Raw genomic sequence first — 94403 nt, forward strand, 5'->3', positions numbered from 1 at the left:
CGCGGTGCTGTCGCTGCGGAGTGTGACGGTACAACCCGCCCCCGTGTCAAACGGCAAAAGCCCGCAACGGCCACTCGAACGGTAACCCGACTTCCGCCATTCCTGCCGCCCGGACCGCTGGGTCCGCCCTTCGCAGCGCTTCCGCCTGCGCGTCTCCGGGCGGCGCCGAGCCTTGACTCTGCGGGCGTCCGGCCGGTGATCGGCCCAGCTGGAGATGGGGTCAGACCCGCGTGAAACACCACACGCCGAGGACCAGGAAGAGTGCGCCGAAGATCGTGGTGAGGACGGCGGAGGCGACGGGGCTCACACCGTGCGCGACCGGCGCGCGCTGGATGGTGCGCGCCCCTGTCCAGACGAGGAGGGCGGCACCGAACAGGCCGAATGCCGTACCGGCGAAGACCGCTGTGACGCTCTCCATGTCCGTACCCCTCACCCTCTCCGACCCGGACGCCGCCGGCCCCCGTCCGGCACGGCCGCGCCGTTCCGCCGGCTCGCGCGTGGCTCTCGTCTGTCCGCGCCGCTGATGTGTCCGCGCTGCCGACAGGGGGAGACTGCCACGTCGCGGCATCACCGGAACGAACCGTGGGTGAACGGCTCGCAGCCGTGCCGGGAACGGCCCGCAGGAAGTGGGGGACCGAGGAGTGAGCGCGCCGCGATGGGTGGGAAAGGAGCGGGTCGGAAAGGTACGGACCGGGTCCGGCGCCCCGGGTCCGGGCAGCCGGGAAAGACGACGGGCACCGCCTCACGGCCCGTCGCAGGAGACGGTCCCGCGCTCGGGCCGGGCAGCTCGGGAGTGCCCGGCCCGAGTATCGGGGTGATGCCCGGGGCCGGGCAGCACCATCCGGTGAGCCACCGGAGGTCACCCCAGGGACGCGCCGCCTCGGCCCGGTTCCAGGAAGCCCTCCCCGACGAGCAGCCGGATCGCCTGCGGCGTGCGGTCGCGGAGCAGCACCGGGTCCTCGGCCATCAGCTGGGCGATGGCGTCCAGGATGCGGCCTGCGGGGAGCGATCCGTCGCACACGCCCGCGAAGCCCGCGCCGACCGCGTCGACCTTGGTGGCGCGGCACATCCCCCGGTTCTGACGCAGTACCACGTGCTCGGGATCCTCCGCACCCGGGAGGCCGACCTGTTCCTGCACGACCTCTTCGGCGAGAGTGAAGTGCGCGGCCAGCAGCGCCGCGTCGTCGTGCTCACGGAGGTAGTCCTGCCGAACGAAGTGGGCCTCCACGGCGGGCCCGAGCGGCTGTTCCACCGCGTGCGGCCACTCCTCGGCCACCACCGAGGGCTGCCCGGCCGCAGCAGCGGCGGACTTCCTGAGGGTGATCCAGCCGAAGCCGACGGCCTTGGTGTTCCGGGCCTCGAACTCGTCCAGCCACGCCTCGTACCGCTGGGCGTAGACGGCGGGGTCCGAGCGGTGGTCACCGCTGTCGCGCAGCCACAGCTCGGCGTACTGCGTGATGTCCTGCACCTCGCGCTGCACGATCCAGGCGTCACAGCCGGGCGGCACCCAGCCGCGCACCCTGTCCTGCCAGTCCTCGCCCTCCACGTGCTGCCAGTTGGCGAGGAACTGCGCGTAGCCCCCCTCGTTCAGCCGGTCGCCGGCCTGCTGCACCAGGGTCCGGCACAGGTCGTCGCCGCCCATGCCACCGTCGCGGTACGTCAGCCGGGCACCCGGCGAGATGACGAAGGGCGGATTGGAGACGATCAGGTCGTACGTCTGCGAGCCGACCGGTTCGAAGAGGGAGCCCTCACGCAGATCGGCCGGGGCGGCGCCGGACAGGGCGAGGGTGAGCCGGGTGAATTCCAGGGCCCGCGGGTTGACGTCCGTGGCCGTGACCCGGGCGGCGTGCTGGGCGGCGTGGAGCGCCTGGATACCGGAGCCCGTACCCAGATCGAGGGCGGATTCGACAGGCCTGCGTACGGTGATCCCGGCGAGCGTGGTGGATGCCCCGCCGACCCCGAGGACGACCCCTTCCTCGTGGGAGCCGATACCGCCGGCTCCTCCGACCGCGCAGCCTAGATCGGAGACGATGAACCAGTCCTGGCCCTCGGGCCCGCCGTACGGCCGGACGTCGACGGTGGCCCTGACCAGGTCGCCCTCGCGCACCGCCCAGCCGTCCTCCAGGCACTCCTCCAGCGGGAGCGCGACGGCGGCCCGGGCGGCCGGGACGGGGCGTTGCAGCAGGAACAGCCGCACCAGCGTGTCGAGCGGCGAGTCTCCGCGTGTGGCCCTCAGCGCGGGGACGGTCTCGCTGCGGGCGAGCGCGGCGTAGGCGGACGCGCCGAGCCGCTCGAGGAGCCCGTCGGCGGTGAAGTCCGCGGCGATCAGGGCTTCGCGGAGCCGGGGGGCGCGGGCGGATGCGGGGAGGCTGGTCGTACTCACCCCGCCATTGTCGCCGCTCCCGCCGACAACGGCAGCGGCCCGGCACCCACGAGGGGATGCCGGGCCGCCGGGGACTCCGCGGGTGACGACTTCTCGCCTGCTCAGGTGTCCTCGCTCGCCCGCGACTCCCGGCCCCGCTCGCGAGCCCGTGCTCCGCCTACGACTCCTTGGTCGCCGACGCCGAAGGAGAAGCGGGCTTCGACGCTCCGCCGGGGGCGGACGGTGCGGAGGCGGGCGGCGCGGAGGCCTTCGGCTTCTGGCAGCCCTTCTGCTTGGCCATCGCGGAACCGACCTCACCGGACTGGAGCTTCTTCAGCGCCTGGTCGCCGTTGGTGCTGATCTTGTTCAGTTCGTCGGCGACACCCTTGAGGCCGTCGGCGAACTTGGCCTGGTCCTGCGTGTCGAGCGCGTCGACCTTGGTCTTCAGGTCGGCGTAGGCCGCTGAGGAAGCGTTGAGCTCCTTCACGGCCTCCCGCTGCGTGGTCTCACCCTCGTCCACGGGCGGTGCGCCCGCCGACTCGACGGCCGTACCCAGCGCCTTGTACGCCTGCGAGATCTGCTGGAAGGCAGCCGAGTCGGTCTGCTGGACATCGGCGGGCTTGCTGTTGTCAGCTGTCTGCTGCTGGATCGCGGCATTGGCGTTCGCGATCTTCTGCAGTTGCGGCTGGACCTGGTCGCATACCTTCTTCGCCCAGTCGTTCACCTTGTTGTCGCTGTCCTCGCTGCAGCCCGACAGCGTCAGTACGAGTACCGCACCGCCGGACAGTGCGGCTGCAAGCTTCTTGTTCACCGGATTGGTCCCTTCCAAGGCTCTCGGCCCCGGAACTTACACGCCAAGTGGGCGACATTCAGGCGCCAGGAATCCGATATGCATGCTTTTGCAGCCATTTGCACCAAGTGAAATGAGGGAGATACACCTCACCCCGAGAGTCGGACACACGCACGAAGGCGCACCTGGGCGGACGACGCCACCGTCGCCCCCGCCGGCACCGCTGACGGGCTGTGGCGCGGGCGGGGCGTCAGGCCTCCTGTCCCTCGCCCTCGCTGATGCCATGTCACTCATTCGGTCCCTGCAGGCAGACATCCCGCTCTACTGTGGACGTCTCAGGAGACGGCGGTCGAATCCGAGGGCGGGGCAGGACGACCGCCACTGCCGTCGTCGCCCCCTGACCCGCTCTCGTCGCCCATGGCGATCCCGCGCCGCTTGGAGACGTAGACCGCGCCGACGATGACGGCGCCGGCGAACCCGGCCACCACGGCCCGCACTCCCGCGCTCGCGTCGGCGCCGTAACTGAACTGCACCACGGCGGGGGCGATGAGCAGCGCGACGAGGTTCATCACCTTGAGGAGCGGGTTGATCGCCGGACCGGCCGTGTCCTTGAAGGGGTCGCCCACCGTGTCGCCGATGACCGTCGCGGCGTGCGCGTCACTACCCTTGCCGCCGTGACGGCCGTCCTCGACGAGCTTCTTGGCGTTGTCCCACGCGCCACCGGAATTGGCGAGGAACACGGCCATCAGCGCGCCGGTGGCGATCGCACCGGCGAGATACGAGCCGAGCGCGCCCACCCCCAGGGTGAAGCCGACGGCGATCGGCGCCAGGACTGCCAGGAGCCCAGGCGTGGCCAGCTCCCGCAACGCGTCCTTGGTGCAGATGTCGACCACCCGGCCGTACTCCGGCTTCTCTGCGGAGTCCATGATCCCGGGGTGTTCACGGAACTGCCGCCGCACTTCGTAGACCACCGCCCCAGCCGAACGCGAGACGGCGTTGATGGCCAGCCCCGAGAAGAGGAAGACGACCGAGGCACCGAGGACCAGACCGACCAGGTTGTTCGGCTGGGAGACGTCCAGGCTGAGCCCCATCTCCCCCGCCCGGGCGCCCACGTCCTTCACGGCCGTCGCGATGGCGTCCCGGTAGGAGCCGAAGAGCGCTGCCGCGGCCAGGACCGCTGTGGCGATCGCGATGCCCTTGGTGATGGCCTTGGTGCTGTTGCCCACCGCGTCCAGGCCGGTCAGCACCTGGGCCCCGGCGCCGGTGACGTCGCCCGACATCTCGGCGATTCCCTGGGCGTTGTCGGAGACCGGGCCGAAGGTGTCCATCGCCACGATGACACCGACGGTCGTCAACAGGCCGGTCCCGGCCAGGGCTACCGCGAAGAGCGCCAGCGTGATCGACGTACCGCCGAGCAGGAACGCCCCGTAGACGCCCAGGCCGATCAGCAGAGCCGTGTACACGGCCGACTCGAGGCCGAGGGAGATGCCCGCGAGGATGACGGTGGCGGGACCGGTCAGCGAGGACTTCCCGACGTCGCGGACGGGGCGGCGATCGGTCTCGGTGAAGTAGCCGGTGAGTTGCTGGATCAGGGCGGCCAGCACGATGCCGATGGCCACGGCGACCAGGGCGAACACCCGGGGATCGCCGCTGTGCGAGGTGATGGCGCGCTCGGTGACTCCGTCCAGCCCGGCGTACGAGGAGGGCAGGTAGACGAAAACCGCCACCGCCACCAGTGCGAGCGACGTCACGGCAGAGACGAAGAAGCCCCGGTTGATGGCCGTCATGCCGCTACGGTCGGCGCGCCTGGGGGCGACCGCAAGGATCCCGATCATCGCGGTGATCACCCCGATGGCCGGAACGATCAGCGGAAAGGCCAGGCCGGCGTCCCCGAAGGCGGCCTTGCCCAGGATGAGCGCGGCGACGAGCGTCACGGCGTACGACTCGAAGAGATCGGCGGCCATACCCGCACAGTCACCGACGTTGTCGCCCACGTTGTCGGCAATGGTGGCGGCGTTGCGGGGATCGTCCTCCGGGATGCCCTGTTCCACCTTGCCCACCAGGTCGGCCCCCACGTCGGCGGCCTTCGTGAAGATGCCGCCCCCGACCCTCATGAACATGGCGATCAGCGCCGCGCCCAGGCCGAATCCCTCCAGAACCTTGGGCGCGTCGGCGGCGTAGACGAGCACGACCACAGAGGCACCGAGCAGACCGAGACCGACCGTGATCATGCCGACTACACCGCCGGTACGGAAAGCAATCTTCATCGCCTTGTGGGAAACGGCGGTGAGATCCTTCGGCGGTTCCCCTTCCCCCGGGGTCGCCTCACGGGCCGCAGCGGCCACACGCACATTACTGCGGACGGCGAGCCGCATACCGATGTATCCGGTGGCCGCCGAGAAAAGGGCACCGACCAGGAAGAACAACGACCGCCCGGCACGCTGCGACCAGGTGTCGGCGGGGAGCAGGAGAAGAAGGAAGAACACGACGACGGCGAAGACGCCGACCGTGCGCAACTGTCGGGCCAGATAGGCATGAGCGCCTTCCTGGACGGCCGCGGCGATCTCCTTCATACGATCGGTGCCTTCTCCTGCCGCCAGCACCTCGCGTACCAGCAGGCGGGCGACGACCAGCGCGGCGAGGGCGACGGCCGCGACGACGACGACGATCAGCCGGTTGTCAGCGGTGAGTACCGCGGCTGCGAGTGAGGCGGACCGGCCGGAAGGTACGGGAGCGTGCGTCAGTTCTGCCAGTGGGGTGTCGAAGAACTCCGCCATACATCCTCCTTGACGCTGATCGCTCACGTCGTGGACGGATTGTAGGGAGAAGAGTCCGACCAAAACAGTGGGTGGTCAATGACATCGACTTCCATCCACCCAATGGCAATGATCGCTGCGGGTTTGCACCTGAATGCAGTAATGGGAAAGACGCGAGGGCGCGCAATTCCGTAGCTATTGATCCAGCGCACACAAAGGGGGCTCTGCTCCGCAGGGCCCCCTCATCCAGCGCGCCTCCTCCAGCGGAGGCAGGCCTGCGGCAGAAGACGGAGACACTGAGGTCTGAAAGCTGCCCGGCGGAAGACAGCGCACAGGCCGGAGAACTGCGGAGTCTGCGGGCAGCACGGTCAGCACGGCGCGTTGGCGGAGCGCAGCACGATCAGCACGGGGCTCAGGCGGCGCGCAGTGCGGTCAGCACGGGAAGCGCAAGCCGTGCGCAGAACTGCGGAGAGGCTCGGCAGAGGGCACGAGCGGGTGGGCGCTTCGCACCGCTTGGGGCAGCCCGAAGAGTTGCGGCGGGACTCGGCTGGGCAGGAACGAGACTCAGGGCAACGCGATCGTCGCCGACATCGTCGGCCAGGTCATACGGATCACTTCGCCGTCCGCCCCGGAGCGCACCTCCATGTCGTCGACCAATCCGCTGATGACCGCGAGGCCCATGTCGTCCTCGCTGTCGGCTTCTGCGTCGGGTTCTTCCCTGCCGCCGCCGGTCGCTCCGAGCCGCGAGGTGCCGTGTCCCGGGCCGGGGACCTTGTCGCCGACCTCGATGGAGAACGCTTTCTCCTCCTCGTTCAGCAAGACCGTGACCGGAGCGGTGATGTCATGACTGCGATGCAGTCCGACGGCGCGGCTGCATGCCTCACCGACGGCCAGCCGGACCTCGTCGAGCACCGCCTCGTCCACGCCGGCCCTGCGTGCCACGGCGGCCGCCACGAGGCGGGCCGTCCTGACGTGCTCAGGCTGAGCGCTGAAGCGGAGTTCAACGGTTGGCATGCCATCCCCCTCGGACGTACGGGTGTGCATCTCAGGGGACCGGGCGAGCCGCCCGGTGCCCCTGCTCTCGAATTCCTCCGAAGCCGACGAAGCCGACAGCCGCCCCTTAAAGGTCGACCGCCTGCTCCTGGCGGCACATCTCACAGCCGCCTGCCGACCTGCCCCGGACCGCCGACGACTCAGTCGGTGGCCGCGACAGCCTCGTCGACCGTGGTGTGAATGGGAAACACCTTGGTCAGGCCCGTGATCCGGAAGATCTTGAGGATGCGCTCCTGGTTGCACACCAGGCGCAGCGAGCCCTCATGGGCCCGGACACGCTTCAAGCCACCCACCAGTACGCCGAGACCGGTGGAGTCGAGGAAATCGACACCTTCCATGTCGACTACCAGGTGGTAGCTGCCGTCATTCACCAACTCGACCAACTGCTCGCGCAGCTTGGGCGCGGTATACACATCAATCTCGCCACCGACCTCGACGACCGTACGGTCGCCACCAGGGCCGGACACATTGCGAGTCGACAGGGACAGGTCCACGGATCCTCCAGCACCTTGCTATCGAGCGGTCGCCCCTCGGTCTCCCCGGCGGAGGCCAGGGGACGGATCGCCAGCCGCCATGGCATTCAATCACTTACCGGCAGCCATGGACGACGCCTTGGGGCCATTGTCCGTCATGCCAGTGACACACTCGGTGCCGATGGCCAAGAATCAACGCCCCGACGGACCACCCGAGAACACGGGCTCGCGCCCCTCTCCCGACGTGGTTCTCGACCGGCTCGCCGCAGGGGCGAGCCGGGCAGCGCGCATCACTCATACGGAGCACCTGCCCCCGCGTACGGGTTCTCATGCCGTCTGGCCGGACCGCATCCGGCCAGACGTGATCTCGGCAATCGGCCGGGCGGGAATCGACCATCCGTGGACACACCAGGCGACCGCGGCCGAGCACGCACTGTCCGGCGAGTCCGTGGTCATCGCCACCGGAACGGCGTCCGGGAAGTCACTCGCCTACCTGGCTCCGGTCCTCAGCACCCTCCTCGACGGCTCCGAAGCCCGCAACGGCCGCGGGACGACCGCTCTGTACCTAGCGCCGACCAAGGCCCTGGCCGCGGACCAGAGACGCGCGGTGAAGGCCCTGGCGGAGCCCCTGGGCTCCGCTGTCCGGCCTGCGGTCTACGACGGGGACACGCCGGTCGAGGAACGCGAATGGGTGCGTCAGTACGCCAACTACGTCCTGACGAACCCCGACATGCTGCACCGGGGGATCCTCCCGTCCCACCCCCGGTGGGCCTCCTTCCTGCGTGCCCTGAGGTTCGTGGTCATCGACGAGTGCCACACCTACCGGGGCGTCTTCGGCTCCCATGTCGCCCAGGTGTTGCGCCGTCTGCGGCGCCTGTGCAGCCGTTACGGCTCCGACCCCGTCTTCCTCCTCGCCTCGGCGACCTCGGCCCATCCGTCGGAGGCTGCTTGCCGTCTCACCGGCCTGCCGGTCAAAGAGGTCGCCGACGACGCGTCTCCCCGCGGCGAGATGGTCTTCGCGCTCTGGGAGCCGCCGCTGACCGAACTGCACGGCGAGAAGGGGGCTCCTGTGCGCCGTACCGCCACGGCAGAGACCGCCGACCTGCTGACCGACCTGACCGTCCAGGGCGTCCGCTCGGTGGCCTTCGTCCGCTCCAGGCGTGGCGCCGAGCTGGTCTCCGTCATCGCCAAGGAGCGACTGGCCGAGGTGGACCGCTCCCTGCCCGCGCGGGTCGCCGCCTACCGCGGTGGCTATCTGCCGGAGGAACGCCGGGCCCTGGAGCGGGCACTGCACTCCGGCGAACTGCTGGGGCTGGCTGCCACGACCGCCCTGGAACTCGGAATCGACGTCTCCGGTCTCGACGCCGTCATCATCGCCGGCTATCCGGGCACCAGGGCGTCCCTGTGGCAGCAGGCGGGCCGTGCAGGACGCTCGGGCCAGGGCGCACTGGCGGTCCTGGTGGCCCGGGACGACCCGCTGGACACATTCCTCGTCCACCACCCCGAGGCGCTCTTCCAGCAGCCGGTGGAGTCCACCGTCCTCGACCCGGACAACCCGTACGTCCTCGCCCCGCATCTCTGCGCCGCGGCCGCGGAACTGCCATTGACACCGGCGGACATCGCTCTCTTCGGTCCTGCGGCGCCCGAACTGCTGCCCCAGCTGGAGGCCGCGAAGCTGCTGCGCCGGCGCGCGACGGGGTGGCACTGGACGCGCCGCGAACGGGCCGCCGACCTCACCGACATCCGTGGCGGCGGTGGCCGCCCGATCCAGATCGTCGAGGAAGGCACCGGCCGCCTCCTCGGAACGGTCGACGAGTCGGCCGCGCACACCGCCGTGCACGAGGGCGCCGTCCACCTCCACCAGGGCCGGACGTATCTCGTGCGGACATTGGACCTGCGGGACTCGGTCGCTCTGGTGGAGGAAGCAGCGCCGCCGTACTCGACCAACGCGCGCGACACCACCGCCATCACCGTGCTGGAGACCGATACCGAGATCCCGTGGGGTGACGGCCGGCTCTGCTTCGGATCCGTCGAAGTCACCAACCAAGTCGTCTCCTTCCTGAGGCGCAGGCTCATCACCGGGGAAGTACTCGGCGAGACCAAACTCGACCTGCCCCCTCGGACACTGCGCACCCGTGCGGTCTGGTGGACGGTCACCGAGAACCAGCTCGACGCCGCCCGGGTCGGCCCCGAAATCCTCGGAGGCGCCCTGCACGCCGCCGAGCACGCCGCCATCGGGATGCTGCCGCTCTTCGCCACGTGCGACCGCTGGGACATCGGCGGCGTCTCGGTACCGCTCCACCCGGACACACTGCTGCCGACGGTATTCGTCTACGACGGCCACTCCGGCGGCGCGGGTTTCGCGGAGCGTGCCTTCCACACGGCCCGGGGGTGGCTGACGGCGACCCGCCAGGCCATCGCGTCCTGCGAATGCGAGTCCGGCTGCCCGTCCTGCATCCAGTCCCCCAAGTGCGGCAACGGCAACGAACCGTTGCACAAACGCGGCGCTGTGCGGCTCCTGGCCGAACTCCTGAGAACCGCACCGCCGGACCCGGAAGCCGCCCGGCAACCGTGGAACGGCCAGGAGTAGCTCGTTCTTGCCGCCGAGCTACCCTCCTGCCCCGTCGGCATTCACGTCGACGAGTCGGCCGTCGCAGGGGAGGACCTGGCGACCCGGCTCTCAGGAGAAAGTGGGCGCGGTCATGCCGCGCCGAAGCGGAGAAGCGAAGTGCCGAGCTCGGGAAGGCACCCGTGCCTCTACCGGGCCGCGGCCGAGACGGCCCCGGCACCGCCGGCCCCAGCAGGACACCGCATATGGCACACCACATACCGGGGCCCACCCAGCGCCGTCTGCGCGTGCACAGGGGCCCGGCGAGGCACGGAGGACGTCTCACCCGATGACAGCCGGGGCACGTGTGCCGCATCATCCGGCGCCGGCGTCGCGGACGACACGACAGCCGGAGGACCCGCCCGCGACCTGACTTCCGGCGCGTACGGACCGAAGCGCGCCCGGGCCGTCACGTCGGCGACCTCGCCCTCGACCGCGCACCGCACCAGCTCCGCCCCTTGGGCCGCCGCCACATCGCCGGCCACCTCACAGGCCGCCGCAGACCCGCTCAAAGCACGGTCGGCGGCGGCGAGCGCCGCCAGGTCCGCCGCTCCCCCGGCCTTGTGGCGGGCGGCCACGGCCTGGCCGAGCGCGAGCACCGTCGCGAAGACCGCGCACAACGTCGCCGTGGTCACCGCCACCCATACGGTTGCCAGCCCACGGTCCCCACCGGCGGGCCCTTCGGCCGCCGCCCTCACGGCTCGGCCCCCACAGCGTCCTCGGCAAGGGCCACCGCCTCGGCATTCAGCGTCAGGGCGAGACTTCCAGGGCCGGGCGTCGGTGCCTCCACGCGGACCTTCCACAGATCCCCGGCCCTCTTCACCTCGATCCGGGCGCTTCCCGGTGCCGCGCCACGTGCCGTGGACAGAACCGTGGCCGCGGCTTCCCCGCGGGCGGCGGCCCGTGCCCCGGCCCGCGCGGCGTCCACGCAGCGGATCTGGTCGGCTGCGGCGGCCAACGCCCAGACGAGGGCCAGCACGAATGCCACCAGCACGGGAATGGCCATAGCGGCCTCCGCCGTCACCGCTCCCCGGTCCCCGCCGCGGCCCACGAAGCCGGCGGTTGGGCTTCTCACCGCGTCAGAACTTCGCATCGAGCGCGTCCTTGACCAGCGTCTGCAACGCCGACAGCACTGCCCCGCTGTTCACCACCTTGTAGAGAACCGCGGCGAACGCGCAGGCCGCGATGGTCCCTACGGCGTACTCGGATGTCGTCATTCCCCTGTCCGGACGTCCGATCCGGGCGAGCCGAACTCGCCTGTCCACCCAGGTGCGGCAGACCGCGGCCCACACCCGGCCGATGTTCTTCTTTGCCATCGTTCCCCCACTGTTTCCGCTGTTTCCGCTCATATGTCGTTCGACGTTCAGTTCGCACATTTCTCGAATAGGCGCCTGCAAGGGCACCAGCGGCACTCGTCGGTCAGGCCGCCCGCAGGTCGAGCCACCCGCTGGCTGGGGCACGCATCGGTCGCGGCACCCCTGGCCCGCGACGACGCCCAGTCGGAGTACTCGTCAATTGCGGTGCAGCAGACCGGTCGCCAGCCCGATCACTACGGGCGCCACTCCGACCGCCAGAAAGGCGGGCAGAAAGCAGAGCCCCACCGGTGCCGTGATCAGCACACCAGCCCGCTGAGCACGGGCCGCGGCCGCTCCGGCGCGCTCCGCGCGCATGTCATCGGCCAGGCGGGCGACAGGCTCCGCCGCCGGAGCCCCCGTCGATCCCGCCCGGTCGAGGCAGCGGGCCAGAGGACCTGCGCCTGGTATCTCCCCGAAGCGCCCCCATGCGTCGGCCGGTTCACCGCCCAGTCTGATCTCGGCCGCCGTTCGAGCCAATAATTCGCCGACATGACCACCCATGGACTCCCCGACCGCCTCCGCCGCGTCCCTTGGTCCGGCGCCCGCCGAGATGCAGGCGGCCAGCAGGTCTGCCGCGAGCGGCAACTGTCTGGCGACCGCGGCCGCCTCCGCCTTGCTCCCGCTGTCGCTGCTCCCTCGCCCGGAGCGCGACAAACGCCACACCCCGTACGCCGCGGCCAGGCCGACACCGCAGCCGGGCGTGCCACCGACGAGGGCCCAGCCGCTCACGAACGCCCCCACCGGCGCCGCCCACAGCCGGACTCCGCCGTGACCCGCCAGTCGACGCCGCGGCCATCCCGGCGTCGGTCCACCGGCGTCCATCCCCGTCAATCGCCCTCCGCGTCGGCGGACCCCCCGCTCCTGCCGCCACCCGACCAGCGCAAGGGACAGGTACACAGCAGTTCCCAGCGCTGCGCCCGCCGCTCCCATCCCGCGCATCGCGTCCGCCGGCCCGTTCATGTCGCCTCACCGGCCCGAACGATCCGCGACGCCCAGAACAGCCCCGCCCCTTCGAGCAGGCCACCTGCCGCCAGGCAGACCAACCCGCCCGGACTGTGCAGCAACACCCTCAGCGGATCGGCTCCCAGCGCCGCCCCCAGACCCAGACCCACGACCGGCAGCAACGCCAGCACCAGCACCGTCGACCATGCGCCTGCCAGCTGCGCCCTGAGTTCCTCCCGACGACGTCTGTCGGCCCGCAGCGCCCCCTCAAGCCGAGCCAAACCTGCCGCAAGACCAGCACCGCCGTCCACAGCCACCTGCCAGCAGGCGGCCACCCCCGCGAGTCCGTCCAGCCCCGGTCCAGCCGATGCCTTCCGGAGTTCGCCCGGCACATCGCCACCGAACCGGGCGGCCGCAAGCACCGCTGCCTCGCCCTCGCCCAGTGCGCCCGCGTTCCGAGCAGCGGTGAGCAGTGCCTGCCCGGGCTCGCGTCCGGCCCGCAGTTCGCCCACGACCGTCCCGCACAGTGCCATCACCGCGTCAGCCGCCCGCTCACGCGCGCAACGCATGGCCCGACCCCGTAGCCACCGCCGCAGCAGTGGCACCGCGAGCGCCCCTGCGAACAGGGGCAGTACCGATGCGCCGAGCATCGCAAGAAGCAGCGCCACGGGGGCACACAGCCACTCACTCCGCGCGTCGAGGCATCCGCGGACCGCCTTCCAGCAGACCTCGAGCTTCGGACCTGCCGGGCGGCCGTCCGTGAACATCTCCCGTGCCCGCCGCTCACCCGGATGCTGAAGCACGGCCAGCCAGCCAGCCAGTCCTGCGCCGACAGCCATCACCAAGGCCGCGGCCTGCCCCGGAGGGTACGAACCGGTCGCCGTCACAGCGCCTCCCCGATGAGCAGCGCCAGGCGCTCCCAGCCCCGCTCCCGGATGAAACCCTCGGCTCCCCAGCGCACCGCGGGCACCGTGATCACCAGGCCCGCCGAGTCACGCTCGAGTACATGGACCGTGGCGAGACGTCGCTGCCCGCCCCGGTCACGTACCAGATGCACCACCACGGACAGGGCGGCTGCCACCTGGCTGTGCAGCGATGCCCGGTCCAGGCCTGCGGCGGTCCCCAGCGCCTCCAGGCGCGCCGGGACATGCTCGGCAGCATTGGCGTGTACCGTGCCGCACCCGCCCTCATGTCCGGTGTTCAGGGCAGCCAGCAGCTCCGTCACCTCAGCGCCCCGCACTTCTCCGACCACCAGCCGGTCGGGGCGCATGCGCAACGCCTGGCGCACCAGGTCCCGGAGTGTCACACGGCCCGCGCCCTCCTGATTGGCGGGCCGCGACTCCAGTCGCACCACGTGCGGATGGTCAGGGCGCAGTTCCGCCGAGTCCTCGGCGAGCACGATGCGCTCGCGCTCGTCGACCGCCCCCAGCAGGCTGGACAGCAAGGTGGTCTTCCCCGCCCCGGTCCCTCCACTGATCAGGTACGAGACCCGGGCCTCGACCAGGGCGCGCAGAAGCCGGTCGCCTAGGGGCGGCAAAGTCCCGGCGTCGACGAGCTCCGCCAGGGTGAATGCCTGCGGCCGCACCACTCGCAGTGACAGACACGTCGAGCCGACGGACACCGGAGGCAGGACCGCGTGCATCCGCGTCCCGTCCGGGAGTCGTGCGTCCACCCAGGGCCGGGCATCGTCCAGTCGGCGTCCGGCTACCGCTGCGAGTCTCTGGGCCAGCCTCCGGACCGCTGCGGCGTCCGGGAAGGTGACTCGCGTCAGTTCCAGCCCGCCGCCGCGGTCGACCCAGACCCGGTCCGGCGCGGAGACCAGTACATCGGTCACCGCCGGATCGGCCAGCAACCGCTCCAGCACACCTGTCCCGACCAGTTCACCGCGTAGTTCCTCCGCCGCACCGAGGACCTCCGCATCGCCGAGCAGGCGCCCCTGCTCCCTCAAAGCCGTCGCCACTCCTGCCGGAGTGGGCTCGGTGCCGCTACGGGCCAGGCGTTGCCGGACCGCGTCCAGCATCATCTCGCTCATGACGCATCCCGGGGCCGGCCGGCCGCGATGCCGCCCGCCGAGGCGTCCGCCAGTTCCCAGAACGCCGTGCAGAAGCGGGCCAGCGGGCCGCGAGCATGACCGCCCGGCGGCACAGCACCGTTCTGAGCCGCCACCAGCCCCGCCTCCACCGGCAGGTCCCCGACGAGAGGCCTGCCCAGCGCCTGCGCCACCCAGTGCTCGTCAAGTCCGGCCGTATAGGGCCCACGGGCAACGATCCGGAGGTCCTCCAACATCATCCCGGCCGCCGACGCCACCCGTTTGGCCGCTGCCACCGCTCGCAGCTCACCCGGCACCACCAGCAGCCCGACGTCCAGTTGTGCCAGTGCCTCGGCCACGCCCTCGTCGACCCGGCGCGGCAGGTCCACGACCACCACACCTCCGAGCCGCCGTGCCGCCGCGAGCACCGCCCGCATGGCCTGCGGCGGGATCACCACCTCGTCGTCCCGGCCCCAGCTGAGTACGCGCAGTCCGTGCAACGCCGGCAAGGACTCCTCCAACGCGCCGGCTCCGAGCCGCCCCTTGGAACGCGCGAAATCCGGCCATCGCATGCCGTCCGACTGTTCGCCGCCCAGCAGCACATCGATTCCGCCACCCAGAGGATCACCATCGATCAGCATCGTCCGTCGACCGGACCTGGCCGCCGTCACCGCGAGCGCGCAGGCCAGCGTCGACGCACCGGCCCCACCCCGCCCTCCCATCACGCCGACGGTCAGGGCCGGACGTCCCACACCTTCAGCCGCATTGGCGATCTGGTCGACGAGCCAGCCCTCCGAATCGGGCAGCCGCAGCACGTACTCGGCGCCGATCTCCACTGCACGGCGCCACACGTCCGGGTCGTCCTGGTCACGCCCCACGAGCATCACACCGCGCCTTCGTGCCACCCCACGGCATCGGGCGGCAGCATCGTCACCTACCAGAACCACGGGAGCCGCCTCCCATGCGCCTCTCTCTCCAGGTGGCCCGTGATGCACCTGAGGCACAGCTCCGGCCGCCGCGCACAGCCGCAGCAGGTCGTCCAACAGCTCCGCGTCCTCGGTCACGATCAACGGTCCGCTCAGCGGCTCTCCCGCAACCGCCAGACCTTCTCGTGCGAAGGTTCCCGTCACGATCTCCGCCCCCTCCCACTGCCTCTTCAGTGCGGTCCGCGGTGATCTCGGACTGTTCCGAGAGGCGCGATTCCGGAACCCACGGACTTCGTGGGCGGAATCACCATGCAACGAGCCGGAAAAACATGTGGATCTTGCTCGAAACCTGTGGACAAGCTCAAGGTTGTGAATATCTCGGTAGCTCGTACAGGGGCATTCGTAGCGCAGCTCTTCCGCTACACAGAGTCACGCGCCATGCTGGGGCAAGACCGGCCCAGCGGTCGGCCGCTACCAGCAAAAAAGAGGAAAGGCCGCCTGCCCCGAGGTATACGAAACGCGTCAGGACATGCGACGACCCCCGCCGGGGGGGGAGAGCGGGGGTCGTCCCCACGGCCGACTCGGGGGGGGGGGAGGAGCCGGACCGGGGTTAGCACGGTCGCGAACGATCCGTGACTTCCATGGTGTACCCGAGGGCCTTCTCAAGCAAACCCACCCGCCGGATTTTACGCCGAATGGTGGCCGCCTATGCTCACCTTTGTGGAAAACTGCTTCTCGCCGCGTACAGCAGCCTTCTTTGACCTGGACAAGACGGTCATTGCGAAGTCATCGACGCTGACCTTCAGCAAGTCCTTCTACCAAGGCGGGCTGATCAACCGCCGCGCCGTACTGCGCACCGCGTACGTGCAGTTCGTGTTCCTCGCCGGTGGCGCCGATCACGACCAGATGGAGCGCATGCGTGCATACCTCTCAGCGCTCTGCAAGGGTTGGAACGTCCAGCAGGTCAGGGAGCTCGTCGCCGAGACCCTGCACGACCTGATCGACCCCATCATCTACGACGAGGCAGCATCCCTCATCGAGGAACACCACACAGCCGGACGCGACGTGGTGATCGTATCGACCTCCGGCGCCGAGGTCGTGGAACCGATCGGGGAATTGCTCGGTGCCGACCGGGTCGTCGCGACCCGGATGGTCGTGGGCGACGACGGCTGCTTCACGGGCGAGGTCGAGTACTACGCCTACGGGCCGACCAAGGCGGAAGCCGTCAAGTCCCTCGCCGCCTCCGAGGGATACGACCTCGCGCGCTGCTATGCGTACAGCGATTCGTTCACCGACGTCCCGATGCTGGAGTCGGTCGGCCACCCGCATGCCGTCAACCCCGACCGGGCGCTGCGCCGTGAGGCCACTCTCCGGGAATGGCCGATTCTGGTCTTCAACCGCCCGGTCCGGCTCAAGCAACGGCTGCCGGTCTTCTCGATGCCGCCGCGCCCGGCGCTCGTGGCCGCGGCAGCAGTAGGTGCGGCCGCTGTCACCGCTGGGCTCGTCTGGTACGCCTCTCGCCGCCGGGCCTCCGCAGCCACCCCCTGACGGAAGGCAGAACGGGCCCTCCGGAACCCCACAGCGAGGTCACGGGGCGCCACCCTGGAGCAATGAGTGCAACAGTGCCCGACTCGCCCGCAAGTGAATCCCAAAAGTAAAGATGCGCAGGCAGCACTTCCGCTCCTCCCGCCCCTGGAGTACAAAGGAGTCAACGGCCCGCGAGACCGAGGACATCCGAGTGGATGACCTTTACACGCAGAATGGCCCCACGGACCGAGCACGGATGCCGAGTACCCACGCGACGTCGACCCGTCGATTACGGGCCAGCCGCACCAGGCGTCGGGCAAAGAACCGGCCTGATGGGCATATATCGAGGACGCTTGGTAACTGGGCTGACGTGCCAGCGGCGGTACCGATGCGGTACCGCCGCACCCCTTCCCTCGAGGCCCCGAATGTCGCGCAAGGGGCCGACCGTCTCCGGGGCAGGCCGTCAGGCGGCACCGCGTTGCAGTGCTTCGCACACCGCCGTCGATTCCCTCACCCCGAGTTCGACCGACCGTCCGCAGTGGGCGATCCAGGCAGCCATGCCTTCCGGCCTCCCTGAGAGGTACCCCTCGAACGCCGCTACGTACGCAGCCCTGCCCTGCTCGGCATGCCCCACCTCGGCGGGACAGATCGACTTCGGGTCGAGGCCACTGCCGATCAACACGATCCGCTCCGCTGTCCGGGCAACCAGGCCGTTGTGCGACACGAAGGGCCGCAAGGCCAGCAACTCACCATGCACGACCGCAGCCGTGACCAGTGCGGGCGCCGAACTGCCGGCGATGACCAGCTGTGACAGCCCTTCGAGCCGCCCAGCCATCTCTTCGACACCCGGGACCGCAGCCTCGATCAGCGGCTCATCGACGGACTCCCCCGCCAGCCGGGGCCGACCGACGGCACCCTCGGGCGACGAGCCGCCGGCCGCGACGAGATGCAACCGTGCGAGAACTCGCAGCGGCGACTGCCGCCAGATGGAGAGGAGTTGCCCCGCCTCCGCAGTCAGACGCAGAGCCGCACCCATCGTGGACGCCTGGTCGTCACCGCGAAAGTCAGTACGCCTCCGCACCTCCTCGAGGTTCCAGTCGGCACCCGAAAGGGCCGCGGAACCGCGGGCACCGCGCAGGGCCGCCTCCGCCGTCACCTCGTTGCTGCGGCGCCGCATCACCCGGTGCCCGTAGACCCGGTCCACCGCTTTGCGTACGGAGCCCACCGCTTCGGCAACGCCCGGCAGGGCACCGAGGGCGGCAAGCGGGTCGGAGGAAGTCGTACTCATAAGTAGGGAGGCTACGCGCCCCGCATGCTGATACCCCACAGGAGTGGCCTTCTTCACTGGCGTGACAACAGCGAGCGATTATGCGGCTACCCTAGGTGAACATGAAGATCGCTTTCGTGGGGAAGGGCGGCAGCGGGAAGACCACGCTGTCCTCGCTCTTCATCCGCCACCTCGCCGCCAACGAAGCCCACGTCATGGCCGTGGACGCCGACATCAACCAGCACCTGGCAACCGCCCTGGGCCTCGACGAGACGGAGGCCGCCGCCCTGCCCGCGATGGGTGCCCACCTGCCCCTCATCAAGGACTACCTGCGCGGCAGCAACCCCCGCATCGCGTCCACCGCGACGATGATCAAGACGACACCGCCGGGCGAGGGTTCACGCCTGCTCCGCATCCGGGAGGACAACCCGATCTACGACGCCTGCGCGACCACGGTCCGACTGGACGACGGTGACATCCGGCTCATGGCGACTGGCCCCTTCACCGAGGCGGACCTCGGGGTGGCCTGCTACCACTCCAAGGTCGGCGCGGTGGAACTCTGCCTCAACCACCTGCTCGACGGACCGGACGAGTACGTGGTGGTCGACATGACGGCGGGGTCGGATTCCTTCGCCTCAGGAATGTTCACCCGCTTCGACATGACCTTCCTGGTAGCCGAGCCCACCCGGAAGGGCGTCTCGGTGTACAGGCAGTACAAGGAGTACGCGCGCGACTTCGGTGTCGCTCTGCGAGTCGTCGGCAACAAGGTGCAGGGCCAGGACGACCTGGACTTCCTGCGCTCGGAAGTCGGTGACGACCTTCTGGTCGGCGTCGGACATTCCGACTGGGTCAGGACCGTGGAAAAGGGGAAGCCGGCCCCGTTCGACCTGCTGGAGGCGGACAACCGTATGGCACTGCAGGCCCTGCAGGACGCCGCGGAGGACTCGTACGGACACCGTGACTGGGAGCGGTACACGCGGCAGATGGTCCATTTCCATCTCAAGAACGCGGAAAGCTGGGGCAACGAGAAGACGGGCGCCGACCTGGCTGCCCAGGTCGACCCCGCCTTCGTGCTGCACGAGCAGGACCGTCAGGAGGTCGCCGACCAGCCGGCCTGACGAAAGACATAAGCCTGGACCAGCCTGTAGCACAGTGACGGGGTATCGGCGCAGAGGCGGATGTGCGCCGCCTATTCCGCGTTCCTGTCAGCGCCCTTACCTGCTGGCTGGTCCGCCGGCCTGGCGGGCACCGGGCTAGCCGCGGGCTTGCCCGGGACGGTTCCCGCGAGGAACGCCGACCACCCGGGCCCGGGTGCCTGACCGACCTTCAATGTCCGGAGTTTGGCGAGGACCGCCGGGTCCTGGGCATCCAGCCAGTCGGCAAGTTGCCTGAAGGAGACGCAGCGCACGTCCCGCTGGGTGCAGACCGCCTTGATCGTTTCCTCGACAGCCCGCATGTACGTGCCCCCGTTCCAGGACTCGAAGTGGTTGCCGATGATCAGCGGAGCTCTGTTCCCCTTGTAAGCACGGTCGAACGCCTGCAGCAGGCCGTCGCGCATCTGATTGCCCCAGTACGCGTGTCGGTCCGGGTCCCCTTGCGTCGTACCGGACTGATTGAACATGAAGTTGTAATCCATCGAGAGGGTCTCGAAGGCTCGCCCCGGCACCGGGACGAGCTGAAGGGGAAGGTCCCAGAGGCCCTCCTTCCTGGTGGGCCAGACCTGGTTGCCGATGCCGCTGGAGTCATAGCGGAAACCCATCGTCCGCGCAGCTTCGACCATGTTCTTCTGCCCCTCCAGGCAGGGCGTACGGGCGCCGATCAGCTCCTTGTCGTAGTCGAAGGGCAGTGGCGCTTCCGCCTTGAGGGCCGGGGTGTTGGTCTTCCAGCTCTTCACGAAGGCCTTCGCCTGGCTGATTTCGCTCTTCCACTCCTCGACCGACCATGTTCCGACGCCCCCGTCCGGGCCGCAGAAGTGTCCGTTGAAGTGGGTACCGATCTCATTCCCGTCCTGCCAGGCGGCCCGCAACTCCGTGAGGGTGTCGCGGATGCCCTCGGTGTCGTTGAAACCGATGTCGGACCGGCCCGCCGAGTGCTGGGGCGGGTCGTAGAGGGCCTTCTTCTCCTCCGGCAAGAGGTATACGCCGCTGAGGAAGTAGGTCATCTTCGCGTCGTACTTCTTCGACACCTCACGGAAGTGCGAGAACAGCTTCTGACCGTCCTCGCCGGCCCCGTCCCACGAGAACACCACGAACTGCGGGGGCTTCTGGCCTGGCTCCATGCGTTTGGCCACGGGAAGCTTCGGCTGCGCTCCGGTGAATGCGGTGGACCCGTCACCGATGAGCTTGACGGCGCCCTTGGGGGCCGCCGCCGGGGAACGTTCCTCCGAGCCCGGCGCCACCTTCCTCGCTGCCACCGAACCCGCGCTGCCAGGGCCTGAGCACCCGGCCAGGCCCGTGATTAACCCCATGGCCACAGCGCCCAGGGCGAGCGTTTTTCTGGCACCCATCCGTCCACCCTCTTTCTTGCAGAAGTCGTGCGTCGTCGCGCCGACACGGCGCGGCCAACGTCGCACGCACCCCGAAAGACCAGTACGACAAACGGTACGAAAAGCTGCTTATTCACCTAAAAGAGTGAGATTAGAGCCTATTCGCTCGAAAACATGGACACATTTCTTTACTCTCCATTACTATTCATTTACCGAGAGTTGCCCTACCCCCGCTGCATGCCGTGGCCAACGGCCGCGCCCCTATCGAATTCGCGACCGCGCCGCCCCGGAGGAGACGGGACCATGCCTGCCTGTGCCCCTACACGCAATGCCCACTCATCCCGCAGTTCGCGTCGTTCCCGCGGGTCGGGATTCAAGCGACCTCACAGCCCGCCCCCGCCCTACGGCCGCCCTCGATTCCGGGTTTCAGGCGCCGACCTGTCCGCGTCGATCACCGTCTTTCTGATTGCCGTACCCATGTCACTCGGCCTCGCCGTGGCCATGGACGCCCCGCTGGCAGCCGGTCTGGTCTCTGCGGCCATCGGCGGCATCGTCGCCGGCCTGCTCGGCGGTACACCTCTTCAGGTCAGCGGACCATCCGCCGGACTGACAGTCGTCACGGCCGAGTTGATCCAGCTGTACGGCTGGCGCACCACATGCGCGATCACCATCGGCGCCGGGCTTCTGCAGATTCTGCTGGGGTCTCTGAAAGCCGCCCGTAGCGCACTTGCCGTCAGTCCAGCCATCGTGCACGGGACGCTCGCCGGTATCGGCGTGGCCATCGCCCTCGCGCAACTGCACGTGGTGCTGGGCGGCACGCCGCAGAGTTCCGCCCTCGCCAACGCCTGGGCGCTACCGTCTCAGCTGGGACGGATGTACCCCGCCGCACCCGCCGTCGGCGCACTGACCGTCGCCCTTCTCATCCTCTGGCCGCGGATGCCAGGTCGTGTCGGAGCGACGCTCGGCAGAATTCCCGCCGCGCTCGTCGCCGTCGGAGTATCGACAGCGGTGGCGGCGGTGGCCACACCCGGGATCGCCCGGGTCGATCTGCCGTCGTGGAGCTCGCACGCTCTGGCCGAGCTGCCGGACGGGCCGGTGGCAGCGCTCGCCACCGCGATGTTCACGGTCATGCTCGTCGCCAGCCTCGAATCACTGCTGGCCGCTGTCTCCGTAGACAAACTGGCTGCCGAGCGGGCGTCGGCTGCGTCCAAGGACGGTGCGACGCCCCGCCTGCCCGTCAAACGGTCCGACCTCGACCGGGAGCTCCGGGCCCAAGGCGTCGCCAACGCACTGGCCGGGCTGTGCGGAGGCCTCCCCGTGTCGGGAGGCGCCGTCCGCAGTTCGGCGAATGTGCGGGCAGGAGCGACAGGCCGCGCCGCTACGGTGCTGCACGGTGTCTGGATACTGCTGGCCGCCGTGCTGCTCGTCACGGCGCTCGAGTGGATCCCGCTGGCCGCCCTTGCCGCCCTTGTGATGGTGGTGGGTATCCAGATGGTCAGCTTCGCCCACATCCGCAACGTTCACAGACACCGTGAATTCCTGGTGTACGGGGCGACGATCACCGGAGTGATCGTGGCGGGCGTACTGACGGGCGTGGTCATCGGGATTCTCGTGGCGGTGGCCATCGCCCTGCACCGGCTGGCCCGCACGCGGATCACCGTGACGGAGCATGACGGACGGTTGCTGGTCTCCGTCCGCGGGCAGTTGACCTTTCTCGCGGTCCCCCGGCTCAGCCGCATGCTCAACCACCTCCCCGAGAGTGCCGACGTGATCCTGGAGCTCGACGGCTTCTTCATGGACCACGCGGCGTACGAGACCATTCAGGATTGGCACACGGCCCGGACCGCACTGGGCGGCACCGTACTCCTTACAGGGCGCTCCGGGGGCCGGATCGCCGAGCCGGCGTCAGCTGCCCACCCCTGTTGCCGGCCGTGGACACCGTGGCGCAACCATCACTGTCACGACCGGGCCGGACACAACGCCTCCGACGCCGCCCCGCAGGCCGGCTCTCCCGGCTCCGCCACCGGCGTTCCCATGTCACAGGCCACCGCGCAAACCCACCTCGCAACCGTGTCACCGACTGTCATGACGGCCTCCGCACCGGGCCGCCCGGGCCGTCACCGATTGCTCAGCGGCCTCAGCTCGTTCCAGCGCACCACGGCCCCGTTGGTCCGTGAGGAGCTGGCCCGGCTGGCGGCCGAGGGGCAGAAGCCCTCCCAGCTGTTCATCACCTGTGCCGATTCCCGCCTGGTCACCAGCATGATCACGGCAAGTGGCCCGGGCGATCTCTTCACCGTACGGAACGTCGGCAATCTCGTGCCACACCCCGACGCCGAGAGCGCGGAGAGACACGACGACTCCGTGGCCGCCGCGATCGAATACGCGGTGGATGTGCTGGAGGTCGAGTCCATCACTGTCTGCGGGCACTCAGGATGCGGGGCCATGCAAGCCCTGTTGGACGCCCCGCCGGAGATTCCTCGAACGCCCCTGTGGCGTTGGCTGCGGCACGGCCGGCCGAGCCTGGAACGCATGCACTCCCGCCATCACTCCTGGGCGCGGATCGCCGGGCGACTGCCCACCGACGCGGTGGAGCAACTCTGCCTGACCAACGTGGTGCAGCAATTGGAGCATCTGCGCGCGCACGGTTCGGTGGCACGCCGACTGGCGCAGGGGACCCTGCAGTTGCACGGTATGTACTTCCACGTCGGGGAAGCGCAGGCCTACCTGCTCACCGAAGGTGCCAGTTCGGGTACCGGCCCCGACGAGGTCTTCGCCCGGGTCGCTCCCGGCACAGAGCCCGACACCGACCCCCACGGCCTGCCAAGTGCCCAGTCCCGCACGTACCCCGGCCCGGAAGAAGCTGTTTCCGGGAGACCCGACACAGCGGTCGGCGTCTGAACCTCTCACGTCCCCGGTCCGTGAGACCTCCGTGAGACCTTGTGGTGATTTCCGCTTCCGCGCCGCACGAGAGTGCTTGCGGAAGCGGAACGCGTGGCCCCATACACGAAACACAGGTCTACACCAATTCCTGGCAGACACTTGTCACCCGGCCCGCGGCCTGATGAGCTGTCCTCCGGGACACAACGGACACCCTGGGAATGGGAGATGTCGTGAGCAACGAGAGCCTGGCCAATCTGCTCAAGGAGGAGCGGCGGTTCACACCGCCTGCCGATCTGGCCGCGAACGCCAACGTGACCGTGGAGGCGTACGAGCAGGCCGAGGCGGACAGGCTGGGCTTCTGGGCCGAGCAGGCCCGTCGTCTGACCTGGGCCACGGAGCCGACCGAGACGCTCGACTGGAGCAATCCGCCTTTCGCGAAGTGGTTCGCGGACGGCAAGCTCAACGTCGCGTACAACTGCGTGGACCGTCATGTGGAGGCGGGCAACGGCGACCGGGTCGCCATCCACTTCGAGGGCGAGCCCGGTGACAGCCGAGCGATCACCTACGCGGAACTGAAGGACGAGGTCTCCCGGGCCGCCAACGCCCTCATCGAACTCGGTGTCGGCAAGGGCGACCGGGTCGCCGTCTACCTGCCCATGATCCCCGAAGCCGCCGTCGCGATGCTGGCCTGCGCCCGCATCGGCGCAGCGCATTCGGTGGTCTTCGGCGGCTTCTCCGCGGACGCGATCGCCGCCCGTATCCAGGACGCCGACGCGAAGGTCGTGATCACCGCCGACGGTGGGTACCGCCGGGGCAAGCCTTCCGCGCTCAAGCCCGCGGTGGACGACGCCGTCTCGCGAATCGAGAGCGTCGAGCACGTGGTCGTGGTTCGGCGCACCGGGCAGGACACTGCATGGACGGAGGGCCGGGACGTCTGGTGGCACGACGTCACGGGCAGGCAGTCCGCCGAGCACACCCCTGAGGCGTTCGACGCGGAACAGCCGCTGTTCATCCTGTACACCTCCGGGACGACGGGCAAGCCGAAGGGCATCCTGCACACTTCGGGCGGTTACCTCACCCAGACGGCCTATACGCACCATGCGGTGTTCGACCTGAAGCCCGACACGGACGTGTACTGGTGCACCGCGGACATCGGCTGGGTCACCGGGCACTCGTACATCGTCTACGGCCCGCTGGCCAACGGGGCTACGCAGGTCATGTACGAGGGCACCCCCGACACCCCGCACCAGGGGCGGTTCTGGGAGATCGTCCAGAAGTACGGCGTGACGATCCTCTACACCGCGCCGACGGCGATCCGTACGTTCATGAAGTGGGGGGACGACATCCCCGCAAAGTTCGATCTGTCGTCCCTGCGCGTGCTCGGTTCGGTCGGTGAGCCGATCAACCCCGAGGCCTGGATGTGGTATCGCAAGAACATCGGTGCGGACAGGTGCCCGATCGTGGACACGTGGTGGCAGACCGAGACGGGCGCGATGATGATCTCGCCGCTGCCCGGGGTCACCGCGACCAAGCCCGGTTCGGCGCAACGCGCCCTGCCCGGTATCTCCGCCACGGTGGTGGACGACGAGGCCCGTGAGGTGCCGGACGGCGGGGGCGGTTATCTCGTCCTGACCGAGCCGTGGCCGTCGATGCTCCGCACCATTTGGGGGGATGACCAGCGTTTCCTCGACACCTACTGGTCCCGGTTCGAGGGCAGGTACTTCGCCGGGGACGGCGCCAAGAAGGACCACGACGGCGACATCTGGCTGCTGGGCCGGGTCGATGACGTCATGCTCGTGTCCGGTCACAACATCTCCACCACCGAGGTCGAGTCGGCTCTCGTGTCGCACCCGGCGGTCGCCGAGGCGGCCGTTGTCGGCGCGAACGACGCGACGACCGGACAGGCCATCGTCGCATTCGTGATACTGCGCGGCACAGCGACCACGTCCGAAGAACTGGTCACCGAACTCCGCAACCACGTCGGCACGACGCTCGGCCCGATCGCCAAGCCCAAGCGAGTCCTGCCCGTGGCCGAACTGCCCAAGACCCGCTCCGGCAAGATCATGCGCCGTCTGCTGCGCGACGTCGCCGAGAACCGGGAACTGGGCGACGTCACCACACTCACCGATTCGTCGGTCATGTCCCTGATCCAGACACAGCTGCCCTCAGGACCTGCCGAGGACTGACGGCGAAGTCCCCCGAGGATCTGAAGCAGCACGCAGGACTGGAACCCGCCGGGACATGTACGGCTCCGAGGGGCATCCGACAACACGCCGGATGCCCCTCGGCGCATCCGGCGCGCGCCCCGTCGGCCGGGCCCCCGGTCGAACCCGGGCCGCGCTGCGCCCAAGCCCAGCCGCGCCCGGCCGGTCCCGCGCCCGGCCCGCGCACCGGACCGGAATCCGGCACCGCAGGTAGGATGGCCACTTCGCCGACGGAGCAAGTCGGCTGGTCAACGTCAACGACACACAACAGGACAGAAATCTCCACAGGGGCGCCGGGAAGTCTGGTCGGCATGTGCTTCGTCATGCCATCACTGCCATCCCCGACCGGAGGTCTCCTGTGGCCGCGCCTGCTCCCCCGCCCCCTCGCCGCACCCTGCTGGGCCGTCTTTCCCTGCCCGAGCGGAACTACATCGCGGACGCCCTGCGCACCGAGACCGTCGGCGGCGTCCTTCTCCTGGTCGCAGCCGTCGCAGCACTGATCTGGGCGAACACCTTCGGCTCCGCTTATGCGGCTGTCAGCCATTTCCACTTCGGGCCCGAAGTGCTGGGGCTCAACCTCTCCGTGGCCCACTGGGCGGCCGACGGCCTGCTGGCCGTCTTCTTCTTCGTCGCAGGCGTCGAACTCAAGCGTGAACTGGTAGCCGGCGAACTCCGTGACCCCAGAGCCGCGGCCCTTCCCGTCGCCGCGGCTCTCTGCGGTATGGCCGTCCCCGCCGTCGCCTACACCCTGACAGTGGTGCTCGGCGGGGGTTCGGCAGCCGGCTGGGCCGTTCCCACTGCCACCGACATCGCGTTCGCGCTCGCCGTCCTCGCGGTCATCGGTGCGTCACTGCCGTCAGCGCTGCGCGCCTTCCTACTGACGCTCGCCGTCGTCGACGACCTCTTCGCCATTCTGATCATCGCAGTCTTCTTCACCGACACCATAGACTTCCTGGCTCTCGGCGGAGCCTTCGCGGGCCTGGTCGTCTTCTACGTGCTGCTGCGCACCGGCGTTCGAGGCTGGTACATCTATCTGCCGCTGGCGCTGGCCATCTGGGGGCTGATGTACAACAGCGGCGTCCATGCCACCATCGCCGGGGTGGCCATGGGCCTCATGCTCCGCTGCTCCCGCCGCGAAGGCGAGTCCCAGTCCCCCGGCGAACACATCGAGCATCTGGTGCGCCCCCTCTCGGCCGGCGTCGCCGTGCCGTTGTTCGCCCTCTTCTCCGCGGGTGTCACCCTCAGGGGCGATGCTCTGGCCGGCGTGTTCACCAGGCCCGAAACGCTCGGTGTGGTTCTCGGTCTGGTCGTCGGCAAGACCGTCGGCGTCTTCGGGGGGACGTGGCTGGTCACCCGCTTCACCAAAGCCGAGCTGAACAAGGACCTGGCCTGGGCGGATGTCTTCGCGGTGGCCACGCTGGCCGGAATCGGCTTCACCGTTTCGCTGCTCATCGGCGAGCTCGCGTTCGCGGGCGACGAGGACATGATCAACGAGGTCAAGGCCGCGGTCCTCCTCGGTTCCCTCATCGCCGCCGTACTCTCCGGTGTACTGCTGAAACTCCGGGTACGGAGATACAGGGCCCTGTACGAGGCGGAGGAGCTCGACGAGGACCTGTCGGGCGTTCCTGACGTCTACGAGCAGGACGACCCGGACTACCACCTGCGGATGGCCGCCATATACGAAAGGAAGGCGGCCGAGCATCGCCGCCTTGCCGAACAGGCGGGGGCAGCGAGCGGCAAGCCGGACAGTCCGGCATGATCTGACAACGGATGTACGGAAGAGGAGAGGGAGTCAGGGATGAGCGACCCCGGCAACTATGCGGGCAGCACCGACCGTAGTCTCGGGCAGCTGTTCGCCTCGGCGACCGCCGAGATGTCCGCGCTGGTGCACGACGAGATCGCCCTGGCGAAGGCCGAGGTGCGGCAGGACGTCAAGCGCGGCGTGATCGGCAGCGTGGCGTTCATGGTCACGGGCGGGCTGCTCCTGTTCGCGATCCCCATGCTGAGCTTCGCCGCGGCCTACGGGATCCACAATCTCGGACTCGGCCTCGCCTGGTCGTTCCTGATCGTGGGCGGCGCGTTCATCCTTCTGGGCATCCTCATCGCCCTGTTCGGCCTCGCCAAGTTCAAGAAGGTCAAGCCGCCGGAGAAGTCCATCGCCTCCGCCAAGCAGACCGCGGCGGTCCTTCAGGGCGTCAAGCCGCACCCGCGTCCCACCGTCTCCGCACGCGCGATCGAACGCGCGCAGGGCAGCTCCCTCGCCGACAAGGCCATCGAGGCCCGTCCGGTCCAGGACGAGGCGAACTCTGTGACACGCTCATCCGCATGACCGTCCCCGACATCAGTCCGCCCGGCCCGACGGGGCCGACCGGCCCGGCAACCGCCCCCGGTGGCCCCGTACGCCTGGACGGCCCCTGGACCCACCGCGACGTGGCGGCGAACGGTGCCCGCTTCCACATCGCGGAGCTCGGTGACGGGCCGCTGGTGCTGCTGCTGCACGGCTTCCCGCAGTTCTGGTGGACCTGGCGCCATCAGCTCACCGCGCTGGCCGACGCGGGATTCCGCGCCGTCGCGATGGACCTGCGGGGCGTGGGCGGGAGCGACCGAACGCCCCGGGGCTACGACCCCGCCAACCTGGCGCTCGACGTCACCGGGGTGATCCGGTCGCTGGGTGAGCCGGACGCGGCACTCGTCGGCCACGACCTGGGCGGTTACCTGGCCTGGACCGCCGCCGTGATGCGGCCGAAGCTGGTACGCCGCCTCGCTGTGTCGTCCATGCCCCATCCGCGTCGCTGGCGCTCCTCGATGCTCTCCGACGTTGCCCAGTCCAGGGCGGGTTCGCACATCTGGGGCTTCCAGCGGCCGTGGGTACCGGAGCGTCAGCTCGTCGCGGACGACGCGGCGTTGGTCGGCCGGCTGATCCACGACTGGGCGGGGCCCCGCACCCCGGACTTCCCCGGGGATGCCACCATGGACGTCTACCGGCGCGCGATGTGCATCCCGTCGACGGCGCACTGCTCGATCGAGCCGTACCGCTGGATGGTGCGCTCGCTGGCCCGTCCGGACGGCCTCCAGTTCAACCGGCGGATGAAGCGGCCGGTGCGCGTCCCGACACTTCACCTGCACGGCTCCCTCGATCCCGTGGTGCGTACCCGCAGCTCCGCCGGATCCGGCGCGTACGTCGAGGCACCGTATCGTTGGCGGCTTTTCGACGGTCTGGGGCACTTCCCCCAGGAGGAGGACCCGGTCGGTTTCTCGACCGAACTCATCAACTGGCTCAAGGATCCCGAGCCCGACCGGTAGCCGCTGGGAACAGGTGTCCGACGAACGGGCATTGCCTGCCGCATAAGCCAATTGGCTGACTCGCACACGATTACCGACCATGAGTCACGGGCAGACGTCGGTGTATGGGCTGGACGCGCGACTTCAGTGACGCAGCACGCAACCGCCGCTCGACCGCTCCTGCTGGTCCGAGCGCTCATGAGGGGGGCGGCTCCGGGAGCCGGGTGCACGATGTGAGCGATTTTCATGATCTCCGGCTGGGCATTCCGCGCATCCTCCACCGTCGGGCTCGCTGGGTCTCGGCACGGCTGCGCCACCCCCGGGCCTGACAGAAGCCCGGCGGGCGGAACGCGAGGACAGGCAACGACACGCATGGCACGGTTCCACGGCTCTCGGGGCCGTGGAACCGTCCGTTCACTCACACACGTCCGGCCCCGCCCGGACGAGGGCCCGGCCTACAGCGCACACCCCTGGGTGTCGACCTGCTGGACGGCGGACCTGCCGAGGTCGATGTCCTCGCGGATCTCGTCGGCCGTGAGGGCGTAGCCGGTCTCGGGGTCGTCGAGCGACTTGGCGAACACCACTCCGTACACCTTGCCGTCCGGGGTGAGGAGCGGACCTCCGGAGTTGCCCTGACGCACCGTCGCGAAGAGTGAGTACACGTCACGCTGCACGGTGCCCCGGTGGTAGATGTCCGGGCCACCCGCGTCGATACGGCCCCGGATACGGGCCGAGCGTACGTCGTAGGCGCCGTTCTCCGGGAAGCCGGCGACGATGGCGCTGTCGCCGCTCCTGGCGTCGTTCTCCGTGTCGGTGAAGCGGAGGGGATCCGCGTCGAGGTCCGGGACGTCCAGCACCGCGATGTCCCGCCGCCAGTCGTAGAGGACGACCTTCGCGTCGTACAGCCGGCCTTCGCCGCCGATCTGGATCGTCGGTTCGTCCACGCCGCCGACGACGTGCGCGTTGGTCATGACGCGGCGGTCGGAGAAGACGAAACCGGTGCCTTCGAGCACCTTGCCGCAGCCGGGCGCCATGCCGACGACCTTGACGATGGACTTCTTCGCTCGGGCGGCGACCGGGCTGCCCGCCAGTGCCGGATCGGGCGCCTGCACCTCGGTGATGGGCTCGTTGGCGAAGGGGCTGAAAACCTGGGGGAAGCCGTTCTGAGCCAGCACTGAGGAGAAGTCCTGGAACCAGGTGGACGCCTGGTCCGGCATGACGCGGGAGACTCCGAGCAGGACCGAGGAGCTGCGGACGGCCTTGCCGAGGGTCGGCAGCGAGGTGCCCGCCAGCAGCAGACCGATCAGCCAGGCGACCAGCAGCATGGCCACCACGTTGACGAGCGCGCCTCCCGTGGCGTCCAGGGCGCGCGCGGGCGACCAGGTGATGTACCTGCGGAGTTTGCTGCCCAGGTGGGTGGTGAACGCCTGGCCCACGGAGGCGCACACGATCACGATCACGACCGCGACGATGGCGGCCATGGAGGAGACCTCGGATCCGTCGGTCACCTTGTTCCAGATGACCGGAAGCAGGTAGACGGCCACCAGGCCGCCGCCCAGGAAGCCGATCACGGACAGGATGCCGACGACGAAACCCTGGCGGTAGCCGATGACCGCGAACCATACGGCGCCGACCAGCAGCAGGATGTCCAGCACGTTCACCGTCTATAGCCTCGCAGATTCGTCACCTGGCCCGTCCGGTTCGACGGGGTCCGGGCCAGGCCCGGAACAGCGCAGCACGGGGGTCAGCCTGTCATGCGCGCCAGTCGAGCGGCACCTGCTTGGCCCGGTCCCAGGGGCGTTCCCAGCCCGCGTAGTGCATGAGACGGTCGATCAAGCCGGCCGTGAAACCCCAGACGAGTGCGGATTCGACCAGGAATGCCGGGCCTTGGTGGCCGCTCGGGTGGACGGCCGTCACGCGGTTGGCCGGATCAGTGAGATCCGCCACGGGGACGGTGAAGACCCGCGCGGTCTCGGCCGGATCGACCACCCCAACCGGGCTGGGCACCCGCCACCAGCCGAGGACGGGCGTGACGACGAAGCTGCTCACCGGGATGTAGAGCCGGGGCAGTACGCCGAAGAGCTGGACGCCGCCGGGGTCCAGGCCCGTCTCCTCCTCGGCCTCCCGAAGCGCCGCCCTGAGCGGCCCGGTGGTCCCGGGGTCGCCGTCCTCCGGGTCGAGGGAACCTCCGGGGAAGGACGGCTGGCCCGCATGCGAGCGCAAGGTGCCGGAGCGCTCCATCAGCAACAGCTCCGGGCCGCGCTCGCCTTCGCCGAAGAGGATCAGGACGGCCGACTGCCGGCCCGCACCGCTCTCCGGCGGTAGGAAGCGGCTCAGCTGCTGGGCACGGACGTTCCGCGTGGCCTGTGCCACGGGGTCGAGCCAGCCCGGTAGCCCCTCGGTGGTGACGGCGACCACGCTGTCCTGCGGCACGTCCCTCTCCGCGGCGGCCGCCTGCCGTGCGGTTCTTGTGCGCTGTGCGTGCGTCATGGGCACCCCCTCAGGTCTGAACGCATGCCGTCCACCATTTCGTTCCGAGTGGCGCCGCACGGCACCCTTACGAGAACGCTCCTCACCCGGCCCCCAGGGGCGGAGCAGGCCTGCCCGGGTAGTCCGGGGGCGGGCTGAGGCGCTGGCCCGGATAGCCGCCCAGCTCGTACTTCAGGAGCTTCCTGGCCTTCTCCGGGTCCGTCTCCCCCTCGCCGTACGAAGGGCAGAGCGGGGCGATCGGGCAGGCTCCGCAGGCAGGCTTACGGGAGTGGCATACGCGACGGCCGTGGAACACGACGCGGTGGGACAGCATCGTCCATTCGCTCTTGGGGAAGATCGCGGCGACCTCGGCCTCGACCTTCTCAGGGTCCTCCTGATCGGTCCACTTCCAGCGGCGGACCAGCCGCCCGAAGTGGGTGTCCACCGTGATGCCGGGCACGCCGAACGCGTTGCCGAGGACGACGTTCGCCGTCTTACGGCCGACACCCGGCAGCGTCACCAGATCTTTGAGCCGGCCCGGAACCTCACCGCCGAAGTTGTCCCTGAGGGAGGCCGACAGGCCCATCAGTGACCGTGCCTTGGCCCGGAAGAAACCGGTCGGCCGGATGATCTCCTCCAGTTCCTCGGGCACGGCGGCCGCCATGTCCTCGGGTGTCGGATACCGGGCGAACAGGGCGGGCGTCGTCTGGTTCACCCTCAGGTCGGTGGTCTGCGCGGAGAGCACCGTGGCAACCAGGAGCTCGAAGGGATTACGGAAATCCAGCTCGGGGTGGGCGTACGGATACACCTCGGCGAGCTCGCGGTTGATCCGGCGGGCACGGCGGACCATCGCCAGATGCGACTCGGGCTTGGCCGGCTTCTTGCCCGGGGTCACTCCCGACGGGCGTTTCGCGGCGTTCTTCCGGCCTTGTACGGGCTGTTCACCCACAGCGGAATCCTCGTCCTCCGACACCCCATCAGCCCCCTTGGCCTGCGTTCTCACCGGCTTTCCGGACACCCGGCCAGCCTAGAGCCACGCACCGACATCCGCCCCGGTCACCGCGTATCCACGCCCGATCGGCCCCCTGCCGTAGGGTCCGGCACGCCCGTGCGTCAAACTGGTTTGTGATTGATCGCACTGTTTTACCGTCCGGCATCATGGGGACCACGCTTCCCTGAGCAGGCCGACAAGGAGAGAACTCGTGGACGACGTTCTGCGGCGCGCCCCGCTTTTCGCGGCGCTCGATGACGAGCAGGCCGCGGAGCTCCGCGCCTCGATGAGTGAGGTGACCCTCGCACGCGGTGACGCGTTGTTCCACGAGGGTGACCCGGGCGACCGCCTCTATGTGGTGACCGAGGGCAAGGTGAAGCTCCACCGCACGTCCCCCGACGGGCGGGAGAACATGCTGGCCGTCCTCGGCCCGGGCGAGCTGATCGGGGAGCTCTCGCTCTTCGACCCGGGTCCGCGCACCGCCACCGCGACGGCGCTCACCGAGGTCAAGCTCCTCGGTCTCGGCCACGGCGACCTCCAGCCCTGGCTGAACGCACGCCCCGAGGTGGCCACGGCACTGCTGCGCGCGGTCGCCCGCCGCCTGCGCAAGACCAACGACCAGATGTCCGACCTGGTCTTCTCCGACGTGCCGGGCCGTGTCGCCCGTGCGCTCCTCGACCTGTCCCGCCGCTTCGGTGTGCAGTCGGAGGAGGGCATCCACGTCGTGCACGACCTCACGCAGGAAGAGCTGGCCCAGCTGGTCGGCGCCTCCCGCGAGACGGTCAACAAGGCCCTCGCGGACTTCGCCGGCCGCGGCTGGCTGCGCCTGGAGGCACGGGCCGTGATCCTCCTGGACGTGGAGCGTCTGGCGAAGCGCTCCCGCTGACCCGCATCCGCAGCCGTTCCGTGAGAGGCCCCACTGTCCTCGGGTTCCCACGGTCCTTGCCACACCCGTGACCTGTGGGAGTGGCGAGGATCCCTTGAACCGAGGCCCGGCGGGGCCTCTCGCGTTCCGGACGGGGTCTGCCGCTGCCGGGGACCGCACCGGTCACTCCTGGATCAGCCCGTGTTCGGCCAGATACTCCATCTGGGCCCGGACCGACAGCTCCGCCGCCGGCCACAGCGAACGGTCGACGTCCGCGTACACCGCCGCCACCACCTCCGCGGGCGTGCGGTGTCCGCTCTCCACGGCCGTCTCGACCTGGGCCAGCCGGTGGGCCCGGTGGGCGAGATAGAACTCCACGGCGCCCTGGGCGTCCTCCAGCACCGGCCCATGGCCGGGCAGCACCGTGTGCACCCCGTCGTCGACGGTCAGTGAGCGCAGTCGGCGCAACGTGTCCAGGTAGTCACCCAGCCGTCCGTCCGGGTGCGCGACGACCGTCGTGCCCCGTCCGAGGACGGTGTCGCCCGTCAGCACGGCACCGTCGGCGGGCAGGTGGAAGGAGAGCGAGTCCCGGGTGTGCCCCGGGGTGGGGACCACTCGGAGTTCCAGACCGCCCGTGGTGATCACATCCCCCTCCGCCAGCCCCTCGTCGCCGAGGCGCAGGGCCGCGTCCAGGGCCCGCACCTTCGTACGGGACAGCTCGGCGAAGCGTGCGGCACCCTCCGCGTGGTCCGGGTGGCCGTGGGTGAGCAGCGTGAGCCCGACGCGCCGACCGGACCGCTCCGCGGTCTCGATGACGGCCCGCAGGTGACCGTCGTCGAGTGGCCCCGGGTCGATCACCACCGCGAGGTCGGAGTCCGGCTCGGCGATGATCCAGGTGTTCGTGCCGTCCAGTGTCATCGCGGAGGCGTTGGGGGCCAGGACGTTGACCGCCCGGGCCGTGGCGGGCCCCGAGAGGGCTCCGCCGCGAGGCTGCCCGGGCAGGAGCGAGGCATCGCTCATGGGGCACCCCCGTCCTCGCCGCCGGCCTTCCCCGTGGCGGAGGCGTCCCTGGCCTCCTCCGGAGGGGAGACGTCCCCGGCCGGGACGTTCTTGGTGAACTCGTCATGACCCGGCCAGCTCAGTACCAAGGTGTCGCCCTCCATGCGGGCCTCTGCGAGCACAGGAGCGAGGTCCTGGGCGTCCGCTGCCGCCAATGCCTCGGCGGCCGTCCCGTACGGCCTCAGCGCCCGCAGTGTGGCCACGGTCGGCGGCATCATCAGGAGTTCGCCCCGGTCGTAGCGGTCGGCTGCGTCCCCGGGGCGGATCCAGACCGTCCGATCGGCCTCCGTGGAGGCGTTCCGGGTGCGCTGGCCCTCCGGGAGCGCGGCGACGAAGAACCAGGTGTCGTACCTGCGCGGTTCGAACGCAGGAGTGATCCAGCGTGCCCACGCGCCCAGCAGGTCCGACCGCAGGACGAGCCCCCGGCGGTCGAGGAAGTCGGCGAAGGACAGCTCTCGGGCGACGAGGGCCTCACGGTCGGCCTCCCAGTCGGCGCCCGTGGTGTCGCTCACGACGGTGCCGGCGGTCGGTCCCGCCAGCAGGACACCCGCCTCCTCGAACGTCTCACGGACGGCGGCACAGACGACGGCCTGTGCCTCTGCGGCCGTGTCCACACCGAGCCGCTCGGCCCAGCTCTCCAGGGACGGTCCCGCCCAGCCCACGAGGTGGTCGTCGTCGCGCGGATCGACCCCACCACCCGGATAGGCGTACGCGCCCCCGGCAAAAGCCATGGAAGCGCGCCGTCGGAGCATGTGGACGGCAGGGCCCGGGCCGTTCTGCCCCGGACGGCCGTCACGCAGCAGCATCACCGTGGCCGCGCGCCGGGGGGTCACGGCCTTCAGATCGCCGCTGGCGAGGGCCCTGATCCGGGCGGGCCATTCCGGTGGGTACCACTGACCGTTGGGCATGGCCGGAGGCTATCCGGAACCGCGCCGATGTTCGAGAGGCGCAGGGCCCCCACCGGCAGGGGGCGGCCCGGTCACACCCTGCCGTAACCGGCCCCGCGCTCGGGGTCCTGCCTGACACACGTGATCCCGCCGCCGTCGGGGGACGGGGCGGGATCGGCGGGACGGCACCGGCCGGTCCCCGGCTCAGTCCTCGACGAGCTCCACCTGGACCTCGATCTCCACCGGGGCGTCCAGGGGCAGCACCGCGACTCCGACGGCGCTGCGCGCGTGCACGCCCTTGTCGCCCAGGACCGCGCCCAGCAGCTCACTCGCGCCGTTGACCACGCCCGGCTGCCCCGTGAAGTCGGCGGCCGAGGCGACGAAGCCCACGACCTTCACCACCCTGGCGATCCGGTCCAGGTCACCGGCGACCGACTTCACGGCCGCCAGAGCGTTCAGCGCGCAGGTCTTCGCGAGCTCCTTGGCCTCGTCCGGCGTCACCTCGGCGCCGACCTTGCCGGTCACGGCGAGTTTGCCGTCCACCATCGGCAGCTGGCCGGAGGTGTACACGTACACCCCGGAGCGCACCGCGGGCTGGTACGAGGCCAGCGGCGGGACGACGGCCGGGAGGGTCAGGCCGAGCTCGGCGAGCTGTGCCTCGACGGCGCCCGCCACTACGCCTTCTCCCGCTTCAGGTAGGCCACGAGCTGCTCGGGGTTCGGGCCGGGCACGACCTGGACCAGCTCCCAGCCGTCCTCGCCCCAGGTGTCCAGAATCTGCTTGGTCGCGTGCACGAGAAGAGGCACTGTCGCGTATTCCCACTTGGTCATGAGCAGACTGTAATGCCTGGCACAGACGGTCCCATGCGTAGCCTGCCTGCCGACTGGTTAGGCTCGAGGACGTGAGCAGGTTCCAGGTCGTCAGCGGCAAGGGCGGTACCGGTAAGACCACGGTCGCCGCCGCCCTCGCGCTCGCCCTCGCGGCCGAGGGCAGGCGTACCCTCCTCGTCGAGGTCGAGGGCAGGCAGGGCATCGCCCAGCTCTTCGAGTCGGAGGCCCTCCCGTACGAGGAACGCCGGATCGCCGTGGCCCCGGGAGGCGGGGAGGTCCACGCCCTGGCGATCGACGCCGAGCGGGCGCTCCTGGACTACCTCCAGATGTTCTACAAGCTGGGGAGCGCGGGCCGGGCGCTCAGGAAGCTCGGTGCGATCGACTTCGCCACCACCATCGCGCCCGGGGTCCGGGACGTCCTGCTGACCGGCAAGGCCTGTGAGGCCGTACGCCGCAAGGACAAGCAAGGCCGGTTCGTCTACGACCACGTGATCATGGACGCCCCGCCCACCGGCCGCATCACCCGTTTCCTCAACGTGAACGACGAGGTGGCGGGGCTGGCGCGGATCGGCCCGATACACAATCAGGCGCAGGCCGTGATGCGCGTCCTGAAGTCCCCCGAGACCGCGGTCCACCTGGTGACGCTCCTGGAGGAGATGCCGGTCCAGGAGACCGCGGACGGCATCACGGAGCTGCGGGCCGCCAAACTGCCCGTGGGGCGGATCGTGGTGAACATGGTGCGCCCGCACCTCCTGGACGAGGAGGCGCTGCGCTCGGCGTCGGGTGGTCGGCGTAAGGAGCTCGCGAAGGTCCTGACCCGGGCCGGCGTGACCGGTTCCGCCGGGCTCGTCCGCCCTCTGGTCGAGCAGGCGGCCGAACACGCCCAGCGCGTGGAGCTCGAGCGGGAGCAGCGCGCGGTGCTGGCCGGACTGGGGCTGCCCACGGCCGAGCTCCCTCTGATGAACGAAGGGATGACCCTGGCCGCGCTGTACGAACTGGCGTCCGAGTTCCGTAAGCAGGGTGTGGGCGACGAGACGGCCGACATCGCGGGGCAGGGCTCCGGGGAGAGTGGGCGACGGGGGTCCGGAGGCGGCGGGACGGGACCCAGAGGCACCGGGCAAGGCGGCTCCGGACAAGAGGTGGGGTCATGACGCTGGGTACGGACATCGCACCGGGACTCGACACCGACGCACTGCTGGACGACCGGGGGATCCGTATCGTCGTGTGCTGCGGTTCCGGCGGCGTCGGCAAGACCACGACGGCGGCGGCACTCGGGGTACGGGCTGCCGAGCGTGGCCGCAAGGTCGTCGTCCTCACCATCGACCCGGCCCGTCGGCTCGCCCAGTCGATGGGCATCGACCAGCTGGACAACATCCCGCGCCGGGTCGAGGACATCGACGGTGCGGGGGCGGGCGAACTGCACGCCATGATGCTCGACATGAAGCGCACCTTCGACGAGACGGTCGAGGCGCACACGGACGCCGAGCGGGCCGGCGCGATCCTGGAGAACCCCTTCTACCAGTCGCTGTCGGCAGGTTTCGCCGGCACCCAGGAATACATGGCGATGGAGAAGCTCGGGCAGCTGAGGGCGCGCGACGAGTGGGACCTGATCATCGTGGACACACCGCCGTCCCGCTCCGCCCTCGACTTCCTCGACGCGCCGAAACGTCTCGGCTCTTTCCTGGACGGAAAGTTCATCCGCCTGCTGATCGCCCCGGCGAAGATCGGCGGGCGGGCCGGCATGAAGTTCCTCAACGTCGGTATGTCGATGATGACGGGGACACTCGGCAAGCTGCTCGGGGGTCAGTTCCTCAAGGACGTACAGACCTTCGTCGCGGCGATGGACTCCATGTTCGGCGGTTTCCGCACCCGGGCCGATGCCACGTACAAGCTGCTGCAGGCGCCCGGCACGGCCTTTCTCGTGGTCGCGACGCCCGAGCGGGACGCGCTGCGCGAGGCCGCCTACTTCGTGGAGCGGCTCGCCGCCGAGGAGATGCCGCTGGCCGGTCTGGTACTCAACCGGGTGCACGGCAGCGAGGCCGCACGGCTCACCGCGGAGCGGGCGCTGGCCGCCGCAGAAAATCTTGACGCTGTCGGCATTGTGGATCATTCGGCCGGGAAGGCTGGCCTGTGCGACCCGGTGGACGCACCGGTCGTCACCTCTCCCGACACCCCCGCGTCACCGCTCTCCCCCGAGCCGCACGACCGCACGCCCCGTGCCTCCGAGCCGCAGGACCGCCCCACCCGCACCCCCGAACCGCACGGCGCGCCCGAGCCACACACCCCGTCAGCTCCACCCGTCCCGTCGACGGGGGACGGGGACGAAGCCCTGCCCTGCGACGCCGTGTCCGTGGAGCAGTTGGCCGCAGGCCTGCTGCGGCTGCATGCCGAGCGGATGCAGGTCGTGGCACGCGAACAGCGGACACGTGACCGCTTCACCGCGCTGCATCCTGAGGTCCCGGTGGCCGAGGTGGCCGCGCTGCCCGGTGACGTGCACGACATCTCGGGTCTCCGGGCCATCGGCGAACGGCTCGCGGCCGGTCCCCCACCACCCGGAGCGGCGTAGACCGCTTCCCGGCGGCCTTCCTCTGCGGAGCTGCCCCCGCGCGGCCGGCCCGCGGCGGCGTACGTCTCGAGCGCTCGCCTTTTGGAAGCGTGCGCCTCCTGCGCTCACCCCACCGCGGCGTACGTCGGGTGCAGTTCGTCGTCGTCCAGGCCCACTGCGGCGGGCAGCATGCCCGTGGACCGCTCGTATTCACTGCGCGCAGTCTCCAGCAGCCGACGCCACGACGTGACGGTGGGCCGGCGGCGCAGCAGCGCGCGGCGTTCCCGCTCCGTCATCCCACCCCACACGCCGAACTCGACGCGATGGTCCAGCGCATCGGCCAGGCACTCGGTCCGCACCGGGCATCCGGTGCACACCGCCTTGGCCCTGTTCTGCGCTGCCCCTTGTACGAACAGTTCATCCGGATCGGTAGTGCGGCAGGCTGCCTGCGCACTCCAGTCGGTTACCCAGCCCATCCCGGCGCCGTCCTCTCCCGAATCGAGGCTCCCCCACGGCGACAGCGGCATATTCACCGCTGCCAGTTGAGGACGTTACGGAAGGTGGCGACAGCACAACACCCCCTTCGGGCCCAATCTTGAATGGCCCGAACGGACTATGCGTACGCGGCAGATCACCCAGAGGAGTGAGGGGAGGACATGCGGGATCTTCCCGAGAGAATCGGGACAAGAAGCCCAAGCCGCAACGGATATTCAGGGACAAGCGGGGCGAATTCGGGAGCGCCTCGCGAGTGGCTGAATTACTCAAGGGCCGTGCACGGGGGTTGATGCGTCTTCGGACTGCTGTGACAGTTGAGAGCAGCTTAGGCCAAGGCCTGTCCGTCTGTCCGGCGAATCGGAAGTCGGCCTCCTCGCGCCGCCGTGCCCTCGGACTCCGGGAGGGACGGGGCCGGCGCGGGCCCGCCGTCCGCCTCCCGAGCCGCTCGCGGGCCGCCCGTGGCGCTCGCCTGCGGCCCGGACGCGCCCGGATGTCACGATCCGGCACTGGAACATCGCGAGAGGGACCCGCTCCACCGGAACGCCCTTCCCCACGGATTAGGCTGCCCTCATGCCAAAGAAGCGCTCAGGCGGGGGTCTCACGACGACCCAGCAGGCCGCCAAGTTCCTCGGTGTCGCCGCGCTCTCCGGAGCGGTGCTGGCCGGCATCGCGTTGCCGGCCGCCGGAGCACTGGGGCTCGCAGCCAAGGGGACGGTCGAGGGATTCGACGAGATCCCGTCCAACCTCAAGACTCCACCGTTGAGCCAGCGGACCACGATCCTGGACAACGAGGGCGGTGCGCTCGCCACCGTCTATTCGCGTGACCGCACCGTCGTCCCGCTCAAGGACATCTCCCCGTACATGCAGGACGCGATCATCGCGATCGAGGACTCGCGCTTCTACGAACACGGCGCGGTGGACCTCAAGGGCATCCTGCGCGCGATGAACCGGAACGTGCAGGCGGGCGGCGCCGCCCAGGGCGCCTCGACGCTCACCCAGCAGTACGTGAAGAACGTCTTCGTCGAGGAGGCGGGCGACGACCCGGACAAGGTCGCGGAGGCCACCCAGCAGACCCTGGGCCGCAAGGTCCGTGAGCTGAAGTACGCGATCCAGGTCGAAGAGGAGCTCGGCAAGAAGAAGATCCTGGAGAACTACCTCAACATCACGTTCTTCGGACAGCAGGCCTACGGCATCGAAGCGGCCTCGCAGCGCTACTTCTCCAAGCACGCCAAGGACCTGAATCTCCAGGAAGCCGCGATGCTGGCCGGCCTCGTCCAGTCGCCGACCCGGTACGACCCGGTCAACGACAAGGAGGAGGCGACCAAGCGCCGCAACACCGTGCTGCAGCGCATGGCGGCCGTCGGGGACATCTCGCAGGACGAGGCCGCCAAGGCCATCGCCTCCCCGATCGAGCTGAAGGTGAAGAAGCCGAGGAACGGCTGCATCACCGCTGTCAGCGGCTCCGGGTTCTTCTGCGACTACGTACGCAAGACCATCCTCACCGACCCGGCCTTCGGCAAGACCGAGGAGGAGCGTTCCAAGCTCTGGAACCTCGGCGGTCTGACGATCAGGACGACGCTCGCCCCGCGTGCGCAGGAGGCCGCCAACGAGGCCGCCACCTCGAAGGTCAACAAGGACGACAAGGTCGCCGCCTCGGTGGTCCAGGTCGAGCCCGGCTCAGGCAAGATCCTCTCGATGGGCCAGTCCCGCCCGTACGGTCTGGACCAGAAGCAGCACGAGACGGTGCTCAACCTCGCCGTCAGCAACAAGATGGGCGGCAGCACCTTCGGCTTCCAGGTCGGTTCGACCTTCAAGCCGATCACCGCGGCCGCCGCGCTGGAGAAGGGCGTCAGCCCGGCGCAGACCTTCGACACGGAGTGGAAGACCTCCGTTCCGCTCAACACCTACCGGACCTGCGCCGGCGGCCCCGCCGGTGGCGGTGACTGGTCCGTCCAGAACGAACTGGAGACCGAGAAGGGCTCGTTCGACATGACGAGCGCCCTCGGGAAGTCCATCAACACCTACTTCGCGATGCTGGAGCAGAAGGCCGGCCTGTGCGAGACCCTCACGATGGCCAAGAAGGTCGGTTACCAGAGGGGTAACGGCAAGCCGCTCACGGAGAACCCCTCCATCACCCTCGGCACCACGGAGAGCACTCCGCTCGCCATGGCCTCCGCCTACGCCGCCTTCGCCAACCGTGGCACGTACTGCACGCCGATCGCCATCGAGTCGATCAAGGACGCCAACGGCAAGAAGCTGAGGGTGCCCGCGTCCGACTGCTCACGCGCGATGAGCGAGACGACCGCGGACACGATCAACCAGATGCTCAAGGGCGTCGTCGAGGACGGCACCGGCACCCAGGCCGGCCTCACCGACCGCGACAACGCGGGTAAGACGGGTACGACCGAGAACCGCGTGGACGCCTGGTTCGTCGGCTACACGCCGAACCTGTCCACAGCGGTGTGGGTCGGCGCCGACATCGGCAAGAAGGTGCCGATGTACGACATCAACATCGGCGGCCAGTACTACGACAAGGTCTGCGGTGGCTGTCTGCCGGGCCCCATCTGGAAGATCGCGATGACCGGTGCGCTGAGCGCCTCGGAGACCCCGTCCTTCCATCCGATCACGGTGCCGCGTGCGAAGCCGAAGGAGGACAAGGAGCAGGACAAGGGGAAGGGCGGTGAGGGCGACGGGAACGGCGGCGGCAACGAGAAGCCCGGCGGGGACCCGATCGGCGGCATCACCTTCCCGCCCGGCGTCATCGGCGGGAACGGCGGGCACGGCGGCGGGCGCGGTGGCAACGGTCCCTGACCGGCCGCGGCTCCCGCAGGGTGCCTGAGGGGCTCTGCGCACTCAGCGCCTCGGAGTCCTCGGCGGCTCGGGATCCGAGTGGGCCGCGGCCTCCGGGCCCGCGTGCGAACAGACATGAAGGAGGGGCGCTCCCCGGGGGGGCGCCCCTCCTTCACGCGTCGTACGCTTCGCCGGCGCGTCAGCCCGCGAGCTGCTTCTTCACCATGGCGGCCACCCGGCCACCCTCGGCGAGTCCCGCCACCTTCGGGCCGACGATCTTCATGACGGCGCCCATGGCCCGCGGCCCCTCGGCCCCGGCGGCCTTGGCCTCCGCGACGGCCTGGCCCACGATCGCGGTGAGCTCGTCGTCGGAGAGCTGCTTGGGCAGGTAGGCGTCGAGCAGCTCGCCCTCCGCCCTCTCGCGTTCGGCCTGCTCGGTCCGGCCGCCCTGCGCGAAGGCCTCGGCCGCCTCGCGGCGCTTCTTCGCCTCGCGGGCGATCACCTTCTGCACCTCGTCGTCGGAGAGCTCGCGCGCGGACGTACCGCTGACCTCTTCCTTGGTGATCGCGGTGAGGGTGAGCCGGAGGGTGGACGAGGTGAGCTCGTCACGCGCCTTCATGGCCGTGGTGAGGTCTTCCTTGAGCTTGGACTTGAGCGTGGTCATGCGGCGATTGTGACAGGTACGGGGCACCCGCCGCCCGTCTGTTTTCGTTCCGCCGCACCTGGTCTGCGACGATGGGCCCATGCGCGCACGCTACGGAGTACCCCTGAAAGTCACGGCAGTCGGCGCGGCGGTCGGCGCCGCAGGCCTCGTGTACGCGGCCGGGTTCGAGGCCCGCTCGTTCCGCCTCCGCCGGATCGCCGTTCCCGTACTCCCGCACGGGGCACGCCCGTTGCGCGTACTCCAGGTCTCCGACATCCATATGGTGAGCGGCCAGGGCAAGAAGCGGGCCTGGCTGCAGTCGCTGGCCGGACTGCGACCGGACTTCGTCGTGAACACCGGCGACAACCTCTCCGACCCGGAGGCCGTACCCGAGCTGCTGGACGCCTTGGGGCCGCTGATGGACTTCCCGGGGGTGTACGTCTTCGGCTCAAACGACTACTACGGCCCCCAGCTCCGCAACCCGGCCCGGTACCTCCTGGAGAAGGTCCAGGGCAAGCACGGCCTGAACGGGAACGCACCGGCGGTCGGCGCCGTACACAACCCGTGGCAGCCGATGCGGGACGCCTTCGACGAGGCGGGCTGGCTGAACCTCACCAACACCCGGGGCCGACTCGAGGCGGACGGGCTGGAGATCGCGTTCACCGGCCTGGACGACCCCCACATCAAGCGGGACCGCTATGCCGAGGTCTCCGGCGGCCCCGAGACGGGCGCCGATCTCTCCATCGGCGTGGTGCACGCCCCCTACCTCCGCACCCTGGACGCCTTCACCGCGGACGGCTACCCCCTGATCCTCGCCGGCCACACCCACGGCGGCCAGCTGTGCATCCCGTTCTACGGTGCCCTCGTCACCAACTGTGATCTGGACACGGACCGGGTGAAGGGGCTCTCCAGCCACACGGTCGGCGACAAGCGCGCCTACCTCCACGTCTCGGCGGGCTGCGGCACGAACCGCTACACCCCCGTCCGCTTCGCCTGCCCCCCGGAAGCGACACTGCTGACGCTGACGCCCCGCGGCTGACGGTCACCGGCACCGGGGGCCGGAGCCCGGAAAGCGGATTTCGCCTCCGGGCGCCGGTGGGCTAAAGTAATCGATGTCGCCGGGACAATCGGTGGACATCGGGGTGTAGCGCAGCTTGGCAGCGCGCTTCGTTCGGGACGAAGAGGTCGTGGGTTCAAATCCCGCCACCCCGACAGCTGAAACACCAGGTCAGGGGCCTGATTCACTGAGTGGATCAGGCCCCTGACCTGTTTCCGGAGATTGTCCGGGAGACGATCTTGGTCGGGGCCGGCAGGGGCGTGCCTGTGTCCCTGAAGGCCGCAGGGCACCGGCCCCGATCCGCGGTCCGCTGGCCGCACGGCAGAGGTGCCTGGGCCCGCGCAAGCCCGCTGTGCGCGTGGTCGCTGCCGATCGGCACGCTCGGGCGGTTCCGTCGGAGGAGGCGCCTTCGCGGTGGCCGTCACGGCCTCAGTGGTGCGGATCGGCGCATCTTGGTCAGGGTCGTGGAGCCGGGGAACGGGTGGGTGCGGCCGGCCACCAGGAGCGGCCACCTGCCGGCGGCGGCCGGTATCAGTATGCGAACACCGTGCCGCGCAGAACTCGGATCCGATGGGGCGCTGAGAGCTGTGGACGGCGTCCCTCCCTCGTGCGCCTCCCTCGTGCGCCCCGAATCGCCCACCTGGAAGACCGGACGTCCTTTTCGGGAACAGCCGGTCAGCTCTGGACGGTTGGAGCGACCGAGGGACCGGCGCCGTACGGGCGGGGATCACGGAGACCGCACGGTCGTCCGCCCCGCCAGTAGCCGGGCCCCGGGATCGCGGTGCGCCCGCCGCGCGTTCGGACCACGACATAGTTCTGCAGGAGGACTTCTCATGACTGACCGGCCTTTGACGCTCATGGCAGTACACGCCCACCCCGACGACGAGGCCACCGGAACCGGCGGGGTCCTCGCGCGGTACGCGGCGGAAGGCATCCGCACCGTTCTCGTGACGTGTACCGACGGCGGCTGCGGTGACGGACCGGGGGGCGTCAAGCCGGGCGATCCGGGGCACGATCCGGTGGCCGTCGCCTCGATGCGCCGAAAAGAACTCGAGGCGAGCTGTGACGTCCTGCAGATCAGCGACCTGGAGACGCTGGACTACGCCGACTCCGGGATGATGGGCTGGCCGAGCAACGACGCCCCTGGTTCCTTCTGGCGGACTCCCGTGGAGGAAGGTGCCGCCAGGCTCGCGGAACTGATGCGGCACTACCGGCCCGATGTGGTCGTCACCTACGACGAGAACGGCTTCTACGGTCACCCCGACCACATCCAGGCCCACCGCATCACGATGGCGGCGCTGGAGATGACCGACCTGACACCGAAGGTGTACTGGACGACGATGCCCCGCTCGATGATGCAGCGCTTCGGGGAGACCATGCGCGAGTTCCAGGAGGACATGCCGGAGCCGGACCCCGCCGAGGCCGCCGCGATGGCCGAGATCGGCCTCCCCGACGACGAGATCACCACGTGGGTGGACACCACCGCGTTCAGCGGTCAGAAGTTCGATGCGCTGGCCGCGCACGCCAGTCAGGGCGAGAACATCTTCTTCCTCAGGATGGGCAAGGAGAGGTTCGGCGAGCTGATGGGCACGGAGACCTTCGTACGGGTCAAGGACGCCACCGGCGCGGCCGTGCCCGAGAACGATCTCTTCTCCGGCCTGCGCTGATCCATCGTTGCCGGTGGCGCTGCCCGGGGCTCCCGCTGTGTGTTCAATGGGCGTAGATCCGGGGACGTCGGTGTCGTACACCGGGCGCCTGATCGAGGCGTTGCTGTCCGGAGCCTTCGGCGGAGACCGCCAGGTCCGGTGAGACCGCGCACTGCTGGGTGGTGCTGGATATGGAGAACTTCAGCTCCCGGCCCGATCCGATCCTGTGCTCCCCGCGGGCGGGAAGGTACGAGGTGCTCGGTGAGGCAGCCGCGCGGGCCTACTTGCGAGCCTCGGCCGAACGCCGCCGAGTACGTGACGACGGGGGGGCAGGGGCGGATAAGCGAGGCACCGTGACCGGTGCGGGCCCTTCGGGGCCCGTGCCGCGTCGGAACACCGGCAGCGATGTGGCGCCTTCGGGCGCCCGCACCGCTGCCCCACGGGTCGGGCAGATCAGGCGACAGCCGCCGGCGACCGCTCCGCGCCCGGGCGCATGACGTCGGCCCCCAGCCCCGAAGTCCCGAACGGCCCTCGCGAAGCGGCACATGGGGGCCGCGGGGCCTGGTTACGATATGTCTCGGCTCTGATGACTTAACCCCAGAAAGGGAACCCGCACCCATGCCGGCCGAGACATTCGAGTTCCAGGTAGAAGCGCGCCAGCTCCTGCAGATGATGATCCACTCGATCTACTCGAACAAGGACGTCTTTCTGCGCGAGCTCATTTCTAATTCTTCGGACGCGCTGGACAAGCTGCGACTGGAAACTCTCCGCGACGAAGCTCTCCAGGCCGATACCTCCGACCTACATATCGCCCTCGATGTGGACAAGGAGAAGCGGACGCTGACCGTCCGCGACAACGGCATCGGAATGTCGCACGAGGAGGTCGTCCAGCTGATCGGGACGATCGCGAACTCCGGGACGGCGAAGTTCCTGCAGGAATTGAAGGAGGCCAAGGACTCGGCGGCCTCCGAGGAACTCATCGGGCAGTTCGGTGTGGGTTTCTATTCGAGCTTCATGGTGGCAGACGAGGTCACGCTGCTCACCCGCCGCGCGGGTGAGACCACCGGCACGCGCTGGCAGTCCAGCGGTGAGGGGACGTACACCGTCGAATCCGTCGACGACGCCCCGCAGGGCACCTCGGTCACGCTGCGGCTGAAGCCGGAGGACACCGAGGACCAGCTCTTCGACTACACCTCTCCGTGGAAGCTCAGGGAGATCGTCAAGCGGTACTCCGACTTCATCACCTGGCCGATCCGCATGGAAGCCCCGGCCACGGGCGACGACGGCGCCGAGCCCGGGACCGAGACGGTCAACTCGATGAAGGCGTTGTGGGCACGGTCGAAGGACTCCGTGACCGATGAGGAGTACAGCGAGCTGTACAAGCACATCAGTCACGACTGGACCGACCCGCTCGAGACCATCCGCATGCAGGCGGAGGGCACCTTCGAATATCAGGCACTGCTCTTCCTGCCGTCGCACGCGCCGCAGGACCTGTTCATGCAGGGCCACAAGCGCGGGGTCCAGCTCTATGTGAAGCGCGTCTTCATCATGGACGACTGCGAAGCGCTCATGCCGACGTACCTGCGCTTCGTGAAGGGCGTCGTCGACGCGCAGGACCTTTCGCTGAACGTGTCCCGCGAGATTCTGCAGCAGGACCGTCAGATCGAACTGATGCGGCGCCGGCTGGTCAAGAAGGTGCTGTCGACGGTCAAGGACATGATGTCCTCGTCACCGGACAACTACCGGACGTTCTGGAAGGAATTCGGCCGGGTCCTCAAGGAAGGACTCCTGCAGGACTTCGAGAACCGTGACGCGATCCTCGAGGTCTCCTCGTTCGCCTCGACGCAGGACGAGGAGGGGCTGACCACCCTGCGCTCGTACGTGGAGCGCATGAAGGAGGGCCAGGAGCAGATCTACTACATGACCGGTGAGTCGCGTGCCGCCATGGAGAGCTCGCCCCACATGGAGGCCTTCCGGGCCAAGGGCTTCGAGGTCCTCCTGCTCACCGACCCGGTCGACGAGGTGTGGGTCCAGTCCGTACCGGAGTTCGACGGCAAGCAGCTGCAGTCGATCGCCAAGGGCGAGGTCGATCTGGACACCGACGAGGAGAAGAAGGAGGTCGAGGCCGAGCGCGAGAAGCAGCAGCAGGAGTACGCCGGCCTGCTGACCTGGATGTCCGAGCAGCTGGGCGAGCACGTGAAGGAGGTGCGCCTCTCCTCACGGCTCACCGTCTCGCCCGCCTGCATCGTCTCGGACACCCACGACGTCACTCCCGCCCTGGAGAACATGTACCGCGCCATGGGCCAGGAGGTGCCGCAGATCAAGCGCATCCTGGAGCTCAACCCCTCCCACGCGCTGATCAGCGGACTGCGCAAGGCTCATGCCGAGCGCGGCGGGGAGGAGGGCGCCGCGGGCGAACTCGCCGAGACCGCTGAACTGGTGCACGGGCTCGCCCTCCTGTCGGACGGCGGCGAGCTGAGTGATCCTTCCCGCTTCAGCAGGCTGATGGCGGACCGGCTGGAGCGCACGCTGTAGGCCGGACCCCCCACGCAAAACCGCGGTCGCCGGGACTGAGGACTCCTGGCGGCCGCGGTCGTGTGCCCGGGGACGTACAGGACGGGTGCGCCGGGGCACCCACGAGGGAGGGCCCGGCCGCGCGCCGTGCGCGGTGAGGCCACGGTGGCGGGTGCCTGGACGGCGATCCGACGGGCCCTCAGGAGGCCGGGAAGCACCGCGCGCGGTCCGGGAGTTCGTCTGTTCGAGGCCTCGTCAGAGGTTTATCTACGCGCGGAGCTGTAACGCCCGAACGGTCATTCGGGCATATCAGACGACTTCCTTCGGAGCTATTACCGACGGGTACCGCGAGCTGCTACAAACGTGCTCGCCCCACGAACTCCCCACCCGTCCCCCACACTTCGAAGGGCTGACAGCCATGTCAGTACGCTCCTTCTGGGCCTCCCTCTCCACTCTCGCGATCGGAGCCGCGGCCGTACTCGGCCTCGCGCAGCCCGCCTCCGCGGCGGGCGGCAACTACGTCGCTCTCGGTGACTCCTACTCGTCGGGTGTCGGTGCCGGCAACTACACGTCCGAGAGCGGTGACTGCAAACGCAGCACCAACGCGTACCCGTACCTCTGGGCGGCGGCCAACTCGCCGTCGTCGTTCGCGTTCGTCGCCTGCTCGGGAGCGACGACGGCCGGCGTGGCCGGCGGTCAGCTGGGCGCGCTGAACTCCTCCACGACCCTCGTCAGCGTCACGGCGGGAGGCAACGACGTCGGGTTCGCGGACGTGATGCAGACCTGCGTCCTGCAGAGCGAGGCCACTTGCGTGAGCCGCGTCAACACAGCGATCTCGCAGATCCAGAACATGCTGCCGGGCAACCTCGACTCGCTCTACAACAGCATCCACGCGCGCTCCCCGCAGGCCCGGGTGGTGGTGCTGGGGTACCCCCGCTTCTACCAGCTCTCCGGCAGTTGCATCGCGGGACTCACGGAGAACGAGCGCGGCGCGATCAACAACGCCTCCGGGGTCCTGAACGGGGTGCTCGCCAAGCGGGCGGCCGACCACGGGTTCGCCTTCTCCAGCGTGGTGGACGAGTTCACCGGGCACGAGCTCTGTTCGGGAGACGCCTGGATCCACAGCGTGACCATTCCGGTCACCAACTCGTACCACCCGAAGGCGATCGGGCAGTCGAACGGATACCTGCCGGCGTTCCGTTCCGCGGTCTGACGCGCCTGGTCGGCTCTCGTGGTCCGGCTCCTGATCCGGACCACGGGAGCCGGGCCCGATCCGGGCCCGGCGATCCGGGCGGTGCCGTCCTGACCGTGTGCTGCTGACCGTGTGCTGCTGACCGTGTGGTGCTGACCGGACGGTCAGGACCATGTCGTCCGGTGTGTCGCGGACCTGGACCGGTCAGCCGCCGGTGGGCCGCGAAGCCTTGATCGAGTACAGCATCGGGATGCGCGGCCGGTCGGCCGGAAAGCGGTAGTAGCCGTCCGCGTGCCGCTCCAGGGCCCCGTACCGGGCGAAGAGCGTGACGTCGTGTTCGTGGAGGAAGTCGATCCGCAGCCCCGCCGCCGCCAGCGCGGAGACCACCTCACCGACCGGATGCTGCCATTCCACACTGCGGTTGTTGACGGTCACCGCGTCGCGGTCCGCGTACGTACCCGGCGTCTCGTCCACCCAGGGGTCCCGGCTGAAGTAGTCGTAGGTGACCGTCGAGCCGGTCGCGTCGTCCAGGCAGTCGGTCAGCGGATGGCACTCCACGAGGTAGAGGAATCCGCCGGGCGCGACCAGCGAAGCGGCGATCTCCGCCCAACGCTGCAGGTCCGGGAGCCAGTTAAGCGCGCCGATCCCGGTGTACACGATGTCGTACGCGGAGTCCGGCACGGCGTCGACCGCGTCGTACACGTCGGCGGCCACGAAGGCCGCCCGCTCCGGCCGCAGGCCCAGGGCGCCGGCCAGTCCGCGCGCCGTCTCGACGGCGGGCTCGGAGAAGTCGAGGCCGACGACGTGCGCGGCACCCCGCCGGGCCCACGAGAGGGTGTCGAGCCCGATGTGACACTGCAGGTGCAGCAGGGTCCGGCCGGTCACCTCGCCGACCTCCACGAGCTCGAAGTCACGCAGGGAGTCCTTGCCCGCACGGAAGGCGTCCAGGTCGTAGTAGTCACCGGCCGCGTGGATGGCCACGCGCTCGTCCCAGCGCGCACGGTTGGTCTCGTACCAGTCATCAGGCGTCGGTGCGTACATACCGGAAAGTTACCCACAGGGCGGTGGTGCCCGCCAGCAGTTATCCACAGGCCGCCCGGGGCCGGAGCCGCATCGGGTTGGATGGAGGCATGAGCAACACACAGAACGACGCGTCGAAACCGCAGCGGCAGCGGGGGGCCGCGGGAGACCCGCTGCCCGGCGGGGCCGAGCCGCCGGAGTGGGAGCAGCGCTTCCGGGCTGCCCGCGTCTCCCTGCCCGACTGGGCCGAGGACGCCCCCGACCGTGCGCTCTTCGTCTCCAACGCCACCGGGACGTACGAGCTGTACGCGTGGGACCGGGCGACGGGCACGCAGCGCCAGGCCACGGACCGGCCGAACGGCACCACCGACGGGGTGCTGACCCCGGACGGCGAGGCGGTCTGGTGGTTCGCCGACACCGACGGGGACGAGTTCGGGGTGTGGATGCGCCAGCCCTTCGGGGGTGGCGCCGACGAACCGGCCGTGCCCGGACTCGAGCCCTCCTACCCGGCTGGGCTGGCGCTCGGGCGGGACGGGACCGTGGTGGTCGGCCGGTCGACGGACGAGGACGGCACGACGGTCCACGTGGTGCGTGCCGGGGCGGATCCGGTCGAGATCTACCGGCACCGGGAGTCTGCGGGGGTGGGGGACCTGTCGCACGACGGCACGCTGATCGCCCTGGAGCACACGGAGCACGGCGACGCGATGCACTCCGCACTGCGGGTGGTGCGCCCGGACGGTTCGACGGTGGCCGAGCTGGACGACACCGAGGGCGGGACGAAGGAGCTGGGGCTGTCGGTGCTGGGCTTCGCCCCGGTGGCGGGGGACAGCCGGCTGCTCGTCGGGCATCAGCGCCGGGGGCGGTGGGAGCCGATGATCTGGGACCCGGTGGCGGGGACGCAGACGGATCTCGCGGTCGATCTGCCCGGGGACGTGGGCGGCGAGTGGTATCCGGACGGCTCGGCGCTGCTCCTCCACCACAGCTTCGAGGCCCGCAGCGAGCTGTGGCGGTACGAGCCGGGTGCGCCGGCACCGGTGCGGGTGGAGACCCCCGGCGGCACGGTCTCGGGTGCCACGGCCCGCCCCGACGGCACGGTGGAGTTCCTGTGGTCGTCGGCGGCGCAGCCGCCCGCCGTGCGGTCGACGTCGGGGGCCGTCGTCCTCGACCCGCCGGGAGCGAAGGCGCCCGCCTCGGTGCCGGTGCTGGACGCGTGGGTGGAGGGGCCCGGTGGCCGGATCCATGCCCTGGTGCAGACCCCGGTCACGGGTGACGGCCCGTTCCCGACAGTGTTCGAGATACACGGTGGGCCCACCTGGCACGACAGCGACGCCTTCGCGTCCGGCCCCGCTGCCTGGGTGGACCACGGCTTCGCCGTCGTACGGGTCAATTACCGCGGCTCGACCGGTTACGGCCGCGCGTGGACGGACGCGCTCAAGCACCGGGTCGGGCTGATCGAGCTGGAGGACATCGCGGCGGTGCGGGAGTGGGCCGTCACCTCGGGCCTCGCGGACCCGGCGCGGCTGGTCCTGGCGGGTGGGTCCTGGGGTGGGTATCTGACTCTGCTCGGGCTGGGCACGCAACCGGATTCCTGGGCGCTCGGGCTGGCCGCGGTCCCGGTCGCCGACTACGTCACGGCGTACCACGACGAGATGGAGGCGCTGAAGGCCATGGACCGTACGCTGCTGGGCGGCACACCGGAGGAGGTGCCGGAGCGTTTCGCCGCCTCGTCACCGCTGACGTATGTGGACGACGTGCGTGCCCCCGTCTACATCTCGGCGGGCGTCAACGACCCGCGCTGCCCGATCCGCCAGGTGGAGAACTACGTGGACCGGCTCGTCGCGCGCGGTGCCGTCCACGAGGTGTACCGGTACGACGCGGGCCACGGCTCACTCGTCGTCGAGGAAAGGATCAAGCAGGTCCGGCTGGAGCTGGACTTCGCGCTGAGGCACCTGGGCCAGGCGGAGGCTGCCTGAAGCCCGGCGGGGGCGGGCGGGTGCCCTGCGCCGCCCAGGGGCACCGGTGTGCCGGTCGGCCGGCCGTAAGGCGTGGATAAATGGGGCACCCCGCTCCGGACGTCCGGAGCGGGGAACCGTACCGTGGAGGGGTGTACCGGTTCCTGCTGACCCCGCGATGGTGGGCAATCAACCTCTTCGTCGTGCTGGCGATCCCGTTCTGCGTGTTCATGGGCACGTGGCAGCTCGGCCGCTTCGAGGACCGCGTGCAGTCGCACGAGGAGGCCGAGAAGCGGCCCGGCCCGGGCACCCGGGCCGCCGAGCCGCTCGACGAACTGCTGCCTGTGACGACGGAGACGTCCGGCCGCCCCGCCGTGGCTACGGGGCGGTACTCCGACCAGTTCCTGGTGCCGGGGCGTGAGTTGGACAACCGCAGCGGCTTCTACGTGCTGGATCTGCTGCGTACGGACAGCGGAAAGGCGCTGCCGGTCGTGCGGGGCTGGCTGCCCGGCACTCCGGGTGGCACGGAGGTGCCCGCGGCGCCGGCCGGCAAGGTCACGGTGACCGGCGCTCTGCAGGCCTCGGAGAACACCAGCAGCGACGGCGTCGACCTACGGGGCGGGCTGCCCGAGGGCCAGCTCGGTATGATCAGCGCCGCGTCACTGGTCAATCTCGTCCCGTACGACGTGTACGACGCCTGGGTCACCCTGACGGAGCCGGAGGCAGGCGGTACGGGCGGTGAGCTGCGGCCGGTGCCCGCCACGGCGGCCCAGGGCAGCGGGCTGGACCTCAAGGCGTTCCAGAACCTCGGCTACACGGGCGAGTGGTTCGTCTTCGCCGGCTTCGTGCTCTTCATGTGGTTCCGGCTCGTGCGCCGCGAGGCGGAGGCCGCGCGGGACGTGGAACTGGGGCTCGCGGCCGACGCCGACTGACGTCCGCCGACGGCGTGACCCGGCCTCGTCGTCGAACCCGGATCCCGCGCCCGGCGCACGCGCCGCACCGGCGCACGTGGCGCAACCTGGCGCACCCGGCGGGCAATGGCCGCGCCCGGGGCACCGGACAGGTGACCGGCCACACCCGGCGCCGTGGCGAGGACAGCCCCCGCCGTGGTGGCACCCGGCCCGGCTCCCCGGCAGGGTGGCAAGCCCGGCCCCCACCGTGGTCCCGGCGGGCCGTACGGCCCCCGCTGCATCGTTGCGGATACGCCCACGTCCTGGCCTGGCGGGCCGTATCGCCGCCCCCGTCGCCATTGCCGGGCACGGGGCCACGCGGGCACGTCCGCACCCGACCGGGCGGACACGTCCTCACCCCGCCCGGGACACGGAACGGGCGAGGAGCACCCGCACCGTTGCCGGTACGAGACCAGCGGGTACACCCGCACCCGAACGGGCGCGCCCCGGACCGGCGGATACGCCCACGCCCTGGCCCGGCGGGTCGTACCGCCGCCCCCGCACCGTTGCCGGGTAGGGGACCGGGCCCGCACGAACCGGGCGGATACGCCCACGCCCTGACCCGGCGGGGGCCGCACCGCGCCCCCGCCGCCGTTGCGGGTAGGCCCTCGCCCCGTAGCGGAGCGCGGAGCGGGCCGGGGGGACGCGTGCGCACCGCAGTGGGGATGCCCGCACCGAGCGGGGCACGTGCCGGGGCGAGGTAGGCCCGCGCCGTAGCCGGGTGCCGCCCGGGTCCGGTGCCGTCTCATGCCGAATGGGGCCGCGGTTACGCGGGGGGCAGCACGCCCGTGCGGTAGATGGTGCCGGAGCAGGCGTGCGTGATCGTGGTCTCCGCCGTCGGTGCCCCCGCCTCGGGGGTGTGCGTGACCGCTACGCTGCCGTCCGCAGGTTCCTCGTCCGCGCTGCCCAACTGCGGTGCCGTGTCCGTAGAGCCCGCAGGATTGTCCACGCTGCCGTCTCCGCCGCCGATGCTTCCTCCGGTGCCTCCGCCTGCGTCTCCGACCGTGGGCGTCGGGCTCGGCGAACCGCCGGTGGTCGGGCAGGTGTCCGACGGCACCCAGGCGAACCGCACCTCGTACGCCATCGCGGGCTTCAGGAGGACCGTTCCCGGCTCCAGCGACGGGTCGGGCAGCCCGGCCGCCGGGTCCCCGGCGGTGTGCTGGACCACGGTGATCTTCTGCCGGTCGGCAGCACCCGTCGTCCTGATGCCGACCGTGCCGTTACTGCTCACCGAGCAGTCCTTGCCCGACACGTTGGCGATCCGGAAGGTGCCGTACACCGTGCCGTTCGCGTCGGCCGTCTGCGATTCGGCGGACGCCACACCGAGTTGGCCGGCCTCGCACGGCGGCGTGTCCGCCGCGTGGACGTCCGGCTGGTCCTCGGTACCCGCGGGGCCGCTGCCCCGCGTCTCGGATCCGGCGTCCTGCGACGGAGCGGCGGACATACCGGATTTGTCCTTCCCGTCCTCGTTGCCGGGGTCGGCGGGGCCGGCCGTCTTCTCACCCACGGCGTCGGCACCGGTGTTCTCGCCGTTGCCGCCCTGAGCCTGCTGTTCGTGGCCGGCGATGGCGGGGTCGGCGGTCGCCGACCCGTCCGAGGTCGCCACGTGGACGAACGCCGGGATCGCCGTGCCGAGCAGCAGCGCGGCCGCCGCGGCACCCACCACCGCCTGCCGGCGCCGGGCGCGCCGCGCCGGCACCGCGCGGTGCAGATGCTCGAGCGTGCCGTCGCTGGGCTCCAGTCCCTGGACGGCGCCGCGCAGCATGCGGCGCAGCGCGACCTCGTCGGAGTCCGCGCCGCCCTCTCCGCCGTCCACGCGCCGGGCGCCCGCCCCACCGCCCGTCCCGTCTCCGAAGAGCGCGGTGAGCGTGGAGCCGCCACCGCCCGGTGCGCAGTCGGCCGGCCCGGTCCCGAGCCGGCCCGCGGCTCCTCGCCTCCCCGCCACGCCACCGGGCACGTCGGGGGCAACTCCCCTACCGACGAAGGCTGCTGCAGCGTCGTCCGCACCGGCCGTGGCCGAGGGGACGGTCACCCCACCGGATGTGGCCGAGGGGGCGGCCTCCGCGCCGTCGGCCGCGCCGACGCCCTGCTCGTGTGCGCCGTCCTGCGCCGGATCGGTGTTCGGTGTGCTCTCCGGCCCGTGGTTCACAGTGTCGTTTCCAGTCCGGTCATCGTCATGCCTGTGTTCGGCCCCGCTCATGCCTGCGCCTCCATCACGACGCGCAGCGCCGCGATCCCCCGGGAGCCGTATGCCTTCACCGAACCGAGCGATATCCCCAGCGTCTCGGCGACCTGAGTCTCCGTCATGTCCGAGAAGTACCGCAGCACCAACACCTCGCGCTGGCGGCGCTGGAGCCCCTTCATCGCCTTGATCAGCGCGTCCCGCTCCAGTTGGTCGTACGCCCCTTCCTCGGCGCTCGCCATGTCGGGCATCGGCTTGGAGAGCAGCTTGAGACCGAGGATGCGGCGGCGCAGCGCGGACCGGGAGAGGTTGACCACGGTCTGGCGGAGGTAGGCGAGGGTCTTCTCCGGGTCGCGCACCCGGTTGCGCGCCGAGTGGACCCGGATGAACGCCTCCTGCACCACGTCCTCGCAGGACGCGGTGTCGTCCAGCAGCAGTGCCGCGAGGCCCAACAGCGAGCGGTAGTGGGCTCGGTAGGTCTCGGTGAGATGGTCGACCGTGGTTCCTGCCGCCACGGTGCCCTCAGCGCCCTCGCGCTGCGAGGGCAGCCGCGCGGCCCGCGCAGCGGGCACGGGCGCGATCACCGGCATACCACCGGCCGCGCGGGGCCTCCGGAGCGGGCGCACGGAAGCGCCTCGCAACGGGCCCGCCACTGTGATGTCGAGAACCTCTGCCACGCCAGTTGGACACGCTGCCCCCCGTCAGGGTTGTACGCGTACGGCACCTCGTTCGATGCTGTGCGACATGCCCTCATTCGTACCTGCTCTTCCCCGAATACCCCGATAACGCAACCGGCCACGCAAGAAGTGACGGCATAGACGCGCCGCACCCGACGAGCGGTTGCAGGGGGTCAGGAGATCATCGTCGGATATGACGACGACCCAGCTCAAGAGGTTCAGACCTGCCAGTTGCTCACCGGGCGCTCACAGATCCTACAAAACAGGTTCGATCACATCTGCGGAAATTCCCGGGCCACGGATTCCGCGATCTGCGCGACATTGAGAGCTGCGCCTTTTCGCAGATTATCTCCGCAGATGAACATCTCGACGGCTTTCGGGTCGTCCATCGACTGCCGTACCCGCCCCACCCAGGTCGGATCGGTGCCCACCACGTCGGACGGCGTGGGGAACTCACCGGCCGCCGGTCTGTCGAAGAGCACCACCCCGGGTGCGGTCGCCAGGACCTCGTGCGCGCGGTCCACCGCCACCTCGTTCTCGAAGCGGGCGTGCACGGACATGGAGTGCGTCGCGACGACGGGTACGTAGACGCAGGTCGCCGTGACCTTCAGGGCGGGCAGGCCCAAGACCTTCCGGCACTCCGCCCGGATCGCCAGTTCCTCGGACGACCACCCGTCCCCGGCGTCCTGGCCGGCCCAGGGCACGACGTTGAGCGCCACGGGCGCGGCGAAGGGACTCCTGTCGCCGCCGTAGCCGCCCAGCACCCGCCGTATGTCCCCGGGGCGCGTGCCCAGCTCCGTGCCGGCCACCAGCGAGAGCTGCTCGCGGAGCGCGGCGACGCCGTCACGGCCCTCGGCGCTCACCGCCTGGTAGGAGGAGACGATCAGCTCACGGAGCCCGAACTCCGCGTGCAACGCCCCTACCGCGACGATCAGCGACAGCGTGGTACTGCTCGGGGAAGCGACGATGCCGCGGGGCCTGAGCCGCGCGGCATGGGGGTTGACCTCGGGGACGACCAAGGGCACGTCCTCGTCCAGCCGGAACGCCGCCGAGTCGTCCACGACCACGGCGCCCGCCGCGGCGGCGACCGGTCCCCACTGCGCGGACACCTCGTCCGGCACCAGGAACAGGGCCACGTCCACCCCGTCGAACACGTCCTCGGCGAGCGCGAGGACCTCGGTCTCCTCGCCGCGTACGGCCAGCTTGCCGCCGGCCGCACGCGGGGAGGAGATCAGTCTGACCTCGCCCCAGACGTCCGCGTGCTGGGAGAGGATCTGGAGCATGACGCCGCCGATCGCCCCGGTCGCTCCGACGACCGCGAGCGCAGGGCGGCGCCGCGTCATCGGCCGGTGCCCCCGTAGACGACGGCCTCGTCGGAGTCGCTGTCGAGGCCGAAGGCGGTGTGCACGGCACGCACGGCCTCGTTGACGTCGTCGACACGGGTGACGACGGAGATGCGGATCTCGGACGTCGAGATCAGCTCGATGTTCACACCGACGTCGGACAGCGCCTCGAAGAAGCCCGCCGTGACACCGGGGTTGGTCTTCATGCCCGCGCCGACCAGGGAGATCTTCGCGATCTGGTCGTCGTAGCGCAGCGACTCGAAGCCGATGCCGGCGCGGTTGCGCTCCAGGGCGTCGATCGCCTTGCGCCCCTCCGACTTGGGGAGCGTGAAGGTGATGTCGGTGAGACCGGTCGAGGCGGCGGAGACGTTCTGCACCACCATGTCCATGTTGATCTCGGCGTCCGCGATCGCACGGAAGATCGCGGCGGCCTCGCCCGGCTTGTCGGGCACGCCGACGACCGTGACCTTGGCCTCGGAGACGTCGTGGGCGACTCCGGAGATGATGGCGTGCTCCACCTGCTGGTCCCCTTGCGGCTCGTTGCTGACCCAGGTGCCGCGCAGTCCGGAGAAGGACGAGCGGACGTGGATCGGGATGTTGTATCGGCGTGCGTACTCGACGCAGCGGTGCAGCAGCACCTTGGAGCCGGACGCGGCCAGCTCCAGCATGTCCTCGAAGGAGATCCAGTCGATCTTCCGGGCCTTCTTGACGACCCGGGGGTCGGCGGTGAAGACACCGTCCACGTCGGTGTAGATCTCACAGACCTCGGCGTCCAGCGCGGCCGCCAGCGCGACGGCGGTGGTGTCGGACCCGCCGCGGCCGAGGGTGGTGATGTTCTTGCCCTCCTGGCTCACGCCCTGGAAACCGGCGACGATGGCGATGTTGCCCTCGTCGATCGAGGTCCGGATGCGGCCGGGCGTGACATCGATGATGCGCGCTTTGTTGTGGACCGAGTCGGTGATGACACCGGCCTGGCTGCCCGTGAACGACTGGGCCTCGTGGCCCAGGTTCTTGATCGCCATGGCCAGCAGCGCCATGGAGATCCGCTCTCCCGCGGTCAGCAGCATGTCGAACTCACGCCCGGCAGGCATCGGGGATACCTGCTCGGCGAGATCGATCAGCTCGTCCGTCGTGTCGCCCATCGCTGACACCACGACAACCACTTGGTTGCCGTTCTTCTTGGCATCGACGATTCGCTTGGCGACGCGCTTGATGCCCTCGGCATCGGCTACGGAGGAGCCTCCGTACTTCTGCACGACAAGGCCCACGTGCGCTCCTCGCTCAATAATGGTGCGGTCGGCTCAGTCTAACGAGCAGCCCGGAATCGACCCGTCTATACCAGATGGTGAGATGTCCCGCCCACCACCTGGCCCGGCGTGTCGCACCGAACTGCTCGTAGCGTGGTGCCTGCCCGGTCCCCCGCCGGGCACGCCTCTTTGTGTCCCAGGACACAGCGCCACGGCAGTCCGAGCGGGCCGCCACAGGAGCCCCGGACCGCGGGGCCCGGGCCTCGGGCTAGAGAACCGGCCGCAGGCCCAGCGGTCCCGCGATCTCCTCGGCCATCACGCGGCCCGCCTCCTCGGCCAGGTCGCCGTCTCCGGGGTCCTGGTCCGTGTCCAGGCCGTCGAGCTCCTGGAGGGGCTGGTTGAGCCTGATGTGGGCGATCAGGGACTGGAGCGCGCGCAGGGCAGCCGACGCCGTGGAGCCCCAGTTGGAGAAGTAGGAGAACTGCCACCACCACATGGCTTCCGCCGTGCGGTCCGCCTCGTAGTGGGCCAGGCCGTGGCTCAGGTCGGTGACGAGGTCGGCCAGGTCGTCGGAGATGCGGTGCGGGACCGGGGGCTTGCGGGGCTCGTACGGGTCGAAGACCTCGGAGTAGACGTCGATCGGCTCCAGGAGCTCCGCGAAGCGCTCGCGCAGGCCGTCGGCGTCCGGTTCGGCGCCCAGGTCCGGCTCGTAGCGCTCGTCCGGGAGGATGTCCTCGTACGCGCCGAGCCTGCCGCCGGCCAGCAGGAGCTGGGAGACCTGGAGGAGCAGGACGGGGACGGCCTCCTCCGGCTCCTCGGCCTTGGACACCTCGCTGACCGCGACGATGAATGTCTTGATCTGGTCCGCGATCTGGACGGCGAAGTCGTCCGGGTCCTGCGTGACGGAGTTCAGCGTGGCGTCAGACATCGAGGAGACCTCCCGTGGGCACGGTCGCGAACGGTGGGTAGAACATAACGTCGCCGGACATAAAGCGGAGATCAGCTGCCGGGCCACGCCCTGCCGGACCGCACGCCGCCGGGGCGTGCGCCGGGGGGCCGTACGCCCCCTGCCCGCACTCCGCCGGGTCACACATCGAGCAGCCGCCTCCCCTCGAACGCGCGGCCGAGGGTGACCTCGTCCGCGTACTCCAGGTCGCCGCCCACCGGCAGTCCGCTGGCCAGCCGGGTCACCCGCAGGCCCATCGGCTTGACCATGCGGGCGAGGTAGGTGGCGGTGGCCTCGCCCTCCAGATTGGGGTCCGTCGCCAGGATCAGCTCCGTGACGGAGCCGTCGGCGAGGCGGGCCAGCAACTCCCTGATGCGCAGGTCGTCGGGGCCCACGCCCTCGATCGGGCTGATCGCCCCGCCGAGCACGTGGTAGCGCCCCCGGAACTCACGGGTCCGCTCGACGGCGACGACGTCCTTGGGCTCCTCGACCACGCAGATGACCGTCCGGTCCCGGCGCGCGTCCCGGCAGATCCCGCACTGCTCCTGCTGGGCGACGTTGCCGCAGATCTGGCAGAAGCGGACCTTGTCCTTGACCTCGAGGAGCGCGTGCGCGAGGCGGCGTACGTCGGTGGGCTCGGCCTGCAGGACGTGGAAGGCGATCCGCTGCGCGCTCTTGGGGCCGACGCCGGGCAGCCTGCCCAGTTCGTCGATGAGCTCCTGAACCACGCCTTCGTACAACGGAACGCCTTTCCTTGTCCCCGCTCGTACCGTAGCGGGTACGAGCGGGTAGCTGTAGGGGTCAGAACGGGAGGCCCGGCATGCCGCCCAGGCCCTGGGCCAGCGGGCCCAGCTTCTGCTGCTGGAGCTGCTGCGCGTTCTCGTTGGCCGCCTGCACCGCGGCGACCACGAGGTCGGCGAGCGTCTCGGTGTCCTCCGGGTCCACCGCCTTGGGGTCGATCACGAGGGACCGCAGCTCGCCGGAGCCGGTGACGGTGGCCTTCACCAGGCCACCGCCCGCCTGTCCGTCGACCTCGGTCCTGGCGAGCTCCTCCTGGGCCTCGGCGAGGTCCTGCTGCATCTTCTGGGCCTGCTGGAGCAGCTGCTGCATGTTGGGCTGGCCACCACCGGGAATCACGGTCACTCCTGGCACATCGACGACGGAATGTTTCGGTATGCCGAGCCTACGTGTTCGCCGGACGCCGCGCTCCACCCGTGGAGACCAACTCTTTCGGGTGAGATCTGGAAAGCGTCTGCCGTGCTCCTATACCTGACCAGAGGCCGTACGCACGCGGCAATCCCGCGATTCCGACCCCACCGCCCACCATTCGGCGGTAGGAAGAGGATGCGTAACCGTACGCACACGCCCACCGCAGGTAACGCAGAGTTACACGAACGGGGCCCGGGTCATATGCCGGTTCCACCCCGCCCGTGTCCGAGAACCGTGCCGAGCCGCGTCGATACGCGCCGAACGCAGAATGCAGAGGAGTGCCCCGGTGAGTCAGCCGGAGATGCAGCCCGAGGGGCCGCCCCGCAAGGAGCCCGGCGCGGGATCCGGCGCGAATACCGGAACGGAGCGGTCCGGTTCGCGCTACGGTACGGACCCGCAGGACCTGACCGGTCGCGCCTTCCCGCTCGGCGACTGGGGCGAACCGGCCGAACGGCTCGACGAGCTGTACCGCTGGGTCGAGGAGGGTGCCCTGCGCACCGCCGCCTGGTATCTGCGGGACCGGGTCCGCAAGCGGCGCACGGCCAGGCTGCTGCGGCTCGGTACGGCGACCGGCGTGGTCGCCGGGGTGGCCCTCCCGCTGCTGGACCTGACCGGGGACCTCGCAGGGTCGGCCGGCTGGGGCTATCTGGCGCTGCTGCTCGGGGCGGCGTGCATGGCCTGTGACCGGTACTTCGGACTGACCTCCGGCTGGATAAGGAACCTGGCGACGGCGCAGGCCGTGCAGCGGCGCCTGCAGGCGCTGCAGTTCGACTGGGCCTCCGAGTGCGTACGGGAGGTGCTCGGGCCGACGGAGGGCACGGCCAGCGAGGCGGCGGAGCGCTGCCTGGGCGTGCTGCGCCGGTTCTCCGAGGACGTCACCGAACTCGTCCGCATGGAGACCGCGGACTGGATGGTGGAGTTCCGTGCCGGACCCGCGCCGATGGGGATGCAGTCGCTGATCTCGGGGGCGGTCGGCGGCCGTCAGGAGCAGGGCGCCCATCCTGGCCGGCTCACCATGCCCGCGGTGGCGCGGCCGAACATGCCGCGGCAGCGGCCGCCGGAGCCGCCCCGGTGAGCGGAGCGCGGGCCGGCGGTTCCGCCCGGCGGCGAGCCGGGCGGAACCGCCGGCCACCGGCTGCCCGTCCCAGGCCGGCCCGTGACCCCCTCGGTGCGTGACCGCTCGGCCCGGCACCGCCCGCCGGTCAGCTGAAGACGATCATCGAGCCCTGGGCGAGGCTGCGGGTGGCGGCCGCGTGCAGACCCAGCCAGACGTGCCGCTCACGGGCGAACGGGCTGTCGTCGTACGGCACCGTCGCGGACCGCTCCTCCAGCTCGGTCGGACCCGCGGGCGGGTGCGGGGCGGCCGGCGGGTTGGCCGGGTCGATGCCGATGGACGGCCCGACGAACTCCAGCTCCCGCAGCAGGCCGTGCGAGGAGCCCAGCGGTCCGCCGCCCTCCAGCAACCGGTCGGTGGAGAGCGGGACGGGGAAGTCGAGCGGGACGTACGCGCCGGCGTGGTCGTAGTGCCAGACCAGGTGCGACTGCTGGGCGCTCTGCTCGAACATCTCCAGCAGCTGCTCGTAGTCCCCGCCCAGCTCGTCGACGGGCGTGACGGCGAGCCCGCTCAGCTGGAGCAGGTAGGCACGGCGCAGGAAGTGCAGGGCGTCGTAGTCGAATCCGGCGACCGGGGCTACGTCCCCGGTCAGGCCGGGCATGTACGCGTAGACGGGGACGGGGGGCAGCCCCGCGTCGCCCAGCGCCTTGTCGTAGACGGCGATCTCTTCGGCGAACGGATTGTCGGGGCTGTGGCACAGCACATCGACGAGGGGGACCAGCCACAGGTCACAGGCCACGAAGTCTCGCTCTCCAACGGGTTCACGCGGTGGTCGGGACAGCGTAATGCGACCGGGACCCCGCGCACAGGGCGCGGTCGGGAGCGGTCGGGGCCCTGACCGGCCGCCGGAGGACTCAGCCGCCGTGGCCGGGGTGCGGGGGGTTGCCGGCGGCCAGCCGGTCCGCCCAGTCGAAGCCGTGCGCGGAGTAGGCGTCGAGCACCGCGCGCACCGCGTCGCCGTCGGCCGCCGTGATCGCCTCGACCAGCTCCTGGTGGCCGCTCCACAGCCAGTCCCGCACGTCGGCGTCCCCGCGCAGGTACGGGACGGAGAACACCCATGCCTGCACCCGGAGACGGTGCAGGAAGTCGGTGAGGTACACGTTTCCGACGACCGCGCCGAGCTCCCGCCAGAAGCGCAGGTCGTAGCCGATGAGGATGTCGAGGTCGCCGCCGCGCGCCGCTCGTGCGGCCTCCTCGGCCCGGCGGCGCACGGAGACCAGGGCGGCGCGGTGGGCACCCAGCAGCTCGGCCGCACGACCCGTACCGTCGAAGATCCGCCGGAAGACCCCGTCGATGACCAGGGCGCGGGCCTCCACCATCGACCGGTAGTCGGCGACGGTGAACTCGCGCACCCGGAAGCCGCGGTGCTGGTCCGATTCGAGCAGCCCCTGTGCGGAGAGGTCGAAGAGCGCCTCGCGTACGGGCGTCGCGGACACCCCGTACTGCTCGGCGATCTGCTTCACGGTGAACTCCACCCGCGGCCGGAGCCGCCCCGCGAGCACCTCGTCGCGCAGTGCGCCGGCGATCTGCTGTCGCAGCGTGTTGCGGGTCACGCCTCCGCTCGCGCCCATGACGCCCCCTCCCGTTCTCGGCTTGGGTCACCTTAAGCCAGGGGGGTGTGCCCGGTTCCGGGCACGGGTGGGGGCGTCGGGCCGGGCGCCGGCGGCTGCTACACGGTGTGCTCGTCGGCGGCCGAGAGTGCCACGTCCAGGGCGGCCAGGCCCTCCTTGGCCTCCGCCTCGGTGATGTTGCAGGCGGGGACGACGTGGGTGCGGTTCATGTTCACGAAGGGCCACAGGCCGTTCTTCTTGCAGGCGGCCGCGAAGGCGGCCATCGGGGCGTTGGCCTCGCCGGTCGCGTTGTAGGGGACCAGCGGTTCGCGGGTCTCCCGGTCGCGGACCAGTTCCAGCGCCCAGAAGGCGCCGAGGCCCCGGACCTCGCCGACGGACGGGTGGCGCGCGGCGAGCTCCCGCAGCCCGGGACCGAGGACGTGCTCACCGAGGTGGGCAGCGCTCTGGACGATCTTCTCGTCCTCCATCACCCCGATCGTGGCGACGGCGGCGGCGCAGGCCAGCGGGTGCCCGGAGTAGGTGAGCCCGCCGGGGTACGGGCGGGACTCGAAGGTCGCGGCGATCTCGGCGTTGATGGCGACGCCCCCGAGCGGTACGTAGCCGGAGTTGACGCCCTTCGCGAAGGTCATGAGGTCCGGTACGACGCCGTGGTGGTCGGCGGCGAACCACTTCCCGGTACGCCCGAAACCGGCCATCACCTCGTCGAGGACGAAGACGATCCCGTACCGGTCGCAGATCTCGCGCACGCCCGCCAGGTAGCCGGGCGGCGGGTTCATGATGCCGGCCGTGCCGGGCACGGTCTCCAGGACGACGGCGGCGACGGTCGACGGCCCCTCGAAGGCGAGGGTGTCCTCCAGGTGCTGGAGTGCGCGGGCGCACTCCTCGGCCTCGGTGCTCGCGTGGAACGGCGAGCGGTAGAGGAACGGCGTCCAGAAGCGGACGACGCCCGCCGATCCGTTGTCGTTCGCCCAGCGGCGCGGGTCGCCGGTGAGGTTGATCGCGGTGGAGGTGGCGCCGTGGTACGAGCGGTAGGCGGAGAGCACCTTCGTACGTCCGGTGTGCAGCCGGGCCATGCGGACGGCGTTCTCGACGGCCTCGGCACCGCCGTTGGTGAAGAAGATCTTGTCCAGGTCGCCCGGGGTGCGCTCGGCGATGAGGCGTGCGGCCTCGGAGCGCGCCTCGACGGCGAACGCGGGGGCGAAGGTGATGAGCCTGCCCGCCTGTTCCTGGACCGCGGCGACGACGGTGGGGTGCTGGTAGCCGATGTTGGTGAAGACGAGACCGCTGGTGAAGTCGAGGTAGCGGTTGCCGTCGTAGTCCCAGAAGTGGGCCCCCTCGGCGCCGGCCACGGCGAGCGGGTCGATCAGGCCCTGGGCGGACCAGGAGTGGAACACGTGCGCGCGGTCGGCGGCCTTCACGGCCGCACCGGCGGCGGGGTCGACGTACGGGGCATGAGGGGTCATGCGGCGAGCGTAGGCGGTGATGCGGCGGCGCTCCATGGCCACTGTGTATGTCCTGGGGCGCTGGGCTCGGCAGGGTGTCGGGCCCGCGCCCGCCTCCCGGGCCCCGGGCCTCGGCCGGCCGGTCACCCGCCCCTCCGGGGGAGGGGCGGCGGCGGCCCGGTCGTGCGGGGGCGGCTCCACGGCCGGACGCGGGGCCGAGCGGTGAGCGGTGAGCCGTAAGCGGTGAGCGGTGAGCCGTAAGCGGTGAGCGGTGAGCGGTGAGCGGACACCGCACGGTTACGAAAGGGCTCTGTGCCGCGAGGGAGCTGTGACACCGGGTACGCCCGGTGGGAGGACGCCGGTATGTGGGCTACCGGCGAGGCCGCCGGCGGTGCGGGGGCGAGAGCCCCGGGCACCGGGGCATCCCCTCGGCCACCCGGACGGAAGGCCGGGGGCCCGTGAGGGGCCGGTGCCGGTGAGCGGCAGGGCCGCCGAACCGGCCGCGGCGGACCTGCGGGACCCGGGGGCCGTGCGCGGAGGCCGTCTCCGGCCCACGGCCCGGCAGCGGAGCGCCGGGGAGGCGGCGCGTCGCCCGCTGCGGACGGGCGGTCAGATCAGGCCGACCTGCATGGCGCGGGCCCCGGCCTGGAAGCGGCTACGCGCGTCAAGTGCCTCCATGGCGGAGGCCACGTCGTTGCGTACGGTGCGGACGCTGCACCCCAGCCGCCGGGCGATCGCATCATCCGTGAGGCCCTCGGACAGGAGACGCAGGACGATCTCCGAGCGGGGGCGGCGGGTCGGGGCGACGGGCTGCCGCCCCGTCTGCCGTACGGTCGCCCCGCGGTCCCAGAACCGCTCGGCGAGGGCGCTCAGCCGCTCCAGTTCCGCCGCGGACCGTACGACGCGGATCGCCCCGTTCTCGTCGACGACCACGGCGACCGCGTTGTCGATGATCACCGCGCGCGGCGGAAGGGTGCCCACCGAGCGCAGCGCGGCGCCCTCCTGCGTCAGCCACTGGGCGTGGGCCATGGCGCCCGGCGCCTTGATGACCGAAGAGGCCCACACCGCCCGGAGCTTCGCGCCACGCCGCAGCGCCATGTCCACGACGGGGCGCGAGAACTCGAAGCCGCCCTGACGGTAGTGGGGGACGAGGAAGACGACCTCGCGCTCGACCTTGGCGACCAGCCGCTCGATCATGACGGACGCGTCGTGGCGGTTCTCGCCACCCTCGCCGGTGTCCCCGAAACGTTCCGCCTGCTCGTGCAGGGCGATGAACCGGCCGATCCGTACCGGGCAGGGCTGCGGCGAGCGGCCCTCACGCATCCGGGAGGCCAGCAGCGTCGGCAGGGCTATGCACGGCTCCACCGCCCGGTACGCCGTCCCGTCCTCTCCGGAGGCACTCGCGAGGCCGTCGGCGCGCAGCGCGTCGAGCACCCTCGTCACCTGGTCCGCCGGCCACGCGAGCGTGTGCGCCAACTCCCGGGTCCGCCACGCCGCACGCTGGAGCAGCGTGCGGTAGACAAGCTCCGACCGCACATCCAAACCGATCCCCGTATCAGCCACGTCAACCTCTCGGCAGTTGCTTCTTCCGGGCAGAACCGCGCCCCCTTGACGTGGTCAACTTAGGCCGCCTCCAGCACAGTCCGTATGTTCGAGAACCGATTTCGACAGCTTGGTGCCACGGCCACGCGGGTTCCCCTCTCCCACGGCCGGGTACACGGCACAACCGGTCATGCATCATGCGGCGTCGGCGCCGTCGCATCCCGAAGCGAAGAGCCCGGTTCCGGCCAAGGGGAGAGAAACGCCTTGCAGGCGCCGGGGCCGGTGGCCCACGGGGCGCGGGCCGGGTGCGGGCCTCCCTCCGCGCCCCTCGCCGGCACCCGGTCCGGCGGCCAGGACGGCCGACGCGGGGCGCACGGGCGGGCAGGTGTCCGTCCGGTTCCCGGCGTGACGGCATCTGCACGTTCTTGCCAGGGACCTCACCTCGTCCACTTCTGCGGTTTCCTGTACCGGGGCCGGGTGGAGAGGTTTCTCCGCAGCCCCGGACAATGGCCGCCGGCGCCGGGAGAGCGGCACAGCCCACCAGCCGGCCGGCCCGGCCCGGCGGCTGAACGGCCCGCACCCGCACCCCACATGGACTCCGGTCCGGGAAAGGCTCCCCCCATGCAGCACACAGCGTTCCTGATCCTGATACCCGTCCTCTTCGTGTTCACCCTGGCCGGCCTCTCCATGGGCGCCCGGCGCCTGCTCGGCATCAGGATCGGCAAAATACGTGCCGCGCTCGCCGGCACCGTGGGTGTGCTGGCCACGATGCAGATCATCTCGGCCATGGGGCCGAGCAGCCACCGGCCGGCGATGACCTCCGTGCAGGTGGGCTGCGGCATCCTGGTGACGATGATCTTCCTGGCGGCCTCGGAGGTCATGCTGCCCAGCAGCACGCTGTCCGACCTGGTGCGGCTGCCCGGGGTGCTGCGCCGCCGCGTGGTGCGGACGCGCCGTTACGCGGAACTCAGCGCCATAGCCATGCGCAACGGCCTCTCCCCCTCGCTGCGCGGCCTCTCCCGAGCCGGCTCGGCGAAGGGGACGGCCGCCGGACGCCGGCACTCCGCGCAGCAACTGCGGCGGGCGCTGGAGGAGGCGGGCGCGACGTTCGTCAAGCTCGGGCAGATGCTCTCCACCCGCTACGACCTGCTCCCCGCCGAGTACGTCGAAGAGTTCTCCCGCCTCCACCACCAGGCCGCGGCGGAACCCTGGGTCCGGGTACGGGAACTGCTCACCGAGGAGCTGGGCCGCGAACCGGATCTCGTGTTCAGCGAGTTCGACCCGAAGCCCCTGGCTGCCGGATCGATGGCCCAGGTGCACCGGGCCCGGCTGATGGACGGTCAGGAGGTCGCGGTGAAGATCCAGCGTCCCGGCGCCGGGCAGGTCGTGGAGCGCGATCTGGACATCCTCTTCCGGCTCAGCCGCAAGCTGGAGGAGCACACGAGCTGGGCGAGGAGCATGGGCCTCGGTGAGCTGATGAACGGTTTCGCCGTCTCGCTCCACGAGGAGCTTGACTTCCGGACCGAGGCCCGCAACATGGCCGCGATCACCGCCGCGGCCGAGGCGTCGGGATCCGTCTGCGCGATCCGCACACCGCGCGTGTACGAGGCACACAGCAGCAGGCGGGTGCTGACCCTGGAGCGGCTGCACGGCGTTCCCCTCAGTTCCGCCAGGGAGACGATCGCCGAACGCGGGCTGGACGGTACGAAGCTCGCCGAGCAGCTGCTCGACTGCATCCTCGAACAGATCATCCTCGGCGGGGTGTTCCACGCCGACCCGCACCCCGGCAACGTGCTCCTGCTGAGCAGCGGCGAGCTCGGGCTGCTCGACTTCGGTTCGGTGGGCCGGCTCGACCGGAGGATGCGCTCCGCGCTGCAGGACCTGCTGCTCGCCCTGCACCGCAACGATCCCGCGGCGCTCAGCGACGCGCTCCTGGAGGTCGTCGACCGTCCGGAGCAGCTCGACGAGAGGCAACTGGAGCGGGCGCTGGGGCGGTTCATGGCGCGGTACCTGAGCCCCGGGAGCACCCCGCACCGCGACATGTTCTCCGAGCTGTTCCTGCTCGTCGCCCAGCACGGTCTGACCGTCCCGCCGGAGGTGGCCGCCACCTTCCGTGCCCTGGCCACCGTGGAGGGCACCGTCGAACGGCTCGTGGCGGACTTCGACATCGTCGCGCAGGCGCGTACGTTCGCCGCCGCGCGGGTGCGCGAGCAACTGAGCTACGAGCGGGTCAAGGAATCACTGATCGAGGAGGCGCTCTCGCTCACCTCGGTGCTGCGCCGGCTGCCGCGGCGGGTGGACAGGATCAGCAGCGCGGTGGAGGGCGGCCGGCTGGGGGTCCGCATACGGCTGCTGGCGGACGAGCGGGACCGGCGCTTCGTGCGCGGTCTGGTCCACGACGTGCTGCTGACGTTCCTCGGCGGGGTCATCGCCCTGGTCGGCGCGGTACTTCTGAGCATCGACGGCAAGCCGACGGTCATCGGGTCCGTCTCGCTGAGCCAGCTGATCGGTTACAACCTGCTGGTGGTCAGCTTCATCCTGGTGCTGCGGGTGGTCTTCTCCATCTCCCGGGGCCGGCACTGAGCACGCGCGACGGCCGGGAGGCGCGGTGTGCGCCTCCCGGCCGCGGGCGGTCGGTACCGGTCAGGGGGTGACGCGTCCGTGGGTCACAGCACCTTGAAGGAGCGGTTCGCGATCGGCGCGCACACGGCCACCAGGACGCAGGAGACGCCCACGGTGGTGAGCAGCTCCGTGAGCGAGGCCTGCCCGGCGACCATGCTCCGCATCGCGTCGTTGGCGTACGAGATGGGGTTCGCCTCGGCGACGACCCGCAGCCAGACCGGCATCGACTCCGGGGAGACGAACGCGTTGGAGGCGAAGAGCAGCGGGAAGGTGCAGAGCGTGGTGATCATGCGCAGGACGTCACCGTTGCGCAGCACGGCGGCCAGCGCGATGAAGATCCAGCTCATGGACCAGCCGACGAACAGGCTCAGGAGGATCGAGCCGACGACACCGAGAATCCCGCCGGGCGGGTTGAAGCCGAAGATCAGGGCGGCCAGGACGGCCACGGCGATCAGCTGGTAGAGGGACCGCGCGGCGTCCGCGAGGCTCCGGGCGAGCAGCACGCTGAACCGGGAGATCGGCATCGTGTGGAAACGGGTGATCACGTCGTTGCGCAGATCGTTGATGAGCCCGTTCCCGGCCTGGGCACCGGCTGCGACCGAGGTGATGATCATGATCGCGGGGGCCAGCCCGGCGATGTACGACAGGTCGCTCCCCTGGGGGGCGACGGTGTCGCCGAGGGCGCGCAGCACGCCGCCGAACATCAGCAGCATGACCAGCGGCTCGATGAACGTCACGATGAGCACGCCGGGCTGCAGGTAGGGCCGCACGGAACGGCCCGTCAGGGCGAGGGTCTGGGTCAGCAGGTTGCTGCCGCCCCACTCCTCGGACACGCTCAGGGTCGGCCGGGTGGTCGGGCGGGGTGTGGCTTCGGCGTCGATGACCGTCATCGGGACGCTCCTTCTTCGGTGAGGGGGATCGGGACGGTCACGCGGGCACCGGTGTCCTGCCGGGCTCATGGGTGAGCTTCAGGTAGACGTCGTCCAGGGTCGGTTCGGAGAAAGCGAGTTCGGCGATCTCGGTGTGCGCGTCACTGAGGATGCGTACGACGACCGCGAGGTCCGCGGCTGCCGCCACCGGGGCGCTGAGCGCCGTCCCCGACTCCTGCGGTGTCGCCCGGATGCCGGCCGCCTCCAGGGCGCGCACCGCGGCCTCCATGTCGGACCGCGTCGCCAGCGTCACGGTCACCAGGCGCTGGCCGACCTCGGCCTTGAGCTCGGCCGGGTTGCCGCCGGCGACCACGCTTCCCGCGGAGAGCACGGTGATCTGCTCGCAGAGGCGGTCGGCCTCCTCGAGGTACTGGGTGGTGAGGAGCACGGCGGTGCCGTCCTTGGCGAGCCGCTCGATGGTCTCCCACACGCCGATCCGGGCGTTGGGGTCGAGTCCGGTCGTCGGTTCGTCGAGGAAGATGACCCGGGGTCCGCCGACGAGGCTGGCGGCGATGTCCAGGCGCCTGCGCATGCCTCCCGAGTACTGGAGCACCGGACGCGTCGCCGCGTCGGTCAACTCGAACAGCTCCAGGAGTTCGTTCGCGCGGGCAAGGGCCTGCCGTCGGCTCGCGCCCAGCAGGCGGGCGACCAGCGCGAGGTTCTCCCGCCCGTTGAGCTGCTCGTCCACCGAGGCGAACTGCCCGGTGAGGCCGATGCAGCGGCGGACTTCCTCCGCTTCTGCGGTCACGTCGTAGCCGCAGACCCGTGCGGTGCCGCCGGTCGGCTCCAGCAGGGTCGAGAGGATGTGCACGAGGGTGGTCTTGCCGGCGCCGTTGTGGCCGAGCAGACCGTGGATCGACCCCTCGGGAACCGAGAGGCTGACTCCGTTCAGCGCCTTCACGTCACCGAAGGACTTGACTACGTCGACTGCCTGAATCATGGGTTTGGCCACGTGCTCGGCCTCCGTTGCTGTTTCCGGTGGCCCGATGGCTGGCCCCGGTTCGGATGTGTGCTCGGAAAAGCCACCGCCGCCGGGTGGCGATCGTAAAACCGTGGGGCGGCCGGAACCGGGGCGCTGCAGGTTGCGGAAACCCGGATCTCTCCGGCGCCCCGGTGGGTCAGCCGGCCGGGGCCTCGCTGATCCGGGCCGTGCGCGGGCGGGCCATGCGCACGTAGTCGTCGGTGGGCAGTGCCATCGACAGGTCGAGCCGGGCGGCGTTGAAATACAGCACGTCGTGGCGGAGCAGGTCCTCGTCGACGATCAGCTCGAGTTCGGGGTGGAAGGAGAAGGGGATGATGGAGCCGCTGACCGAGCCGGCCAGCCGCTCCGCGGTGTCGCGGGCCGCGAAGCCGGCCTTGCGTCCGCCGGCGAGCTCCGCGATCCGGCCGAGGTCGACGCGCCGGTCGCCCGGCACGACGGCCAGTACGTACCGGCAGGTCCGCTTGGTCGGACGGGCCGCCACGACCAGGGACTTGGCGCTCTGTGCCAGCGCGTGCCCGCGCAGCGCGCTGGCGGCCTCGGTACGGCCCTCCGGCGCGTGCGCGATCATCCGGTAGGCGGCGCCGTGCAGGTCCGCCAGCTCCCGCAGCCGCACGTAGGCGGTCCGGCCGTCCGGCACGGCGCCGTCCAGGTCGTCCGGTACCGCGCCGCGCGGTTCGTCCGGTGCGGCGTGGTACCGGACGGCGGGCGCGGCCGCGCCCGCACGGCCGGGAGGGTGTCCGGTCGCCGTCACGTCACACCCGGCCGGGACTCATATGGTGATGCCGCCGTCGATCTGGAGGACCGACCCGGTGATGTAGCCGGCGCGGTCGCCCGCGAGGAAGGCGACGAGGTCGGCGACCTCCTCGGCCCGGCCGAAGCGGCGCAGCGGGATCTGCTTGGCCGCGTCCTTCTTCACCTTGTCGGTGAGTTCGGCGGTCATGTCGGTCTCGATGAAACCGGGCGCCACCGCGTTGGCACGGATGCCGTAGCGGCCGACCTCCTTGGCGAGCGCCTTGGTGAAGCCGATGATGCCCGCCTTGGACGCGGAGTAGTTCGACTGCGTCGCGTTGCCGTAGACGCCGGCGACGGAGGACACGTTGATGATCGTGCCGGACTTCCGCTTCATCATCTCGAAGATCACCGCGCGGTTCACGTGGTAGACGCCGTCGAGATTGGTGTCCAGGACGCTGTGCCAGTCCTCGTCGGACATCAGCAGCAGCGGGTTGTCGCGGGTGATGCCGGCGGAGCAGACCACCACCTCCACGGCGCCGAGTTCGGCCTCCGTCCTGGCCACCCATTCCTTGACGGACGCGGCGTCGGTGACGTCGACCCGTACCGCCAGGGTGCGCACGCCGAGCTCGCCCGCCTCCTTCTCCAGGGCCAGGGCGGCCTGCTCGTTGGACTGGTAGCAGAAACTGACGTCGTGGCCCTCGGCGGCGAGCCGCAGGACGACGGCCCGGCCGATGCCGCGCGATCCCCCGCTCACCAGGGCTACGCGGGCTCCGTTGTCGTCTGTCATGACGTGTCTCCTGGCCGGCTGCCGGTCAGCGGGGCGCTGTTCCGGGCGGCGTGTTCGGGGTCGAGTTGTTCTTGCGGGCGGAAGGCCACGGTGACGGAGCCGATGGTCAGCACCGGCTCGCCGCCGCATCTGCTGACGCCTTCGAGGACCAGCGTGTCGTTCACCGCGCGCTGCAGCCGGACGTGGTGCTCGAGCACGTCGCCGGGGAACACCCGCCGGTGGAACTCCACGTCCCGCAGCGAGCCGAACAGCATGGTCCGGCCCTCGGCGGGGCCTTCGCCCGACCGCGTGGCCAGCAGGCCCGCGGTCTGGGTCCAGGACTCGAGCAGCAGGAAGTCCGGGTAGGCGAAGTCCGCCTCCGCGGGCGCGGCCCCGAGCCGCGCGTACCACGGTTCGTTGAGCGTGACCGCCTTGACGGACCGGATCTCGTCGGCATCGGCCGTGAGGATCCGGTCGACCAGGAGCATCGGGTAGCGGTGGGGCAGCGCGGCGCGTACGGCCGCGGGGCCGGTCACGCCGCCGCCTCGCGCCGGTAGTGGAGGCGGGCCGAGGCGGCGGGGCCCCGGCCGGTCGCCACCTTGGCGCTGCAGCGCCAGCCGGCGTCGCGCGCCTCCCAGACGAGCTCGATGTCCAGTACGTCGCCCGGGTGGACCGCGGCCAGGAAGCGGCCGGACTCGACCGCGGCGAGCCGGAGTCCGGCCGCGTCGGGCGGTACGGAGGCCTCCGCGGCGGTGCGCACGCACTCCAGCACGCACACGCCGGGGAGGATCGGGAAGTCCGGGTAGTGTCCGGCGAAGACGGGTTCGTCCGCGCCGATCGCCACCGAGTACCGGGCCGACCACTTCCCCGTGCCGGGGTCGTGGGCCGGCTCCCGCACCGCCTCCGGGCGGGCCAGGACCGCGGTGGTCACGGACGCTCCGTCAGCTTGCGCAGCACCTCGTCGTAGGCGCTGTTCAGCGTCCGCACCGTGCGCATCTCCTGCTCGGTGAACTTGATGCCGTACGTGCGTTCGAGTACGACGACGACCTCCAGGGCCATCAGCGAATCGACCCCGAGCGACTCCACGAAGTCCGTGTCGTCCCCGACGTCGGACACGTCGGCGTCGATGGTCTCGGCCAGCAACGTCCGCAGCTCTTCGCGATCGAGCCGGGCCACCGCGTCGATTGTCATGCTCTTCCTTCCGGTTGCGCGCAGGTTGTCCGGTCAGTCGGCGAGGAGGCGGAGCACGGCGCAGGCGACGATGCCGTCGTCGTCCACCGAGGAGACGACCGCAAGGCTGCCCGCAGGCCTCTCCCCCCGGCCGGCGGTGCTCAGCAGGGAGCCGATCTGGAACGCGGCGGAGGCTCCGGAGGTGTCTCCGACACCGTCCAGGGACGGGGCCCGGTCCAGGGCGTCCGCACCGAAGCGGGCGGTGAGCGCACGGCGCTCCTCGTCCCCGGCGTGGCCGGCGAGTCCGGAGGCCGAGACCGCCCACACGTCCTTCGCGTCGACACCCGCCCGCGTCAGCACTCCGTCGAGGCAGGCGTCCAGCACCGGGCGCAGCCCCGTGTCGAAGTACACCCGCGACTCCACGGCCAGTACCTCGGCCAGCGCGTCGCCCTGCCCGACGTCCGACGCGGATTCGAGCATGAACATGGCGCATCCCTCGCCGAGCAGCGCACCGGCGGCGTCCTCGTTCCGCCGGTGGTGGTCCAGCCACGCCCGCGCGTTCGAGAACTCCTCGGCCGCGCCGCACAGCACGGTCTCGGCGCGGCCCGTCCGCAGGAGACCGGCCGCATAGCTCAGCGCGGAGAGTCCGGCGACCCGGCCCCCGGCGATCGTGGTGTTCGGGCCCTTGAGCCGGTGCCAGATGGCGCACTGGCCGGCGGCGCAGTTCATCACCGCGTTCGGCATGAGCGAGGGGTCGACGTAGAAGGGCCGGTCTCCGACCAGGGAGGCGCGGGTGAAGTCCATCATGCTCTGGGCGCTGCCGGTGGTCGTGCCGAGCACCAGGGCGGTCTCCTCGTCGCCGCCCTTGCGCTTGCCCTCGCAGTCCCGCAGCAGGTCCCGGACCGCGGTGACGGCCAGCCCGGTCACCCGGTCCATGGACCGGGTGCCCTTCTTGCCGAGGACCTCGCGGAGTTCGAAACCGGGGACCAGGCAGGCCCGGTCGTCCGGTGCCGCCCACACGTCGGCGTCCAGTGCGGACGTGGCGCTCTTCCGGGCCAGCACGCCGGCCGCGAAGTCGTCCTTGCCGATGCCGTACGGCGACACCGCGGACCATGCGGTGATCACCGGCCTGTTGAGGGTCGCGGTCGCCCTCGCCGAATAGGTCATGGTCATTCCGTCCTGCTCAGTGTCCATGGGGCCGATATCTCGTTCAGGCCGCGCCCGGCTCGAGAGCCGCCGGGGCGGGCGGCCGCAGAACCAGCGCTGCGCTGCCGTCGTCGTCGTCGCTGCCCGCGACCAGGCACACCGGGCCGTGCGCGCCGGCTCGGAAGCCGCCGATCGCCGCCGCGGCCTGCACGAGGCCCAGCGCCCCGGACAGCTCGCCCCAGATCGCGGAGAGGTCGTGGCCCGGCAGTTCGGCGGGCAGCGCCCCGGCCGCGGCGCCGGAGGCGAACCAGGCGGTCGGCGGGGTGGGTTCGGCGGCGGCGAGCCGTTCGTACCCGGAGGCCAGGCCGGCCACCCGGGTGTGCCCGCCGATCACCGCGTGGACCGTGGCCCCGCGGGCCTCGGCGGCCTCGGAGCGCTCCAGCACGAGCGCCGCACCCCCGTCGGCCACCGGGCCGCCGACGAACTCGCGCACGATCTCGTTGTCGGGCTCCACGCCGATCACGACCGCCTGGTCGGCACGGCCGGAGCGGAGCAGGGCGGCGCCCCAGCGCAGCGCGTCGAGGCCGGAGCCCGGCCCGTTGCACACCATCAGGTTGGGACCGTGCAGCCCGAACTTGATCGCGACCTCGGAGGCGATGATGTTGCTGGAGGCGTTCGGGGTGTCCATCGGGCTCAGCCCGCGGGTGCCCTCGTCCGCGATGGTCCTGGCCACGCGGCAGGCCGTGTCCACGTTGCCCAGGTTGGAGCTCACGAGGACCGCCACCCGGTTGCCGTCGACGGTCAGCGCACCGTCACGCCACAGCCCCGCGTCGGTCAGCACACGCAGGCCCGCGACGAGTCCGAGCTGGGTCGCGCGGTCCTTGTAGCGCAGGCCCTTCTTCCCGAGGACCTCGGCGGGGTCCACGGAGCCCACGGGGGACGTGGCGGCCACCAGCGCGGCCGCCGAGTCGGCGCCGGGCAGGGCGACCCCGACGCCTGTGACAAAGATGCTCATGGTGCCTCGACAATCGCCACGGCGTTGATCCCGCCGAATCCGAACCCGTGTACCTGCGCCAGCGAGACCTGGTGCTCGGCCTCCTGGCCGCGGACCAGCCGGAGGCCGGCGGCCTCCTCGATCGGCTGTTCCAGCCCGATCAGCGGCGGGACCTTGCCCGTCGCCATCACCTGCAGGGCGGTGACCAGGCTCAGCACACCCGCCGAACCGCTGGTGTGGCCGGTCATCGGCTTGATGCCGGTCACCACCGGTACGCCCGCGTCGGCGCCGAAGACCTCGGCGTACGCGGAAGCCTCGACCAGGTCGTTGAGGGGCGTGCCCGTGCCGTGCAGCATCAGCAGGTCGATGTCGGCGGGCTTGGTGCCCGCGTGCCGGTGCGCCTGGCGGATCGCCTCTGCGACGTACTTCTGGTCGGGGGCGGTGGGGTGCTTGGCGTCGCAGGTCATCCCGACGCCGCGGAGCATGCCCCACAGCGCGCCGTCCGACGGAAGGTCCTCGCGGCGCAGGACGACGGCGGCCGCGCCGTCGCCCAGGATCGTGCCCTTGCGGTGGACGTCCAGGGTCCGCAGCGCGCCGGGCGGCTCCGGCTGGACCCGGTCGGCCAGGCCGAACATGCTCTCGGTGATCGAGTCGACTCCCGCGACGATCACGGTGTCGGCCTCGCCGAGCGCCAGCATGTCCGCGCCCAGGGCCAGTGCGTAGAGCGAGGCCGAACACGCGTTGGAGAAGGTGTGCGTGTCGGCGGTGCCGAACCGTTCGCGCAGGGCGGTGCCGAAGTGGAGCCGCTCGGGGCCGAAGGACACCCCGTCGCGCCACCACAGCTCGGCGGAGCGCAGCTCGCGCAGGCCGGTGCCGACGAGCACCGGGCAGTCCGACAGGTCGTCGCCGAGTCCGGCGTCCCGGGCCGCCTGGCCGACGGCGTCCAGCAGGAATCCGGTGGCGCGCAGGGTGCGGTCCACTCCCGGCTCGGGCCGGTCGTCGATCTCGAAGAGCTGGGTGCCGGTGTACAGGTCGTGGTCGAATCCGCGCATCGGCCCGAGGCCACCGCGCCCGGCGCAGAGGTTCCGGAAGATCTCCTCCGCGTCCCGGCCGATGCTCGCGACCGCACCGATTCCGGTGATGGGCAGCCTCACCGCTCACCGTCCTGGTACTTGCCGAGGATCACGATCGCGTTGTTGCCGCCGAAGGCGAGCCCGTTGTTCTGCACGATGCGCAGGTCCGCCTCGACGGACTCGTTGGGCACGCAGTCGATCTCGCACTCGGGGTCGGTCTCGCGGTGGTTGATGGTCGGCGGGATGAAGCCGTGGTACGCCGACAGGGCGCAGGCGATCGCGGCGAGCGCGCTGGCGGCGCCCATGGTGTGGCCGAGCATCGACTTCAGCGACACGGTGCGCGGCGGCGTGTCGCCGAACACGTCGTGGATCGCGCGGGACTCGGTGACGTCGTTGGCCTTGGTCCCGGTGCCGTGGGCGGAGATCAGGTCGACCTCCGACTCCTTCACACCGGCGTTCTCCAGGGCGATCTCCATGCACCGGGCGACGCTCGCCTGGTTGGGCGCGACCTGGTGGTAGGCGTCGCAGTTCATCCCGTAGCCGAGCACCTCGGCGTAGATGCGGGCACCGCGCGCCTGTGCGGAGGCGAGGCTCTCCAGCATCAGGACGCCCGCGCCCTCGCCGGTCAGGATGCCCTTGCGCTCGGAGTCGAAGGGGCGGCAGACGTCGGGGGCGATGGTGCCGAGTCGGTAGAAACCGGTGAACGTCTTGCGGCACATGGCGTCCGCGCCGCCGCAGAGCGCGTAGTCGACGGCGCCGGAGCGGATGGCGTCGAAGCCCTGGCCGATGGCGTAGTTGCCGGCCGAGCAGGCGGTGGCGATGGTCACCGCGTCGACGTTCGACAGCCCCAGTTCCTGGGCTGCGGCGATGGACAGCCGGTTCGGGGAGACCCGGCGGGCGACGGTGGGGTCCATGGCGGCGGGCCCGGAGGCGACCTCCGTCCCGACCAGCTGGTCGAGGTCGTAGGACTCACCGTCGGTGGTGCCGATCGAGATCATGCCGCGCTGGGCGCGCAGTTCCTCGAGGTCGACCCCGGCGGCCTCGACGGCCATGCGGGCCGCGGCGACCGAGAACGTCGTCGCCCGGCCCAGGGTCTCCACGGGCAGGTTGTGGATCCAGCGCTCCGGCTCGGCCCCCGTGATCTCGCACCCGTTGGCATGGGCGAAACCCTCGGTGTCGAACAGGGTGATCGGCTTGGCGCCGCTGCGGCCCGCGCGCAGGCCCTCGGCGAACTCATCGGCTCCGACACCGATGCTGGAGAACACGCCGAACCCGGTCAGCACGACCCGGGACGCCGCGTCGTCGCGCATCGCGTCAGAAAGGCTGTCAGACATCTATCTCCCTCGGTACGGCCTGGTTCACCGCGGGGACCCCGCGGGGTCACCACGGGTCGCCACGGAAAGGGGGGCGGGGGGAAGCATCGGACGGTCGGGCCGGGTGGTGTGCCGGGGCGGCGGGGGAGCCGGCGGTGTCGCCCGCTCCCCCGCGCCCGCTCTCGGCCGGCGGCCCGCCCACCGGTCCCGTACGGCCCTGGCGGGGGCCCGACGGCCGTCGCGGCTCCGCTCCGCGCTGCCGGAACGCCCAAATGTGCGGGTGCTCCCTCGCGGTGCAGTGCGGTGCGGTACGCCGCCCGCGGGTGCGGGCGTCGCCGTGCCGTGCGGTACGTCGCGTCCGGCGCGTGCGCCGGTCCACCAGGGGTGACGGAACCGCTCTACTTGGCGTCGATCGACTCCTGGACCACGGCGTAGACGCCGTCGAGGTTGACCATCCGCTCCAGCTCGGACTGGTCGATCGTGATCTTGAACTCCTTCTCGAGGCCCGCGAGGATCTCGATGGCGCGCAGCGAGTCCGCGCCGTACTCCTCCTTGAAGAGACCCTCGTTGGTCACCTCGTCCTCCTCGAGCTCGAGGATGTCGCAGACGATCTCCTTGATGCTGGCCTGCTGCTCGACGATGGTCGCGCTCATGGGAATCACTCTCAGTTCTTCAGAGATGGTGAATGCTTGACGTGATGCAGGGGTGTTCATCGGTTACCGCTCGGCGGTACGCGGGCGGTGACCCGCGTACCGCCCGATCTCAGCCGGGCGTGCCGGCCGGTTCCCGGGCCGCTGTGCCGGAGCCCGGGCGGGCCCGCCGGGAAGCGCCCCGGCAGACCTCCCTCGGGTCCCAGCCGTCCGGCCGGTCGGGGAGCAGGTCCGGGTCGCCGGACACCACTCCCTGCCGGCCGAGCGCGAGCAGCGGACGGCCGAGAATGTCGGAGGCGCACGAGATGCCGCCGAGCATGACGCCCGCGACACCGTTGCCCGCCTGGGTGCTGGCGCCGACCACGTGCAGGCCGGCGATGTGGGTCGCCGTGCCCGGCCGGGCCGTGCCGCCCCATTCGGCCATGCCGAAGGGGGTGCCGCCGGAGGAGAGGGTGTACCGCTCGTGGGTCAGCGGGGTCGCCGCCTCCAGGTGCGTGATGTGGCCCCGCAGCGGGCCGATGGCCTTCTCCGCCGCGCGGAGGGTGGCCTCGGTGAGTTCCCGCTTGCGGCGCAGGTACTGCGCGTCGCGCCGGTAGGAGGTGCTGTCACCCTCGATCCCGTCGGCGGCGCCCCACCACTCGTAGTCGGGCGGACAGAGCGTCATGACCTGGAGGTTGGCGTGGCCCGGTGGGCACAGAGCGCCGTTGCCCGGGTCCTTCAGCGAGGCGAACGAGCAGAAGAGGAAGGGGACTTCGCCTATGTCACCGGCGCGGGCCCGGTCGAAGTAGCCGTCGATGTCGTCGGTGTCGTACCACCACAGGTTGGCGTTCGGCCGGTCGCGCAGGTCCGTGTCGAGACCGAGGTAGAGCACCAGCCAGGGCATACCCATGCTGGCGTTCCTGGTCCGGTTGGCGAGGGACTTCGAGAAGTGCTCGGCGCCGACCAGGTCGAGCACGGTGCGGCGGTAGTCGGCGTTGGACACCACCAGGCCGGCGGTGATCGTCTCGCCGCCGTCCAGACCGACGCCCGTGACCTTGCGGTCCTCCACCAGGATGCGCCGCACCCGGGCGCGGGTACGGACCTCTCCCCCGTGCGCCTCGATGACCTCGACCAGGCCCGCGGCCAGCGTCTGGCCACCGCCGGCCGGGTAGTAGGCGCCGCGGAGGTAGTGGTCGGTGACGCTGGTGTGCCGGGCCACGGTCGCCTGACGCGGTGTCAGGCCGTAGTTGGGGGCCTGTGCCGCGAGCACCGTACGCGCCTTCGGCGAGAGGCCGCAGTGCTGGAACAGGTCGTCCAGCGTGCGCCGGCCCCACTCCCGGACAGCGACGGTGCCGTTCGCGATGTCCGCGGGCGACCAGGTGTGCGACTCGAACAGTGCCAAGCGCTGTTCCTCGCCGACGGCCTCGCAGATCCCGGTGAAGGTGCGCAGCCCCTCCGCCTCGTCCGGCATCGCGGCGACGAGCCGCTCCCGGTACGCGGACCAGCCGGCCGGCATGTCCACGGAGGCGCCCGGCACCCTGATGAGGTCGAAGCCGCCGCGGTCCATCTCCAGGAACTCGGTCCGGTCGCCGAGCCCGAGTCCGCCCAGGATGGACGGGATGACTCCGCCGGGGGCGCAGTCACCGAGGTAGTGGACCCCGACGTCGAACTCGTAGCGGCGCTTCCTGCGGAAGACGTGGCTGTTCCCGCCCACCACCGAGAACTGCTCCAGCACGAGGACGCGCCGGCCGGCGGCCGCCAGGTAGGCGGCGGTGGTCAGACCGCCCAGGCCGGCACCGACCACGACGGCGTCCCAGCTGCCGCCACCGGCCGGGCGCCGTGCGGCGCCGCCGGTGGCGGTGTCGTAGGGGTTGCTGTCCACAGTCGTCTCCTCGTCGCGTTCCGCGGATGCTTCTTCGGTACTTCGCCTGAGAGCCTGCGGGTGACCTCCGGTCGAGCCCAGGTCACCGACAGGCTCCGAGGCCGGTGGCCGCGTTCCGTGCCGCGGCCACCGGCCGGTATCAGCCGCAGCCGCCGGCGTGGCCCGCGTCGCCGCCGGCCGCCAGCAGGCCGGCGTGGGTCGCCGGGTCCGGGACGTCGGTCTTCCCGGCGACGGGCAGTCCGGCACCGCGCAGTGCCTGGACGAAGGGCGCGACGCGGTCGACGCCCCAGAACTTGTCCCGGCCGGTGATGAAGAACGGCACACCGAACAGGCCGTCGTGCGCCGACTCGGCGAGCAGGGCCGCGCCCCGCTTGCGCAGGTCCGCGTCCTGGGCCGCGGTGGACAGCCGTACGGCGTCCAGGCCCAGCTCCCGCGCGATGTCCGCGATCACCTCGGGCTCGGAGATGTTCTTGCCCTCCTGCCAGCGGGCGCGGTACGCCGCCGCCACGAAGTCCTTGCCCCGGCCCTCGTCCTCGGCCGCTATCCAGGCGAGGTGGGCGACCTCCCAGCACGGCTCGCGGTCGATGGGCCAGGTGATCTCGGCCAGTCCGCGCTCGGTGGCGAGCCTGCGGGTGTCCTGCAGGATGTAGAAGTTCTTCGCCCGGCTCATGGCGACGATCGGAAGGGTGACCCCCTCCTCGGCCAGCAGCCTCGCGGTCTCCTCGTCCGGCTCCCAGAACGGCAGCCACTCGATGGCGTCGAGGACCTCCGGGTGGGTGGCCATGAGATCGCGGTAGGCGAACCAGGAGTACGGGCTGCGCAGGGAGAAGTACCAACGCGGTGGGCGTTTAGCCATGGGGTTCCTCCGGGGCTCGGTCGTCCGGGGCGTGGATGTCCGGGACGGGGGGCGTCTCGGTCACTCGCCGCGCAGGGCGCGCAGGACCTCGTCGTCGAAGACGGTCATCTGCCACTCGGCGTCCGGCGACTCCTTGTGGCAGTAGCCGTGGGTGATCGAGCCGGTGGCGGTCCGGACGAGCTCGCCGTTCCGCACGACGTAGAAGTCCACGCGGGAGGTGTAGAGCATGTCCTTGAAGATGGACTCCACGGTGTAGACGGTGTAGAGGTCCTCCTCCATGACCGTCTCGTCCGTGAAGTGGATCTTGCACTGGGTCACGACGGGGATCCAGCCGCGCTCGTCGAGCATCCGCTTGATGCTGATGCCGCGCGAGGCGACGAAGACGTGCTTCGCCTCCTCCATCTGCCGCAGGTAGCCCGACATCTGCATGCGCTCGGTGAAGTGGCAGTAGTAGTACGGGACCCGCCACTTCCAGCCGACCGCGTTGTCGTCACCGATGATCTCGGCGAGCACCGGGTCCGTGTCGCTGTTCTCCCCGCGGTGCAGGGCGCCTGCGAAGTCGTCGGACGGGGTCGCGGCGAGCGCCGTGGGTGTCTCGGTGGCGAGCCGGTCGACGACGAAGCGGCGCAGCTCCGCGGGCAGCGGCTGCGGGTCGTCGACGTTGGTGTCGCGGCGCAGCAGGACCCGCAGCTTGGAGCTGACGGCCTTCTTCGGCGCGCCGTCGCGCTCGACGGTGGCGGTGACCGCGAAGACCATCGCGGTGTCGGTGTCCTTCGTCTTCGGCGTCACTTCCAGCAGGACGTCGTCGTCGAGCATGAGCACCGTGTGCAGCCGGGTGTCCAGGCCGGCCACGTCGAAGTTGACGCCGTGGACGAGGAACAGCTCCTGGGCGCCGAGGCCGACGGCCCGGAAGTGGTCGAGGACGGCGGCCTCGAGCAGGTAGTTGACGCACTTGAACCCGATGGCGGTGTTGATGTTGCCGCCCTCGTAGGGCGGCCGCATGGTGACCGAACTCGGTTCGTTCAGCAGCTTCTTGAGCGCGACGTCGGACAGGGTGGTCATCGTGTGCTCCCGTACTCAGTTGACCGCCGCCGGGGGGTGCCCGGCCGGCAGGGTGGTGAGGAATTGCTGGACAGCGCGTGCGAACCGCTCGGGCCGCTCGGTCATCGGCGAGTGGCCGCAGTCCTCGATCCGTTCGACCGAGGCGTGGCCCAGCGCGCGGGCGAGGGCCTCGCCCTCGGCCGGCGGTGCGACCGTGTCGCCGGTGCCGATGACGATGTGCACGGGCAGGTCGATCCGGCCGGTGGCCAGGAAGGGCGTGCGCAGGTAGGCGTCGAGGTAGCGGACCGCCCAGTAGGGGCCGAGCCGCGCGCAGGCGAGCTCGGCCATGTCGGCCCGCACGTCCGGCTTCAGGCGGTCCCGGGCCGTGAGCCGGATGTACTCGTCGGCGCTGTGGCGCATGGCGTCGAGCGTCCTCGGCAGCTGGCTCCAGGTGAAGTCGGCCGGGTCCTGGCGGAAGAACGGGGAGACGAGCACCACGCCGCTGATGCCGAACCGCTCCCGCGGGTCCACCCCGGCGTCGGCCGTGTCGGACAGCAGGGCGAGCAGCAGGATCGTGGCGTAGGAGTGCGCGATCACCACCCCGGGGCCGCCCGGGACCCGGTCGATCGCCTCCCGGACCCATGCCTTCTCGTCCCGCTCGGTCACCGCGTACGGGCCGCCGGCCCGCCAGGGCAGCCCGGCGGTCCACAGGTCGAGTCCCGGGGGTTGGTGCGCGACGAAGGGGTCCCAGCAGTTCTCGCCGCTGCCGAGGCCGTGCAACAGCAGCGCTCGGTGGTCCGCCTGCGCGGGCACACCTCGCCGTCGGAGCACGAGCGGCTCGACATCGCTGTTTCGGAGCACCGGAAAGCCCTTCGAAGGATGGGGAAGACCACAGGGACAGCGGGGAGGACGGCCCGTACCGACAGCCGGCCGGTGATCGCCCGCGGAAGCCACCGACCTCGTCCGACGGACGGACGGTCCGTTCTCGGCGGTCCGTCCGGGCGTTCCGGAGGAAAGGCGCGCCCGCCTGGGGAAGGCGTACGCGTTCCTGCGCGGAAAGCCGTCTGCCGTGTCGGTTCGACGTCGGTTCGACGTGGTCCGATCGTGCCGGAGGAGCACCGGCGGACGACAGGGCCTTTACAGCAAGCTGCGACTACAAAGACTTCCAAGCGGCGACGGTGTCGTGGGCGCCGTCCGGCGTGCCCGCCGAACGCCGGGCCGCGAGAAGGGCCTTGGGCCAGTTCACCGTCAGCGCGGCGTACAGCCGCGGGCCGCGGTGGTAGGCCACGGCGAATCGCCGGCGCGGCCCGTCCGCGCGCACCACCGTCACCTCCGCACCGGGCTCCGGGCGTCCGAGCAGGGCGATCTTGCCCCCGTACTGGTCGGACCAGACGAAGAACTCGTGCCGGCAGGCCACCGGGACGGGCTCCAGGAGGTTGCGGACGACGACGGCCGCCTGCTCCACCGCGTTGGTCCAGTGCTCGACCCGCAGGTGCCGGCCGAGCAGGGGGTCGCGGCACCGGGCCGCGTCCCCGACCGCGTACACCGTCCGCCCGGCGTCGACGGCGCAGAACTCGTCGCTCAGGATCCCGCCCCCGTCGTCCAGCGGGATACCGGAACCGGCCAGCCAGTCCGTGGCGGGGCGCACGCCGACCCCCACGACGACCGCGTCCGCGTTCAGTACGGTCCCGTCGGTGAGCTCCACCCCGGTGACCTCGGGCCCGCCGGTCAGCGCGGCGACCGAGGTGCCGCACAGCAGCCGTACGCCGTTGTCGGTGTGCAGTCGCGCCAGTTCGGCGGCGACCTCCTCGCCGAGCAGTCCGGACAGCGGGGCGGGCAGGGCCTCGACCATCGTGACGCCGAACCCGCGTGAGCGGGCGGCGGAGGCCACCTCGGCGCCGACGAAGCCGCCGCCGACGACCACCAGGTGCCCGGAGCCACTCATGCCGTCGAAGCGGGCCCGCAGCTCCAGCGAGTCCGCCAGGGTCCGCAGCGGGTAGACCCCGCGGCGCGGCATTCCGGGCAGCGTCCGGGGAACCGCCCCGCACGCCAGGACCAGCTTGTCGTAGGAGAGTTCGGTGCCGTCGTCCAGCCGCAGCACCCGGTTCGCCGGGTCCAGGGAGGTGGCGGCCGCGACGAGCCGCTCCGCCCCCCACTGTGCCGGGTCGCCGAGCGACGCCCGGTCGGGCGTCCACGCGCCGGTGAGGATCTGCTTCGACAGCGGGGGCCGGTCGTACGGCGCGTCCGGGTCCGGGTCGACGAGGACGACCGGACCGGTGTGGCCCGCCTGCCGCAGGCCCTCCGCGACCCGGCTGCCGCCGACGGAGGCGCCGACGATCACTACGCGGCCGGCGCTCACCGGGCGGCCCCGTCCTGGACGAGGCGCGCGGCACCGGCGTCCCCGGGGGCCGCGCCGGCTGCCTGGCCGGCGAGGGCGCGGGGGGTGCGCAGTTCCAGTACGTCCCGCAGTCCGAAGGTCCAGCCCTCCTTGCGGGCCCGCCCGGCGAGGCGGACGGCTCGCAGGCTGTTGCCGCCCCGGGCGAAGAAGTCGTCGTCGAGGTAGACCACCGGCAGGTCGAGGACCTCGGCGAACAGCGCGCACAGCCGGATCTCGCCGGGGCTCTCCGGTGCGGCGCCCGGCACCTCGCCGTCGGCCGGGGGTTCGGGCAGGGCGGCCTGGTCGAGCTTGCCGTTCGAGGTCAGCGGGAGGTCGCCGACCACCATGACCCGGGCGGGCACCATGTAGGCGGGGAGCACCTCGGCGACGGCCGCGCGCAGGCCGGCGGGATCCACGGCCGCCCCGTCCTCCGGTACGGCGTAGCCCGCCAGGTACCGGTCGCCGGCCCGGTCTTCGCGTGCGACCACGGCAGCGAGCCGCACTCCGGGAAGGGAGCCGAGCACCGAGCTGACCTCGCCGAGCTCGATGCGGTAGCCGCTGATCTTCACCTGGTCGTCGGTGCGGCCCAGGTACTCCAGCACCCCGTCGGGGCGCACCCGGGCGATGTCGCCCGTGCGGTACATCCGGCCGCCGCCGAAGGGGTTCGCCACGAACCGCTCAGCGGTCAGGCCGGGCCGGCGCAGGTAACCGCGGGCGACCTGGCCGCCCGCGATGTACAGCTCGCCGGCCGTTCCGCCGCCGACCGCCGCGAGCCGCTCGTCCAGCACGTACAGCTCGGTGCCCGGCGTGGGAACGCCGATGGGGACGGCGCCCGCGGCGGCCTCCTCCCCCGGCTCGATGCGGAACACACAGCATCCGACGGTCGCCTCGGTGGGACCGTACTCGTTGACGACCGCCGCGCCGGGGTGCGCGGTGCGCCACTGGTCGACGACGTCTCCGCGCAGCATCTCGCCGCCCACCACGAGTTCGCGGGTGGGCGACAGCGAGCCCGGCAGCGCGGCCAGCAGCGGCAGGTGCGACGGGGTCGCCTTGACGAAGCCCGGCCTCTCCTCCGGCGGGCCGGCCGCCGGTTCGCGGTCCAGCGCCGCGACCCGCACGCAGCCGCCCAGGAGCAGCGGCCCGTACAGGGCGGTGACCGTGAGGTCGAAGGCCACCGGGGAGTGCAGCAGCGCCCCGTCCGCCAGCCCCGGGTAGTGCGCGCAGGCGAAGTCCAGGTAGCGCGTCAGGGTGTCGTGCTGCACGGTGACGCCCTTGGGGCGGCCGGTCGAGCCGGAGGTGTAGATGACGTACGCCAGGTTGTCCGGGCGCAGTGGCGCCCGGTCGGCCCCGGTGGGGTCGTGGGCCGGAAGCCCGGCGGCTTCCGCGGCGGCGAGGACCCCGGCGACCGTCAGGGTCTCCGGGCCGCCGTCGGCGCCGGCCGGTGCGGCCCGCTCACCCAGCACGAGACCGAGCCCGGTGTCCCGGACGATGAACGCGGTCCGCTCCGCGGGGGAGTCGCTGTCCATCGGGACGTACGCCGCGCCGGCCTTGAGGACACCGAGCAGTGCCACCACCAGCTCGGCCGACCTGGGCAGCTGTACGCCGACGAGGCGCTCGGGGCCGATTCCGCAGGCGATCAGGTGGTGTGCCAGCCGGTTCGCACGGGTGTTGAGCTCCGCGTAGGTCAGCTCCTGCCCGCCGGAGCGGACGGCGGGGGCGTGCGGCGTGCGCGCCGCCTGCTGCTGAAAGAGGTCGGGCAGGAGCGATTCAGCCATCGTGTCTTCCATCTTTCGGAACGGGACGCTTCGTGCTCGCGGGTGCGCGCTTCACGCGCGCCCGGCGGCCAGCTGACGGATCGTCGGGGACATGTACAGGTCCCGCATGGGGACCGCGGCGGCCCCGCGCCGGCGCAACGCCGCGCCGACGCGCATGGCCAGCAGCGAGTTGCCGCCCAGGTCGAAGAAGTTGTCGTCGGGTCCGACCGCGACGCCGAGCACCTCCTGCCACACCTCCAGCAGGGTCGAGGTGAACTCGTCGTGCGGGGCGGCCGGCTCCGGGCCTTCCTCCGCAGTGGCGGCGGCCGGCACCGGAGCGGGCGCCGCCGCCGGGACGGGAGCGGGCCGGGGGAGCTTGCGCGCGTCGAGCTTGCCGTTCGGTGTGAGCGGCATCCTGTCGAGCGCGGTGACGGTCGAGGGGACCATGTAAGCGGGGAGGTACCGGGCGGCCCGCTGCCGTACCCCGGCGGTGTCGCCGTCACCCGCCGTCACCACATAGGCGTCGAGCTGGGCGGTCGCCGGGTCGTCCGGGTCGGTGCGGTTGAGGACGACGGCGGCGGCGCCGACCTGCGGGTCGTCCAGCAGGACGGCCCGGATCTCGTCGAGCTCGATGCGGAAGCCGCGCAGCTTGACCTGGTTGTCCAGCCGGCCGAGGTGCTCCAGCCGGCCGTCGGGCAGCAGCCTGCCCTTGTCGCCGCTGCGGTACATCCGCTCCCCGGTGAGGGGGTCGGTGAGGAAGCGCAGTGCGTCGAGGTCGGGCTTGTTGAGGTAGTGCGCCGCGACGCCGGCCCCGCCGACGTAGATCTCGCCGGCGACACCGACGGGCAGCGGCCTGCCCTCCGGGTCGGCGACCCGGACCCACCAGCCGGGCAGGGCGTGCCCGACGGACTTCGATCCGGTGAGCGCCTCGTACCGGGTGACGGTCTGCGCGGTCACGTGCACGGTCGTCTCGGTGATGCCGTACATGTTGACGACACGGCACTCGGACTCGGGGTGCCGGTCGAACCACGGCAGGAGCATGCGGGGTTCGAGCCCTTCCCCGCCGAAGACCACCAGCCGCACGGGGGCGGGTCCGGCGCCGTCGCGTTCCACGTCCATCAGATGGGCGAAGGCGGAGGGGGTCTGGCTGAGCACGGAGACCCGTTCCTGGACGAGCAGCCGGTGGAACTCCTCCGGGGAACGCGACACCCAGTAGGGCACGACGACCAGGCGGCCACCGGTGAGCAGGCAGCCCCAGATCTCCCAGACGGAGAAGTCGAAGGCGCTGGAGTGGAACAGCGTCCAGACGTCGTCGGAGCCGAGTGCGAAGTCCTCCAGGGTGGCGGCCATCAGGCTCAGCACGTTCACGTGCGGGATGACGACGCCCTTGGGGCGGCCGGTCGACCCGGAGGTGTAGATGACGTACGCGGGGTCGTGCGGCCCGGTCGCCGAGGCCGGCGGGCCGTCGACCGTCCCCGGGGTCAGTTCGGCCAGCTCCGCCGTACCGATGACGCGGACGGCCTCGCCGCCGGGGAAGTCGGCGCGGTCCGTGACGACGACGGCGAGTTCCGCGTCCGCGGTCGTGTAGGCGAGCCGCTCCTGCGGGTAGGCCGGATCCATGGGTACGTAGGTGGCACCGGCCTTGAGCACGGCGAGCAGCGTGACGACGAGTTCGGCTGACCGGTCCAGGCAGACTCCGACCCGGTCGTGGTCGCCGACTCCGAGCCCGCGCAGCGCGTGGGCGAGCCGGTCGGCGCGGCCGTCGAGCTCGCGGTAGCTGAGCCGGGTGGACTCGAAGGACACGGCGACGGCGTCCGGGCGGGACGCCGCGATGGCGGCCACGGCCACGTCGATCCGCTCCGGCTCGAACCACGGCAGGGGGGCGGGCCGGCCGAGTTCCGCCGTGGCGGCCAGCTCGGCCTCGTCCAGCAGGGCGACCTCGGCGACCGGGGTGCCGGGCGACTCGCAGAGCGCCCTGTGGACCCGCGCCACGTGTCCGAGGAGCCGGTCCGCGATGTCGGAGTGCAGCAGCCGCGAGGAGTGGTCGCAGCGCAGCAGCAGGCCACCGGCGCTGTCGCGGACCACGGAGACGGTCACCGGGAACGGGGCGCACTGGAACGGCAGGTAGGCGTCCGTGCCGGGGGCGTCCGCCGGGCCGTGGCCGACGGCGACGATCCCCACGGCGGGGAACGCCTCGAAGTCCCCGTTGACGGAGACGAGTGCGCGCCGGAGGTCCTCGGTGTACCAGGCGGGGCCGGCGGCGAGGGCGGTACGCACCCCCTTGTGCACCGTGCCGAGCGTGTACGCCGGGCCGGCCTCGACGGGTATCAGCGCGACGCCCTCGACGGCCCGCGGGCCGGCGGTGTCGGTGACCAGCGCCGGGACGAGCGGCCGGACGCGTCCTTCGTAGCGTGCGAGGACGAGACCGAGGGCGGCGGCCCAGCTCTCCGTGTCGCCGGCGGGGTGGCCGGCGGGCAGCGGCAGCGTACGGGTCTCCTGGACGTCGAGGCCGTGCGGCCGGCCCAGCCCCCAGTCCGGCCGGTCGCCGAACTCGCGGTCGGCGAGTCCGGCGGCCTGCGCGGCGGTGTCCGGGGCGGGGACGGCGACCGCGGGGGCGGCGTCCGGCGCGGCGGGCGCGCGGTCCAGCACCTCGTCGGCGAACCGGCGCAGGGCGACGGTGCCGAGAGCCGCCCGGTGGGCGACCACGACCAGGTCGGCGGCGCCGTCGGTGTAGGTCAGCAGCACCCCGCGCACCACCGGGTCCCGGTGGGCGACCAGCGGCCGGTCGAGCTCCCGTGTACGCCACCGCGCGGCGTCGGCCGCGTCGGAGCGGCACGGCACCGCCTGCGGCCACAGCGTCGCGGCTCCGGGGAAGAGGCGTGCCACCGGGTCGTCGGCCACCAGCTCCGCCGCGCACGCGGAGAACCGGTTCGCCAGCTCGTCCCGCGCGTGCGCGCGCAGCGGCCCGGTGATCCGTGCGCTCAGCGCGTGGCACACCGCGCCGGGCGCTTCCCGGCCGCTCTCCCTCGCCCGGTCCCGGGAGGGGACGACGGTACGCCGGGCCGGGGTGAGGGCTGCGACGGCGTCCTGTTCAGAGATCGACACGACTGGTTCCCTTGACGTGGTTGCGGTGCTTCACCGGGCGGTGAAGCCACCGTCGACGGTGAGCACGGAGCCGGTCACCTGCGCGGACTCGTCGGAGGCCAGCCAGAGGGCCGCCCCGGCTACGTCCTCCGGCTCGATCAGCGCGTTCATGGGCTGCGACTGGACGAAGGTCTCCTCGCTCTCGGAGACCGGGAGATCGAGTGCCCTGGCGATCTCCCCGAGCATCCGCCCCTCGGCGCGGCTGTCGTCCCGGATCGATCCGGGGCACAGGGCGTTGACCCGCACCTTCAGGGGCGCGTAGTCGAGGGCGGTCGCCTTCGTCAGGCCGATGAGCCCGTGCTTGGACGCGGCGTACCCGGCGAAGTTCCGGTAGCCGACGAGGCCGGCGGTGGAGGCCACGTTGACGATGCTGCCGGACCGCTGGGCGAGCAGCAGGGGGCCGACGAGCGAGGTCATCCGCCAGGCACCGGACAGGTTGACGTCGAGCATCACCTGCCACTCCTCCTCGCCGACCTCGTGGGCCGGCTTCCCCGACGGCGCGACGATGCCCGCGTTGTTGAGGAGGACGTCCACGCGGCCGAACCTCTCGCAGGTCCGGTCGACGGCCGTCCGCAGGGCGGCACGGTCGCGGATGTCGGCCTGCGCGGTGAGGACGGCCGCCCCCTCCCGGCGGCACAGCTCGGCCGTGTGCGCGAGCTGGCTGGCCGTGCCGAGCGGGTAGGGCACGCCCTCGATGTCGCCGCACACGTCGAGCAGCGCCAGATCGGCGCCCTCCCGGCCGAACGCCAGCGCACAGGCACGGCCGACACCGCGTGCGGCTCCCGTCACGATGACGGTCTTTCCTTGCAGGCGCACCAAGTCTCCTTAACGTTGGGGGCGGTCGGTGGACTCGCCCGCCGCACTCATCCGGGGATGACGTCCGCGAGCACCCGGATCAGGGCCTCGGTGTTGTCGACCAGGTACATGTGGCCGCCCTCGACCTCCACGAGGTCGAACGCCTTGTCCGTGGCCTTGCTCCACTCCAGGGCCTGCTCGGGGCTCACGAGTGTGTCGGTGGTGCCGCGTACCGAGGTGATCGGTACGGGCAGCGGGGTGTCCGACAGGGCGAGGTAGCTCTCGTGCATCTCGACGTCGGCCCGCAGCGAGGGGAGCAGCAGCTCGCGCATCTCCGGGTCCTCGAGCGCTTCGTGCCGGTAGCCGGCGAACTCCCGCACCCTTTCGAGGAACTGGTCGTCGTCCAGGCCGCTCGCGCCGTTCTCCCGGCGGGTCCACGGGCCGGGGGAGCCGCTGACCACGAGCGCGGCCAGGTCGACCCCGTCGGTGGCGGCCAGCCGGTGCGCGATCTCGTAGGCGAGGACCGCGCCGAGACTGTGGCCGAAGAGGACGACCGGTCCGGCGCCGGCCACCCGCTCCAGCACCTCGGGCATCAGTCCTTCGACGGCGACCGCCACGTCCTGGTAGGGCTCCTCCGCGAAGCGCTGCTCGCGGCCCGGCAGCTGTACGGCCGCCAGGTCGAAGCGGCCCTCGCAGAGCGGGGTCCACGGGCGGAAGACCGAGGCACCGGCACCGGCGAACGGCACACAGAGAACCAACGCTTTTGCCATCTCACATCACTCTTTTCGGGAACAGGAAGGGCGGGCGCCGTTCGGGCGTCACGTACGGTCGGCGCGGGCGGGGCGGGCCAGTTTCTTGGCCAGGACCGCTCCGATCCCGGCGAGCGGCTGAGGCCGCATGAGGTCGTTGTGCGCGGCGGCGACGGCGTGGATCTCCAGGTCGCCGTCGAGGTGGCGCAGCCAGTCGGCCGGCTCACCCGCCGGATCGACGGTGGCGGCGAACATCACCGCGTCCGCCCGGCAGCGGCCGGTGACGGAGGCGGCCTCGACCCGGAAGCTGTTGGCCATGACCCGCTGCAGGCGCCGCAGCTGATCCTCGGTGAGGCCGGCGAGCTCCTTGCCGGACTCGCGCATCGCGGCCATGACCCGGCCGAACTCCACGGGTCCGCCGAGGTCGGCCTCCTCCATACCGATCGCGGCCAGGATCCCCTGGAGGAAGTCCTGTTCGCCGAAGGACGCCGCCGGCTCCGGTTCCGTACGCGGGTAGGCGTCCAGCAGGGCGAGCAGTTCGACCTCCTGGCCGTCCGACTCCAGGAGTCCGGCCATCGCGTGCGCGATCCGGCCGCCGAGCGACCAGCCGAGCAGGCGGTAGGGCCCGTCGGCCTGCACGGTGCGGATACGGGCCACGTAGTCGGCGGCCATCTCCTCGACGGTCGCGGGCAGCGGCTCGTCGTCGCCGAGGCCGGCGGACTGGAGTCCGTAGAGCCCGACGTCGGCGGGGAGGTGCTCGGCGAGCCCGGCGTAGGGCCAGCTGAGCCCGCCGAGCGGGTGGACGCAGAAGACGGGGGCCCCGGTGCCGCTGGAGCGCAGCGGCAGCAGCCGGCTGAGCGGTCCTGCCCCGTCCGCCTCGGTGAGACGGACGGCCAGGGCCGCGACCGTGGGGGCCTCGAAGATCGCCACCACCGACATCTCCGCACCCAGCCGGTCACGGACCATGCTGATCAGCCGGGTGGCGAGCAGCGAGTGGCCGCCGAGCTCGAAGAAGTTGTCGTCGATGCTCACGGTGGTGTGGCCGAGCAGCTCCGCGAAGATCTCGCAGAGCACCGTCTCGGTCGTGTCGCGGGGGGCGCGACCGGGCTCCTGCTCCAGCAGTTCAGGCTCGGGCAGCGCCTTCTTGTCGACCTTTCCGTTGGGCGTGACCGGGACGGCGTCGATGGCCGTGTAGTGCAGGGGCACCATGTGGCCGGGCAGCAGGCCGGTGAGGTGGTCGCGCAGGGCGGCCGCGTCCGGGAGCTCCTCCGGCCCGGCCGGAGTGACGTACGCGGCGAGCGCGACCCCGGAGGGCGAGCTGCGGACGGTGACGACCGCGCTGCCCACCAGCGGGTGCTGGGCGAGGGCGTGCTCGATCTCGCCCAGCTCGACGCGCTGGCCGCGGATCTTGACCTGGTCGTCGGTACGGCCGAGGAACTCCAGCACGCCGTGCGCGTTGATCCTGGCCAGGTCGCCGGTGCGGTAGAGCCGGGATCCGGGCGGACCGTAGGGGTCGGCCACGAACCGCTCGGAGGTCAGCGCCGCACGGCCGAGGTAGCCGTGCGCCAGCTGGACCCCGCCCAGGTACAGCTCGCCGCTGCTGCCCACCGGAGCCGGCGCGAGCGCGGGGTCCAGTACGTACGTCCGGGTGTTCCAGACGGGCCTGCCGATCGGGACCACCGCGGCGGCGGAGTCCTCGGCGCAGTCCCAGGCGGTCACGTCCACCGACGCCTCGGTCGGCCCGTAGAGGTTGTGCAGACCGGCCGGCAGCAGCGCGCGGAAACGCCCGCGCAGTCCGGTGGGCAGTGCCTCGCCGCTGCACAGCACCCGGCGCAGGCCGGTGCAGTGAGCGGCCTGCGGTTCGGTGAGGAACACCTCCAGCATGGACGGCACGAAGTGCGCGGTCGTCACGCCCGCGTCCTGGATCAGGCGCGCCAGGTAGGCCGGGTCGCGGTGCCCGCCGGGCTTCGCGACGACCTGGACGGCGCCGGTCACCAGGGGCCAGAAGAACTCCCACACGGATACGTCGAACCCGGACGGGGTCTTCTGCAGGACCCGGTCGTCCGGGCCGATCCGGTAGGTGTCCTGCATCCACAGCAGGCGGTTGACGATGCCCCGGTGCGGTACGACGACGCCCTTCGGCACGCCCGTCGAGCCGGAGGTGTAGATGACGTACGCCGGGGAGTCCGGCAGGGGGCCCGGCAGCTCGGCGGCGCCGCTCAGGGCCGCCGCCTCCGCGCGCGTGCCCGGGTCGTCGAGCACGACGAGCTTCCCGGCGCTCTGCTCGGGGAGAGCGCCCCGCGCCCCGCTCGTGGTGACCACGACGGCCGGAGCCGCGTCGGCCAGCATGTGGGCGACCCGCTCGGCCGGATAGTCCAGCTCGATCGGCAGGTAGGCCGCACCCGCCCTGATCGCGGCCAGGAGGGCGACGGTCAGGTCGGCGGAGCGGGGGACGGCCACGGCTACGGTGTCACCGCGGCGTATTCCGCGGGCCACCAGGAGTGCGGCCAGTGCGGCGGAGCGCTCGTCCAGCTCCGTGTAGCTGAGCCGGACGTCACCGGCCACCACCGCGAGGGCGTCCGGGGTCCGGGCGACCTGGGCCGCGAACAGCCCCGGGATCGTCTCCGGCTCCGGACCGCCGGCCGTCGCCGCGGGCAGGTCCAGGACCCGCGCGGTGTCGTTCCACCCGGTCAGCAGCTGGTCCCGCTCGCCCTGTTCGAGGATGTCGATGCGGCTGAGCGGCGTCGCGGGTTCGGCGGCGCCGGCCGTGAGGAGGCGGACGAGCCGCTCCGCGATGCGCTGGACCGTGCTCTCGTCGAACAGGTCCGCGCTGAAGTCCACGGTGACCTCGATGCCGGCCGGGGCGCCGTCCAGGTCGGTGCGCTCGACGAAGTTGAAGCCGAGGTCGAACTTGGCCGCACCCCCCTCACCGTCCACAGGAGTGGCCACCAGACCCGGCAGATCCAACGACGCCACCGCGTTGTTCTGCAACACGATCATCACCTGGAACAACGGATGCCGTGCCAACGACCGCGACGGCTGCAACGCATGCACCAACTGCTCGAACGGCACATCCTGATGCGCATACGCCGCCAGATCCGTCACCCGGACCCGCTCCACCAACTCCCCGAACCCCGGATCCCCCGACACATCCGCACGCAACACCAACGTATTGACGAAGAACCCCACCAACTCGTCCAACGCCGCATCCGTACGACCAGCAATCGCCGTACCCAAAGGAATATCCGCACCACCCCCCAACCGCGACAACAACCCCGACACACCAGCCTGCAACACCATGAACAAACTCGAACGCGACGACCGCGCCAACC

Annotated in this window: 79 protein-coding genes and 1 tRNA gene; 22 read left to right on the forward strand and 58 right to left on the reverse strand. The window is 71.0% G+C overall.

From position 1 onward, the window contains the following. Positions 1 to 220: 220 nt before the first annotated feature. The 6 genes from ACH4VO_RS24375 to ACH4VO_RS24400 form a co-directional block, all read right to left on the reverse strand. Entirely contained in the window at positions 221 to 418 is a 198-nt protein-coding gene (locus tag ACH4VO_RS24375; protein ID WP_360991275.1) for a hypothetical protein, read from the reverse strand. A gap of 441 nt (positions 419 to 859) precedes the next feature. Continuing rightward, positions 860 to 2383, reverse strand: coding sequence for a methyltransferase (locus ACH4VO_RS24380; RefSeq protein WP_360991278.1), 1524 nt, complete (start codon positions 2381 to 2383; stop codon positions 860 to 862). Positions 2384 to 2540: 157 nt separating this feature from the next. Further along, a complete protein-coding gene (locus ACH4VO_RS24385; RefSeq protein WP_360991280.1) occupies positions 2541 to 3173 on the reverse strand; it encodes a small secreted protein in 633 nt (210 codons plus the stop codon). A 314-nt stretch (positions 3174 to 3487) separates the two neighbouring features. Then, positions 3488 to 5929, reverse strand: a complete 2442-nt coding sequence (locus tag ACH4VO_RS24390) for a sodium-translocating pyrophosphatase (protein WP_360991282.1) — start codon at positions 5927 to 5929, stop codon at positions 3488 to 3490. 543 nt (positions 5930 to 6472) lie between these two features. Beyond that, the gene (locus tag ACH4VO_RS24395; RefSeq protein ID WP_360991285.1) at positions 6473 to 6922 is read right to left on the reverse strand and encodes an ATP-binding protein; all 450 of its coding nucleotides are present in this window, start codon (positions 6920 to 6922) and stop codon (positions 6473 to 6475) included. Positions 6923 to 7101: 179 nt separating this feature from the next. After that, on the reverse strand, positions 7102 to 7455 hold the full coding sequence (locus ACH4VO_RS24400; protein ID WP_003967428.1) for an STAS domain-containing protein: 354 nt from the start codon (positions 7453 to 7455) through the stop codon (positions 7102 to 7104). A 79-nt stretch (positions 7456 to 7534) separates the two neighbouring features. Here ACH4VO_RS24400 and ACH4VO_RS24405 point away from each other — a divergent pair, with 79 nt between their 5' ends. Continuing rightward, on the forward strand, positions 7535 to 10024 hold the full coding sequence (locus ACH4VO_RS24405; RefSeq protein ID WP_360991287.1) for a DEAD/DEAH box helicase: 2490 nt from the start codon (positions 7535 to 7537) through the stop codon (positions 10022 to 10024). Between the two features lie 167 nt (positions 10025 to 10191). Here ACH4VO_RS24405 and ACH4VO_RS24410 read toward each other — a convergent pair whose 3' ends face one another. The 7 genes from ACH4VO_RS24410 to ssd all read right to left on the reverse strand — a co-directional run bounded on the left by ACH4VO_RS24410 (position 10192) and on the right by ssd (position 15432). Beyond that, complete coding sequence (locus ACH4VO_RS24410) at positions 10192 to 10845, reverse strand: Rv3654c family TadE-like protein (protein ID WP_398441358.1); 654 nt, start codon at positions 10843 to 10845, stop codon at positions 10192 to 10194. After that, positions 10737 to 11135 carry a TadE family type IV pilus minor pilin gene (locus tag ACH4VO_RS24415; protein WP_360991289.1) on the reverse strand — a complete coding sequence of 133 codons (399 nt, stop codon included), beginning with the start codon at positions 11133 to 11135 and terminating at the stop codon, positions 10737 to 10739. Before ACH4VO_RS24415 ends, ACH4VO_RS24410 begins: the two co-directional genes overlap by 109 nt. After that, positions 11122 to 11358 carry a DUF4244 domain-containing protein gene (locus tag ACH4VO_RS24420; RefSeq protein ID WP_360991293.1) on the reverse strand — a complete coding sequence of 79 codons (237 nt, stop codon included), beginning with the start codon at positions 11356 to 11358 and terminating at the stop codon, positions 11122 to 11124. The genes ACH4VO_RS24415 and ACH4VO_RS24420 overlap by 14 nt, the downstream gene beginning before the upstream one ends. 195 nt (positions 11359 to 11553) lie before the next feature. Next, the gene (locus ACH4VO_RS24425) at positions 11554 to 12357 is read right to left on the reverse strand and encodes a type II secretion system F family protein (protein WP_360991296.1); all 804 of its coding nucleotides are present in this window, start codon (positions 12355 to 12357) and stop codon (positions 11554 to 11556) included. Beyond that, positions 12354 to 13178, reverse strand: a complete 825-nt coding sequence (locus ACH4VO_RS24430) for a type II secretion system F family protein (RefSeq protein ID WP_360991472.1) — start codon at positions 13176 to 13178, stop codon at positions 12354 to 12356. Before ACH4VO_RS24430 ends, ACH4VO_RS24425 begins: the two co-directional genes overlap by 4 nt. 44 nt (positions 13179 to 13222) lie before the next feature. Continuing rightward, positions 13223 to 14371 carry a TadA family conjugal transfer-associated ATPase gene (locus tag ACH4VO_RS24435; protein WP_360991299.1) on the reverse strand — a complete coding sequence of 383 codons (1149 nt, stop codon included), beginning with the start codon at positions 14369 to 14371 and terminating at the stop codon, positions 13223 to 13225. Then, positions 14368 to 15432 (reverse strand): septum site-determining protein Ssd, encoded by a 1065-nt coding sequence (gene ssd, locus ACH4VO_RS24440; protein WP_398441388.1) that lies wholly within the window; start codon positions 15430 to 15432, stop codon positions 14368 to 14370. The genes ACH4VO_RS24435 and ssd overlap by 4 nt, the downstream gene beginning before the upstream one ends. A 570-nt stretch (positions 15433 to 16002) precedes the next feature. Here ssd and ACH4VO_RS24445 point away from each other — a divergent pair. Beyond that, entirely contained in the window at positions 16003 to 16842 is an 840-nt protein-coding gene (locus ACH4VO_RS24445) for an HAD-IB family hydrolase (protein WP_360991304.1), read from the forward strand. 442 nt (positions 16843 to 17284) lie between these two features. Here ACH4VO_RS24445 and ACH4VO_RS24450 read toward each other — a convergent pair whose 3' ends face one another. Next, the gene (locus ACH4VO_RS24450) at positions 17285 to 18109 is read right to left on the reverse strand and encodes an oxidoreductase (protein WP_360991306.1); all 825 of its coding nucleotides are present in this window, start codon (positions 18107 to 18109) and stop codon (positions 17285 to 17287) included. A 101-nt stretch (positions 18110 to 18210) separates the two neighbouring features. Here ACH4VO_RS24450 and ACH4VO_RS24455 point away from each other — a divergent pair, with 101 nt between their 5' ends. Beyond that, positions 18211 to 19206 carry an ATP-binding protein gene (locus ACH4VO_RS24455; protein WP_360991308.1) on the forward strand — a complete coding sequence of 332 codons (996 nt, stop codon included), beginning with the start codon at positions 18211 to 18213 and terminating at the stop codon, positions 19204 to 19206. A 71-nt stretch (positions 19207 to 19277) separates the two neighbouring features. On the opposite strand, the gene ACH4VO_RS24460 is transcribed toward ACH4VO_RS24455, so the two are convergent. After that, entirely contained in the window at positions 19278 to 20594 is a 1317-nt protein-coding gene (locus ACH4VO_RS24460) for a hypothetical protein (protein ID WP_360991311.1), read from the reverse strand. Between the two features lie 282 nt (positions 20595 to 20876). On the opposite strand from ACH4VO_RS24460, the gene ACH4VO_RS24465 reads away from it, so the two are divergent. From ACH4VO_RS24465 to ACH4VO_RS24490, 6 genes are all read left to right on the forward strand, one after another. Continuing rightward, a complete protein-coding gene (locus tag ACH4VO_RS24465) occupies positions 20877 to 23471 on the forward strand; it encodes a bifunctional SulP family inorganic anion transporter/carbonic anhydrase (protein ID WP_360991313.1) in 2595 nt (864 codons plus the stop codon). A 200-nt stretch (positions 23472 to 23671) separates the two neighbouring features. Beyond that, entirely contained in the window at positions 23672 to 25639 is a 1968-nt protein-coding gene (gene acs, locus ACH4VO_RS24470) for an acetate--CoA ligase (RefSeq protein WP_360991316.1), read from the forward strand. A 376-nt stretch (positions 25640 to 26015) separates the two neighbouring features. Further along, positions 26016 to 27416, forward strand: a complete 1401-nt coding sequence (nhaA, locus tag ACH4VO_RS24475; RefSeq protein WP_360991319.1) for a Na+/H+ antiporter NhaA — start codon at positions 26016 to 26018, stop codon at positions 27414 to 27416. A gap of 39 nt (positions 27417 to 27455) precedes the next feature. Continuing rightward, positions 27456 to 27986 carry a phage holin family protein gene (locus ACH4VO_RS24480; protein WP_360991321.1) on the forward strand — a complete coding sequence of 177 codons (531 nt, stop codon included), beginning with the start codon at positions 27456 to 27458 and terminating at the stop codon, positions 27984 to 27986. Continuing rightward, the gene (locus tag ACH4VO_RS24485; RefSeq protein ID WP_360991324.1) at positions 27983 to 28960 is read left to right on the forward strand and encodes an alpha/beta hydrolase; all 978 of its coding nucleotides are present in this window, start codon (positions 27983 to 27985) and stop codon (positions 28958 to 28960) included. The genes ACH4VO_RS24480 and ACH4VO_RS24485 overlap by 4 nt, the downstream gene beginning before the upstream one ends. Before the next feature lie 104 nt (positions 28961 to 29064). After that, positions 29065 to 29268 carry a hypothetical protein gene (locus ACH4VO_RS24490; protein ID WP_360991327.1) on the forward strand — a complete coding sequence of 68 codons (204 nt, stop codon included), beginning with the start codon at positions 29065 to 29067 and terminating at the stop codon, positions 29266 to 29268. Positions 29269 to 29394: 126 nt separating this feature from the next. Here the strand turns inward: ACH4VO_RS24490 and ACH4VO_RS24495 are convergent, their stop codons facing one another. The 3 genes from ACH4VO_RS24495 to nth form a co-directional block, all read right to left on the reverse strand. Next, positions 29395 to 30600, reverse strand: a complete 1206-nt coding sequence (locus ACH4VO_RS24495; protein ID WP_360991330.1) for a MarP family serine protease — start codon at positions 30598 to 30600, stop codon at positions 29395 to 29397. Between the two features lie 91 nt (positions 30601 to 30691). Next, entirely contained in the window at positions 30692 to 31429 is a 738-nt protein-coding gene (locus ACH4VO_RS24500; protein ID WP_360991332.1) for a CoA pyrophosphatase, read from the reverse strand. An 82-nt stretch (positions 31430 to 31511) separates the two neighbouring features. Further along, the gene (nth, locus tag ACH4VO_RS24505) at positions 31512 to 32357 is read right to left on the reverse strand and encodes an endonuclease III (RefSeq protein ID WP_398441366.1); all 846 of its coding nucleotides are present in this window, start codon (positions 32355 to 32357) and stop codon (positions 31512 to 31514) included. A gap of 253 nt (positions 32358 to 32610) precedes the next feature. On the opposite strand from nth, the gene ACH4VO_RS24510 reads away from it, so the two are divergent. After that, entirely contained in the window at positions 32611 to 33285 is a 675-nt protein-coding gene (locus ACH4VO_RS24510) for a Crp/Fnr family transcriptional regulator (RefSeq protein ID WP_014046869.1), read from the forward strand. Positions 33286 to 33447: 162 nt separating this feature from the next. Here the strand turns inward: ACH4VO_RS24510 and ACH4VO_RS24515 are convergent, their stop codons facing one another. The 4 genes from ACH4VO_RS24515 to ACH4VO_RS24530 all read right to left on the reverse strand — a co-directional run bounded on the left by ACH4VO_RS24515 (position 33448) and on the right by ACH4VO_RS24530 (position 36040). Beyond that, positions 33448 to 34284 (reverse strand): MBL fold metallo-hydrolase, encoded by an 837-nt coding sequence (locus ACH4VO_RS24515; RefSeq protein ID WP_360991335.1) that lies wholly within the window; start codon positions 34282 to 34284, stop codon positions 33448 to 33450. Beyond that, a complete protein-coding gene (locus tag ACH4VO_RS24520; protein ID WP_360991338.1) occupies positions 34281 to 35231 on the reverse strand; it encodes an NUDIX hydrolase in 951 nt (316 codons plus the stop codon). Before ACH4VO_RS24520 ends, ACH4VO_RS24515 begins: the two co-directional genes overlap by 4 nt. A 183-nt stretch (positions 35232 to 35414) precedes the next feature. Beyond that, positions 35415 to 35885, reverse strand: a complete 471-nt coding sequence (locus tag ACH4VO_RS24525) for a RidA family protein (RefSeq protein ID WP_360991341.1) — start codon at positions 35883 to 35885, stop codon at positions 35415 to 35417. Beyond that, positions 35885 to 36040, reverse strand: a complete 156-nt coding sequence (locus ACH4VO_RS24530; RefSeq protein ID WP_139131402.1) for a DUF4177 domain-containing protein — start codon at positions 36038 to 36040, stop codon at positions 35885 to 35887. Before ACH4VO_RS24530 ends, ACH4VO_RS24525 begins: the two co-directional genes overlap by 1 nt. 71 nt (positions 36041 to 36111) lie before the next feature. Here ACH4VO_RS24530 and ACH4VO_RS24535 point away from each other — a divergent pair, with 71 nt between their 5' ends. Together ACH4VO_RS24535 and ACH4VO_RS24540 are read left to right on the forward strand one after the other, a co-directional pair. Next, positions 36112 to 37191: an ArsA-related P-loop ATPase gene (locus tag ACH4VO_RS24535; protein ID WP_360991344.1), complete on the forward strand. Its 1080-nt coding sequence runs from the start codon at positions 36112 to 36114 to the stop codon at positions 37189 to 37191. Further along, positions 37188 to 38606 (forward strand): ArsA-related P-loop ATPase, encoded by a 1419-nt coding sequence (locus ACH4VO_RS24540; RefSeq protein ID WP_360991346.1) that lies wholly within the window; start codon positions 37188 to 37190, stop codon positions 38604 to 38606. Before ACH4VO_RS24535 ends, ACH4VO_RS24540 begins: the two co-directional genes overlap by 4 nt. Before the next feature lie 104 nt (positions 38607 to 38710). Here the strand turns inward: ACH4VO_RS24540 and ACH4VO_RS24545 are convergent, their stop codons facing one another. After that, positions 38711 to 39061, reverse strand: coding sequence for a WhiB family transcriptional regulator (locus ACH4VO_RS24545; protein WP_360991478.1), 351 nt, complete (start codon positions 39059 to 39061; stop codon positions 38711 to 38713). Between the two features lie 589 nt (positions 39062 to 39650). On the opposite strand from ACH4VO_RS24545, the gene ACH4VO_RS24550 reads away from it, so the two are divergent. Then, entirely contained in the window at positions 39651 to 41891 is a 2241-nt protein-coding gene (locus ACH4VO_RS24550) for a transglycosylase domain-containing protein (RefSeq protein ID WP_360991349.1), read from the forward strand. 178 nt (positions 41892 to 42069) lie between these two features. On the opposite strand, the gene ACH4VO_RS24555 is transcribed toward ACH4VO_RS24550, so the two are convergent. Then, on the reverse strand, positions 42070 to 42534 hold the full coding sequence (locus ACH4VO_RS24555; RefSeq protein ID WP_360991352.1) for a GatB/YqeY domain-containing protein: 465 nt from the start codon (positions 42532 to 42534) through the stop codon (positions 42070 to 42072). A 79-nt stretch (positions 42535 to 42613) separates the two neighbouring features. On the opposite strand from ACH4VO_RS24555, the gene ACH4VO_RS24560 reads away from it, so the two are divergent. The 5 genes from ACH4VO_RS24560 to ACH4VO_RS24580 all read left to right on the forward strand — a co-directional run bounded on the left by ACH4VO_RS24560 (position 42614) and on the right by ACH4VO_RS24580 (position 48943). After that, positions 42614 to 43552 (forward strand): metallophosphoesterase, encoded by a 939-nt coding sequence (locus ACH4VO_RS24560; protein WP_360991354.1) that lies wholly within the window; start codon positions 42614 to 42616, stop codon positions 43550 to 43552. Between the two features lie 99 nt (positions 43553 to 43651). Next, positions 43652 to 43725, forward strand: a tRNA-Pro gene (locus tag ACH4VO_RS24565). Positions 43726 to 44403: 678 nt separating this feature from the next. Continuing rightward, positions 44404 to 45237, forward strand: coding sequence for a PIG-L family deacetylase (locus ACH4VO_RS24570; protein ID WP_360991357.1), 834 nt, complete (start codon positions 44404 to 44406; stop codon positions 45235 to 45237). 597 nt (positions 45238 to 45834) lie between these two features. Next, positions 45835 to 47751 carry a molecular chaperone HtpG gene (gene htpG / locus ACH4VO_RS24575; RefSeq protein WP_360991360.1) on the forward strand — a complete coding sequence of 639 codons (1917 nt, stop codon included), beginning with the start codon at positions 45835 to 45837 and terminating at the stop codon, positions 47749 to 47751. Between the two features lie 397 nt (positions 47752 to 48148). Beyond that, on the forward strand, positions 48149 to 48943 hold the full coding sequence (locus ACH4VO_RS24580) for an SGNH/GDSL hydrolase family protein (RefSeq protein WP_360991363.1): 795 nt from the start codon (positions 48149 to 48151) through the stop codon (positions 48941 to 48943). 183 nt (positions 48944 to 49126) lie between these two features. On the opposite strand, the gene ACH4VO_RS24585 is transcribed toward ACH4VO_RS24580, so the two are convergent. Then, positions 49127 to 49963, reverse strand: a complete 837-nt coding sequence (locus tag ACH4VO_RS24585; protein WP_360991365.1) for a class I SAM-dependent methyltransferase — start codon at positions 49961 to 49963, stop codon at positions 49127 to 49129. 89 nt (positions 49964 to 50052) lie between these two features. Here ACH4VO_RS24585 and ACH4VO_RS24590 point away from each other — a divergent pair, with 89 nt between their 5' ends. After that, complete coding sequence (locus ACH4VO_RS24590) at positions 50053 to 51915, forward strand: prolyl oligopeptidase family serine peptidase (RefSeq protein ID WP_360991368.1); 1863 nt, start codon at positions 50053 to 50055, stop codon at positions 51913 to 51915. A 131-nt stretch (positions 51916 to 52046) separates the two neighbouring features. Next, complete coding sequence (locus ACH4VO_RS24595) at positions 52047 to 52826, forward strand: SURF1 family protein (protein ID WP_360991370.1); 780 nt, start codon at positions 52047 to 52049, stop codon at positions 52824 to 52826. A 784-nt stretch (positions 52827 to 53610) separates the two neighbouring features. On the opposite strand, the gene ACH4VO_RS24600 is transcribed toward ACH4VO_RS24595, so the two are convergent. The 7 genes from ACH4VO_RS24600 to ACH4VO_RS24630 form a co-directional block, all read right to left on the reverse strand. Then, complete coding sequence (locus tag ACH4VO_RS24600; RefSeq protein ID WP_360991372.1) at positions 53611 to 55044, reverse strand: hypothetical protein; 1434 nt, start codon at positions 55042 to 55044, stop codon at positions 53611 to 53613. Next, positions 55041 to 55616 (reverse strand): SigE family RNA polymerase sigma factor, encoded by a 576-nt coding sequence (locus ACH4VO_RS24605; protein ID WP_360991375.1) that lies wholly within the window; start codon positions 55614 to 55616, stop codon positions 55041 to 55043. Before ACH4VO_RS24605 ends, ACH4VO_RS24600 begins: the two co-directional genes overlap by 4 nt. A 359-nt stretch (positions 55617 to 55975) precedes the next feature. After that, positions 55976 to 57046, reverse strand: a complete 1071-nt coding sequence (locus ACH4VO_RS24610) for an aspartate-semialdehyde dehydrogenase (RefSeq protein WP_360991378.1) — start codon at positions 57044 to 57046, stop codon at positions 55976 to 55978. Next, on the reverse strand, positions 57043 to 58314 hold the full coding sequence (locus ACH4VO_RS24615) for an aspartate kinase (RefSeq protein WP_360991381.1): 1272 nt from the start codon (positions 58312 to 58314) through the stop codon (positions 57043 to 57045). The genes ACH4VO_RS24610 and ACH4VO_RS24615 overlap by 4 nt, the downstream gene beginning before the upstream one ends. 247 nt (positions 58315 to 58561) lie before the next feature. Further along, the gene (locus tag ACH4VO_RS24620) at positions 58562 to 59221 is read right to left on the reverse strand and encodes a DUF5063 domain-containing protein (protein WP_360991383.1); all 660 of its coding nucleotides are present in this window, start codon (positions 59219 to 59221) and stop codon (positions 58562 to 58564) included. A 158-nt stretch (positions 59222 to 59379) separates the two neighbouring features. After that, positions 59380 to 59979 carry a recombination mediator RecR gene (gene recR, locus ACH4VO_RS24625; protein ID WP_360991386.1) on the reverse strand — a complete coding sequence of 200 codons (600 nt, stop codon included), beginning with the start codon at positions 59977 to 59979 and terminating at the stop codon, positions 59380 to 59382. Between the two features lie 61 nt (positions 59980 to 60040). Next, the gene (locus ACH4VO_RS24630) at positions 60041 to 60376 is read right to left on the reverse strand and encodes a YbaB/EbfC family nucleoid-associated protein (protein WP_307128929.1); all 336 of its coding nucleotides are present in this window, start codon (positions 60374 to 60376) and stop codon (positions 60041 to 60043) included. A gap of 358 nt (positions 60377 to 60734) precedes the next feature. On the opposite strand from ACH4VO_RS24630, the gene ACH4VO_RS24635 reads away from it, so the two are divergent. Further along, the gene (locus tag ACH4VO_RS24635; protein ID WP_360991389.1) at positions 60735 to 61523 is read left to right on the forward strand and encodes an SLATT domain-containing protein; all 789 of its coding nucleotides are present in this window, start codon (positions 60735 to 60737) and stop codon (positions 61521 to 61523) included. Positions 61524 to 61650: 127 nt separating this feature from the next. On the opposite strand, the gene ACH4VO_RS24640 is transcribed toward ACH4VO_RS24635, so the two are convergent. From ACH4VO_RS24640 to ACH4VO_RS24655, 4 genes are all read right to left on the reverse strand, one after another. Beyond that, positions 61651 to 62301 (reverse strand): hypothetical protein, encoded by a 651-nt coding sequence (locus ACH4VO_RS24640; protein ID WP_360991391.1) that lies wholly within the window; start codon positions 62299 to 62301, stop codon positions 61651 to 61653. Positions 62302 to 62416: 115 nt separating this feature from the next. After that, entirely contained in the window at positions 62417 to 63133 is a 717-nt protein-coding gene (locus tag ACH4VO_RS24645) for a GntR family transcriptional regulator (protein WP_360991394.1), read from the reverse strand. 98 nt (positions 63134 to 63231) lie between these two features. Beyond that, positions 63232 to 64596, reverse strand: a complete 1365-nt coding sequence (locus tag ACH4VO_RS24650; RefSeq protein ID WP_360991396.1) for an aspartate aminotransferase family protein — start codon at positions 64594 to 64596, stop codon at positions 63232 to 63234. A gap of 588 nt (positions 64597 to 65184) precedes the next feature. Further along, on the reverse strand, positions 65185 to 66111 hold the full coding sequence (locus ACH4VO_RS24655) for a LuxR C-terminal-related transcriptional regulator (protein ID WP_398441375.1): 927 nt from the start codon (positions 66109 to 66111) through the stop codon (positions 65185 to 65187). 627 nt (positions 66112 to 66738) lie between these two features. On the opposite strand from ACH4VO_RS24655, the gene ACH4VO_RS24660 reads away from it, so the two are divergent. Continuing rightward, a complete protein-coding gene (locus tag ACH4VO_RS24660; protein WP_360991401.1) occupies positions 66739 to 68700 on the forward strand; it encodes an AarF/UbiB family protein in 1962 nt (653 codons plus the stop codon). 83 nt (positions 68701 to 68783) lie between these two features. Here the strand turns inward: ACH4VO_RS24660 and ACH4VO_RS24665 are convergent, their stop codons facing one another. The 22 genes from ACH4VO_RS24665 to ACH4VO_RS24770 all read right to left on the reverse strand — a co-directional run bounded on the left by ACH4VO_RS24665 (position 68784) and on the right by ACH4VO_RS24770 (position 94401). Next, positions 68784 to 69629 (reverse strand): ABC transporter permease, encoded by an 846-nt coding sequence (locus ACH4VO_RS24665; RefSeq protein ID WP_079159582.1) that lies wholly within the window; start codon positions 69627 to 69629, stop codon positions 68784 to 68786. Between the two features lie 37 nt (positions 69630 to 69666). Beyond that, the gene (locus ACH4VO_RS24670) at positions 69667 to 70608 is read right to left on the reverse strand and encodes an ATP-binding cassette domain-containing protein (RefSeq protein ID WP_360991482.1); all 942 of its coding nucleotides are present in this window, start codon (positions 70606 to 70608) and stop codon (positions 69667 to 69669) included. 178 nt (positions 70609 to 70786) lie between these two features. Then, complete coding sequence (locus ACH4VO_RS24675; protein ID WP_360991485.1) at positions 70787 to 71218, reverse strand: YbaK/EbsC family protein; 432 nt, start codon at positions 71216 to 71218, stop codon at positions 70787 to 70789. 201 nt (positions 71219 to 71419) lie between these two features. Further along, entirely contained in the window at positions 71420 to 72169 is a 750-nt protein-coding gene (gene fabG / locus ACH4VO_RS24680) for a 3-oxoacyl-[acyl-carrier-protein] reductase (protein ID WP_360991404.1), read from the reverse strand. Next, entirely contained in the window at positions 72166 to 72684 is a 519-nt protein-coding gene (locus ACH4VO_RS24685; protein WP_360991408.1) for a beta-hydroxyacyl-ACP dehydratase, read from the reverse strand. The genes fabG and ACH4VO_RS24685 overlap by 4 nt, the downstream gene beginning before the upstream one ends. Further along, positions 72681 to 73079, reverse strand: coding sequence for a hypothetical protein (locus tag ACH4VO_RS24690; RefSeq protein WP_360991410.1), 399 nt, complete (start codon positions 73077 to 73079; stop codon positions 72681 to 72683). Before ACH4VO_RS24690 ends, ACH4VO_RS24685 begins: the two co-directional genes overlap by 4 nt. After that, positions 73076 to 73339: an acyl carrier protein gene (locus ACH4VO_RS24695; protein ID WP_360991413.1), complete on the reverse strand. Its 264-nt coding sequence runs from the start codon at positions 73337 to 73339 to the stop codon at positions 73076 to 73078. Before ACH4VO_RS24695 ends, ACH4VO_RS24690 begins: the two co-directional genes overlap by 4 nt. A 33-nt stretch (positions 73340 to 73372) precedes the next feature. Beyond that, positions 73373 to 74512, reverse strand: coding sequence for a beta-ketoacyl synthase N-terminal-like domain-containing protein (locus ACH4VO_RS24700; protein ID WP_360991416.1), 1140 nt, complete (start codon positions 74510 to 74512; stop codon positions 73373 to 73375). Between the two features lie 16 nt (positions 74513 to 74528). After that, positions 74529 to 75479, reverse strand: coding sequence for a beta-ketoacyl synthase N-terminal-like domain-containing protein (locus tag ACH4VO_RS24705; protein ID WP_360991419.1), 951 nt, complete (start codon positions 75477 to 75479; stop codon positions 74529 to 74531). After that, entirely contained in the window at positions 75476 to 76612 is a 1137-nt protein-coding gene (locus tag ACH4VO_RS24710; RefSeq protein WP_360991422.1) for a beta-ketoacyl synthase N-terminal-like domain-containing protein, read from the reverse strand. The genes ACH4VO_RS24705 and ACH4VO_RS24710 overlap by 4 nt, the downstream gene beginning before the upstream one ends. Next, entirely contained in the window at positions 76609 to 77865 is a 1257-nt protein-coding gene (locus tag ACH4VO_RS24715) for a beta-ketoacyl synthase (protein ID WP_069171841.1), read from the reverse strand. Before ACH4VO_RS24715 ends, ACH4VO_RS24710 begins: the two co-directional genes overlap by 4 nt. A 377-nt stretch (positions 77866 to 78242) precedes the next feature. Continuing rightward, entirely contained in the window at positions 78243 to 78497 is a 255-nt protein-coding gene (locus tag ACH4VO_RS24720; protein WP_360991425.1) for an acyl carrier protein, read from the reverse strand. A 109-nt stretch (positions 78498 to 78606) separates the two neighbouring features. Beyond that, the gene (locus ACH4VO_RS24725) at positions 78607 to 80355 is read right to left on the reverse strand and encodes an NAD(P)/FAD-dependent oxidoreductase (RefSeq protein WP_360991428.1); all 1749 of its coding nucleotides are present in this window, start codon (positions 80353 to 80355) and stop codon (positions 78607 to 78609) included. Positions 80356 to 80494: 139 nt separating this feature from the next. After that, positions 80495 to 81211, reverse strand: coding sequence for a DsbA family protein (locus tag ACH4VO_RS24730; protein WP_360991431.1), 717 nt, complete (start codon positions 81209 to 81211; stop codon positions 80495 to 80497). A gap of 60 nt (positions 81212 to 81271) precedes the next feature. Continuing rightward, a complete protein-coding gene (locus ACH4VO_RS24735; protein ID WP_360991434.1) occupies positions 81272 to 82273 on the reverse strand; it encodes a hypothetical protein in 1002 nt (333 codons plus the stop codon). Between the two features lie 15 nt (positions 82274 to 82288). Continuing rightward, positions 82289 to 83113 carry an alpha/beta hydrolase gene (locus tag ACH4VO_RS24740; RefSeq protein WP_360991437.1) on the reverse strand — a complete coding sequence of 275 codons (825 nt, stop codon included), beginning with the start codon at positions 83111 to 83113 and terminating at the stop codon, positions 82289 to 82291. 292 nt (positions 83114 to 83405) lie between these two features. Then, positions 83406 to 84611: an FAD/NAD(P)-binding oxidoreductase gene (locus ACH4VO_RS24745; RefSeq protein WP_360991440.1), complete on the reverse strand. Its 1206-nt coding sequence runs from the start codon at positions 84609 to 84611 to the stop codon at positions 83406 to 83408. After that, positions 84608 to 86404 carry a non-ribosomal peptide synthetase gene (locus tag ACH4VO_RS24750; protein ID WP_360991443.1) on the reverse strand — a complete coding sequence of 599 codons (1797 nt, stop codon included), beginning with the start codon at positions 86402 to 86404 and terminating at the stop codon, positions 84608 to 84610. The genes ACH4VO_RS24745 and ACH4VO_RS24750 overlap by 4 nt, the downstream gene beginning before the upstream one ends. Before the next feature lie 51 nt (positions 86405 to 86455). Continuing rightward, positions 86456 to 89488 (reverse strand): amino acid adenylation domain-containing protein, encoded by a 3033-nt coding sequence (locus ACH4VO_RS24755; protein ID WP_360991446.1) that lies wholly within the window; start codon positions 89486 to 89488, stop codon positions 86456 to 86458. 30 nt (positions 89489 to 89518) lie between these two features. Next, positions 89519 to 90343, reverse strand: a complete 825-nt coding sequence (locus ACH4VO_RS24760) for an SDR family oxidoreductase (RefSeq protein WP_360991449.1) — start codon at positions 90341 to 90343, stop codon at positions 89519 to 89521. 47 nt (positions 90344 to 90390) lie between these two features. Beyond that, positions 90391 to 91092 carry an alpha/beta fold hydrolase gene (locus tag ACH4VO_RS24765; RefSeq protein ID WP_360991452.1) on the reverse strand — a complete coding sequence of 234 codons (702 nt, stop codon included), beginning with the start codon at positions 91090 to 91092 and terminating at the stop codon, positions 90391 to 90393. A gap of 48 nt (positions 91093 to 91140) precedes the next feature. After that, a complete protein-coding gene (locus ACH4VO_RS24770; protein ID WP_398441383.1) occupies positions 91141 to 94401 on the reverse strand; it encodes an amino acid adenylation domain-containing protein in 3261 nt (1086 codons plus the stop codon). Positions 94402 to 94403: the final 2 nt, after the last annotated feature.

Source organism: Streptomyces sp. NPDC020780, from assembly GCF_044334475.1.
Classification (GTDB): domain Bacteria; phylum Actinomycetota; class Actinomycetes; order Streptomycetales; family Streptomycetaceae; genus Streptomyces.

What these genes read in the sequence shown, in the direction of transcription:
- ACH4VO_RS24765 (WP_360991452.1), bottom strand. Translation starts at nt 91,092, where the DNA reads ATGGCAAAAGCGTTGGTTCTCTGTGTGCCGTTCGCCGGTGCCGGTGCC.
- ACH4VO_RS24545 (WP_360991478.1), bottom strand. Translation starts at nt 39,061, where the DNA reads ATGGGCTGGGTAACCGACTGGAGTGCGCAGGCAGCCTGCCGCACTACC.
- ACH4VO_RS24550 (WP_360991349.1), top strand. Translation starts at nt 39,651, where the DNA reads ATGCCAAAGAAGCGCTCAGGCGGGGGTCTCACGACGACCCAGCAGGCC.
- ACH4VO_RS24390 (WP_360991282.1), bottom strand. Translation starts at nt 5,929, where the DNA reads ATGGCGGAGTTCTTCGACACCCCACTGGCAGAACTGACGCACGCTCCC.
- ACH4VO_RS24460 (WP_360991311.1), bottom strand. Translation starts at nt 20,594, where the DNA reads ATGGGTGCCAGAAAAACGCTCGCCCTGGGCGCTGTGGCCATGGGGTTA.
- ACH4VO_RS24735 (WP_360991434.1), bottom strand. Translation starts at nt 82,273, where the DNA reads ATGACCACCCTGTCCGACGTCGCGCTCAAGAAGCTGCTGAACGAACCG.
- ACH4VO_RS24435 (WP_360991299.1), bottom strand. Translation starts at nt 14,371, where the DNA reads ATGAGCGAGATGATGCTGGACGCGGTCCGGCAACGCCTGGCCCGTAGC.
- acs (WP_360991316.1), top strand. Translation starts at nt 23,672, where the DNA reads ATGGGAGATGTCGTGAGCAACGAGAGCCTGGCCAATCTGCTCAAGGAG.
- ACH4VO_RS24430 (WP_360991472.1), bottom strand. Translation starts at nt 13,178, where the DNA reads ATGGCTGTCGGCGCAGGACTGGCTGGCTGGCTGGCCGTGCTTCAGCAT.
- ACH4VO_RS24530 (WP_139131402.1), bottom strand. Translation starts at nt 36,040, where the DNA reads ATGACCAAGTGGGAATACGCGACAGTGCCTCTTCTCGTGCACGCGACC.
- ACH4VO_RS24560 (WP_360991354.1), top strand. Translation starts at nt 42,614, where the DNA reads ATGCGCGCACGCTACGGAGTACCCCTGAAAGTCACGGCAGTCGGCGCG.
- ACH4VO_RS24465 (WP_360991313.1), top strand. Translation starts at nt 20,877, where the DNA reads ATGCCTGCCTGTGCCCCTACACGCAATGCCCACTCATCCCGCAGTTCG.
- ACH4VO_RS24480 (WP_360991321.1), top strand. Translation starts at nt 27,456, where the DNA reads ATGAGCGACCCCGGCAACTATGCGGGCAGCACCGACCGTAGTCTCGGG.
- ACH4VO_RS24610 (WP_360991378.1), bottom strand. Translation starts at nt 57,046, where the DNA reads ATGACGCGGCGCCGCCCTGCGCTCGCGGTCGTCGGAGCGACCGGGGCG.
- ACH4VO_RS24650 (WP_360991396.1), bottom strand. Translation starts at nt 64,596, where the DNA reads ATGACCCCTCATGCCCCGTACGTCGACCCCGCCGCCGGTGCGGCCGTG.
- ACH4VO_RS24715 (WP_069171841.1), bottom strand. Translation starts at nt 77,865, where the DNA reads ATGTCTGACAGCCTTTCTGACGCGATGCGCGACGACGCGGCGTCCCGG.
- ACH4VO_RS24580 (WP_360991363.1), top strand. Translation starts at nt 48,149, where the DNA reads ATGTCAGTACGCTCCTTCTGGGCCTCCCTCTCCACTCTCGCGATCGGA.
- ACH4VO_RS24675 (WP_360991485.1), bottom strand. Translation starts at nt 71,218, where the DNA reads ATGATCGCGCACGCGCCGGAGGGCCGTACCGAGGCCGCCAGCGCGCTG.
- ACH4VO_RS24445 (WP_360991304.1), top strand. Translation starts at nt 16,003, where the DNA reads ATGCTCACCTTTGTGGAAAACTGCTTCTCGCCGCGTACAGCAGCCTTC.
- htpG (WP_360991360.1), top strand. Translation starts at nt 45,835, where the DNA reads ATGCCGGCCGAGACATTCGAGTTCCAGGTAGAAGCGCGCCAGCTCCTG.
- ACH4VO_RS24490 (WP_360991327.1), top strand. Translation starts at nt 29,065, where the DNA reads ATGGGCTGGACGCGCGACTTCAGTGACGCAGCACGCAACCGCCGCTCG.
- ACH4VO_RS24455 (WP_360991308.1), top strand. Translation starts at nt 18,211, where the DNA reads ATGAAGATCGCTTTCGTGGGGAAGGGCGGCAGCGGGAAGACCACGCTG.
- ACH4VO_RS24700 (WP_360991416.1), bottom strand. Translation starts at nt 74,512, where the DNA reads ATGGACACTGAGCAGGACGGAATGACCATGACCTATTCGGCGAGGGCG.
- ACH4VO_RS24540 (WP_360991346.1), top strand. Translation starts at nt 37,188, where the DNA reads ATGACGCTGGGTACGGACATCGCACCGGGACTCGACACCGACGCACTG.
- ACH4VO_RS24485 (WP_360991324.1), top strand. Translation starts at nt 27,983, where the DNA reads ATGACCGTCCCCGACATCAGTCCGCCCGGCCCGACGGGGCCGACCGGC.
- ACH4VO_RS24520 (WP_360991338.1), bottom strand. Translation starts at nt 35,231, where the DNA reads ATGCCCAACGGTCAGTGGTACCCACCGGAATGGCCCGCCCGGATCAGG.
- ACH4VO_RS24555 (WP_360991352.1), bottom strand. Translation starts at nt 42,534, where the DNA reads ATGACCACGCTCAAGTCCAAGCTCAAGGAAGACCTCACCACGGCCATG.
- ACH4VO_RS24425 (WP_360991296.1), bottom strand. Translation starts at nt 12,357, where the DNA reads ATGAACGGGCCGGCGGACGCGATGCGCGGGATGGGAGCGGCGGGCGCA.
- ACH4VO_RS24375 (WP_360991275.1), bottom strand. Translation starts at nt 418, where the DNA reads ATGGAGAGCGTCACAGCGGTCTTCGCCGGTACGGCATTCGGCCTGTTC.
- ACH4VO_RS24665 (WP_079159582.1), bottom strand. Translation starts at nt 69,629, where the DNA reads ATGACGGTCATCGACGCCGAAGCCACACCCCGCCCGACCACCCGGCCG.
- ACH4VO_RS24415 (WP_360991289.1), bottom strand. Translation starts at nt 11,135, where the DNA reads ATGCGAAGTTCTGACGCGGTGAGAAGCCCAACCGCCGGCTTCGTGGGC.
- ACH4VO_RS24450 (WP_360991306.1), bottom strand. Translation starts at nt 18,109, where the DNA reads ATGAGTACGACTTCCTCCGACCCGCTTGCCGCCCTCGGTGCCCTGCCG.
- ACH4VO_RS24620 (WP_360991383.1), bottom strand. Translation starts at nt 59,221, where the DNA reads ATGTCTGACGCCACGCTGAACTCCGTCACGCAGGACCCGGACGACTTC.
- ACH4VO_RS24570 (WP_360991357.1), top strand. Translation starts at nt 44,404, where the DNA reads ATGACTGACCGGCCTTTGACGCTCATGGCAGTACACGCCCACCCCGAC.
- ACH4VO_RS24405 (WP_360991287.1), top strand. Translation starts at nt 7,535, where the DNA reads ATGGCATTCAATCACTTACCGGCAGCCATGGACGACGCCTTGGGGCCA.
- ACH4VO_RS24600 (WP_360991372.1), bottom strand. Translation starts at nt 55,044, where the DNA reads ATGAGCGGGGCCGAACACAGGCATGACGATGACCGGACTGGAAACGAC.
- ACH4VO_RS24705 (WP_360991419.1), bottom strand. Translation starts at nt 75,479, where the DNA reads ATGAGCATCTTTGTCACAGGCGTCGGGGTCGCCCTGCCCGGCGCCGAC.
- ACH4VO_RS24645 (WP_360991394.1), bottom strand. Translation starts at nt 63,133, where the DNA reads ATGGGCGCGAGCGGAGGCGTGACCCGCAACACGCTGCGACAGCAGATC.
- ACH4VO_RS24660 (WP_360991401.1), top strand. Translation starts at nt 66,739, where the DNA reads ATGCAGCACACAGCGTTCCTGATCCTGATACCCGTCCTCTTCGTGTTC.
- ACH4VO_RS24500 (WP_360991332.1), bottom strand. Translation starts at nt 31,429, where the DNA reads ATGACGCACGCACAGCGCACAAGAACCGCACGGCAGGCGGCCGCCGCG.
- ACH4VO_RS24585 (WP_360991365.1), bottom strand. Translation starts at nt 49,963, where the DNA reads ATGTACGCACCGACGCCTGATGACTGGTACGAGACCAACCGTGCGCGC.
- ACH4VO_RS24750 (WP_360991443.1), bottom strand. Translation starts at nt 86,404, where the DNA reads ATGGCTGAATCGCTCCTGCCCGACCTCTTTCAGCAGCAGGCGGCGCGC.
- ACH4VO_RS24730 (WP_360991431.1), bottom strand. Translation starts at nt 81,211, where the DNA reads ATGGCTAAACGCCCACCGCGTTGGTACTTCTCCCTGCGCAGCCCGTAC.
- ACH4VO_RS24605 (WP_360991375.1), bottom strand. Translation starts at nt 55,616, where the DNA reads ATGCCGGTGATCGCGCCCGTGCCCGCTGCGCGGGCCGCGCGGCTGCCC.
- ACH4VO_RS24420 (WP_360991293.1), bottom strand. Translation starts at nt 11,358, where the DNA reads ATGGCAAAGAAGAACATCGGCCGGGTGTGGGCCGCGGTCTGCCGCACC.
- ACH4VO_RS24695 (WP_360991413.1), bottom strand. Translation starts at nt 73,339, where the DNA reads ATGACAATCGACGCGGTGGCCCGGCTCGATCGCGAAGAGCTGCGGACG.
- ACH4VO_RS24590 (WP_360991368.1), top strand. Translation starts at nt 50,053, where the DNA reads ATGAGCAACACACAGAACGACGCGTCGAAACCGCAGCGGCAGCGGGGG.
- ACH4VO_RS24395 (WP_360991285.1), bottom strand. Translation starts at nt 6,922, where the DNA reads ATGCCAACCGTTGAACTCCGCTTCAGCGCTCAGCCTGAGCACGTCAGG.
- ACH4VO_RS24720 (WP_360991425.1), bottom strand. Translation starts at nt 78,497, where the DNA reads ATGAGCGCGACCATCGTCGAGCAGCAGGCCAGCATCAAGGAGATCGTC.
- fabG (WP_360991404.1), bottom strand. Translation starts at nt 72,169, where the DNA reads ATGACAGACGACAACGGAGCCCGCGTAGCCCTGGTGAGCGGGGGATCG.
- ACH4VO_RS24670 (WP_360991482.1), bottom strand. Translation starts at nt 70,608, where the DNA reads ATGATTCAGGCAGTCGACGTAGTCAAGTCCTTCGGTGACGTGAAGGCG.
- ACH4VO_RS24515 (WP_360991335.1), bottom strand. Translation starts at nt 34,284, where the DNA reads ATGAGCGATGCCTCGCTCCTGCCCGGGCAGCCTCGCGGCGGAGCCCTC.